The following is a 112,430-nucleotide window of genomic DNA, read 5'->3' on the forward strand; positions in this document are numbered from 1 at the left end:
GCGCAGCGCACGCAAGCTGGCGTAAAAAAAAGCCGACGGCGCCTCGATCGAGACTGAACCCGCCGGCCTGCTTGTCTTTGCTGATCAGGCGCGCAGCTTGTACCCGGTCCGGAATATCCAGGTAATGATGGCCAATGAGGCGGCCATGAAAACCAGCGTCATGCCCAGGCTGATCCCGACATCAACATCGGCCACCCCATAAAAGCTCCAGCGGAAACCGCTAACGAGATAGACCACGGGATTGAGCAGCGCGATATTCTGCCATGTCTCGGGCAGCATGGTGATCGAATAGAACGTGCCGCCCAGAAAAGCCAAAGGCGTGACGATGAGCAGCGGAATAAGCTGGAGCTTTTCGAACCCGTCCGCCCAGATACCGATGATAAAGCCGATCAGCGAGAAGGTGACAGCGGTCAAGACCATGAAGGTCACCATCCAGATCGGGTGCTGGATCTGAAGATCCACAAAGAAGCTGGCCGTCAAAAGAATGATGAGCGCCAAGATCACCGACTTCGTCGCCGCTGCCCCGACAAAGGCAATCACCGTTTCCACATGGGAGATCGGAGCAGTCAGGATTTCATAGACCGTGCCGGCAAATTTGGGAAAATAGATTCCAAAGGATGCGTTCGAGAGCGATTGCTGCAGCAGCGACAGCATGATCAGTCCCGGCACGATGAAGGCGGCGTAGCTGACACCTTCAACCGATTCGATGCGCGAGCCGATGGCTGCCCCAAACACGACGAAATAGAGCGATGTGGAAACGACGGGCGAAATGATCGATTGGGTGACTGTGCGCCACCAGCGCGCCATCTCGAAGATATAAATGGCCTTGATCGCGTAATAGTTCATGTCCGGTCCCTCAAAAGGCCAATGAAGATTTCCTCGAGCGACGACTGATGGGTCGACAGATCCTTGATACTGATGCCTTCTGCGTTAAGCGCACCGATCAGGGTTGCGATGCCGGTACGATCGGCCTGGCTGTCATAGCTGTAGCGCAACTCCTCGCCATCATCGGAAAGCTTGAGCCCGAGATCGGTTAGCGATTGCGGCAAGGCCTTAAGCGGCTCCTGCAACTGCACGGCAAGGTCTTTCTTGCCGAGCTGGCGCATGAGTTCGGTCTTTTCCTCGACCAGAATGATCTCGCCATTCGAGATGACCCCGATCCGGTCGGCCATTTCCTCGGCTTCTTCGATATAGTGGGTAGTAAGAATGATAGTGACGCCGTTTTCACGCAGTTCGCGCACAACGTTCCACATGTCGCGCCGGAGCTCGACGTCGACACCCGCCGTGGGCTCGTCGAGAAACAGGATTTTCGGTTCGTGGCTGAGGGCCTTGGCGATCAACACGCGCCGCTTCATGCCGCCCGAAAGCGTAATCAGCTTGTCGTTGCGTTTATCCCAGAGCGAAAGGTCACGCAGAATCTTTTCAATCACCTTATCGTTTCGCGGCTTTCCGAACAGGCCCCGGGTGAACGAGACGGTGGCCCATACGGTCTCGAAGCGATCCGCGCTCAACTCTTGGGGCACCATGCCAATCATGGCTCGTGTCTTGCGGAATTCAGTGACGACGTCATGTCCGCCGACCAGAATCTGCCCGTCGGTGGGCCGGACCATGCCGCATATCGTGCCGATCAGCGTGGTCTTTCCCGCACCATTGGGGCCGAGCAACGCGAAAATTTCGCCCACCCTGATGTCAAGATTGATGTCTTTGAGGGCTTGAAAGCCCGTATCATAGATCTTGTTAAGACCCATGACCGCAACCGCGGGTTCTGCGGTCGTTATTTGCATGTTCATGGAAATTCGCCCTCCGGCCAGAGGTGCCTATATAAGATGCAATCGGTCGATGACCAGCCCCGTAGCAACAAAAAAGGCCCGCCGGAAGCGGGCCTTTCCAAAAACCGGGAAGCGATGGATTAACGCTTGGAGAACTGGAAGGAGCGACGGGCCTTGGCCTTGCCGTACTTCTTGCGTTCAACCACGCGGCTGTCGCGGGTCAGGAAACCACCCTTCTTGAGGACCGGTCGAAGCTCGGGCTCGTAGTGGGTCAGCGCCTGGGACAGACCGTGACGGATGGCGCCGGCCTGGCCGGACAGACCACCACCAGCGACAGTGGCGATCACGTCATACTGGTCCACTCGCTCGGTCGCCACGATGGGCTGCTGCAGGATCATCTGCAGAACCGGACGGGCAAAATAGGCAGTGAATTCCTTGCCGTTGACGGTGATCTTGCCCGAACCGGGCTTGACCCACACGCGGGCAACGGCGTCCTTACGCTTGCCAGTGGCATAAGCGCGGCCATAGCTGTCGAGCTTCTGGGTATAAACCGGTGCCGCTTCGACATTGGAGTCGGTAGCCGTGCCGAGGTCTTCGAGGGAGTTGATGGTCTCGGACATATTACTTCACCCTCACATTCTTGGTGTTGAGCGCGGCAACATCGAGAGTTTCGGGCTGCTGGGCTTCATGGGGATGCTCGGCACCGGCGTAAACGCGCAGGTTCTTGAGCTGGGCACGGGTCAGCGGGCCGCCCGGCATCATACGGCGCACGGCGTTTTCAACGACGCGCTCAGGGAAACGGCCCTCAAGCAGTTCGCGCATGGTGCGATCCTTGATGCCGCCGGGATAGCCGGTGTGCCAGTAGAAGCGCTTGTCATCGAGCTTCTTGCCGGTGAACTTCACCTTGTCGGCATTGATGACAATAACATTGTCGCCCATGTCCTGATTGGGAGTGAAAGTCGGCAGGTGCTTGCCGCGCAGACGGGTGGCGATGACCGCAGCGAGACGGCCCACGACCAGGCCTTCCGCGTCGATCAAAACCCACTTCTTGTCGATCTCGCCAGCCTTGGCCGAGTAGGTTTTCATTGTTCTTGATCCTTTTGGATATCTCTTACGAGACAAGGCCGCCGAAGCCGACGGCCCTTCCCCGGCCAGACTTGCGAATGGCCATTTCGACGCGGGTGATACAGGCGGCCGCAAAGGTCGTCAAGTACAAAGTGATTTCTATTTTATAACAATGACTTACATTTGCGGTATAATTTTACCGCACAGAAATCCTATGCATATCAGAGAGATAGGCGATTACCATCGCGACCAGTGTGAAAGCCAGCGCCTGATGAACGAGCGCGATGGGAATATTGACCACCGACAACAGCGTCGTGATCCCCACTGCAACCTGCAACACGACAAGCATCGCAATGCGCGGCAACCAGGCGTGAACGCCTGCAAGGTCGGACCTTTTGCGGCCACGCCACCACAGGACAAGCGCGTAGACGGTGATGAGGTAAGCAAGGTTCCGGTGGTTGAACTGCACAGTGAGGATATTCTCGAAGATGTTGCGCCAGGCCGGGTCGAGGGTGAACAGCCCTTCAGGCACGATCACACCGTCGATCAGTGGCCAGGTGTTGTAGATAAATCCGGCATCGAGACCGGCAACGAGCGCCCCTGCCCCGATCTGGATAAACAGCAACGCAACCAATACCCAATTGGCAACAAGCCATCCGCGTGATGGCGCTGCGCCCCGTGCAGGAGGCTCGAGCGTTCTCGCCACCCAGACGAGCGCCATCATCAAAACGCTGGCCGCGCATAGATGAGCGGCGAGGCGGTATTGGGAAACCGAGGTCAGCTCTGAAAGACCCGAGGACACCATCCACCAGCCCAGAAACCCCTGGAAAGCGCCGGCAACAAACAGACCCGCCATCGGCCAGACGAGACTTTTGGGTATGCGGCGCTGGACAAGGAAGATCACAAAGGGAACGGCGAAAGCGAAACCGAGCATGCGCGCAAGGAAGCGATGCCCCCATTCCCACCAGAAGATCAACTTGAATTCATCGACGCCCATCCAACTTTCGACCAGACGGTACTGCGGAATCTGCTGATACGCCTCGAATTCGGCCTGCCAGTCAGCGGCGGAAAGCGGCGGGATGATACCGGAAATAGGCTTCCAGCTGGTGATCGACAAACCGGATTCGGTCAACCGCGTACCCCCGCCCACCACCACGATCAGCAAAACGAACGCCGCCAGGCAATAGAGCCAGATGCGGACGGGCCGAATGCGGTCGTAATCGAGCGATGCGGAACCAGCTGAAGCGATGGCAGACACAGTGAGCGTACCGGAGTTGTCAATCCTGCCCGAAGTGCTAATGGGATGTCCGGCGGATGGCAATGATAACAAACGCCGCAGTATGGAGACACCAATGACCCAGCGCCAGCGCAAAGCCATCGGCATAGGACTGACCCTTTTGACGCTTGTCGTGTGGACGGCGCTGGGCCTGTGGATTTACGAACTGTGGCTGGTGGGCGCACACAACCTCGTGCACCTTGGCTTTTTCGTTCTGTTCGGTCTCGCATGGGTGTTTCCTGCAATGGTCGTGATACGCTGGATGCAGCGTCCCGACACCTGACCTTATTCCACATCGAGCCGACGACCGCGCCGCATCAGGGTGAACACTTCGGCGGTCAGGAACACGTCAATGAATCGCTGTTTCTGAAACAATCCATTGAGCGACACGCGAGGCAGCGCGTTGAGGTGGGCGGCGTGTTCGGCGTAGAGGCCGCCCGGGCGCGTGGTCACGGCAGTGGCAAATCCAAGGTCGGTCGCGGCGGCAAACTCGCGCGGCCCGGCGGCGGCAACGCCGCCGATGGGATAGGACAGATGGCGAGGTCGCGTGCCGAACTGGGCTTCGAGCACATTGGCCGATTGCTCAATCTCGGCCCGCATCTGGTTCTCGTCAAGCTTTGAAAGCTCGTAATGATGGACTGTGTGCGCGCCGATAGTGCAGAGCGGCTCGTCGGTGAACGTCCTGAGCTCGGACCAATCCATAATGAGACCGCGGCAGTGCGCCCCCAGGTCGAGGCCATAGCGCTGCGCCAGCGTCCTGATCGACGCCTCGCGCTGAGGTTCGGGCATTTTGCGGTAGCGCTGGTAGATGTGAGCAAAAGTGGTATTCTTTTGCTCCAATGTTCCCGCATCGCCGTAGTGCGGTCCCTCGGGCATCTCAACGACAACGACGTCATTGGCGGCAATGATATCCTCAAGCGCCTGCCACCAGACCAGCCCCACCCCATCGATCAGACCGGTCGGGATATAGAGGGTGAAGGGAGCCGCATGCTTGCGCAGGATTGGCAAGGCGTGGACGAGATTGTCGCGATAGCCGTCGTCAAAAGTGAGAACGATGAAGGGTTTGGCATCCTCGCTCGCGATGCGCCTTGTAGCCTCGTCGAGATCGACGATATCGAAACCGGCCTCTCGCGCACGCACGATGACAGCTTCGAGAAAGTCGGGCCGGATCTGCAGGATGGAGTTGGGCGAAAATGCTGCCGGGGCATCGGGCAAAACCCTGTGCAGGGTAAAGATGAGCCCGCGCGCCGCCGAAAACCGCCGCAGTCCGGCCGCAATCCCCGGTAGTGCCAATGCCTCAAAGGCAGCCCTGTAAACTCCGTAACGGGGCACCTGGTTCGCTCAGGCGACTTCGGACTGCGCTTCGGCAGTCGCAATGATGCGGACATCGGAGAAGCCGAGCGCGCCGATTTCCCTGGCGGCAGCACTGTTGCTGGCCCCTATCGAGGAGAGCAGGACACATTTGCCCTCAACGCCGGCAAAGAGCGGCAGGCTCGAGGTCATGCCGACCCGGCCCGTCACAACAACGATAACCTCATAGATATCTGACAGTGCATCAACCAGGGTAGCAACGCGTTCGGTGTTGCGGTTGAGCCGGGTTCCTTGTCCCCAGGGCACGAAGGCAAATCGGTCGTCAGCACCCCGGTGCACGACATCTCCGAAGTCGGCGCCTTCCGCGCATAGATCGGTGAGCCCCATCTCTATGCCCTGCTGACCACTCGCCGCATCGATTTCCGCTACACTCTGGCCGTTTTCCACCACCGCGGCCGTGAGCCGCTCGGCAAAGGCAAGGCTTTCCTCGTCGTCGCGGTCGGACGCAACAATGACCAACCTGTCGAGCCGCGCCAGGACGCTGGCGGCGAGCGCTTCGATTTCGGTGTCGATAAGGTCCGCTGGAGGCCGATGACCGATTATCGCCAACGGAGGTGAAGATGCCGGCTTGGCCGCCTCGTCTGCCAAAGCCGGTGTGCCCGCGGCATTCTTTTCTTCGCTGATCTCGGAGCTGACTTTGCGCACCGTCCGTTCGACCAGCGCGCGGCCCGACAAGAGCTCAGAGAAAATAACAGCGCCAGTCTGCAGGAGAACCGAAGCAACGCCGACCGCAAGGAGCACCAGGCTTGACTTCGGCGATGCGGGCGAAGATGCCGGCACAGCTTCACTGACGATGCGCACGTCGGGCAGCGCCGAACTCATGTCAGACCGCGCCGACGCCTCGGTGAAGCGCAGCAGATAGGCGTTGAGCAGTTCGCGCTGCGCAGCTGCCTCGCGTTCGAGCTCGGCGAGGCCGACACCTTCGATGGTATCGGCACCAGCGGTCACTTTGACCCGATCGAGTTCAGCGCGGAGGGACTGCTCAAGATCGGCCTCGATTTGAGCCTGAGCTTCCAGGGCTTGGGCGACCCGGCGCCCTTCGCTGGCAATCTGGGAATTGATTTCGGCGATCTGGGCGTCGAGCGCGCGGATCGTGGGATGGCTGGGCAGGAATGTTGCCGCTTGCTGGGCGCGCTCTCCCTGCAGGCGCGCCAGTTCCTGGCTAAGCTGCTGCACGACAGAAGAAGCCTGCACATCAGAGACCCCGCCAACCGACTGCCCGGATTCAAGCAGGCTCCGGATCAGTTGAGCTCGTGACTGGGCTGCATTGCGCCGCTCGTTGGCTGCGGTGATCTGTGACGAAAAATTGGAGAGCTGCTGATTGGTCAGGCTCTCGTTGTTGGACCCCGTAAACAAATCATTCTGAACTCGGTAATCGGCGATGGCCCGCTCCGCAGCGACAACGCTTTGGCGCAACCGGTCGATTTCCTGTTGCAGCCACGCTGTCGCGTCGACCGTATCGGATATCTGCTGGCCAGCCCGCCTCTGGACGTGGGCCCGAACGATGGCATTGGCGACCCTGGCCGCCAATTCAGGATCGGTGTGGCGATAGGCCACCGAAATCAGCCGGGAGCTGCGTTCTTGCGTCACGACAAGGTTTTCAGCGATTTCGCCAATGATCCTGTTGTCGCTCCACCCCTCGAAGGCTGACTCGTCGCCGAGCGCCGCAGTCTCCACGGCAGCAAGGATCGTGTCCCGCGACTTGATCAATTCGATCTGGCTCGAAACGGTCGCGATGTCGATATAATAGGTTTCAGCACTCTGATTGCTCGCGGCGCTTGTATAGGCCGTACTGCGTGGCTCGACGAGAAGTTCGGCCCGGGATTCATAGAGCCTGGGCACAAACTGCAAAACCACATAAGCGGCCGCCAGCAGCAGCACGGTCACAAACCCGATGCGAAGCAGCTTTGAGAACACCGCTTTGAGAATGACGCCAGCGTCTATGCTTTCCTCGGACCTATCTGCCCCGGATGCGGAATCGCTCATTTGGTCGCCCTTCGTTCGTCACGCGCTTATCGCCCCGACATGGTAAGCATTCGGTTAAGCCCCCTTTTCGCCCGGCTCGCGCTAAGAGCTTTTTAACCATGACGTGGGAGACGTAAGCTCACTGCATGAAACGGGACGGATATGATGGGTCGGCTGCGCCTAGCCTTGCTTTTGTTGCCGCTTTTTTTGGGCGCGTGCGCACATAGCGGACGCCCGGCCACCTATCTGGTCGAACAGAGCGGGCCTTATTTGCTCGACAGCGGCGATGTACTGCGGGTCAGCGTTTACGGCGATGCCAACCTCACCAACACCTACCGGGTCGACGATTCCGGCGCCATCGCCATGCCGCTGGTGGGCGCGGTGCAGGCCCGCGGCGCAACCACCGAAGCGCTGTCGCGCAAGGTCGCATCGGCTCTGGCTGCCGGCTATATGCGAAACCCCAACGTTGCCGTGGAAGTTGCTGAATACAGGCCCTTTTTCATCCAGGGTGCAGTCGGTTCTTCCGGGCAATACTCCTATTCCTACGGCATGACGGTGCGGGCCGCGATCAGTGCTGCGGGCGGCTTTACCGATACGGCAAACCGCAACACCGCAACAATTTACCGCCGCCAGGGCAACGAGATGGTCAAAGGGAGCGTCGAACTCGACTTCCCGATCCTGCCGGGCGATACCATCGTTATCGCAGAACGCTGGATCTGAGCTGTGGCCAACAACAGCCTGCGCATTCTGCAGGTCATGCGCGCTCCGGTCGGCGGCCTCTTCCGCCATGTTGCCGATCTCACGCGCACCCTTGCAGAACGGGGACACGAGATCGGCATCGTGGTGGATGAAAGTGGCGATGCGCAATCCGACGCCAAGCTGGCGACCATCGCGCCGTTCGCCGCACTGGGCATCCATCGCTTCTCCATCCCGCGCCTGCTGGGGCCGCAGGACATCACGACCCCCTACAAGATTCGTGCACTGGCCAAGTCATTGCGGGCCGACATCCTGCACGGGCACGGCGCCAAGGGCGGCTTTGGCGCCAGGCTGGCGCGTATAGGTCGAAAGCAGGCCCGCGCGGTCTACACGCCGCATGGGGGTGCGCTGCATTTCGATCCGCGCTCGCTGTCGGGTGGCGCGTTCATGACTATCGAACGCACGCTCTTGCGGCTGACGGATGCGCTGATCTTTGAAAGCCGCTATGCGCAGACGACCTTTGCCTCCCATGTCAGTCCGCCACACGGGCGACAGGAGGTGATCCACAACGGATTAGCCGAGGCCGAGTTCATCCCCATAAATCCCAATCCCGATGCTGCAGATTTTGCCTTTGTCGGTGAATTGCGGACTCTCAAGGGCATCGATCTGATCGTTGAGGCCTTGGCACCGCTCAAGGCACCAGATGGTCGCCCCGCCAGTATCATCATGGCTGGCGACGGCCCTGACGCTGCAGCTTTGCGTGATCGCATCGGCCAAATGGGACTAACCGATCGCGTCAGGTTGGCCGGCATTCGTCCCGCGCGGGAGATTTTCGCAAGCGGACGGTGCGTTCTGGTCCCCTCTCGTGCCGAGTCGCTGCCCTACGTTGTGATGGAAGCGGCGGCGGCTGGCAGGCCGGTCATCGCCACCGATGTTGGGGGGATCGGAGAAATTTTCGGCCCGACGTCGCAAAGCCTGATTGCGCCCGAGGATTCCGCGCCCCTCAAAGATGCCATGGCGGCGTTTCTTGCCGACCCGGCCTCTTTTGAGTCCGAAGCAGAGGCGCGCCGTGAATTCGTCCATTCGCGCTTCTCGCTGACCCGCATGGTCGACGAGATCGAGGCTCTCTACCAGTCGCTAACCATTTGACCAATTGCCGAGGGCGGTTTTAACGCCTTTTCACCATCGGCACCTCATAGTCCCGCGCACGAATTCATGACAATCAGTGCGAGGCCAACCCGTGTTCAGGGTCGATCCCAAAGAAGCCGTACTCAGCCACATATCCGCGAGCACCGGAACCATGGGGACGCTTGGCGCGGATGCGGAGGCGGCCGTGCAGGCCCCCGTCTCGCCAACGCTTTCGCATAAACTGGTCTCCGGCTGTGCTCAGCTGATCGAAGCCGTGCTGCTTTTGACGCTCGGATTGGGTATTTATCTGTTTTATCTCGGCGGGATCGATCCGGTGCTTTATGTGCCGCTTTCGCTCGGCATCGTGGCAGCGGCAAACATCGCCTTCAACGTTGCCCGCACCCACCGCATTGCGGCCTACAGGACGCTTTTCAAGCAAATCCTGCGTGTTTTGGGGGGCTGGACTGGTGTCTTCCTGCTTGTCGTCGCCGGCCTTTTCGCCTTCAAGGCGGGCGATCTGGTTTCGCGAATCTGGCTTGGCAGTTGGGCATTATCGGGCGGGGTCGCGCTGGTCTTCTATCGCCTGACACTACGGGCGCTGGTCCTTGACTGGTCCACCAAGGGCCGCCTGCGGCGGCGCACTGTGATCGTCGGCGGAGGCCCCGCGGCCGAAGCTCTTATCGGGGCAATCGAAAAAAGCGCGACCAGCGATATCGACCTCATAGGTCTGTTCGACGACCGCTATGACGAACGCTCTCCCGAGGCGGTCGCCGGGGTAAAAAAGCTCGGCAAGGTTGCCGATCTTGTTGAGTTCGCGCGCCGCGCCCGCATCGATCTGGTCATCGTTTCGATGCCTCTGTCGGCCGAATCCCGCCTGCTCGAAATGCTGGGCCAACTGTGGGTGCTCCCGGTCGATATCCGGCTCAGCGCCCATATGAGCAAGCTGCGCTTTACCGACAAGACCTATTCCTATGTCGGCGATCTCCCGGTCTTCGAGATGGCCGACCGGCCGATTTCGGACTGGAATCTTGTTTTCAAATGGGTGTTTGACAAGCTCGTCGCGCTGTTCGCGCTCGTCGTGCTCTCGCCCGTGATGATCGGGACGGCCATCGCTGTCAAAGCGACGAGCAAGGGGCCGGTTCTTTTCAAACAGAACCGTCACGGCTTCAATAACGAGTTGATCGCAGTCTATAAATTCCGGTCAATGTACACCGACATGAGCGACGCCAAAGCGTCAACGCTCGTCACACGCAACGATCCGCGCGTTACCCCGGTCGGACGGATAATTCGCAAGACGTCCATCGACGAACTGCCGCAGCTCTTCAACGTCCTCAAGGGAGAGCTTTCCATCGTGGGCCCGCGCCCCCATGCGCTGGAGGCGAAAGCCGCCAACCGGCTTTATCACGATGCAGTCCATGGCTATTTTGCGCGACACAAGGTTAAGCCCGGCATCACCGGGTGGGCGCAAATCAACGGTTGGCGCGGCGAAACCGATACGGTCGACAAGCTGATGGCCCGCGTCGATCACGACCTTTATTACATCGAGAACTGGTCCATCCTGCTCGACCTCTACATCCTTGTGATGACACCAATTTCTCTGTTCACCAAGAACGAGAACGCGTTTTGACCCTCGCCCTGCCCGCTCCAACCGCGCTTGCGCAGTCCGAGCGTGGCCGGGCGTGGCTCGGCGCGAGCGCCAGAAAGGCGCTGGGGCTGATCGTCGGCATATGGATTTTTTCAGGAGGGTTCGTGATCGTCGAACCATCACCCTATGAGGTGATGTTTCTGCTTGCCTTTGCCGTAGCGCTGGCCGGCGGGCTGCAGCTACGGCGCCAGACATTGCCCCTGCTGTTCATAGTCGTTGCTTTTGCGCCGTTTGCTCTGATCTCGCCATTTTTCATGGTCTACCAGGGCGTGCTTGATGGATTGATCTTCAATCTCGTTACGATCTTTCTACTGATCACAAGCTATTTCGTCGCCAACTTTGTGGCTCAGGCGCCCCATACCAATATGCGACTGATCGCCAAGGCCTATGTTGCCATTGCGCTGATCGCGTCCGTTGTCGGAACTTTGGCCTATATGGGCTTTTTGCCGGGTGAGGATGTGTTCCTGCGGTTTGGTCGTGCCAAGGCGTTTTTTAACGACCCCAACGTTTATGGCCCCTTCCTCATTCTTCCAGCGATGTTTGTTTTGCAGCGAGTACTGCTAACAAGCGGGCGCTCCTCCCTTTGGAACGGCGCTGCTTATCTCGTCATCTTTGTGGGCGTTTTCGTGAGCTTTTCGCGCGGCGCATGGGGCCATCTGGCCGCTTCTTCCCTTCTGACCTTCGCCATGGTGTTTTTCCTTGAGGCGTCGGCGCGGGAAAAAGTGCGCCTGCTGTTGATCGCCATCGGCGGGCTGATGATGTTGGCCGCCGCCATGGCGGTGCTCCTGTCGATCCCGGTGGTCTCTGAGCTTTTCGCCCAGCGATTTTCCCTTACCCAGAGTTATGACACCGGCGAGTTGGGCCGTTTCGGGCGCATCTGGTACACGATCGATGTGGTCCTGACCCATCCCTGGGGTATAGGTCCGCTGGAATACGGATTTCTGCGCATCACCGAGCAGCCGCACAACACTTATCTCAATGTCGCTTTGACGTATGGCTGGGGCGGCGCAATCATCTATTACCTTCTTGTCGGATCGACCCTGGTGGCCGGCAGCAAGGCACTGGTCCATCGCGCCCACCGCCCACTCCTGATTCCGGTGTTTGCCACGTTTGTGCCGATGATCGCCCTATCGGGAATCATCGATACCGATCACTGGAGACACTGGTTCCTGGTAACAGGACTGGTGTGGGGTATTTGCGCTGCGGCGCCTCACACTGAACGGCGAGAGCGCCAACTGCCTTAAAATATCTTTCGGACCAGCCACAGCACGGCAAGAATTCCGGTTATGGCCACCAATAGCCAGAACAGGCCCAAAACGACGACTGCGCCGAGCAGCGCTCCCAGCGAATCCCAAAAGCCCACGGTGCCGATCAGAATGGCCACCAGCACGATCAAAAGTATCGGCATAAAAAATCCCCTGTTTGAATTGAGAAGAAACGGCGCAGGTGGAAACGCGTTCCACATAACCGTTTTTTGGCCATCGTACCCCTTGCGCTAAGGAGCGCTATTATATAGGTGAAAGGCCAATCGGGGCGTAGCGCAGCCTGGTAGCGCATTTGTCTGGGGGACAAAGGGTCGTCGGTTCAAATCCGGCCGCTCCGACCATTTTTTCAAAGGGCCTGCGCAGAGAATGCGCGGGCCCTTTTTTGCTGCGCGCTTGGCCATATATGTGGCAAACTTGGTATCCCGCCTGTACCATTTCAGTGTGCCTTGGCCCGGGGGGCCGAGGCCAACATTCCTGAAAGCCCTCTAACAAGGCGGTTCAGAAGGCGTTCAGCCGTCAAGCGATACCGATGTGGAATGTGGCGCCAACGTGGCGTTCACCACACTCAGGAGGCTACCGTGACGACTTTCAAGACGATTATCTCAGCGGCAATCGGACTGGCGGGTATTGTTTCGTCGGCGACTGCAGTATTGGCCGCGCCAGCGGCGTCCACTACCACACTCAATGTTCGCTCCGGCCCCGGCACCAGCTTTGGCGTCCTTGATACGCTCTCGCCCGGCGAGGTTGTGGACGTTACCGAATGTGTCCCCAGCGGCTGGTGCCATATTACCCACTCAGGACCCAATGGTTGGGTCAGCGGCAGCTATCTGGCACCCGTTTCCCCACCCCCGACACCACCAAGCCCCGATTGCAGCTTCGGAATTACTATCGGCCCCTCTGGCCCCGATTTTTCGATCAATTGCGGCGGCGCACCCGCTCCGACGCCCACACCGCCTGCCCCGACGCCACCGCCCCCGACTGGCGATGAAGCCTGCTTTTACACGGGCATCAATTATGGCGGCGACGAATTCTGCTATGGTGTTGGTACCCGCAATACGCTGAACGCGACCTTCAATGACGAAATATCATCGGTCCGGTTGTTCGGCGCAGCAAAAGCCCGGCTATGCACAAACGTCAATCTGACCGGTTCGTGCGTCAACGTGACGGTCGACTCGCCAATTCTCGAGCCAGCCATTGCCAATCAGGCCTCTTCGCTGCGGGTCTACACAGGGCTTCTACCCCTTCCGCTGCCGCTGCCGGTACCCCTGCCGACACCGATTCCATCGTTCTCTACCTATTCGACAGGACCGATCGATCTGCCGCAAACCTTCCGGGCAAACCTGGACAATGGCGCAGTCGGCGGATCGGGAACCGACATCTGGTTCCGGGCGGTCACGCCCTCGAGCCGGTTCATTACCCCGGTCAATGGCGCCAGCCTTGCTTTGGGCGATGGCAGCAATCGCGGCTTCGTCGGCTGCTTTACTGAAACCTTCAGCGCCGATCCCGTACCGCTCGAAGCCGTTTCGGTGGGAACCTACATATGCGCCAAGACCGGTGAAGGGCGTATCAGCCAGTTCCGCATCAATGGCATAGCGCCCTCCTCTTTGGCGATCGGCTATACCACCTGGTCGCACTGACCTGGAAAAAGGCCCGGCAGGCATCCGCCATGCCGGGCTTTTTCACATTCTTCCATGGACATACTCCCCGGCGTTGTTCGATAAGACGGCCTGCAAGGGGATAGAAATGACTGACAATTGGAAGGGGCTCTCCGAAGCCCTTTTGCTTTGGCCGGGTTTTGAACGGGGCGCTGCGACGCTTATCAATCTTTCGGAGAATCACACCTTCCGTATCGATAGCCCCGATGGCGGCAAGGCGATCCTTCGCGTTCATCGACCCGGCTATCATTCTCGTCTGGCCATCGAGAGTGAACTGGCCTGGATGCAGGCTTTGCGGCGTGACACCGGGCTTTTCACGCCGAGACCGCTGGCCGGTAAAGACGGCGTGCTGGTTCAGGAAGCGCTGTTCCTCAACGAAACACGGTATATGGTCGCCTTCGCTTTCGAAGAGGGGGTGGAACCCCAGGTGTTTGACGACCTTACACCGGTCTTTCGGCAACTCGGCGCGCTTGCGGCCCAATGTCATTCGCACGTCATCGACTGGAAACCGCCGCAGCCATTTGAGCGACAGGTCTGGACCGAGGGCGCGATCCTCGATCCAGACGCCATCTGGGGCGATTGGCGGGCAGCGCCTGGAGTCACCGGTCCTGTACGATCAACGCTGGATCGCCTCGACACACATCTGCGGGCCCAACTGGGCACCTATGGCATGGGCAAGGACCGGTTCGGGCTCATCCATGCCGATATGCGCCTCGCCAACCTGCTGGTGTCGGACGGCGTGACGCGGCTCATCGATTTCGACGACTGCGGCTTTTGCTGGTTCGGCTATGATTTCGGCGCGGCAGTCTCCTTTTTCGAGGACAGTGAAACCGTCCCTGACCTGCGTGCAGCGTGGCTCGAGGGGTACTGCGAATACCGTGCCTATGGGCCGGAGCACGAGGCCATGCTCGACGCCATGGTCATGCTGCGCCGCATGGCGCTGTTGGCGTGGACAGGATCACATGCGGAGACCGATCTGGCGCAGAGCCTGCATGCGACTTTCGCCGCCGGCACAGCGGAGATGGCCGAACGCTATCTCCTTACCGGCACTATCGACCGGTAAGGCTCAATCATAAAACAAGGACACCCGGTGTCCGCCGATCTGATGGACGTTGATATCCATGTCGTAGATGTCCTTGAGGGCCTCAGGCGTGATGATTTCGTCGCGCGAGCCGTGGCGGATCACCCGCCCATTTTTCATGGCGATGATATAGTCGGAATACCAAGACGCGAAATTGATGTCGTGCAGGACCAGAACGACCGTCTTGCCCAACTCTTGGCAGGCGCGCTGCATGAGCTTCATCATTCCCATAGCGTGCTTCATGTCGAGATTGTTGAGCGGCTCGTCGAGCAGGACGTAACCGGTATTCTGACACAGCACCATGGCAACGAATGCCCGCTGGCGCTGGCCGCCTGAAAGCTCGTCGAGAAACCGATCCCTGAGATCGTCGAGGTTAAGGTAAGCGATGGACTGATCGATATGGAACTTGTCCTCGATCGTCAGCCTTCCCTTGGAATAGGGATAGCGCCCGAAGGCCACTAGATCGGCAACCGTCAGGCGTGCCGTCATATGATTGTCCTGCCGCAGGATCGACAGTCGCCGGGCAAGAACGTCGCTAGGCGTTGTGGAGACGTCGAGTCCGTCGACTGTCACCGAGCCCGCATCCATGCCAAGCAGGCGGGAAACGATGGATAGCATCGTAGATTTCCCGGCCCCGTTGGGCCCGATAATCGAAGTGATGCCGCGCGACGGCAACTCGAGTGACACGTCGTCGACAACGGCGGTTTCACCATAATATTTCTTGATGCCGGATGCGATGATCATCGGGCCGCTCCACGCAGAATGAGGATAATGAAGACGATACCGCCCAGGAACTCGACGATGATCGAAAGCGCTGTGTTGAACGAGAAGAGGCGCTCGACAACCATCTGCCCGCCCACCAGGCAAATGACCGCCAGCAGAACCGCCGCCGGCAGCACATATCGATGTTTGGCGTTGCCGATCATGACATAGGCCAGATTGGCCACCAGCAGGCCAAAGAAGGTCACGGGCCCGACCAGCGCCGTAGATACAGAAACGAGCACTGCGACCAGCACCAGAATGATTGAAACCGTGCGTTTGTAGTCAACGCCAAGATTGATGGCGTTGTCGCGTCCGAGCGAGAGCACGTCGAATGTGTGATTGATGCGCCAGGCGATAACAGAAACAATGCCTATTATCACTGTTGAAATGAGCAGCAGATCGGAATTGACGGAATTAAAGCTGGCGAAGAACCGGTCCTGAAGTATGGCAAATTCGTTGGGATCGATGATGCGCTGCATGAAGTTGGAGAACGAGCGAAAGAACGTCCCGATAATGATCCCGACCAGCACCAGAAGGTGCAGACTGCGCTGGGCCCCGGTAAACAGCCAACGGAACAGAAGCAGCGCGAATGCGATCATCACCCCGGTTTCCATGAAGAACATGGTCATGGGATTGATCATCGCCGTTGCCAGCCCTCCCACCGAAAACACCAACGTTGTCTGGATCAGCACATACATCGCATCGAACCCCATGATCGAGGGGGTGAGGATGCGGTTGTGCGTCACAGTCTGAAAAAGCACCGTCGATACCGCTATGGCGTAGCCCACGAGGATCATCTGCAGCACCTTGGTGCCCCGGAACGGGATGATGAAACTCCAGCTTCCCCGAGCGCCAAGGGTCATGAAAAGGACAATGCAGATGAGAGCCAGCGCACCCAATCCGGCCAGCACCTGCCAGGGCCGAATGCGGCGGCGCGCCATCATGATGACATCAGCCATAACGGGCCTCGCGACGCAGCAGAATGTAGAGAAAGATGGCGCTGCCCACGATGCCCACGACCGTTCCAATCGGAATTTCGTATGGATAGCGGACGACGCGCCCCACGATGTCGCAGGCCAGAACGAAACCTGCGCCGAATACCGCAATCCAGGGAATTGATCGTCGCAGATTGTCTCCCATTAGCATTGAGACGACATTGGGTACGATCAGGCCAAGGAACGGAACAGCGCCGACGGTCACGACGACGGTCGCGCTGACCAATGAGACTATGATGAGCCCCAGTGTCATCACGCTGCGGTGGTTCAGGCCGAGATTTGTGGTGAACTCCTCTCCCATTCCCGCCACCGTAAACCGGTCCGCTGCCAGCCACGCGACCAGCGTTAGCGCCGCGGCAATCCAGAGCAGTTCATATCGTCCGCTCAGCACCGTCGAGAAATCTCCTGACTGCCAGTTGCCCAACGATTGCAGCAGCTCGAACCGGTAGGCGAAAAACGTGGTGATCGAGGAGATGATGCCCCCCAGCATGATGCCGACAAGCGGAACCAGCAGCACCGAGCGCAAGGGGATTTCACGCAGGATGCGCAGAAAAAGCGCCGTTCCGGCCAGTGCAAAGACTGCCGCCACAAGCATTTTGCCGATCAGGGGGATGTCAGGGAAGAACAGCAGTACGACCAGCATGCCCAACCCGGCGGATTCCGTCGTCCCGGCCGTGGAGGGTTCCACGAACCGGTTACGCGCCAGCATCTGCATGATCATGCCGGCGATGGCCAGCCCCATCCCGGAAAGGATGAGCGCCAGGGTACGTGGAATACGGCTCACAAGCAGGATCATCAGGTCGCGGCCATCCTCGCTTCCCGAGACCAGGGTCGCGAGCGAAACGTTGGAAACGCCGATGAACAGACTGACAACGGCAAGGGCCAGCACGAAAGCTGCAGCAATAAGAAGGCGGGTCACCGGGGTTGTCATCTCCGATATGATGCGGCGCACATCCCGAGAGATGGGGTGTGCGCCGATCGGTTCAGCGGATTATTGCTGTTATTGGACGTCGGCGCCGATGGCCGAGCCGACTTCGACGATCATCTCGTTGAGCGTAAAAAGCCCGCCATTGACGATGTAGAAGTTCACCGGATTGACATAGACCACCTGGTCATTCTGCCAGGCCTTCATCTGGTGCACGAGATCGTTATCGAGCACCTGCTGGGCCGGCTGGGCGCCCTCGGCAGTGCCGACGGCGGCATCGCGGTCGAGGACAAAGAGCCAGTCAGGATCGGTTTCGAGCAGGAACTCGAACGAAACCGCTTCGCCGTGGGTAGCCTCTTCAACATCCTCGATCACCGGCACAATGCCCAGATCATCGTGGACCCAACCAAAGCGCGAACCCGGCCCAAAGGCCGAAATCCGGCCACCGCTGATGCTGATGAACAGGGCGTTGCCTGCGGTGGGCGCGATTTCCTGCACGGCTGCAATGTTGGCGTCGATCCCGGCGATCAGTTCAGCCACTTCGGCCTGCTTGCCGAAGATTTCCCCGAGCGTTTCGGAGCGCTGTTTGATGGTGGCCGGGAAATCGGTCCAGTCGACCGACAGATCGAGCGTGGGCGCAATCTCGGAAAGCTGCGGATAGACCGATGAGGAGCGGCCGGCCACGAAAATCACATCGGGCTGCTCGGCATTGACCAGTTCATAATCGGGCTCAAAAAGCGAACCGATCTTGAGGGCGTCACGGTACTGGCTCAGATGCTCGGGGAAGCTGGCATCGGGCACACCGTCAACCTCAACACCGATGGCATTAAGTGTGTCGATGGTCCCGAGATCAAACGAGAAGATCTTTTCGGGTACGCTAGGCAGGACGGTTTCGCCCTGCGCGTGTTCGGCAGTGATTTCCTGCGCAGACGCTCCAGCGGTGAGGGCGAGCGAAGCTGCTAGGGCGAGTACCGCAGTCGCGGTCCGAAGATAGTTTGAAGAGTTCACGATCACAATCCAATCATTGGCTAAAGGTCGGATGCGCGGCCAAAAGATGACCATCAACATCAGGTTATTAGCCAGCACGATAGCTTGCGTCAATATAGTTGATCGTTACAATCAGGTTAAAACGCTGATGGCTAGGTGCGCGCCTTGTCCAGCAGGTCGCGGCATTGCTCGAGCGTCTCCAGGGCCGATGATAGTGTCTGGCGCTGCTCGGCGGAAAGTCCTGTTGATACGGGGGGATGCGACTCGCCATGTGTCTTGGGCGCCGCCAGCGTATGGTGCGCGCCGAGTTCGACAAACTCTACAGCGTCGACAGCTTCGGCTGCCTCGACATGCGGCTGGGGTGCTATTGGGCGGATGGATCCGGTTTCGCCAATGGCCACGACATGTTTGGCGCCCTGCTCCTTGAGGATGCGCTGCACGCCCTTGATAGTGAAACCCTGATCGTAGAGGAGGTGACGGATACCCTTGAGCAACTGAACGTCATCGGGGCGATAATATCGCCGCCCGCCGCCACGCTTGAGTGGCTTGATCTGCGTGAACCGCGTTTCCCAGAAACGCAGCACATGCTGTGGTAGATCGAGTTCGTCTGCCGCTTCGGATATCGTCCGGAAGGCGTCTGGCGATTTGTCCAACGCAAGTGCCCCGGTAAAAGTTGTTATTTTCCAGATCGAACCATAGATTTGTTGATCTTGGATTTCAATACGTTGGATGGTTTGAACACAAGAACCTGTCGCGGCAGGATAGGAACCTCCTCTCCAGTCTTGGGATTCCGGCCAATTCGCTCGTTTTTGGAGCGCACCTGAAACGAGCCGAAAGACGACAATTTCACGTTGTCGCCCGACGCCAGAGCGTCGCTGACGATCTGAAGAACGCGTTCAACGAGTTCCGCCGATTCGGTGCGCGACAAGCCGACGGACTGATAGACTGACTCGGCCAGATCGGCACGAGTCACGGTTTTTCCCGACATGGTGTTCCCCTCAATCTCATTGAGACCCGCAACAGCCCCCAAGATTTCAACCACTTAACGCCCAAAACAGTTCGGGGTCAACGCCTACCACACAATGAGCGCGGCCCCCCAGGTGAACCCACCACCCATCGCCTCGATCATCACGAGATCGTCCTTCTTGATTCGTCCGTCCTCGCTCGCCACCCAGAGCGCCAATGGAACCGACGCCGCCGAAGTATTGGCGTGCCGATCCACGGTAACGATGGTCTTGGCCTCGGGAATACCCAGCTTCCGGCCCGCACCGTCTATGATGCGCTTGTTGGCCTGATGGGGAACGAACCAGTCGAGTTCTTCGGTCGTCTTGCCGGTCTTGGCCAGCACCTCTTCGACAACATCGGAGATCATGCCAACGGCGTGCTTGAACACCTCGCGACCTTCCATGCGCAGATGACCGATCGATTGGGTGGTCGAGACGCCACCATCGACAAAGAGCTTGTCCCAATGGCTGCCATCGGTGCGCAGGCTCGAAACCAGCACGCCCTTCTCGGGCGCGTCGTCGGCGACCTCCTGGGCTTCCAGGATTATGGCCCCCGCCCCGTCACCAAACAGCACGCATGTGGTCCTGTCGTTCCAGTCGAGGATGCGCGAGGCGGTTTCGGCGCCGATGACCAGCGCCCGTTTGGCCATGCCGGTCTTGAGGTAGCTGTCAGCCGTTGCCACGCCGAACACGAAACCCGAGCACACAGCCTGCACGTCGAAGGCCGAACCTTTGGTGATGCCGAGTTTCTGCTGCAGGATGGCAGCCGTTGCCGGAAAGGTGCGGTCGGGGGTCGTGGTTCCCACGATGATGAGATCGATCTCGCTCGCATCCATCCCTGCACTTTCAAGCGCGCGTTGCGCAGCAACCAGCGCAAGATCAGAGGTGTACTCGCCTTCCGCGGCGATATGGCGCTGCCGGATACCGGTACGCTGAACGATCCACTCGTCCGAGGTATCGACGATCTTGGCCAGGTCGTCATTGGTCATAACGCGTTCGGGCAGATAGCCACCAACGCCACGCACAACAGATTGGATTTTGGTCACGCGGAAGGTGCCTCCAGATTGGACGGTTCCGCCGGCACAGCCAGCGCAGGGAAGCGTTTCATGCCTTCCCCGATCTTTGCGAGGAGATCATTGCGCGCCATTTCATAGGCGACACCGAGGGCGCTCTTGTAGCCGATCTCATCGGTGCCACCATGGCTCTTGATAACGACACCATTGAGGCCAAGAAAGACGCCACCGTTGACGGTGCGCGGATCGAGCTTGGAGCGGACGGCGTTCAAGGCCCCGCGAGCGAACACCGCTCCGATCTTGCTCATCAGCGAAGAGGTCATGGCGTTGCGCAGATAGGTTCCCACCTGCCGGGCCGTGCCCTCCGCCGTCTTGAGCGCTATGTTGCCGGTGAACCCCTCGGTGACCACGACATCGACGGTGCCCTTGCCCAGATCGTCCCCTTCGACAAACCCCTTGTAGGTGAACCCGGCGCCCGAGGTTTCAGCAAGGATCTTGCCGGCGTCCTTGACCCATTCATTACCCTTGGCTTCCTCGACCCCGACATTGAGCAATCCGATGGTCGGGCTTTCGATATCAAACAGCGCACGGGCCAGAGCGGCGCCAAGGATCGAAAAATCGACAAGCTGTTGGGCGTCCGCGCCAATGGTCGCTCCGACATCGAGCACAACGATATCGGACCGCAAGGTCGGCCAGATCGCCGAAATGGCAGGGCGGGAAATACCCTCCATGGTGCGCAGGCAAAAGGTCGCCATGGCCATCAGAGCGCCGGTGTTGCCGCCTGAGATCGCTACATCGGCCTCGCCGTCCTTAACCGACTGAATCGCCGCCCACATCGAGGAAGTGCCCCTGCCCTTGCGCAAGGCCTGGCTGGGCTTGTCATCCATGGTGATGACGTTTTCGCTGTGCCGGATCTGGGAGACGGATTTGAGTTCAGGAAATTCTTCGAGCAAGGGGGCCAGCACCTCCTGGCGCCCGTGAAAAATAAATCGCGCGTCCGGATGCTCGCGGAGCAGCAATTTCGCGCCGTGCATCGGGGCACGTGGCGCATTGTCTCCGCCCATTGCGTCGACGGAGATCGTTATGGTTTCAGTCATTGCCTGCCTTGAAACGTTCCCGAAAATCGGCGCTCACCATAGTCAATGGAGCCCGCCATGCAAGCCCGTCAATCCTTCTTGAGCGTCTTGAGCGCGGCGAAGGGCGAGAGTTCGGCCGGATCGTCGCCAATCTGATCCTCGGTCAGTTCCGCACCGGGTTTGCGCGGATAAAGATCTATGGCGAGGGCAAAGACCTCCAGCACCAGATCGGCCAGATCGATCTCGTCGCCCTCGAAATAGTCCGGCAGGTCATCGTCCTCGAGATTGACAAAGATTTCCGCTCCCGCAGTCGCTTCGCTCGCGGCATCATGACCGGGCAGAAAGACGCGATCGATCGGCTCATTGATCGTTTGAGACACGGGATCGCCGGACACCACGCAGGGTTGAACAACCGTTCCGCTGACAGTCCCTTTGGCCTGAATGCCGCCGCGAAATCTTGTTGCCGTGACCTCGGCCGAAAAATCGGTGAGTTCGCTCACCTTGAGCCGTTCGGCCAACACGGCTCGCTGGTCCGCATCAGGCTTTATGATGGTTACCCGGCCCGATGCCGGGATCTTGTCGACCCGAATCTTGGCGTCAAGGTCGAATTCGTCAGGTCTTTGCGTCATTTGGGATCTCCAAACGTCACTTTGCCGGCCATGATCTGCTCGACAGGTTGGGCCCCGAGTGTCTCGTCGCACTTCAGGATATAGTCGGCAAACCGTTCGGCCTGCGGATGGGTTGCACCGGCATGAAAGTTTCGGGAGACGAAATCGATAAGCCGCGCCCTGTCCCCTGCATCCAGAATCGAGGAGAGATTTGAGAGCATGCCGTAAAAAAGACTGCCCATTTTTTCAATGCGCTTGCCGACCGAGAGGTCCCCGACCCCCATTTCACGCAGCGAGCGGTCCATATCGTGAAAAAAACAATCGAATACGTTCTGGGAAAATTCCTTGCTCTGCTTTTCGCTCGACCGCAATCGCCGGAAAACAAGGGCCGCGTGGAGCGAAATCATGTCGAAACGCCCGGTCATCGTGTCTGCGACACCCCAATCGGCGTAGAAAATCTCGCGCCGGGATTGCGCCACAATGGCACTGTAGACGGCGTAAACGGGCTCGGAGAGCTTGGTCTTGCGGAACAAGGACAGGATCATTCTTGGGGTCTCACAGCGAGAAAGGCCGGCCGATCGCTACCGGAATTCGATTGGCCGCTTGCCAGAGTCGGGCCTGGACGGCTAAACAACACCAAAATCCCTGGCGCATTTGTCGCGAGGCTATAGTCGAGAGAGCTGAGGAAAGTCAATTCCATGACCCTGCGTCCCGCCCTTGTCCGCCTGTCCCCTATTGCCGCGGCAATCGCGCTTGGCCTGACCCTGTCGGCCTGCTCGGGAACGGGCCTGATTTCCCAACGCACCCAGGGCTACGTGCTGCCCGACGATGCCATAACCCAGGTTCGACCCGGCTCGAGTCAGGATTTCGTCCGCATCGTTCTGGGATCACCCCAGACCACGAGCACCTTCGGTGGCGAAACGGCTTGGTACTATGTCGAAACGAAAGTGACCCAGACCGCGTTCGGCCTGACCAGCATTCAGGAACGCACAGTGCTTGCCGTCTATTTCGGCGCCGACAAGCGCGTTACAGACCGCGCGCTCTATTCGCTCGAGGACGGTCGGGCCTTTGCCATCGAGCAGCGCCGCACCGGATCTTTCGGCGAAGACCGCAACTTCGTGGAATCGCTGCTCCAGTCCATCTAGCGTTTGATCCGTCCCGATCTCACGAGTATCGGGACGGAACCGCACCCGGCCCTATTCAACGATCACAGCCTGTTGCCTGCCGATGCGGCGTGTGCGCAGATCATCCCAGCCCAAAAGCAGGATGGTCGCCAAAGCGATCGGCAGCGCGATCAGATTGACCGCCTCCCAGCCGAAAAAGTTCAGAGCCAGCCCGGCGCCTATCGAGCCTATCGCGTTTGAGCCGAACACCAACTGCTCGTTGAGCGCTTGAACCTTTGCTCCTTCTTCGGGCCGGTAGCTCTTGGTCAGCATCACCGTTGAGCTTATAAAGCCGAAATTCCAGCCAACCCCAAGCAGCACCAGCCCAAGATCGAAATGGACCGTGGACATGCCCATCAGGGCGGTGCCGACACTGCCGATAATCAGCAGCATGCCGATCGCCGCAGTCAGATGCGTGCCGAGCCGCTTGACGATTTCGCCGGTGACAAAGCTCGGCGCGAACATGGCTACTATGTGCCACTGAATGGCGTTGGCCGCCTCGGCCGGCGCGTGTCCGCAGATATGGACCATGGCGAGCGGCGCCGCGACCATCACGAACGTCATGAGCGAAAAACTCGCCATGCCCGTCAACACCGGCACGAACACCGCCGGTGTGCGGATCATCGCCTTGAGTGGCCGCCCCTGCTCGGATACCGGGCGCTTCGGCTCGCCCTTGGGCAGGCGCGTGAAGCTGAGCAGCAGCATGGCCACCAGAGACAGACCTGCTAGCGCGATAAACGAGCCGGCATAGAGCGCGCCTGGTATGGCCTCGGAGGTCGTGGAAGCCAGCCGCGGGCCCAGAAAGCCCGCGAGCACGCCACCGAACAGCACCCATGACACTGCGCGCGCCTTGGCGCCTTCAGGCACGCTGTCGGCGGCGGCGAAGCGGTATTGCTGGCCGAAGGCTCCTGCCGCGCCGATCAGCATCATTGAGGCTGAAAAGACAAGGAAACTGTGGAGATAGATGCCCAGAGCGGCCAGGAGGCCACCACACCCGGCAATTCCCGCGCCCAGCAGGAAGCCGCGCGTGCGGCCCAGCCGGTGTAGCGCGATGGCCGCAGGGCCGGCCATCAGGGCCACGCCGACGATCATCGCCGTGGTCGGCAGCGTCGCAAAGGCGGGATCGAACGCGAGGTAAGCGCCGGCCAACGCGCCGACCGCCATCACCATGCCCTGCGAGGATCCCGCTATGGCCTGCGCACCGGAGAGAAGGAAGATATTGCGCATACTGGCCATGGGGATGCCCTTACGACTCAGGGATTGGATTGTTCTCCGCCAGCATAGCCTTCAGAATATTTTCGCGCCACGGCGTCGAGCACGCCGTTGACCATGCCGGGCACTTCGTCCTCATAGAATGCGTTGGCGACATCGACATATTCGCGGATCACCACCTTGAAGGGAATGTCCTTGCGCATGGTCAACTCGAACACGCCGGCCCGTAGCAGCGCCCGGAGGGTGGCATCGATACGGGTCATGGGCCAGCCGCCCTGCAAGGCGCTGTTGATGACCGGATCAAGCTTGATCTGGTTGGTCACCACGCCGCGCACAATGTGGCGGAAATAATCGGCGTCGGCGGGCAGATACTGTTCGCCCTCAACCTCCCGGCCGAGCCGGAAGCTCTCGAACTGGCTCAGGGTTTCCTCTAGCGTCTGTTCGCCCACATCCATTTGATAAAGCGCCTGAACGGCGGCAAGACGGGCCGAACCGCGCTGATTTGCGGGCTTTGGGTCATTGGTGGGATCGGCCATCGTTCAATCCTCCATCAGCAGCGCCTGCAGCGCCGCCATGGTCATGGCCGCGGCGGCCGCGCCGCCCCCCTTGTTCTGTTCGGACATTTTGGCGCGCGCCCAGGCCTGCGCCTCGTTTTCGACAGTCAGGATGCCATTGCCCAACGCCAGCCCGTCAGCGACGGCCAGATCCATCAAGGCGCGTGCGCTTTCACCCGAAACGATCTCGTAATGGGTGGTTTCTCCCCGAATGACGCAGCCGAGCGCGACATAGCCGTCATATTCGTCACCCTTGAGTTCGGACGCCATGGCAATTGCCGCGGGGATTTCCAGCGCGCCGGGAACGGTCAGCACCTCATAGGTGGCGCCGGCCTTGTCAAAGGCGGTCGTTGCGCCTTCGAGCAGTGCATCGGCGAGTTCGGTGTAAAAGCGGGCCTCGACGATGAGGTAATGCTGGCCTTCGGCCGAGCCGGGCGCAATCGCGAAAATGTCGCCAGAACTGGCCATTGTTTAATCCTGTCGGGTTCAAAATGCATCGCGCCATGCGTCAGCCGGCGCCACGCCAATCTAGTGAGATTTCTCCATGAGGCGCGCGGCATAGCGCGCCATCAGGTCAACTTCAAGATTTACCGCATCGCCCTCGGCATAATCAGGCCAGTTTGTTGCGGAAAGGGTGTGGGGGATCAGATGGACCGAAAAACGGTTCCCGTCCACCCAATTGACGGTCAGCGACGTGCCGTTGAGCGCCACTCCGCCCTTTTTTGCGATGAAAGGGGCCAGATCGGCCGGCGCTTCAAAGGTGAAGGTGATCTGGTCGCCGATGTCCTTGCGCTCCACAATTGTCGCCAGCCCATCGACATGACCGGAAACGATGTGTCCGCCAAGTTCGTCGCCGACTTTGAGTGAACGCTCGAGATTGATGCGACGTCCCTCGGACCAGTCCCCTACGCGCGTCACATCAAGCGTTTCTCGGGCCGCGAACACGTCAAACCAGTTCTGCCCGCCTTCGCTGCCCCTGTCGGTCACCGTCAGGCAGATGCCCTCGCACATGATCGAGGCGCCCAGATCGATGGTTTGGGGCTCATAGCGCGTGCCGATGCGGAGCTTGCGCCCGTCATTGCGGTCTTCGACCGATAACAGCGTGCCGATGTCGGTGATGATGCCGGTAAACATGGGGTTCAGACCTTCTCGAATGTGGTGAGCATATCGCACCCCAGCGCACGGCTTTCAACCGCGCTGAACCCCAACTGTGCCAAACGCTCCGGCAACGAGGTGTTAACAGTGGCGGCAATGCCCCCCTCGCCGACCTCCACATCGCCTTCTAGCAGATGAAACCGGTCGATCAGTCCCGCATCGAGCAGCGCATCGTTGAGCCCTGCCCCGCCCTCAACCAGGATCCTGCCGATGCCCCTTGCGGCCAAAGCCTCCAGCGTGGCCCCGAGGTCCGGTCGCCCGTCCCGCCCGGTAACACCAATGACATTGCCATGCTGAGAAAGTGATTCAAGTCGAGTGTTTTCTGTAATGATTACAGTTTGTTGACGCGCAGTGGTCGCAAACAGATTCAGGCTCCCCGCCAGGTCAGACCGCCCCGCGACGACCACCCGCAGCGGCACCCTGCTCTCCAAACCGGCCAGCCGCACATTGAGCCTTGGATCGTCCAGCCGGGCCGTGGTTGCGCCCACCATCACCGCGTCGGACAAAGCGCGTTGCATATGCGTCCAGCGCCGTGCGTCTTCCCCGGTGACCGCCACATTGCCGCGATCGGCGCGCCCGATCATGCCGTCGCGCGACACGGCCAGCTTGGCAGCAACGAATGGCCGTCCACGCCGAATTCGCGAGATGAAACCCTCATGCAGCCCTTCGATGCATCGCAAATTCTTCCCTACAACGACGTCAAGCCCGGCATCGCGCATTTTTGCGATGCTCTGCCCGGCAGTGCGCAGGTCGGGATCGGACGCGCCGCATACGATTCGGGCGACACCCGATGCCAGCACAGCATCAACGCAGGGCGGAGTTTTGCCCCAGTGATTGCAGGGTTCGAGCGTCACATAGAGCGTCGCCCCCCTCGCCTGCTGTCCGGCCATGGCCAGCGCCTGCGGTTCGGCGTGGGGACGACCGCTGATGGCGGTCACGCCACGACCCAACACCGTGCCATCGGGAGAAACGACGATGGCCCCAACCGTGGGGTTTTCCGCCGTTGTTCCACGATATGGCATGGCAATGCGGGCCGCAGCCTCGAGCCAGCGCAGATCGGCTGGCGAGAGTTCACTCACCCCCGGTCCTCGGGATCATCGGCGCCCATTTCGGTCAGGAACGACTGGAAATCGTCGGCGCTGGAGAAGTTCTTATAGACCGAGGCAAAGCGCACGAACGCCACGTCATCAAGGCCCTTGAGCCCTTCCATGACGTATTCGCCGATCTGGTCGGACGTCACTTCCACGTCGCCCACGCTTTCGAGCTGGCGGACCACCCCCGAAATCATCCGCTCAGCGGTCTCAGGGTCAACCTGACGTTTGCGCAAGGCGGTGTTGACCGAACGGGCCAGCTTTTCACGGTCGAAGGGGACCTTGCGGCCCGATTTCTTGACCACGATGAGATCGCGCAACTGCACGCGCTCGAACGTGGTGAACCGACCGCCGCAGCCGTTACAGACGCGGCGGCGGCGGATAGCGTTGGAATCCTCGGTGGGCCGGGAATCCTTGACTTGCGTATCGTCGTTCCCGCAATAGGGGCAGCGCATGGGCTTATCCGTAAATGGGAAATCTGGCAGTCAGCTCAAGGACCTTTTCCTTGACCTGGGCTTCGACGGCCCCGTTGTTTTCGTCGCCATTGGCGGCCAGTCCATCGACAACTTCAACCATGAACTCGCCGACCAGCCGGAATTCCTCGACGCCAAAACCGCGCGAGGTCGCAGCCGGGGTGCCGACGCGAATGCCCGAGGTAATCGCCGGCTTTTCGGGATCAAAGGGTACGGCGTTCTTGTTGCATGTGATGTTGGCGCGTTCCAGCGCGGCTTCGGTCGCCTTGCCGGTCACCGATTTGGGTCGCAGATCGACCAGCATCAGATGGTTGTCGGTGCCGCCCGTGGCGATCTCCAGCCCACCCTTGACCAGCGTTTCGGCCAGCACCTGCGCGTTGTCCACAACCTGGCGGGCGTAGGCCTTGAATTCGGGCGTCAGCGCCTCGCCGAATGCCACGGCCTTTCCGGCGATGACGTGCATCAGCGGACCGCCCTGGATACCTGGGAAAATGGCCGAGTTGACCTTCTTGGCAATTGCCTCGTCATTGGTGAGGATGAGCCCGCCGCGCGGCCCGCGCAGCGTCTTGTGGGTCGTTGTGGTCGCCACATGGGCGTGTGGGAACGGGTTGGGGTAGACGCCAGCGGCGACAAGCCCTGCCACATGCGCCATATCGACGAAGAGGTAAGCCCCCACCTCGTCGGCGATCTCGCGAAATGCCGCCCAGTCGAGAATGCGCGAATAGGCCGAAAAGCCCGCAACAATCATCTTGGGCCGATGTTCCTGGGCAAGCTGGCGCACCTGGTCCATATCCACGCGCCCGTCTTGCTGGCGCACACCGTACTGGATGGCATTGAACCATTTGCCTGACTGATTGGGCTTGGCGCCGTGGGTCAGATGCCCGCCGGCGTCGAGGCTCATGCCTAAAATGGTATCGCCGGGCTGCAGCAGCGCCTGATAGACTCCTTGGTTGGCTTGGGAGCCTGAATTGGGCTGAACGTTTGCGAATTCGCAGCCGAAAAGCTCCTTGGCGCGATCGATGGCGAGTTGCTCGACCACGTCGACAAACTGGCAGCCGCCATAATAGCGCCGGCCCGGATAACCTTCCGCATACTTGTTGGTCATCACCGAGCCCTGGGCCTCGAGGACAGCCCGGGAGACAATGTTCTCCGAAGCGATCAGTTCGATCTCGTGCTGCTGGCGGCCAAGTTCGTCGGCAATCGCCTTGGCAACCACCGGATCATGATCGGCAATCGTGCGGGTGAAGAAATCGGGAAAAAGCGGTGCTGTTGCGGTGGCGCTCATGGGCGGGCCCTCGACCTGTTGCGGAAAGATGCTGGTGGCAAGCAAGCGCGATCCGCATAGCACGGAGGCTCCTGCGATTCCAAGCGCAGATCGGCGCTAACGCCCCTCTAGCGCCTCTCTTTCGATCCGGCGGCGCAGCTTGGCCAGGGCGAGGTTCTTCATCTGCGCCTCGGTGGCCGTGATCGGCGCTATTGCGACGACCTCGATGCCGGTCTCGACATCTATGGCCGCAACACGAATTTGGGGGCCGGCCTGACGGAACTCGAAAAGAACCTCGCGGCCTGCCCCCATATCAAAAATCTCCGCTCGAGCCGTATCAGGCGCTGATTTCAGGGAAATCAACCTTGCCCTGGGCATCGTATTCGTAAACGTCGTCACGGAAGCTTACGACGCCGTTCCGGTTCGCCCAAGCGGTAAAGTAGGTCATGAAAATCGGTACGGGATTGGACACATCGGCGTCGATACGTTCGCCCGAGGCGAAGTTGGTATTGACGTCGATGATGTCATAGCCGGAATCGCGCAATATCCAGGCGACGAACTCGGCCACGTTAGCAACGCGGACACAACCGGACGAATGGAACCGGGCGTTTTCCGAGAACAGGTCCTGTTGCGGCGTGTCGTGCAGATAGACAGCGTGCGGGTTGTGGAAATTGATCTTTACGTGGCCCATAGAGTTCTGGACACCGGGATCCTGACGGAACGTGTAATTTACCGCCTCCTCGGTCGACCAGTCGATAGCGCTCTGGGGCACTTCGTTGCCGCTGCCGTCGAAGATGCGGATCGAATATTCGTTGAGGTAGTTGGGGTTGTCGTTGACCAGCCTGATGATATCGCGGCGAATGATCGAAACCGGAACCGTCCAGTAAGGGTTGAAATTGATCTGGTGGATGCGGCTGCGCAAGATCGGGGTCTGGCGATCGATCTTGCCCACAACGGCCGTGTGCCGGCGCGCCACCTGCCCGCCTTCTGTCGCTTCGATGGCGGCGGCGGGGATGTTGACGTTGACATACCGATCCTCGAGCTTGCCCTCCATGCGGCGAACGCGCTCGATGTTGAGCTTGATCTGGTTGAGGCGCGTGGAGGCCGGAACCTTCATTGCCCAATAGGTATATTCGTCGACCAAGCCGTTGATCTGCAGGCCGTGCCGTGCCTGAAAGCCGCGGACCGCGCCGTCAAGCTGCGCATCGAACTGGTCCGACAATGGCGTTTCGCGCGGCAAATCCCCCGTGTGGGCGAGATAGACGCGCAGATCGCGCACCGGAGCGCGGTCGGACCCAAGGCCAAGGCGGTAGATGGTTTCGGGCACGTCGGGCCAGCCACCGATGGCGTTGAGGCGTTCGTAATATTCGGCGACGCGCTGGAGATTGTATTCGGTATCGACCGAAACGATCGGGTCGGTGCCGCCGATGGCGTTCATGGCGGTGCTGGAATTGAGCTCAAGCTCTTCCTGGGTCACCACCTTGCGGCCACCGCCGAAAAGCGATTGAGACAGGGCGGGCATCGGGAAAGCCGCCGTCGCCGCAAGGGCGGACAGACCCGTCACGACCGAACGCCGATTGAGTTTTCCTTTAAAATCGCGCATCGCGTAAGTTCACCTATCGAGAGAGCCTGGGAGCCGAGCGGTCCTTTTGCACGAAGGCGCTCAGGACCACAACGCCGCTCACCGGACTTTGACCACCCTATCTGGCCAATGCATCCAATTAAAAATTCCGGGAGCGTCATATATCGACACCACGCCAGCTAGAAAGAGTTTGCGGCGCAAATGAGAAACGCCGGCCCTGGAGCCGGCGTTTGCGTTTCGAGTGTGGCGGCAATGCCACAAAAAGCGTTCTCTAGAGCTTGTAGAGGATCTGATCGACCCAGAAACGCTCGAGGCGCGAGAGGGCGGTGTTGAGGCCGGAAAAGTCCGATTCGCCCAGCCCACCGACCTTTTCGATCGAGTTGAGGTGGCGGTCGTAGAGCTCGTCGATCACCTCGGCGACCTCTTCGCCCTTGGGTGTGAGACGGATGCGCACCGAGCGGCGGTCGGTCTTTGAGCGCTCCTGGAAAATGTAGCCGGTATCGACCAATTTCTTGAGGTTATACGAGACGTTAGACCCCAGATAGTAGCCGCGGGTGCGAAGCTCGCCGGCTGTCAATTCGCTGTCGCCGATGTTGAACATCAAGAGAGCCTGGACCGGGTTGATGTCGTCCCATCCCATGCGGTCGAACTCGTCCTTGACCAGGTCCAAAAGCCGGCGGTGCAGGCGTTCGACGCGGGAGACGGCTTCGAGATAGAGCGGCTTCAGGCTCTTGGGTTCATCAGCCTTTGCAGCGGAAAGATTGTTAGCCATTGGTTCTGCCTCACTGTATTTTTTTAGCGCGATTTTTCGCGTCTGTGAGGGCAATCTAGCGAGCTGCCGATAAGATCGGTTTAAGAGACACGCTTAATGGTATCTTACGGGGAAACTTGATGTTTTTAGGTTTTCAGTTCCTTACACCCGTATCGAAAACTGTAACCTTTACGGCCCGTTACACCGCAAAGCCCCGGATGGCGTGACGCCCACTGGACCCCCGGTGGACTGTCCACCGGAAGACGGGGAACGCCCACTGTTAATCGGCCAGTTGTCTTTGCGCCGAAAGCTGGGCGATGGCCAAAAGTCCAAAAGTTGCCAGCATGACCCCAAGTTTGAAGATAAAACTCCACAAACCCAAACTAACCCAATTGGTGCCCACCAGATAAAGGCCGATCTCGATGACCAGGGAGGCGGCGAGCATGATGGCGCCCCATGACGATCGGATCCACAGGCCGACCGCCGCGAACAGGCGCATGAGGGCGAGGACTGAGAGCAGGACGAAGCCGGTTGTGCCGATGGCGGTGATGGGACTTGCCGAGCCGGCGCCCAGACCGAGCAGGCGCGCCGCGTCTCCGAGCCCGATGAACAGGCTGAGCAGACCAAGTATGCGGGCAACGAGCCCGAGCGGTTCGTTTCTGAAATCCATGGAACAATCCCCCGGTCGGCCAGAGCTAACGTGATTTGGGCGGATGGGACAAGGATTGATTGGCCGGCGCCTGCGTCGTCCGGCCCCTTTGCGTGGCGATTGCGGGCTGATATTGAGCGGATCGACATTGTTTTTGGCGTGGCCTCGTTGTCTTCATCTGATTTGACCCGTCAAGTCAGATGAAGCGAGACACTATGCGGAGAAACGGATCGATGAGTTTTGAAAAGCACGACATGGAGTTTCTCGGTGGCCGGCGGCTGCGCAGGCCGCGCATGGCGGACTGGAGCCGCAGGATGGTGGCCGAGACCGTGCTGACTCCTGCCGATCTGATCTGGCCGATCTTCGTGATCGAGGGCCACAATGAACGCCAGCCGATCAAGACCATGCCGGGCGTGGAGCGCCTGAGCATCAATTTGGCGGTAGAGGCGGCCAAGGCGGCGCGTGCGGCGGGCATTCCCGCGTTGGCGCTGTTTCCCAACACCGACCCCTCCAAACGCAGCGAGGACGGCATCGAGGCCACCAATCGCGACAATCTGGTGTGCCGCGCGCTCTCGGCCATCAAGGACGCGGTGCCCGATATCGGGCTGGTGGCCGATGTGGCGCTCGACCCCTATACCAGCCACGGTCATGACGGGGTGATGGCGGGCGAAGAAATCCTCAATGACGAAACGGTCTCGATCCTCGTCAAGCAAGCGCTGGTTCAGGCGCAATCGGGGGCCGACGTGATTGCGCCGTCCGACATGATGGACGGGCGCATCGGGGCGATCCGGGGGGCGCTGGACGATGCGGGGTTTGAAAAGACCATTCTTCTTTCCTACGCCGCCAAATATGCCTCGGCCTTTTACGGCCCGTTCCGGGACGCGGTGGGGTCGGGAGCGCGGCTCAAGGGCACCAAGCTCTCCTATCAGATGGACCCGGCCAATTCCGAAGACGCCATCCGCGAGGTGGAGCAGGATCTGGCCGAGGGCGCGGACTGGATCATGGTCAAGCCCGGCATGCCCTATCTCGACATCTGCCGCATGCTCAAAGACCGGTTCGACGTGCCGGTGTTTGCCTACCAGGTGTCGGGCGAATACGCGATGATCGCCCACGCGGCGCAAGCGGGCATTGTGGACCGCGAGGCGGCGATGGTTGAAAGCCTGATGGCTTTCAAGCGCGCGGGGTGCTCGGGCATCCTCACCTATTTCGCGTTGGATATGGCGCGGAAGATCAACGGCTAGACACCGGGTGGCGAAGGCCGTGGTTGTCCCCGGCCTATCGCCCCCGGATTATTGCCGAGGTCCATTGGGCAGTGAAAATGGAGCCGGTGTTACCCGACGCGCAGGGCCGCTATGGGGTGGTCAGCCGGTCGACCGCTTTCGTCCATTGTACTGCATAAGTGGACGTTTCGCGCGGCGGCAAGCTCCGGGGCTTTGCCCACTGGCCGTTTCCGGGCTCCAGGGCTCTTCAGCAAGCACCTTTCGCTTGTACGAGAGCTAAGGGGCGAGAGCAGGCTCAGGCCGCGTTCGAAGGACTTTGTTGTGCTGCGGTCGCACCGAGGCGCTTCGCCTGAGCGAGTCCTTCGCGGAGGTTCTCGGCCGCCAGTGGGCGCAGCGCCTCCATGGCAGGAGTCACGTCAGCCAAGGTGAGTTCGACCTCGACAGAAGTGAGGTCGAGTCCCCACTGGTCCTTCAGAATGCGCTGCAGGTAGGGTGTTGAGTGATCCCAACCATGCCTGGGCGTTCCCGGACCGTATCCGCCACCACGTGCGGTCATGAGGTAACCAGGACGTCCCTCAAGTGGCCGCTTTGGACCGGGTACGAAGCGTGGCTCGGAAAGAACGAGGTCGATCCATGCCTTTGCATGGTGCGCAACTCCAAAATTGTAGAGCGGAATGGCGAAAAGGAACACGTCCGCGGAGATCAGCTCATCGGCCAGTTCAGCGGCGAGCGCGCGCGCATTCTCCTGACCGGTTGTGAGTTGCTCGGGTGGTGTCCACATCGACGTTACGGCATCGCGCCACGCTGGCGCGGGCAGCGGGGTGGTACCCACCTCGCGATGGATTACGTCCGAGAAAGCGTCATCGGCGCCGGCAGCGAATGCGTCGGCTAGACTGCGGGTCACGGATTGGTCGGCGCGGATGGAGGCATCAAGACGGTAAAGTTTGGGCATGGGCTGGCTTCCGGTTTGAGGTCATGGCAGTTACAATCAGTAACTCACGAACCATATGTGCCTTGCTCAGAAGCTCTCAAGACGGCACTTTTTCGATACGGTGGTACCCAAAATGAAACCAGACTCAGACCATGGCGACGTCACCTGCAAGTCGGTCCGCGACATATTTCCTGCCATCTCGTCCAAATGGGCCATGTCGATTGTGGAGCTTCTCGTCGAGCATCCCCGGCGCTTCTCCGACTTGAAACGCGCCCTCGGCGCGGTCACGCAGAAATCGCTCACAGCCGCATTGAGGGACCTTGAGCGAGACGGGTTGATTACGCGAATCGTCACTCCAACGATCCCACCTCGCGTTGACTATGAGCTGACTGAGTTGGGGCGGTCTATGCTGAAGCCGGCCCTGGAAATGGCGCGTTGGGCGCTCGCGCACCGGCACGAAATCGGCCAGGCTCGCGAACGCTTCGCAACGAGGACCCAGCTCCTCTAGACAAGCGAGAGTGCCAGTTCGTCAGGGCGCTAGCAGGCGCAGACCAGGTGTGACCTGACATCGAATGATACTCGACGTGGCATCGATCAGGATCGCCTCCAAGCTGCAAGGTTGTTATCTACCTGATCGCTGCAACGTCCGCTTCAGGGGCGTGGCCGATCGCGTCCTGATGGCAAAGATTGTGTCGCTTCCAGTCCTTGCTCGCCGGCACCAAGCCGCAAATTTACATCACCCGGCCACTTCACCACCAACAGGCGCTTCCGCCTAGCCGGGCGGTGTCGAGAGGGTTTCGATGACGTGGCATTGGGCGATCCGGCCCTGGCGGCACTGGTCGAGCATGGTGGAGAGTTCGGCCTTTAGCGCGGTGAGGCGCGAAATGCGCAGTTCGATTTCGGCAAGGCGGCCCGAGGCGATGGCGTCGACCTGGGCGCAGGATTGGTCGGGGTTGTCCTGCAGGCCCAGCATGGCGCGGATGGATTCGATTTCGAAGCCGAGTTGGCGGGCGTGGAGGATGAAGAACAGGCGGCGCACGCTTTCCTCGTCGTAAAGGCGACGATTGCCCCTCGTGCGCACGGGCTGGGGCAACAGGCCGATCTGCTCGTAATAGCGGATGGTGGGAACCTTGACCCCGCTGCGCCGGGCCGCTTCGCCAATCGGAAAATTTTTCATTTGCCGCTTGCTCCTCTAGTCGCTGGAGATTCTAGCATCGGGGCGATTTGAATTGAAGGGTATGTGCAAATGAGCGGATCGTGCTGCAACCATAACGAGGCAGATCAGGCGGCCAGAGCCCAGGCCGACACAGTCTATCGCCGTGTCCTGTGGGCGGTTCTGGCGATCAATGCCGTCATGTTCGTTGTCGAAATCGGCGCCGGCATCGCCTCGCGCTCGGCATCGCTGCAGGCCGACGCCGTGGATTTTCTCGGCGATGCGGCCAATTACGGCATCAGCCTTTTCGTCGTGGGATACGCCGTGCATATCCGCGCGCGGGCATCGCTGGCCAAGGCACTGACCATGGGCGCGTTCGGGATTTGGGTGCTGGGGGTTGCCGGGTGGAACATGGTGACCGGGGCAACGCCCCATGCCTATACGATGGGCATTGTGGGGTTCAGCGCGCTTGTGGCCAATGCCGCGAGCTTTGGGCTGCTGTGGCGCTTTCGCGAGGGTGACAGCAATATGCGCTCGGCGTGGATCTGCACGCGCAATGACGTGGTGAGCAATATCGCCGTGCTGCTGGCCGCGCTGGGCGTGTTCGGTACCGGCACGGGCTGGCCGGACGTTCTGGTGGCATCGATCATGGGTGTTCTGGCACTTCAGGGGGCGGCGGTCGTGACCCGGCAGGCGCTGGCTGAACTGCGGCAGTACAGGGTGCGGCCCGCCGAGTAGCGAGCGCTGAAAGCGCGGACGGTGATCGGGCCGGCGTCCGGCTGCGTATAGAACGGCATGACCGAAGCCACGCAAGCCCTCATCATCGGTTCGACAGGCGGGATCGGGCGCGCACTGCTTGAACAGGTTCGCGCCTCGGGACGCTATGATCTGGTCACCGGTCTTTCGCGTTCGGGCAGCCCGGCAATCGAGATCACAAAGGAGGCCTCGATCGCATCGGCCATGGAGGTGGTGGCGGGCCAGGGCGCGCTGCGGCTGGTGGTCATTGCGACCGGCTTTCTGCATAGCAGCGGCATCGCGCCCGAAAAGGCGAACAGGCAAATGAGCGCGCAGGCGCTGGCGCAGGCGTTCGCCGTCAACACCATCGGCCCGGCGCTTGTGCTCAAGCATGTCCTGCCGCTCCTGCCCCGTTCGGGGCGATCGGTGGTCATGGCGCTTTCGGCCAAGGTGGGCAGCATTTCGGACAACAGGCTGGGGGCTGGCACAGCTATCGGGCGTCCAAGGCCGCGCTCAACCAGATCGTGCGCACCTGTGCCATCGAATTGGCGCGAACGCACAGGGAGGCCATTCTGGTCGGCATGCATCCGGGAACCGTCGATACGCAGCTTTCGCGGCCATTCGCCCGGTCGGGCCTCGATGTGCAACAGCCCGAAGGGGCCGCCGGCGCGATCCTTGCGGGCCTCGAGCGATTGACGCCATCAGATTCCGGCGGGTTTTTCGACCGAAGCGGGCACCGATTGCCCTATTGAGCGGGAAATCTCGGTTATGGTCTTGTCATTGACGCCCAGTGTTCCAACATAATCCTCAACCTGAGGAGCATTGACTTTGGCAACCGATTTTCTGGGGCGCATGCTGCGCGACGACCTTCCCAATCCCAACACTTCGCCCGAACTGTTCGACGGGATTCTGACGCGGCGCGCCGTGGCCTTCCTGATCGACTGTGTGATCATGGGCGCGGCGATCGTTCTGGTTACGCTGGTTGCCGGTATTCTGGGCATTTTCACGTTCGGGCTGACCTGGCTGTCGATCCCGCTGATCGTGCCGGTCACCTTCATTGCCTATTATGCGGTGACGCTGGGTTCGCCCGCGCGCGCCACGCTGGGCATGCGGGCCACCGACATCGTGCTGACCCCGACGCGGGAGACGACGCTGGACGGATGGATGGCGATGATCCATGTGGTCGTGTTCTGGATTTCGTGTTCGCTTCTGACCCCGTTCATCATCCTGATCGGGCTGTTCACGCCACGCCGCCAATTGCTGCACGACATGATCGTGGGCACGTTGATGGTTCGCCGCTCGCCGATGGTGCGGCACTGGCAGGCCTATGCACGATCGGGCGACGTTCCCGGCTAAGGTATGCGGCCATTCAGGCGATGACTGGCTGCAAACGGCGCTTTCCGTGCCCGCTTTTGAGATTTGTCGCGTTGCACACCGGGTTCCGTGCGATTACTATCCGGGCGTGAGCTGTCCGGGTTTCGACAAGCGGGCCGGACGGCTTGAAAGTTTTCGGTTTGCCGCGTCTGATTGAGGTGGCAGACACCCTGCGGGCCAAGCGAGTACCCACATGGACCATACGCCGGAAAGTGCGCAGTTCTTTCTGACAGCCCCATCGCCCTGCCCCTATCTCGAGGGCAGACAGGAACGCAAACTTTTCACTCACCTGTCGGGCCGGCGGGCGGCGGCGCTGCACCATCTGTTGTCCGACCACGGGTTCCGCCGTTCGCAGAACCTGATCTATCGTCCGGCGTGCCTCGATTGCGACGCCTGCCAATCGGTGCGCGTGCGGGCCATCGATTTTCTCCCCGCGACCCGGCACCGGCGCAACCTCAAGCAGAACTCCGATATCGTGGCCGAAGTGGTGGCGCCGATCGTTTCAGCCGAGCAATACGGGCTGTTCAAGCGCTATCTCGACTCGCGCCACGATGGCGGCGGGATGACGCAGATGAGCTATCTCGACTATGAGTTCATGGTCGAGGACACCCCGGTTCAATCGGTGCTGGTCGAATACCGGCTGGCGAAAGACGGGCCGGACGGGGTGGCGGGGCAACTCGTCGCCGCCGCGTTGACGGACCCCCTGCCCGACGGGCTGTCGATGGTTTACAGCTTTTTCGATCCCGCGCTGGCCCGGCGCGGGCTTGGCACCATGATGATCCTCGATCATATCGCGCGCGCCAAACTGGCGGGCGGCTATCTCTACCTGGGATATTGGGTCAAGGATTCCCCGAAGATGGCCTACAAGGCCGCCTTCCAGCCCCTCGAAGTGCAGCGCGGCTCGCGCGGCTGGGTGGACCTCGACCCCGAGACGGGCGCGGAAGCCGAATAGGTGCGCATCATAGGCAAGATACTGGCCGCACTGGTTGCCGCGGGCTATCTGTTTGCCTGCTGTCTTCTGGCCGGCATGGCGATCGTTGCGGTTCTTGGCTTCATCTACCCGGCCATGGACCTGTTCAACCACATCCAGCCAGTGCTGTTTTTCGGCCTTGGGGCGCTGGTGATCGCCAGCCCTATCTTCGTGCCGTTCCGTGCGCTGCGCGCGCTGGCGCTTTCTATTGCCGCGACGGGGTTTGTTGCCTCGAGCGTCATTTACGTTCCCGAACTGGTGGCGGGGCTTTTGCCGCGCGCCGCTGTTGCGCAGGCCGAGCAGACCTACAGGTTGATGACCTTCAATGTCTTCGGACGCAACGAGGAGCCGGAAGCGATCGTTGCCAACATCGATGCGGTCGATGCCGATATCGTGGCGCTGCAGGAATACAGCCCCGGACTGCGCAGCGTGGTTCACCCGCTTCTGGCAGAGCGCTATCCCCATTTCCAGTATTGCGCCGGGGGCGAGCGGGCCTTTGTGGGGCTTTATGCAAGGCTGCCCTTCGAGCCGCTCGATGCGGATGCATGCTCGGCATCGATCATGAGCACCGACCGGACGGCCCGGATCATCGTGCGCTTCCAGACCGAAACCGGGCCCGCGTTTTCGCTGGCCACGACCCATAATGACTGGCCGGCGCCGGTGACACGGCAGGCCGAGCAGTTCGCAAAGCTCAGCGAAGCGCTTTCGACGGTCGAGCCGCCGCTGGTTCTGGTTGGTGATTTCAACTCGACGCCGTGGTCCTATGCGCTGCGGGGCTTCGTGAGCACGGCCGAGCTGACGCGCCACACCTTCAACCTGCCGACCTTCCCAACGCTCTGGTACTACCTGCGCGACTGGCGGGGCATGCTGCCCTTCCTGCCGCTCGACCATGTGATGACGCGCGGGGCGATCGCCATTCACGATCTGCGCACCGGCGAGCCGAGCGGCAGCGACCATCTGCCGATCATCGTGGATTTTTCCGTGGGGGATGAGGGGGCCTTATAGAAGCAGTAAGGCCCCTTACCCGGCTGGCCGCGCTGCGTTCCCTTCTCCGGCTCCGACCCATTCACCACGGTCATCCCGGGCGAAGACCCGGGACCCAGTACGCTCAGAGCCCCGATGGCCACCGCCGAAGACAGAGCCGCACGTGCCGAGTGTACTGGATCCCGGCGCAAGGCCGGGATGACAGTGTTGATTTGGTTATGCAGCGCCTGGGCCCCGGCGTCGCCTACCCGATAAACCTGTTGTTGCGCGGGAAGCCGGTCGGGGGCTGGCGGCCGGCCTGGGCGCGGTCGCCGATCCAGTCGAGCAGCTCTTCCATGGATTTCGAATAGTTCCGGCCCGAAGAATCGGTCCAGGTCAGGCCCTCGGCGGAATTGAACAGCTTGGCGTCTGAAATGCCGCCATCCTTGTATTTTTGCAGCCGGACGCCCTTGCCGCGGCTCATTTCGGGGAGCTGGGCGGCGGGGAAGACCAACAGCTTGCGGTTCTGGCCGATGACGGCAACCGTATCACCCTCGGCGCGCACGCACAGCTTGGCTTCGCCCTTGCCGGAGACGTTGAGCACCTGCTTGCCCTTGCGGGTGTTGGCGATCAGATCGTCTTCGGCGACCACGAAACCATTGCCGATATCGGAGGCGATCAGGCGCTTGGCGCCGGGCTTATAGACAAAGAGATCGACGATATCCTGGCCTTCCTCGATATCGACCATGATGCGCACCGGCTCGCCATGGCCGCGCCCGCCGGGCAGCTTGTCGGCGCCCAGCGTATAGACCTTGCCGCCGGTGGTGAGCATCAAGAGCTTATCGGTGGTCTCGCAGGTGAGCGCGAGCTTGAGCCTGTCGTCGGTTTTGAAGGTCTGGGCCGAAACATCGTTGTTGTGGCCCTTGAGGGCCCGAATCCAGCCTTTTTGCGAGAGGATAACGGTGATCGGCTCGCGCTCGATCATCGCGGTTTCGATATCGGCCAGATCGGTCTGGGGAGCGGCGGCGAACTGGGTGCGGCGCCGGCCGAGGGGGGTATCGGGGCCATAGGCTTTCTTGAGCTCACCGATTTCAGTGGTGATGACGCCCCACTGCTTTTTCTCGGAAGCGAGAATGGTTTCGATGTGGGTCTTTTCCTCGCTGAGTTTGTCGAACTCGGAGCGGATTTCGATTTCCTCGAGCTTGTGCAAGCTGCGCAGGCGCATGTTGAGGATGGCATCGGCCTGAACGTCGGAGAGGTCCCATTTGGCCATCATTATGGCCTTGGGCTCGTCCTCCTCGCGGATGATGCGGATGACTTCATCGAGGTTGAGATAGGCGACGAGATAGCCGCCGAGCACTTCGAGCCGGTGTTCGATCTGGCCGAGCCGGTAGCGCGAGCGGCGGACCAGCACGTCCTTGCGGTGATTGAGCCAGGCCTTGAGCACCTGTGCCAGATCCATGACGCGAGGGATCTGGCCCTTGTCGAGCACGTTCATGTTCAGCGAGAACCGGCTTTCGAGCTCGGTGAGCTTGAACATGGATTCCATGAGCAGCACGGCATCGACTGTCCGGGCGCGCGGTTCTAGGACGAGGCGGATGTCCTCGGCGCTTTCATCGCGCACGTCCTTGAGCAGCGGCAGGCGGCGGGCGAGCAGCAGTTCGGCGATCTTTTCGACGAGCCGCGATTTCTGCACGCCATAGGGAATTTCGGTGATGACGATATTGTAGGTGCCGCGCCCGCTGTCTTCGATCTCCCACTTGGCGCGCACGCGGAAACCGCCGCGGCCGGTGGTGTAGGCGATCTCGGTGGCCGCCGGATCATCGACCAAAACACCACCGGTGGGGAAATCGGGGCCGGGAACGAAGCGGATCAGGTCTTTTGCCGTCGCATCCGGATTTGAGAGAATATGCAGGCAGGCGTCGCAGAGCTCGGAGACGTTGTGGGGCGGAATGTTGGTCGCCATGCCCACGGCGATGCCACTCGAGCCGTTGGCGAGAAGATTGGGGAAGTTGGACGGCAGGACGACGGGTTCCTCGTCCTCGCCATCGTAATTGGGCCGGAACTCGACGGCGTCCTCGGTGATCGCTTCGAGCAGGCGCTGCGCGACCTCGGTCATCCGGCTTTCGGTGTAGCGCATGGCCGCTGCACTATCGCCATCGATCGAGCCGAAATTGCCCTGCCCGTCGACCATCGGGTAGCGGACCGAAAAATCCTGCGCCATGCGCACCAGGGCGTCATAGACGGACTGGTCGCCATGGGGGTGGAACTTACCGATCACGTCACCGACGATACGCGCCGATTTCTTGTAGCCCTGCGCCGGATCGAGCTTGAGCAGGCGCATGGCGTGCAGGATGCGGCGATGGACGGGTTTGAGCCCGTCCCGCGCATCGGGCAGCGCGCGCTGGGTGATGGTGGAGATCGCATAGGAGAGGTAGCGCTCCTCAAGGGCGCTCCTGAGATCGACTATACGTTCCCCGTCCTTTCTGTCGTCCTTGGGCGGATCGATAGTATCGGCCATTGGCCATCCTTTTCAGGGCAAGCGAATCAGAGGGGCAGTATAGCCAAGCGCGCTTGAAATTGCCGGATTGCTTGGGGGTTTTGTGGAAAACCTGCGAGCACCGGACCGAAATCCGCGCCGGGGTGACCGGCGCGGGGGCAGTGGTCGATTACTGGGGGACCAGCGTGTAGCTGGCGAGTTCGCAGATATCGATTTCGAATTCTTCGAGTTCAGGACCTTCGGCGGTCTCGAAGCGGAAATCATAGAGGCACTGATCGGAACCGTCGCCAATGAACACTGTACCGTTGTAGCCGGATTCGAGAACACCGATCTCGGCAAGAAGGTCCTCTCCCCAGTTCTCGTCGTTGGAGGGCGAGGCGTAGAAATAGGTCAGCGTGTAGCCGGATTCGTTGATGAGCGTGAACTCAACGTTCTGGGCGAGCGCCGGGGTGGAAACAAGGGCCGTGGCGGCCAGCATTGAAAGGATAGTCTTTTTCATGTCGTCCTCAAAAGCTGCGTGTTGCAGCCAGGCTTGAGGTAGCCCGCCTTTTGAATCGACGCTAGTGGGCATTTCATGATCCGCTAGAAACCCCGGGGCTTTTTCATCCCGCCGTGAGGTTCCTGACCAGCCATTCACGCGTTTCCGGCTGCCGTATCTGGCGGGCCGCCCAGACGTGGCGGTCGAGAAAATACCCGGTCAGCGCAAAGGCGGCGGCGATGTCTTTCGGGGTGGGATCACCGGCGCCGGTGAGAAAGGCCGGGAGCACGAAAAGGCGGTCGACATAGGGAGCGGCGGCTTCGGCGCTGACCGCCCTGCCCGTTTTTGGCGAAACATGGGTGAGGTTTTCGTGCACGCCGGTCACGGCGCAGGTCTCGATATCCAGCCCGAAGCCAAGCTCCTCGAGCAAATACATCTCAAACCGCGCCAGCTCGGCGGCGAGATCGAGCGGGTGCCGATCCTCATCGATCAGGGAAATGACACCGCGCAGCAACTCGTCATGCGGATCGCGCTCGGGAAGAAGGCGAAGATGATCGGCGAGCAGCTGGAGAAGATAGAGCTTTTGCCGGTCGGAGAGGATTTCGGCGGCCCGAAGGCGGGTCGCTTCGGCGGTGAAGGTGCCCAGATGGTCTTCGAGGCGGGCTCGCCAGGTCAGTTGGGCCGAGTTGCCGGCCTGCAGAAAGGCGGCGTGTTTCGGTGACCGCCCGCCGCGCACCAGCCCCAGGCAGCGCCCATGGCCGGGCACCATGGCCTCGAGGATCAGCGCGGATTCCCCGTGCCGCCTGACGCCGATGATGAGACCTTCAGAGGACCATTCCATGCGCATTTTCCATAGCGAAATCGACCCCTTGGCGTCCCTCACCCTCTGTCACCCCGGCCACCGAGCCGGGGTTCGGTACATTCAGCGCCCAATGCAGAGCCGCGAGCGCTGCCGGTTACTGGGTCCCGGGTCAAGCCCGGGATGACAGCGGTTGGTTGCGCAGCCACACTGCATCTCCCTCTGTCACCCCGGCCACCGAGCCGGGTCCAGTACGCTCAGCGCCCAGCGTAAGCCACAAGCGCTGCCGATTACTGGGTCCCGGGTCAAGCCCGGGATGACAGCGGTTGGTTGGGCAGCCAAACTGCATCTCCCTCTGTCACCCCGGCCACCGAGCCGGGATTCGGTACATTCAGCGCCCAATGCAGAGCCGTGAGCGCTGCCGGTTACTGGATCCCGGGTCAAGCCCGGGATGACAGCGGTTGGCTTGGCGGGCCATTGCGTCAAACCAGTGTCTTTGTCTGGTCGCGCGTCCGAACCGATAAGTGGTGTCCGCCTTGTCGGGGCGCGCTCTACTTGGTCCAGTCGAGCCCCATTTCGCGGTAGCGTTCGGGGTCGTCGGCCCAGTTGGCGCGGACTTTTACGAACAGGAACAGATGAACGTCGGTTTCAAACATCTCGATCAGTTCCTTGCGCGCTTCGGCACCGATGGTCTTGATGGTCTGCCCCTTGGCGCCCAGCACGATCATCTTGTGGGTGTCGCGGGTGACATAAATCACCTGCTCGATGCGGTAGGACCCGTCCTTCTGGATCTTGAAGCTCTCGGTCTCGACGGTGGCCTGATAGGGGATTTCGTCGTGGATGCGCAGGAACAGCTTTTCGCGCGTCACTTCGGCAGCGGTCAGCGCCATTGTCAGATCGGTCAGATGCTCTTCGGGGAAGTGCCATTCTTCGAGCGGAGCCTTTTCCCGGCACCATTCAACGAAATCGGCGACGCCGTGCCCGCGCAGAGCGGAGATCATGAAGGTGGTCTCGAAATTGACCTTCTCGTTGATCTTTTTCGACAGACCCAGCAACTCCTCGTGCTTGACCTTGTCGATCTTGTTGAGAACCAGAACCTTGGGCTGGCGGATATTGTCGAGCCCGTCGAGCAGCGCTTCGATCTCGGCGTTGAGCCCCTTCTGGGCATCGACGATCAGTGCGACCATGTCGGCGTCCCCTGCCCCCGTCCAGGCCGATTGCACCATGGCGCGATCGAGCCGGCGCTTGGGCGCGAAAATGCCCGGTGTGTCGATAAAGACGAGCTGGGATTCCTCGATGGTCAGAACACCACGCACCTGAGCCCGCGTCGTCTGGGCCTTGTGGGTGACGATGGACACCTTGGTGCCCACAAGGGAATTGAGCAGCGTCGATTTGCCCGCATTGGGGGCGCCGACCAGGGCGACGAAGCCGCATTTGGTCGCCATATTGTTGGTTTCACTCATTGGTCGGCCTTCCACACGCCTTCACGCAGCAGGAATTTTTCAGCCGCCTGATGCTCGGCCAGTTTTTTCGAGGTTCCGGTCGCCGTAATCGCTTCAAAGCCGCGCACGGAAACCGAGATTGTAAAGACCGGCGCGTGATCGGGACCCGTGCGCGCCGTTTCGACATAGGCCGGAGGCTCCAGCCCTTTGGCCTGCGCCCATTCCTGCAGCGCGGTCTTGGAGTCGGCCCGCCGGGCCTGCGCCACGTCCAGATTATCACCGAACATGCGGGCCACGAAGGTATAGGCGGGATCGATGCCGCCATCGGCATAAATCGCGCCGATGACCGCTTCGCAGACATCGCCCAGAATGGCGTCCTTGTCCGCGCCGCCGGTACGCGCCTCGCTCTCGCCGAGCCGCACGAATGAGCCCATACCGAGTTTGCGGGCCACCCGCGCGCAGGTTTCCTTGCGCACAAGCGAATTCAGCGTACGCGAAAGTTCGCCCTCATTGGCCTTGGGCAGACGCTTGCACAGCATGTCGGCCACCACGAGCCCCAATACCCTGTCGCCAAGGAATTCAAAGCGCTGGTAGGACTCGGCGGTGCGTTTTGAAGGGGATACGGCGCTTGAATGGGTCAGGGCGCGCAACAGCAGGCCGGGGTCGTTGAAAACATAGCCCAGCCTTGTCTCAAGCGCTTCTCGGTCGCGCGCCCTCAAGCTCATTCGTAAACCGAAGTGAACATCCGGTCGAACCGGACATTGCCCGGCCAGCGCCAGATCTGCCAGGGCGGGATGTTATCGGTAATGGAAAAGAAGCGCCATTCGGCCTTGCCGACGAAATTTTCGAACGGCACATAGCCGACCGCCGAAAGCGAACGGGAATCGAGCGAGCGGTCGCGGTTGTCGCCCATCATGAAGTAATGGCCGGGAGGCACGGTATAAACGCCGGTGTTGTCGAACTGGGCGTTGTCGGAAATCTCCTGGGTGACATAGCTCACACCATTGGGCAGCGTTTCGCGGTATTCGGTAACCGGAATGTCGACGCCAGAACTGTCTCGGTCGACGGTGGTGCCCACCTGCTCGCGCTCCACGGTCTCGCCATTGATGGTCAAACGCCCGTCGATCATCTGAATCTGGTCGCCCGGCAGGCCGATGACGCGCTTGACGTAGTTTTCGCTCTGGGGCACGGGCCGGATCACGGCGATATCGCCCCGCTCGGGGGCGTTGCCCATGATGCGCCCGTTCCAGGGTACCTCGGAATAGGGCAGCGAATAGCGCGAATAGCCATAGCTGTATTTGGACGCCAGAATGTAATCGCCAATCATCAGATTGGACTGCATCGACGCAGTGGGGATGGAAAACGGCTCGAAGGCGAAGGTGCGGAACACCAGAGCAATCAGCAGCGCCTGAACGATGATGACGATGGTTTCGCGCAGTTCGCCCTTGCCGGTCTTCTTCTTGGCGGCGTCCGACATAGGGGTGCTCATGGGTTGGAAATCTCGCAGGTTTGTTACGGGAGCGGCCGGGCCGGGTCAACAGGCAGGGCCTCGATGATGACGAAGGCCTGCGCCATGCCATTGTCGTCGGTGATCGAGACGTGGATATGGGGCTGATGCCCCTCGGGAACAAGCCTTGCCAGCATCGCGGCGGCGCCGCCGGTCAGTTTCATCGTGGGTTTGCCGCTGGGCAGATTGACCACGCCCATGTCGCGCCAATAAACGCCGCGGGAAAGGCCGGTGCCCAAAGCCTTGGCGCAGGCCTCCTTGGCGGCGAAGCGCTTGGCGTAGGACGCAGCGCGCAAGCGCCGCCTGTCGGACTTGTTGCGCTCGATCTCGGTAAAGCAACGCTGCGTGAACCGCTCGCCGAAGCGTTCGAGCGTGCGCTCGAGGTGGGCGATTTCGCAGATGTCGTTGCCCAGGCCGATAATCATTGCAGCCCCCTGCTCCCCGGTTTTACAGCCGGCATAGCGGCCAATTCGGGCGGCAGGTTGTCGGGCGAATAGGCGGGAACCTTGTATTGGGTCAACGATACCAGCGGCACGCCCACATCGGCCTCGCCGGCCGAGCGGTCCACGATGCAGGCGGCGGCGATCACGTCGGCGCCCAGGGCCTTTATCGCATCGATGCATTCGCGGATCGAGAGGCCGGTCGAAACGATGTCCTCGACGATGATGATTTTTTCGCCCGGCTTGACCGAAAAGCTGCGGCGCAGTTCGAACACGCCATTGACGCGCTCGGTGAAGATGGCCGGCACGCCCAGATGGCGTGAGGTTTCATAGCCGGGAATGATGCCGCCGACGGCGGGGGAGACGATCTGGGAGACGTCGCCATAGCCTTCGGCCCTGATCTTTTCGGCCAGCGCCTTGCAGAGCTTTTCAGCCTTGTCGGCGAACATGAAAACGCGGTTTTTCTGCAGGAACACCGGCGAGCGCAGGCCCGAGGACAGGATGAAATGGCCTTCGAGCAGCGCATCGCAGGAGCGGAAAATATCGAGGACTTCTTCCTGGGTCATTTGGTTTGGCTCTCCGTTGTCTCTTGCGTTCCCGCTTCAAGCGCGCCTTCCATGCCCGAAATGGCGTTGGCCTGAACCATGCTGGCGCGCTGGACCCGCGAGAGGCCCGGTGTGCGTTTGAGCGTTGCCAGCACGTCTGTCAACTGCGTGAGGTCGTGAACCTCGAGCTCGAAGATAAGCTCATGGGAATCGGCGGCAAGAGCGCGCATGGCCAGATTGGAGATATTGGCATCGCAGGCGGCGATGGCCCCTGTAATCTGGGCCAGCGAGCCGGGCCGGTTCTGGGAATACATCGAAACCACGACCTTGAACCGCGTCTCGGGTTTCCCGGCCATGTCCCAGCGCACGTCGATCCAGCCCACATCCATATCGTGGAAGCCGGCCAGGGCCTCGGATTCCATGGGATAGACTTCCATGCGCCCCGACTGATGGAAGATGCCGATGATGCGGTCTCCGGGCACCACGCCTTCGCGCGAGATATCGACGGGCATGTTGAAATCGAACCCGACCATCGTGGCGAATTTCTTGATGGCGGTGTGCTGGCCGCCGGGCATGCGGAACTTGAAATATTGCGCATTGCGCAGCGCGAACCAGCCTTCGGCGTCGTTGGCGACGGGCAATACAAGTCGGCCCTTGCGCCGCCGCTTGCCCTTTAGGGCCGTGGTTTCGCGCGCCAGATCCTCGGCGGTGATGCGCCCCTCGCCGATGGCGGCCAGCATGGAATTGCGGTCGGTGATCGAGAAGCGGTTGGCGAGGGCTGCGATCTCGTCCTCGCTGAGTTGAAGCGACTCGCGCTCGATCACCGCCATGAGCACCTGCTCGCCCAGTGAGATGGCGCGGGCGAAGGCCCCCTGGCGCACGGCACGGCGGACCGCGGACCGGGCCTTGCCGGTCATGGCGATGTTTTCCCAATTGGGCGGTGGGGTGTGGTCGGCATCGCGCAGGATTTCCACTTCATCGCCCGAGTGAAGCTGGGTGATGAGCGGCATCACCGTGCCGTTGATCTTGCAGCCCACACAGGTATCGCCGACATCGGTGTGAACGGCATAGGCGAAATCGATGGGTGTGGCGCCGCGCGGCAGGGCAATCAGCCTCCCGCGCGGGGTAAAGCAGAACACCTGATCCTGGAACAGTTCGAGCTTTGTGTGCTCGACGAACTCTTCGGGGTTATCGCCTTCGGTCAGCCGGGCAATTGTCGAGCGCAGCCAGTTATATGCCTGACTCTCCTCTTCGAGCCTGTGCATGTCGCCGGAAATGGCTTCCTTGTAGAGCTGGTGCGCGGCGATGCCGAATTCGGCGATGGCATGCATTTCCTGGGTGCGAATCTGCAGCTCCACACGCTGGCGACCGGGGCCGACGATGGTGGTGTGGATCGAGCGGTAATCGTTGGCCTTGGGGACCGAGATATAGTCCTTGAACCGGCCTGGCACGACCTTCCAGCTGGTGTGGATGACGCCGAGGGTGCGGTAGCACTCATCGATGGTATCGACGATGACCCGGAAGCCGATCATGTCGGAAAGCTGCTCGAGCGCGATCGCCTTGCGTTCGATCTTGGAATAGATCGACCAGGCCGATTTGAGTCGCCAGGACACCTTTGCCTTGATCCCCTGCCCGGCCAGATGCTCTTCGAGTTCGCTGCGGATTTCCGCGACGATCTCGCGGCTGGAAATCTCCATCTGTGCCAGACGGGAGGCGATGGCGCTGTAGTGCTCGGGATAGAGCGATTTGAACGCGAGATCCTCGAGCTCGTTGCGCATGTCCTGCATACCCATGCGGCCGGCCAGCGGCGCATAGATGTCCATGGTTTCCTGCGCGATGCGGCCGCGCTTGTGGACGGGCATGAATTCGAGGGTGCGCATGTTGTGCAGGCGATCGGCCAGCTTGACCAGCAGAACGCGCACGTCCTGGGAAATGGCCAGCAGCAGCTTGCGCAGGTTTTCGGCCTGAGCCTCCTCGCGGGAAACGAGGTTGAGGCGGTCGATCTTGGTCAGCCCGTCAACGATCTGGCCGATCTCGGTGCCGAACATCTCGTCGATCTCGGCGCGGGTGGCGTCGGTGTCCTCGATAGTGTCGTGGAGCAGCGCCACGGCGATCGTGGCATCGTCGAGCTTGAGATCGGTCAAGATGGCGGCGACTTCGAGCGGATGGGCGAAATAGGGGTCGCCCGAGGCCCGCGTCTGGCTGCCATGCTTTTGCATGCCGTAAACGTAAGCCTTGTTGAGCAGGGCTTCGTCGGCATTGGGATTATAGGCGAGAACGCGTTCGACGAGTTCGTACTGACGCATCATGCGCCGGGGTACTCCAGGCAAATTCAAGTTCACAAACTGCAAAGGCGCCGGGCCGGAGCCTGACGCCTTTGCAAATACTATAGGGAAAGGCTTGCGCCGATCAATCGTCGCGACGCTCGGGAGGAGCCAGCGACTCGATGCCGCGGAGCAGCTCTTCCTCGGAAATGGTGTCGAACACCGGACCTTCTTCGTCCGAAGAAGTTTCGATGCGCGGCGCGATATCGGATTCGGGCTCGTCGACTTCCACGTACTTCTGGAGCGAGTGGATCAGATCTTCCTGCAGATCGTCAGGCGAAATGGTGCCATCGCCGATCTCACGCAGGGCGACGACGGGGTTCTTGTCGTTGTCGCGATCCACGGTGATCTGGCCGCCAGAGGAGATCATGCGGGCGCGATGGGCGGCCGCAAGAACCAGCTCGAAGCGGTTCGGAATCTTTTCAATGCAATCTTCTACGGTGACGCGTGCCACAGCCGGTCTCCATTGCTTTAGGGGAGTTGCCCGTTCTCTTACACGAGGGCTATGGCGATGACAAGCGGGCGTTTGCCCTGCCGGGCGATGTTAATTTGCGCCCCGGGTGAACTTCTTTCGCCCCTGCGGCGTTGAGCCAGATACGTGCTTGCAAATTTTTCCGCCGTTTTTTGTTTTGGAGCTTTTGTCCATATGTTCGATTCCAGGGAAAAGGTCGTGCTGTTCATAGACGGCGCCAACCTTTACGCCACGTCCCGAGCGCTTGGCGTTGATATCGACTACAAGCGATTGCTGAGCGAGTTTCAGGACACCGCCTATCTGTTGCGCGCCTATTATTACACCGCGCTTGTGGAGGATCAGGAGTACTCCTCGATCCGCCCGCTGATCGACTGGCTCGACTACAATGGCTACACGGTGGTGACCAAGCCCGCCAAGGAATTTATCGACGCGCAGGGGCGGCGCAAGATCAAGGGCAATATGGATATCGAACTGGCCATCGATGCGCTCGAGATGTCCACCCATTACGATCATCTGGTTCTGTTTTCGGGCGACGGCGATTTCACGGCCCTCGTCGCGGCCCTACAGCGGCGCGGCAAGAAAGTTACCGTCGCTTCGACGCTGACGACGCCAACCCCGATGATTTCGGACGACCTGCGGCGGCAGGCCGATTATTTCCTCGAGATCGCCACCCTGGCCAAGACCGTGGGACGCCCGCAGGTTGACCGCCAGCAGGCGGCCAGAGAGGATGTTTCGCCCTGATTCTTGAGCGAGACGACCTTGGCGCTTCAGACCAACCCACCATCCGATTGCCCGCTCTGTCCGCGGCTGGCCGAGTTCCGGCATATCAACCGGCAACAGTTTCCCGATTGGCACAATGCGCCGGTGGACAATTGGGGCGATGTTGCCCCGCGCCTGCTGATTGTGGGGCTGGCGCCGGGACTGCGCGGGGCGAACAGGACCGGGCGGCCGTTTACCGGCGATTACGCCGGGGACCTGCTTTATGCAACGCTCAAGAAATTCGGCCTGGCGACCGGAGAGTTCGAGGCCGATCCCAATGACAGTCTGCAGCTCGTCGACACGCTGATCGTCAATTCCGTGCGTTGCGTTCCGCCGCAGAACAAGCCAACGGGAGCGGAAATCGCCACCTGTCGCCAATTTCTTTCTGCGACAATCGCGGCCAACCCGCAGGCAAAAGCGTTCTTTGCGCTGGGCCGCATCGCCCATGAATCGCTGCTCAGTGCGTTGGGAGAACGCCGGGCCGCCTTCCCGTTCGGCCATGGACGCGAGCATCAGCTGAGCGACGGGCGGACGCTGATCGATAGCTTCCACTGCTCGCGCTACAACACCAATACGGGGAGGCTGACGACGGAAATGTTCGAGGACGCGATGGGCAAGGCGAAGGCGGCGATAACGGCAGAAGGCTGAGCGCCCACCTCCGGCGCCGGGGGGAACTGGATCCCGGCTCGAGGCCGGGATGACGGTGGTGGGGAGGTTGGGCTCGGGAAAAGCAAGACTGACCAATTGGCAGAAGTCGACGCCATTTTTCTATAGCTCGCCCCTTCTCCTCCGGTCATCCCGGACTTGATCCGGGATCCAGTACACTCAGCAATCGAGGAGGCCCGCCCCTCTCAAGCGGGATCAGCCCTGCTTTAGAATCCGCTGCTTGTCGCGGGCCCAGTCGCGATCTTTCTGGACGTCGCGCTTGTCGTGGGACTTGCGGCCCTTGGCGAGCCCGATCAGCAGTTTGGCCATGCCGCGCTCGTTGAAATAGAGCTTCAAGGGCACGATGGTGTTGCCCTGCCGCTCGACGCCCTTGGCGAGTTTTTCGAGTTCGCGATGCGAGACCAGCAGCTTGCGGCGGCGCTTTTCGTCGTGGTTGAAGCGGTTGGCCTGCACGTATTCGGGGATGTTGGCGTTGATGAGCCAAAGTTCCCCACCCTCGGGCGACACGTAGGATTCGGCGATCTGGGCCTTGCCGTTGCGCAGGGATTTCACTTCTGTCCCGCGCAGCACGATGCCGGCCTCGATGGTGTCGAGAACCTCATAGTCGAACCGGGCCCGGCGGTTTTCAGCCACCATGCCGGTTTCAAGCAGACCTTTTTCTTTCTTTGGTGCCATTCTCTATCGATCAGTTGATGAGCCCGGCGTGGACCAGAGCGGCGTCGATCGCGGCGCGCGTGGTCTCGGTCACCGGGACGAGGGGCAGCCGGATTTCGTCGCCGAACAGACCCAGCTTTGAGGCGGCGTATTTGACGCCCTGGGGGTTGGGCTCGATAAACAGTGCCTTATGGAGTGGCGCAAGCCGATCCTGAATGGTGAGTGCCGTGCCGAAATCGCCGGCCTGACAGGCGGCCTGAAACGCCGAGCAGAGCCGGGGCGCGACATTGGAGGTGACTGAAATGCACCCCCTGCCCCCATGGGCATTGAACCCGAGCGCGGTGATATCCTCGCCCGAGAGCATGATGAAGTCCGAGCCGAGCGCAACGCGCGTCATGGTCGCCTTGCTCATATCCGCGGTCGCGTCCTTGACCCCAACGATATTGGGGCAGGCATCGCGCAGACGCTTCATGGTCTCGACGTTGATATCGACAACGGTGCGGCCGGGCACCGAATAGAGAATGACCGGCAGGCTGGTTGCCTTGGCGATGGCCGAAAAATGCTGAAACAGGCCCTCCTGATTGGGCTTGTTGTAATAGGGCACGATGGTGAGGATGCCATCGGCCCCGGCCTGTTCGGCAAATTCGGCCAGATGAATGGCCTCGCGCGTGGAATTGGAACCCGCACCGGCAATGACGGGAACACGCTTGTCGGCCACTTCAATGGCAATCTCGATGACGCGGCGATGTTCCTCGTGGCTGACCGTCGGGCTCTCGCCCGTGGTACCCACCGGAACCAGACCGTTGGTGCCTTCCTCGATCTGCCATTTGACGAAGCGCGCCATGGCGTCTTCATCAACAGCACCCTTATGGAACGGCGTTACCAACGCCGTGATCGACCCGGAAAACATGTGAGACAGTCCTTGATTTTCGACAGATGGCGCGCCTGGCAGCCGCCCTTAACGAGATTATCGCGCTTGATCCCTAACGGGGTGTTTCTTGATGGCGCGGGATGACGGTTTTGTCACCCCCAAAACTGGCGCACCATAGTGGCACTTGCGTGGCGCGACAAGACGGGGCCAGGGCCTGATGTTACCGCGATTGTCTGCGCCGCCGGGCGTGGTATGAAGCATCATGTTCAAGCGCGCAACTCCCCTGCCTCAAACACCGCTTTTTTCCGATCTGCCGGTCCGGACGATCGTTTGCGGAGCGGCCCACACCAGGATCGCCGTTCACATTCACGGCGAGATCGCCGACGATGTGCCCCCGATCGTCTGCCTGCCGGGCTATGTGCGCAACATGTCCGATTTTGCCGCGCTGCCGCGCGCCATCAACCGCCTGCCCGATACCGGTTTCGCCTTTATCCTGATCGACCTGCCCGGCCGGGGGCGCTCGTCCTATCTGGGCAAGGGAGCCCGCTATTCCACGCTGGCCGATGCCGATTGCGTGCTCGATGTGATGGCGGCGCTCGATGTGCCGCGCGCCGTTGTGGCCGGCGAAGGCCATGGCGGTCAGGTGGCGATGGTCATGGCCGGCCGCCGGCCGCTCGCGGTTGCCGGGACGATCCTGATCGATTCTGGCCCGGTGACCGATCCGCGCGGCCTGGTACGCACGCGCAACAATTTTCGTCATCTGGCAGCGCTCAAATCGCCTGCGGCGGCCAGTGCCGCCCTGCGCAAGATCTTGAGCACCGACTATCCGGGCGAATCCGAAGTGCGGCTCGATGGGTTCGCGCAGCGCATTTATGCCCAGGATGAACGCGGGAAGCTGCGCGCGCTTTTCGACAGCCAATTGATCGAGCAGCTCGAACAGTTCGAGTTCGACGACGTTCTCGAACCGCAATGGCCATTGTTCGACACGCTCTCGCACGCGCCGCTGATGATCGTGCGCTCGCAACTGACCGATCAGGTGCGGCGGGCCACATACGATGAAATGACGCATCGTCGGCGCGATGCGGCCACTCTGGTCATCTCCGACCAGGGATCACCGGCGCTGCTCGACGATTCCGCGGAGCATGAGGCCATAGCGGCGTTCTTGCGCGATATCTGCCGGGCAGACGACGAGCAAAGCTGACGCGCAAGCCGCCTACGACTTATTGGCCCTGACCAGCGCCTTGGCCTGCGACACCCATTTTTCGCGTTCGATGCGTCCCCTGAAGGACAGGCGGGCGTTCATCATGGTGATGGATTTGGCGTTCCAGGCGGCAATCTGGCTGAAATGATAGACGCCGTTGTCGTGCAGAACCGATTCAAGTTTGGGGCCGATGCCCTTGATTTTCTTGAGATCATCGGCTTGCCCACCAATGGGACCGTCGAGCAGGCCCAGGGCTGGATCGCAGAGGTCGCGGGTGGCCGAGGGCCTGGCCGCTTGCTGTTGATCGGGCTGCGGGGCCGACGCTGTCTGCCGGCGCGGGCCGAGCATGCGTTTAAGCATGAAGCCTACAAGGCAGCCGATGAAAAAGGCGGCGAGCAGCAGCAGGGCGCTGGGAATGATGTGGGGCGTGGGATCCATGGGTGTTGCCTTCAGCCGCGATCTTCGGGTGCGCCATACCAGCCGGTCGCGATGCCGATCAGCACGGCCAGCATCAGAAACGGCCAGTTGATAGCAATCAGATACGCAATGTCACTCACTGCCAAGCCCCTCTTCCCCAATCGGTGCGCGTCGATAGCTGGTGCGCACAACCCATTATGCTATTGCGCAATATCCTCGAAGCTGAAGACGATGCGCCGGTTTTCCGCCTTGCCAGCCGCCGTATCGTTGGATGCGACGGGAAGGCTTGCCCCATAACCGACGGCGAAAAGGCGCTGCGGGTCGATCCCCTGCTCCACCAACCGATCAACCACGGCCTCGGCACGGCTGAGGGACAGGACGAGATTGGTTTCGGCGCGCCCATCGGCGTCGGTATGTCCTTCTACATAAACCGGAAGCGAAGGGCAAACGGCCAGTATGCCGGCGATTTCGGCGATCACGCCTTCCGAAGCCGCGGTCGGCGCCGTGCGGCCCGAAGCAAATGATATCGGGTTGTTCGCGGTGAGCGCTGTGACCTGCTCGCGGCACTGAGCTGCCTGGGCCGACAGGTCGGTGTTTGTGGTTGCGGTATCGGCCGGGGCGACAGGCTGTTCTGCCGACGCATCGTTCTGGACGATTGGATTGTCGGCGGGTGCGGGCTCAGGGTCTTGCTGGAGCTGTGCCGCATCGTCGGACGGCTCGCTGGCCTCCGCAGTCAATTGGGGAGCCGTGTCCGTCTCATTTTCGAGCGGTTCCGGCTCAGGCGCACCGGCGTCGGCGTTTTCTGTTGTATCTCCAGTCTCAGCGGTATGTTCCTCAAGCAGATCTTCAACCGACTCCACGATGTCCTGCGCAAGCGGATCGGCGGGTTGAGCGGCTTGCTCCTGGTTCGGGCCGGATGTTTCGACCGCGACGACCCATTCGGTTCCGGTGCCGACTGAAGAACCAAGCACGTCGGTCAGTGCCGCGATATCCTGATCGGGCGCCAGAGTACCCGAAACGCTCCATTCCCCTTCATCATAGGCGATCGAACCGTCAACCAGCATTTCGCTCGCTGCGATGGCCTTCATGGCGTCGCGCAAAAAGCCAAGGGGCGCGCCTTCGGCAATCGTCATGCCATCGTGGTCGCTCCCTGCCCGCTCGGCCAGGATGGTGGCGATCGAAGCGTAGGGCACGTTTCCGGTCAGCGTGGGCTGGCCGGCAGCGATCTGGATAGCCCAGGCGAAGGGTTCTCCGGATTCAGCGCCGTTCTCCACCGTCTGATCGAGTGACTGATACTGGGCGAGGGCCGCTTGGGTTGGGGTCAGCAAGACGAAAGCTGGTACGGCAAATGAGAGAAGGCGGGGAAAAATCATTCAAAGCCAATAAGTTTGCGCCGCGAGGCGGCAATGTCGGTCGACTCGGTAATCGGGCCATGAGTGTAAAGCATTTCGGGCTGTAGCGAAGCCATTACACGCCCTGATTTCCTGGGCAAATGGGCCGAACGCAAAAAGAAAGGCCCGGCAAGTGCCGGGCCTTTCCAAAAATCGCCTCGAGGCGAAGAGTTCTTAGAACTCTTTGGAAGCTTCGAAGGACAGACGGTAGTCGTCGACCGTATTGGCGTATGCGTTAATGCTGGTTTCGAAACCGCCGCCAGGAGCGTAGGTCAGGCCAGCAGCGCCGTAGATGTAGTCAGCGCCACCGTTGTCGGTGTAGCCGAGTTCAGCGTTGGCAGCGATGGTTTCGGTGACGTCAGCGTCAACACCAGCATAAACGGTGAAGATGTCAACAGCAGCGACTTCCTGGTAGCCGGCGCCGATGTAAACGGCAACGGTATCAGTGGCGTCGAACGAACCTTCACCAGCAACACCCCAATCGCCGTTGTCTTCAAAGAAGGCATCGGTGTCGAGCGAGAACATGTCGAGGGTAGCCGAAGCGCCCAGCGAAGCAATCCAGTAGCCGGTATCGTCGAAGATCACGCCGCCGCGGACTTCGAACGAGTCGAATTCAGCGGTAACAGCAGCGTAGAAGTTGACCGGATCAGTGGCGCCGTAAAGGTCGCCAAGGAGAACGGCAGCTTCAGCCGAGAACATGCCGCCGTCATATTCAACGCCGAGCAGTGCAGTGCCGTCGCCTTCGAGGTCTTCGAGACCGGCGATAACGGTGAAGCCATCAGCGACCAGCGATTCGATGGTGATGACGTGGCCGCCCTGAGTAACAGGGTTGACCAGATCGTTTTCGTCGAAATCCCAATCGAAGTCGCCGAGTTCGTCATTACCATAAGCATGGTCAAGAACTTCGGTGTCGAGGATCTTGTCCTTCTTACCAGCCGAAAGAACGGTGGTGTCACCGAACTGAACGTAGGCTTCGCTGAAACCGATAGAATCAGCACCGACCATCGGAAGGCCGGTGTAGGTGCTGTCACCTTCAAGCCCGATATAGGCCACGGCAGCACCGGCGTCGGTCTGCGTGGTGGCTTCGAAGATCAGCTCCCATTCGGTAACAGATCCGACTTCGTAAACGCCGCCGATTTCTTCGTGATAGTATTCGTAGGACACTTCACCCGAGATCGACAGGCAGGTGTCGTCGGATTCAATGGTCAGGCCCGAGATGCCGTAGGCATCGCAGACGCCGAGCGACACAAAAGTCGCCGGAATCGGATCAGCGGCCTGGGCACCCGTCGACAGGGCCAGAACAGCTGCAGAACCCAGAAGAAGGCTCTTAAGTTTCATAATTGACCTCCAAAGTCAGTCATTCAGTTTGGCCGGGCTATCCGGCAGTTTGTCGAAACGCGACCACATTATTGTTGGTGTCGTGTGTTGCCGTCGCGTTGCGACCGACAAACGATCCCATGCATGGATTCGCAAGACCCACTCTAGCGATGCCGGTTGAGCGCGCAACAGCCGTTAGCCCTGTTCAACAGCCGTTCGGGCGGGTTGCAAAGGCATTGTTGCAAAATGTCCACACATACGGAAACCACTCGTTAATATTTGAGGCAATTAGCCTTTACGACTCCTTTATGTATCGCCTGCGAAAGACTGTGACGCGCGCAGGTTTCGCAAAACAGCCACATTGGTGATGTGCTTGGGTTCGGACCGCCGCCTGGTCCTATAGAGGTTTTGTTATTGTCCCACTGGCCCCCGTTATCGTCACGCGCGTGCAGCGCGGCACTGGTTATCTCGATGCTGATGGCCGGCAGCCTGGTGGCCCAGGACGACGCCGCCGATGTCGAGCAGATGATGACCGATGCCGAAGCGCTGGCGGTGGGAATCGATGTGACCACCCGATGCGCGCTCTTTGACACCGCGATCGACTATCTTTCACCGCTCGAACAGGTTGCGGCCCAGATCCGGCTTCGCGAAATCGTCGCCGCGGCATCCGAGGAGATCGAGGACACACCCGATCGGGTTGCGCAGATGCGTGCCGGGGCGGCGGCGCGGGTCTGCGGCGATCCGGACCTGGCACCCTATATGAGTTTCAGCCGGCAGATCGCGCGCGACGTTATCGACATCGCCCTTGTCGCCTGGAAAACCATTGACGTGCCGGGCTGCAATTATTTCGCAGATGACGGTTTCATGCAGGCGGCCGAACGGGCCAGCGCCGCGGCGCAACAGGCGACTCTGGAGGGAGAGGCAAACCGCATCGCCTATATAGAGCAGCGCGGCGCGGCCTGGGCCGAGGTCTTTGCCGCCAATTGCACGAATCTTCGCTTTGAGCCGGTCGAGACATTGCCGGGACAGATCGCCCTGGCGCTGCCGACCGAATAGGTCCTGGAGCACTTCTGCCTTTCACTTGCTCGGCCCTGCGGGTCCGAGCCGGATAGGCAGCATCAACTTGTCCAGGAAATGCTCCAATTCCCCCCTTTCAGCCTGCGCGATATTGCGCTAAACCCCTCTTCGAATGGGGCTGTAGCTCAGTTGGGAGAGCGCGTCGTTCGCAATGACGAGGTCGTCGGTTCGATCCCGATCAGCTCCACCATTTCCTTCTCTCACGGCGCGTACCACTGCGGGCATGACGGCGCTAGAACCGCGCCTATGCGCTACGTTGCGCCTGCGACGGCGCGGCGAAAACGTTCGCCGGGGTCCTCGGCTGTGCCTCGTCCATTTCCTTCTCTCACGGGCCATACCGCTCACGGCATGACGCGCTAAGACCGTGCTATGCCGTTCACTGGCCCTCCGAGGGGCGCGCGAAACGTCGCGCGGGGTCCTCGGCTGCGCCTCGTCCGACTGTCTGTCCTTATGGCGGTCAGCCGGGAAGCTGGGCTAACAGACGCTTTGCTGCGAGGAGATGCGGGCGGTCGATCATGCGGCCCTCGAGCCTGAGGGTTCCGGCCCCCGGGTTATCGGCAAAGGCGGCGATGACGGCCCTTGCGTGGGCGATTTCGGCTTCGGTGGGGGAGAAGGCGGCGTTGATGACGGCGATCTGGGTGGGATGGATGGCCATCATGCCCGAAAAGCCGTCGCGGCGGGCGCGCGCCGCATATGCCCTGAGCCCTTCGGTATCGATGAAATCGGGATAGACCGTCTCGACGGCCGGGACGCCCGCCGCGTGGGCGCCGAACAAGGTGAGACTGCGCACCATTTCGTAGGGCGGCGTATAACTTCCACCGGGGCGGCGGGCCGTGGTGGCGCCGACGGCGGCGGGGAGGTCCTCGGCGCCCCAGGTCAACCCGCACAATCGGCTGGCGACGGCACCATAGGTGCCAAGCCCGAACACCGCCCTGGGGGTTTCGGTGGCGATGGGCAGGATCGGGATGTGCGACAGACCGAGCATGGCGGCCAGTTCGGCGACGGAGCTTCCCGATTCCGATTTGGGCAGCACCAGAGCGTCGGGCTTGGCAGAAAGGATCGACTCGAGATCGGCGGCGAGATCGGGGGAGCCGAGCGGATTGACGCGGACCATCAATGTCACCTCGCGGCTGGCGCTCGAAAGGAACTGCGCCACATCCTTGCGCGCCCAGGGTTTTCGCTCGGGCAGCACCGAATCCTCAAGATCGAGGATCACGGCATCGGCGTCGCTTTTCAGCGCCTTTTCCATGCGGTCCGGGCGATCTCCGGGGACAAAGAGCAGTGAGCGCAGCCTCATTTTGGCCTCCGCCGGATCAGTGCGGTGCGCGTGCAGGTGCAGACGATTTCGTCGTGCTGGTTGATGGCGCGATGGGCGAAGGTGACGATGCCCGCTTCGGGGCGGCTGCCGGAAGCGCGCAGGTCGATCACCTCGGATTCGATCCTCAGCGTGTCGCCAATGAATACGGGTTTGGGCATTCTGACCGCGTCATAGCCCAGATTGGCGATCAATGTTCCGAGGGTCGTTTCAGCGACCGATATGCCCACCATCAGCGAGAAGGTGAACGTGCCGTTGACGACGATCCGGCCGAACTCTGTGCCCTTTGCGTATTCGGCATCGAGGTGGAGCGGTTGGGGGTTGTGGGTCAATGTGGTGATGAGCAGATTGTCCGCCTCGCTCACCGTGCGGCGGATGGGATGGGCGATGGTATCGCCGATCGACCAATCGTCGAAATAGCGCCCGCTCATTGATTTTCCTCCGCAATTTCCACCAGAACCGTGCCTTCGGTGACTTGCTCGCCGCTCGATGCATTGATCGCGGCGACGGTGCCGTCAAAAGGTGCTGACAGAGTGTATTCCATTTTCATCGCTTCGAGGACGATGAGCGTTTCGCCCTTTGCGACCCGCTGGCCGACGGCAATGGGAATGGCGGTGACCTTGCCGGGGATGGGGGCGAGAGTTGCCCCATCGGCTGCCGCGCCGCCATGGGTGGCGTCGGTGCGGTCGGGGGAGAAGGCGAAGATTTCGCCTGCCTCGGCGATGAGGGTGCGGTGAGGCGATTTGTGGACGATGCGCGGTGCTTGTGTGCTGGGGTGGGGTCTGTTCGAGCGGAGCGAAACCGTGACCGGTTCTGACGCCAGGCGCATGCGGATTGTGCGGTTCGGTTCGGCATTCATGCGGAAGCCGACGAGATCGCTCCAAGCCCCCTGCCCTTGCGGCAGCATGGATTGCGCTGCAAGTTCAAGGGCTTGTGCGGATGGTTCGACAGGTTGATTCAGCGTATCGCCGTGGCGTTCGATGAAACCGGTGTCGATGTTTCCGGCGCTAAAATCGGGTTCGGACAGCGCGCGGGCGAGGAAGGCGGCGTTGGTTTTGACCGGGTGGATGGCGATGGACCGGCAGGCTGTTTCAAGCCGGTCGATGGCCTCCTGGCGCGTCTCGCCATGGGCGATGAGTTTGGCGATCATGGGATCGTAGAACGGGGTGATGGCATCGCCGGTTTGAACGCCGGTTTCGATGCGGACGTCCTCGGGCAGTTCGAAGATTTCGACCGTGCCGGTCGAGGGCATGAAGGCGTTGGCGGGGTCTTCGGCGTAGAGTCGGGCTTCGACGGACCAGCCGGAAAAGCCCAATTGATTCTGTGACTTGGGAAGGGTTTCTCCCGAAGCGATTCTGAGTTGCCATTCGACGAGGTCGACGCCGGTGATCGCTTCGGTGACCGGGTGTTCGACCTGCAAACGGGTGTTCATTTCCATGAACCAGATGCGGTCGGCGCGCAGGCCTTCCGAGGCGTCGGCGATGAATTCTATGGTGCCCGCCCCTACGTAATTGACCGCATGGGCGGCCTTTATGGCGGCAGCACAGATGGCGGCGCGGGTCGGCTCATCCATTCCGGGCGCCGGGGCTTCCTCGATCACCTTCTGGTGGCGGCGCTGCAGCGAGCAATCGCGCTCGAACAGGTGCACGACATTGCCGTGCCGGTCGCCGAACACCTGCACCTCGATATGGCGTGGGCGGGTGACGTATTTTTCGAGCAGCACGCGGTCGTCGCCAAAGGCACTTTTCGCCTCGCGCCGGCACGATTGCAGCGCGGCTGAAAAATCCTCGGGCCTTTCGACCTTGCGCATGCCCTTGCCACCGCCACCGGCAATGGCCTTGATCAAGAGAGGATAGCCTATCTCGTCGGCGGCGGGGATAAGTGTCTGGGGGGACTGGTCCGCGCCCATATAGCCGGGCGTTACGGGCACGCCCGCCTCTGCCATGAGTTTTTTGGCCGCGTCCTTTAAGCCCATCGCCTCGATGGAGGCCGGGTCGGGGCCGACCCAGATCAGGCCGGCATCGATAACACCTTGCGCGAACTGGGCATTTTCCGACAGGAAACCGAAACCGGGATGGATGGCATCGGCCCCGGATTCGAGGGCGGCGGCGATGATCGTGTCCCCGCGCAAATAGCTCTCGCTGACCGGCGACGGCCCGATATGGACGGCTGCGTCGGCCATGCGGACGTGGAGCGCGCCGGCATCGGCGTCCGAGAATACCGCAACAGTTTCAACGCCCAGGCGTCGTGCGGTGCGGATGATGCGGCAGGCGATTTCGCCGCGATTGGCGATGAGGAGACGCTTGATCATCATCTACATCCTGAACAGCCCGAATTGCGGGCGCTCGGGGATCGGGGCGTTCAGCGTGACGCGGAAGGCGAGGCCCAGAATTTCGCGGGTTTGGGCTGGATCGATGATGCCGTCATCCCAGAGCCGCGCCGTGGCGAAATAGGGATTGCCCTCGGCCTCGTAGCGGGCGCGAATGGGATTCTTGAAGGCTTCCTCGTCCTCTGCTCTCCAGTTTTCGCCTTTTGATTCAAACCCATCGCGCTTGACGGTGGCGAGGACCGATGCGGCCTGTTCGCCGCCCATCACCGAGATGCGGGCGTTGGGCCAGGTGAATAGGAACCGCGGGGAATAGGCGCGGCCCGCCATGCCGTAGTTTCCGGCGCCGAAACTGCCGCCGATGATGAGGGTGATTTTGGGCACCGTAGCCGTGGCGACGGCGGTGACGAGCTTGGCGCCGTCCTTGGCGATTCCGCCCGCCTCATATTTGCCGCCGACCATGAAGCCGGAGATATTTTGCAGGAAAAGCAGGGGGATACGGCGCTGGCAGCACAACTCGATAAAGTGGGCGCCCTTGAGCGCGCTTTCGGAAAACAACACGCCATTGTTGGCGATGATGCCGATTTTGGTGCCCCAGAGTTCGGCAAAGCCGGTGACCAGCGTCGTGCCGTAGTTCGCCTTGAACTCGTGAAAGCGCGATCCGTCCACGATGCGGGCGATGATTTCGCGCACATCGTAAGGGGCTCTGACATCCAAGGGAATTATGCCGTAAAGGTCTGAAATATCGTAATTATTTTTTTCTATGCCCAATGTATCCCCGGTGGACTCGCGCCCCACGCCCAGTGGACTGTCCGCAAGGGTGGAGACGATGTCGCGGATAATGGTCAGCGCGTGCTCGTCATTTTCGGCGATGTGATCGACGACGCCGGACTTCTTGCCGTGGGTTTCGGCGCCGCCCAGTTCCTCGGCCGAGATGATCTCGCCGGTGGCGGCTTTGACCAGCGGCGGGCCGGCGAGGAAGATCGTGCCCTGATTGCGCACGATGACCGTTTCGTCGCTCATGGCGGGAACGTATGCCCCGCCAGCCGTGCACGAGCCCATGACGCAGGCGATCTGGGGTATCGATTGGGCCGACATCTGTGCCTGATTGAAAAAGATGCGCCCGAAATGGTCGCGGTCGGGGAACACTTCGGCCTGAAAGGGCAGATTGGCACCGCCGGAATCGACCAGATAGATGCAGGGCAGACGGTTTTCGAGGGCGATTTCCTGGGCGCGGAGGTGCTTTTTGACTGTCAGGGGAAAGTATGCGCCGCCTTTGACGGTGGGATCGTTGCACACGATCATCACCAGACGGCCCGAGACCTGCCCGATGCCGCAGATGATGCCGGCGCCCGGTGCTTCGTCTCCATACATTCCGTTGGCGGCCAGTTGGCCGATTTCGAGAAAGGGGGAGCCGGGATCAAGGAGGCGCTCGACGCGGTCGCGGGGGAGAAGTTTGCCGCGCGCCACATGGCGCTGGCGGGAGGTTTCGGGGCCGCCGAGGGCGGTCCTGGCGACGGTATCGCGCAGCTCGGCGGCCAGCGCGCGATTGTGCGCGGCGTTGGTGCGAAAGGTCTCGGACGCCGGGTTGATGGCGGATTGGAGGGTGGGGGCGGTCATGCCATGCGCCTCGCTAGGGCGGCGGTGAATGCGGAGATGCTGCTGCTGGATCCCGGGAATAAATCCCGCGATGACAGGGTGGGACTTTGGGTGCGCTGGTGGCCCATCATATCCCGATCACCTCGCGCCCGATGAGGAAGCGGCGGATTTCGTTGGTACCGGCTCCGATATCGTAGAGTTTTGCATCGCGGACGAAGCGTTCGACCGGCCATTCCTTTGTATATCCGGCGCCGCCCAGCGCCTGGACGGCTTCGAGCGACACCTTTACAGCGTTTTCCGAGGCCAGGAGGATGGCGCCGGCGGCATCAAACCGCGTGGTCTGGCCCGCATCGCAGGCTTTGGCCACCGCATAGACATAGGCGCGGGACGAATTGAGCGCGACATACATATCGGCGATTTTTGCCTGCATGAGCTGGAATGAGCCGATGGGCGCGCCGAACTGCTTGCGATCGCGGATATAGGGCAGCACGGTATCGAGACACGCCTGCATGATGCCGAGCGGGCCGGCGGCGAGGACGACGCGTTCGTAGTCGAGGCCCGACATCAGGATTTTCACCCCCTGCCCTTCGGCGCCCAGGACATTTTCGGCCGGAACCTCGCAATCGGTGAAAACGAGTTCGGCGGTGTCCGAGCCACGCATGCCCATCTTGTCGAGTTTGGGGGAAACGGAAAAGCCTTTCATGGCTTTTTCGATGATGAAGGCGGTAATGCCCTTGGGACCGGCGGCGGGATCTGTCTTGGCGTAAACGATCAACACATCGGCTTTGGGCGCGTTGGTGATCCAGAATTTGGTGCCGTTGAGGACATAGCGATCCCCGCGCTTTTCGGCGCGCAGGGACATCGAGACGACATCGGACCCTGATCCGGCTTCGGACATGGCGAGGGCGCCCAGATGTTCGCCGGAGATCAGTTTGGGCAGGTATTTGCGCTTTTGGGCCTCGGTGCCCCAGCGGCGGGTCTGGTTGACCGCGAGGTTGGAGTGGGCGCCGTAGGACAGGCCCACCGAGGCCGAGGCGCGGGAGACTTCCTCGACGGCAACGCAGTGTTCGAGATAGCCAAGACCCAGGCCGCCAAATTCCTCTTCCACGGTGATGCCATGCAGTCCGAGTGCGCCCATCTCGGGCCAGAGGTCGATGGGAAACGTATTGGTTTGGTCGATCTCGGCGGCACGCGGCGCGATCTTGTCGCTGGCGAAACGGTGGGTGGTCTCGCGGATGGTATCGGCCATGTCGCCGAGGGCGAAATCGAGATGGGTCATTGTGGTCTCCTCAGCTCCATGAACGCTTCTCGATGAAGATCAGCGCCGGGTTTTCCAGCAGGCGCTTGAGGCGCTGGATGAATTTAGCGGCGTCGTAGCCATCGACGATGCGGTGATCGAAGCTGGACGAGAGGTTCATCATGGTGCGCACGGTCACCTGATTGTTGATGAACACGGGGCGGCCCATGAGCTTGTTGGGGCCGATGATCGCCACTTCGGGGTGGTTGATGATCGGGGTGGCGGCAACGCCACCCAGAGCGCCGAGGCTGGTCAGGGTGATGGTGGAGCCCGAAAGCTCGTCGCGGGACGCCCTGCCCTCGCGCGCCGCGTTGGTGACCCGGCTCATCTCGCGGGCGCAATCCCAGATGTCGAGCGCCTCGACGTGGCGGACGACAGGGACCATGAGGCCTTCGGCGGTTTGCGTGGCAATGCCGATATGGATGGGCTCGAACTGGCGCAAGACGCCCGCTTCGGCGTCGTAATGGGCGTTGACGTGCGGAAACTCGGGCAGCAATTGCGCAAGCGCCCGCATGAAGAAGGGCAAAAGCGTGAGCTTGGGCTGGGCGCCCTGGCGCGAGGCGTTGATCTCCCGGCGCAGCCCTTCGAGAGCGGTCATGTCGCAATCCTCCACATAGGAGAAATGCGGGATGGAGCGGGCGGAGAGTTCCATGCGCTCGGCGATCTTTCGACGCAGGCCGATGATCTTTTTCTCGTGGACGCCCTGGCGCTCGCGGGCGGCGGGCTCGGGCGCCCTGGACTTGAGATGGGCATCGAGGTCGGCATCGGTGATGCGGCCTTCGGGGCCTGTACCGATGACGTAGTTGAGGTCGATATCGAGATCCTCGGCGCGGCGGCGGGTGGCCGGGGCGATGAGGATTTGGTGGTGGGGAGTGGGTTTGGACTCTGCGCTTGTGGCCCGCTCTGCCTGGACTCCGGGAACAGGCCCCGGAGTGACAGGTTGGGGGTTGGGAGACGCTGAAGACTGGGCCGCGGGCGCTTCTCCATCCCCTGTCATCCCGGCCTTGAGCCGGGCTCCATCAGGCTCGGAGGATGGAGTTCTCTCACCGGCGCCGGGGGTACTGAGTCCCGGGTCTTCGCCCGGGATGACGGGGGTGGGTGGGACGGCGGAGGGGGATGGAGCCGCAGGCGCTTCTTCTTCCCCATCGCTTCCCCGGTCAAGGCCGGGGTCCATGGGTGCTTGCCGTTCGCTCGCCGGTTCGCTTCGGCTCGGGCGGGCACCGGCATTCGCCGGGGAAGCGGGGGGTGGGGCGGCCTCTGCCTCCGCCTCGCCTTCGATCTCAAGCTCGACCAGAACCGAGCCGACGGGCGCCTTGTCGCCTTCGGCGCCGAATAGTTTGAGCACCGTGCCGGCGACCGGCGAGGTCATGTCGATTGTCGCCTTGTCGGTCATCACGTCGACGAGCGTCTGGTCCTCCTCGACGTGGTCGCCGACCTTGACGTGCCAGGCGGTGATTTCGGCTTCGGCGACGCCTTCGCCGATATCGGGCAAGCGGAAGGAATAGGTCTTCATGCCACCGCCTCCACACAGCGCTTGAGCGCTTTGGCGACGCGCACCGGACCGGGGAAATAATCCCATTCGAAGGCGTGCGGGTATGGGGTGTCCCAGCCGGCGACGCGCTCGATCGGGGCGCGCAGGTGATAAAAACACCGCTCCTGTATGAGCGCGGAAAGTTCACCGCCGAAGCCGCCGAACCGCGAGGCTTCGTGCACGATGACGCAGCGGCCGGTCTTTTTGACCGATTTGACGATGGCGTCGATATCAAGCGGCACGATGGAGCGTAAATCGATCAGTTCGGCGTCGATGCCGGATTCGGCAATCGCCGCGTTGCAGACGTGAACCATGGTGCCATAGGCGAGCACCGTCGCCTCCCTGCCCTCGCGCATGACCGAAGCCGACCCGAGCGGCACGGTGTAGTGACCGGCGGGGACTTCGCCGAGCTTGTGTTCGGCCCAGGTGGTCAGCGGCTTGTCGTGGTGGCCGTCGAAGGGGCCGTTATAGAGCCGCTTGGGTTCGAGAAAGATCACCGGATCGTACTCCTCAATGGCGGCGAGCAGCAAGCCCTTGGCATCGTAGGGATTGGAGGGGATCACGGTTTTCAGCCCCGTCACATGCGCAAAGATCGCCTCGGGGCTTTGCGAATGGGTCTGGCCGCCGAAAATGCCGCCGCCATAGGGCGAGCGGACGGTGATGGGGCACCAGAATTCGCCATTGGAGCGATAGCGCAGGCGGGCCGCTTCGGACACGAGCTGGTCGTAGGCGGGCAGGATATAGTCGGCGAACTGGATCTCGACGATGGGCCGCAACCCGTAGGCGCCCATGCCGATGGCCGTGGCGACGATGCCGCCTTCGGAAATGGGGGAGTCGAAACAGCGGCTTAGCCCGTGTTTTTTCTGCAGTCCTTCAGTGACGCGGAACACGCCGCCGAAATAGCCCACGTCCTCGCCGAACACCAGGGTGTCGGGGTCGCTGCCGAGCTTGATGTCTAGGGCGGAATTGAGCGCCTGGATCATGTTCATGGCCGGCATGGGAGACCCCTCGTCGTTTGCGGCCGTCGCACGACGCCAGCTACACACACCGTCGTCATCCCGGCCTTGAGCCGGGAGCCAGTACGCTCAGAGGATGCGGAACGCGCCGCGGAGGACAGATTTCCGACGCCGAGGGTACTGGGTCCCGGGTCTTCGACCGGGATGACGCTGGTTCTCGGTGATGCGGCCGAAGACAGGATTATTATCATACCCCCGCCTCCCGGCGCTGTTCGCGGATGCGCCAGTCGGGGTGGGCGAAGACGTCCTCGAACATTTCGCGCGGATTGGGCTTGGACTGGCCCAGCGTACCGATGGCTTCGGCCTGCTTGACGGCGGATTTGATGTCGGCGGTCAGCTCGGCGATGAGCGCCTCGTGCTGTTCTTCGGACCATTCGCCGATGGCGATGAGGTGGGCTTTCAGCCGCTCCAGCGGGTCGCCCAAGGGCCATTTGGAGGCTTCGTCCTCGGGGCGGTAGCGGGTGGGATCGTCGGAGGTGGAGTGCCCGGCGGCGCGATAGGTGAAAAACTCGATCAGCGTGGGGCCATGATTGGTGCGGGCGCGGTCGGCGGCCCAAAGGGTCGCGGCATAGACGGCGAGGAAATCATTGCCGTCGACCCTAAGACCGGGAATGCCATAGGCGATGGCCTTGGCGGCAAAGGTGGTTTCCCCGGCTCCGGCAATGCCGGAGAACGAGGAAATGGCCCATTGGTTGTTCTCGACGCAGAGGATAACCGGAGCCTTATAGACGGCGGCGAAAGTCAGGGCTTCGTGGAAATCGCCCTCTGCCGTCGTGCCGTCGCCCACATGACCGATGGCGATCTTGTCGTCGGATTTGAAGGCCGAGGCCATGGCCCAGCCCACGGCATGGCCGAAGCGCGAGCCGACATTGCCCGAAAGGGAATAAAAGCCGTAGTCGCGGGCCGAATAGAGAATGGGAAGCTGGCGACCGCGTAAGGGATCGCGCTCGTTGGAATAGATCTGGTTGCACAGATCGATCAGCGGATAGTTCCGCGCCATCAGCCAGGAGAGCATGCGATAAGTGGGGAAATTCATATCCCCAAGGTCAAGCGCCAGCGCCTGGGCCGCGCCAATGGCCTCTTCGCCCAGCGATTTCATGTAAAAGCTGGTCTTGCCCTGCCGGTGGGCGCGGAACATCCGCTCATCGAACAGGCGCGTCTTGAGCATGGCGGTGAGCCCGGCGCGCAGCGTATCGGGGTCCAGGCGCGGGTCCCAGGGGCCGACCGCCCTGCCCTTTTCGTCGAGCACGCGGATCAGCCCATAGGGCAGATCGCGCATGTCGCGCTCGGGCTCGGAAATGTCCGGGCAGCGCACAGCGCCGGCCTCGGGCACCTCGATGTGAGAAAAATCGACGGGCTGGCCGGGCCGCGCCGGCGGCTCGGGTACGTAGAACGATAGTGCCGGGCGGTTGGATTTATCGCGTCGTGCGACTGTGTCCATGCTGCTCTCCTCCCCGATTGCAACATTGGGCTTTGATCAATATTACTACCAATCAAAGGGGAGAACTTGACTTCATTCTCCGACTATCCCGTAATGGTTGGATATTTCATCCTATCATTTCACGCATATTGAGGAGACGATCACATGGACGAGATGGATCGCAAGATTCTGGCAGTGGTCCAGAATGACTCGTCCCTGTCCGTCGCCGATATGGCGGAGAAAGTGGGCCTCTCGCACACACCCTTCTGGCGGCGTCTCAAGCGCCTAGAAAAGGACGGGGTCATCAAGGAGCGGGTTTCGATCCTCGACCAGCACAAGCTGGGGCTCGATATCACGGTCTTTGCCCATATTAGACTCAAGCAGCACGATGAGGAAACGCTTGAAGCGTTCGAGCGGGAGGTCGCCGACTATCCGGAGGTCGTGGAATGTTATTCCATGAGCGGGGAGACCGACTATGTGGTGCGTGCGCTGGTCGCCTCGATTGAGGAATATGAGCGGCTTTTGAAGCGCAAGCTGTTGCATTTGCCCGGCGTTGTGGCCATCAACTCCCATTTCGCGCTCAAATGCATCAAGCTCACGACCAAGCTGCCGATCGCTGCGGAAACAGCGCGCTAAACGGGAAACGGCCTCACGTCCCGGATGACTGAATAAGAGGAGACGGCTTTGAAAATTCTAGTCCCGGTCAAGCGGGTGCTCGACGCCAACATCACCGTGCGGGTGAAATCGGACGGCACGGGCGTCGATCTCGCCAACCAGAAGATGAGCATGAACCCGTTCGACGAAATCGCCGTCGAAGAGGCGGTCAAGCTCAGGGAAGCGAGCATCGCCACCGAGATCGTCGCGGTTTCCATCGGGCCGGCGCAGGCGCAGGATACGCTGCGCACCGCCCTGGCCATGGGCGCCGACAGCGCCATTCTGGTCAAGACCGATGAAACGATCGAGCCGCTGGCGGTTGCGAAAATCCTCAAGGTGATCGCCGAACAGCAAGGCCCCGATCTGGTCATCATGGGCAAGCAGGCCATCGACGACGATTCCAACCAGACCGCGCAGATGCTTTCGGCCCTGCTCGGCTGGCCGCAGGCGACGTTTGCCTCCAAGGTTGAAATTGCCGATGGCAAGGCGACCGTGACACGTGAGGTCGATGGGGGACTTGAAACGCTCGAGATGAGCCTGCCGGCGGTTGTTTCGACCGATCTGCGGCTCAACACGCCCCGTTATGCCTCGCTGCCCAATGTGATGAAGGCCAAGAAAAAGCCGCTCGAGGAAATCGATGCCGCCAGCCTTGGCGTGGCGCTTGCGCCGACGCTGAGCGTGGTATCGACCGCCAAGCCGGCCGAGCGCAAGCCCGGCTCGATGGTGAGCTCGGTGACCGAACTCGTTGAAAAGCTCAAGACGGAGGCTCGGGTGCTATGAGCATTCTCATCCTCGCTGAACACGATAATTCCACCCTTGCGGTTGCCACGGCCAAGGCCGTTGCCGCGGCGCAGAAGATCGGTGGCGATATCGATGTGCTGGTGGCCGGGTCCGGTTGCGGCCAGGTCGCCGAGGCTGCGGCAAAGCTCGACGGGGTCGCCAAGGTACTGGTGTCCGACGCTGACGCCTATGCGCACCAGCTTGCCGAACCGGTCTCGGAATTGCTGGTGCATCTGGCGGGCGGGTACAGCCATATCGTTGCCGCCGCGACCACTTCGGGCAAGAATGTGATGCCGCGTGTGGCGGCGTTGCTCGATGTGATGCAGGTTTCCGATATTACCGCCGTGCTGTCGGACAAGCGTTTCGAGCGGCCCGTTTATGCGGGTGCGGCGATCCAGACTGTTGAGGCCACGGCAGACAAGGTGGTTGTCACCGTGCGCGCATCGGCGTTCGACGCCGTGGGCGACGGCGGTTCGGCCCCGCTCGAAGCGGTCGATTTTGCGCCCTCGGCTCCTAAGGTGAAATTTGTCTCGCGCGACACCCCGGTCAGCGCCGGGCCGGAACTTGCCAATGCGCGGATCGTGGTTTCGGGCGGACGGGCGCTGGGCTCGGCGGAAAAGTTCAACGAGATCATCAAGCCGCTGGCCGACAAGCTGGGCGCCGCCATGGGCGCTTCGCGCGCAGCAGTGGACGCGGGCTATGCGCCCAATGACTGGCAGGTGGGCCAGACCGGCAAGGTCGTGGCGCCCGATCTCTATATCGCAGTGGGAATTTCCGGGGCGATCCAGCATCTGGCGGGAATGAAGAATTCCAAGGTCATCGTGGCCATCGACAAGGACCCCGAAGCCCCTATTTTCGGGGTGGCCGATTACGGGCTGGTGGGTGATCTGTTCGAATTGGTGCCCGAGTTGACCGACGCGCTGTAAGCGCAGTCACACGCATCAAAAAGGGCGGCGCAAAAGTGCCGCCTTTATTGTCAAGCCGTCCGGCCTGAACACAAACGCTAACCAATAGTTGACGAGGTTAACCATGCAGGCGTACCATTAAGCGGTACTGGCTAAGCTTTCTGAGCTGACGCTATTCGCCAGCCAAGTATTTCATGAAAGAGAGCCAGTACTCCAGGCTTTGGAGGAGGCCTCTCATGACCAAAACCAGACAATTACTCAGCTTATTGGCAGTCGCCGCATCGTCGGTTTCACTATTGGCCGTACAGGCCGGCGTTGCCCAGGACAGTCCGATCGACGATCTCACGCCGGTCACTGACGAAATGTTGAATAATCCGCCCGACGGCGACTGGCTGATGTGGCGGCGCACATATAACGGCTGGGGCTACAGCCCGCTCGATGAAATCAACAAGGACAATGTTGGCGATCTGGAACTGGCCTGGGCCTGGGGCATGTCTCCGGGCGGACGGTCGCAGGAAACGCCCCTCGTTCATGACGGAATTCTGTATCTCCAGAACTCGAGCCATCTCATCCAGGCCCTCGACGGGGCCACGGGCGAGTTGATCTGGGAGTATGAGTACGAACTCCCCGATGAGGTGAATCCCAACGGAGAGCGCAGCAAGGCGATTTACGATGACAAGCTGATCATCGCCACTCGCGATGCGCATCTGATTGCGCTGGATGCCAAGACCGGCCAGCTGATCTGGGACAAGACGGTTGCCAACTACGAGCACGGCTTTGCTTTCTCCAGCGGACCTATCGTTGCGAACGGCGTCGTTGTCCAAGGCATGACCGGGTGCAGCAACGCTCAACCCGGCGGCTGCTTCTTTACCGGGCACGACGTGGATACCGGTGAGGAATTGTGGCGTGTCCACACCATCGCCCGCGGCGATACGCCCGAGGGCAATAGCTGGAACGGTCTCCCCCTGGAAAGCCGCTATGGCGCATCGGCCTGGATCACCGGCTCTTACGACCCCGAGCAGAACCTGATCTTCGCCGGCGTCGGACAGCCCTATCCGTGGAACGTCGAGATCGCGGGGCTGACTCCCCCGAGTTCGGATCCCAACGTCACCAATGAGGCACTCTACACCAACTCCACACTTGCCATCGATGTGACCACGGGCGAGCTCGAATGGTACCACCAGTATCTGGAGACCGACTCTCTGGACCTCGACTATGCCTATGAGCGCATATTGGTGGACCTGCCGTTCAACGGCGAGATGCGGCAACAGGTGGTGACGACCGGAAAGATCGGCATTATCGAGTCGCTCGACCGGACGACGGGTGAATGGCTGTGGGCCCAGGAGACCGCACCGCAGAACGTGGTGCTTTCTATCGATCCGGACACCGGCGAAAAGGAGATCAACCCCGAGGTCATTCCGGTGATCGGTGAGACCACCTTCAACTGCCCGGCCGACCCGGGCAGCAAAGCCTGGCAGGCCACGGCATACAGCCCACGGACCGAGACCCTGTATCTGCCAACGGTTGAGTTCTGCTCCAACACCACGGTCAATCCGCTCGATCCGGGTGAGATTTACACCGGTGGCGGGCTGCAGACCTTTGCTCGCGTGCCGCATCCTGATGGCGATGGCAATATCGGGCAAGTCCGTGCCATCAACCTCGTGGACCAATCGGAGGTTTGGCAGTATCGGCAATATGCACCAGTCACCAGCGCAACCCTGCCGACTGGTGGCGGGCTGGTGTTCGTTGGCAGCCTTGATCGCAAGTTCATGGCCTTCGACGACGAAACTGGCGAAAAGCTCTGGGAAAGCGGGCCGTTGAGCAATTCGCTCGAATCCTTCCCGATTTCCTACGAGGCGGGCGGCAAGCAATATGTTGCCGTTGTCGCGAACTGGGCCTCGGGTCTGGGCCGCCTGGCATCGCTGACCCCGGACATCCGCCTGCCGTCGGACAATCCGGCAACACTGTATGTGTTTGCGCTTCCCGACTGATCGGAAGGCGCCATCCGAGAAGCGGGGCGGGCTCGGAATTTCCGGTCCGCCCCGCGTTTTTCGGGGAGGGTCGATTTTTCGAGACCGCCTTTCACCCACTGCCACCACGGCCAAGTGGCAACGCCCATGGACCCCGGCTCTTGCCGGGGAAGCGCTGCAAGATACGCCGGCACCAATAGAGGAGACACCAATTGTCCTTTGCCTTGCGCCCGGTCGTCACGCTTCTGGTTTCGGCGCTGGCCATTGCCATAACCGCACTGTCGCCGTGGCCCGCCTCGGCACAGGAGCCTGAATTCTACGACGTGCCCTTTGCTCCGGGGCAATGGAATATCGGCCGGCAGCTCAACGAGTCCCAATTTCGCTATTGCGTGGACGAGCGCGATCCCGACTGGGCGATTGGGGATGCCATCGCCGAGGCCATTGCCACGGGATTGCTGCTCGAACCACAACGATATGTGGTTCCCAGCGACATGGTGAGTGAGGACATCACGAAAATCTACCAGATCCTGCTCGAACATTGCGACGTGCAGATGGGCTTCAAGCTCATTCCCGAAGGGCTGCCCGAATGGGTGATCGCCACCCGCCCCTATTACGAAGCCGGGTATGTTTTCATTACCACCGATCCAGCCATTCAGACGCTGGGCGACCTGCCTCCCTCCAGCCCCATCGGAGCGACGCTGGGCACGTCGGCCCATTTTCAGCTCTTTACCTTTGTCTCAACGATGGCGCCGGAAGACCGCTGGCCGGTGTTTCCAATGGGCACCAACCAGCTTTCCATCGACTCGCTGCTCAACGGCACGGTGGATGTTGCGCTGGTCTGGGCGCCCAGCCTGTGGGCCGCGCAACGCGACAATCCCGACCTTGCGGACATCCACGTCGTGGACCCAAGTCCCTTGCAGCCGTCCAGCCTAGGGGTGGGCGGGCTGTTGCTCGCTGAAAATACCTTTTTGCGCACGGCCATCGACGAGGCGATTGAAGCGCTTACGGCGGATGGCACAATCGGCGCCATCCTCGAAGAGTACGATTTTGCGGCTACGCCTGCCCCGTGACCGCGTGGCCCTTTACTTCTGGACGATCAATTTGTTGAGCGATTCCATGTCGGAGGGCAGCGGATCGCCGGCCGGAAAGCCGTTTTCCTGCAGGATATAGGCCATCAGATCGGCATAGACCTCGGGCGAATAGCGGCCCGGCGCATTGGGCGGCATCAGCAAGCTCATGAACCCGAACATTGCCGAGGCCGGTGCCCCGTTGGCGAATTTCTGCTCGAACGCCAGCCCGCGCAATGGCGGCCCGCCGATCAACCCGCCGCGCAGATCGTCTCCGTGGCAGTCGACGCAGTCTCTTTCAAACCTGTCCTCACCGCGATCGGCCTGCTCGGATGAATAGTGCACCGGGCTCATGGTGCTGTCGTCCTGGGCGAAAACCGGTGCGGAAAGAGAAAAGGTGCCAGCGACCAACCCGGTGAGCATCACCAAGCGAGACGCGGGGCTACCAATGATGGGACCCATAATTTCCTCCCGTTGCGGACCAGCTCTCACAGAAGCCAATCAAGGGAAGGCATCTTGAGGTGAGGCGAGATGGTCCTTGAGCCAACAGCAAAGCCGACGCCAAAGGCAATTGCAAGCACAATATGGGTGGTCGGGGGGATCAGCCCGGCATTGCGGGCGGCGCCTTGGCACCGCCCGCAATGCTTCACTCGACGGTGATCGGGGAGCGGCCGAGCACCGATTGGTTGGCCACGTCGAGAAAGCGGATCTCGTATGTGCCGGGTTCGTCGGGCAGCTTGAACTTGGTGGCCTTTTCGGCACTGGCGGGCTGGGCTTCAAGCCATGCGAAATCGGCCTGATCGGTGCGCGCCAGCGACACCCGCGCGCCCTCGACATCCGCAGTCCAGGTCACAAGGATCGTCTCTCCCGGCGCTGCGGAAGCGGGCACATCGAGACCGGCGCCAAAATCGAGGGCGCTGCCCTCTTCAAGCACTTCAATCGGTGTTGAGGCCATGGTGATCCCGCCCTCATCGAGCACATAGCGAACCTCATAGAGCCCTGGATCGGCCGGTGCCGTGAGTTCCTGCTCGGTGTCGTCCCTGACGCGTTGATAATCGCCATAGCTGCCTTCCTCGGCTCCGGCGGGAACGATCGTCACATAGTCGTTGGAGTTGATGGTGCCGGTGTAGCTCACCGCAAAGCGCGCATTGGCAATCACGATTTCGGGCGCCGAAACGCTCACATCGCCATCCACCACCTCGACCGGGGTCGAGGCCATGGTGCGTGCCCCTTCATCGAGCACGTAACGGACTTCATAGAGTCCAGGCTCAGCGGGGGCCGTCAGCTCCTGTTCGGACGCATCGCGCACACGCTGGTAATCGAGATAGCTGCCCTCATCGGCTCCGGCGGGAACGATGGTGACATAGTCATTGCCATTGACGGCGCCTGTGTAGTTGACGGTAAACCGCGAACCGACGGTCACGGTTTCGGGCGCCGAAACCGTCGTCTCGCCTTCAACAACTTCTATGGGCGCCGACGCGAGGGTCCGCCCGCCTTCGTCAAGCACGTAGCGCACTTCGTAAAGGCCAGGTTCGGCGGGGGCCGTCAGTTCCTGCTCGGACGCATCGCGCACACGCTGGTAGTCGGTGTAACTGCCCTCCTCGGCACCGACCGGAACAATGGTGACATAGTCGTTGCCATTGACCGAACCGGTGTAGCCGACGGTGAAGCGAGCGCCCACTGTCACCGTCTTGGGCGCGGAAACCGTGGTTTGCGGTTCGACCACCTCAATGGGGGTCGATGCCATTGTCCGCCCGCCCTCATCGAGGACGTAACGCACTTCATAGAGCCCCGGATCGGCTGGGGCCGTCAGGTCCTGTTCGGACGCATCGCGCACACGCTGGTAATCGGTGTAACTGCCTTCATCGGCGCCGACCGGAACGATGGTGACATAATCGGTGCCATCGACGGCACCGGTATAGCTCACGGTGAACCGGGCACCGGTGGTGACGGACTCCGGGGCTGTGACGGTGACTTCGGCATCGACAACCTCAACCGGGGTCGAGCCGGCTGTTTCTCCAGTTTCCTCAAAGACGTAGCGGACTTCGTAAAGTCCGGTTTCGGCCGGGGCCCTCAATTCCTGCTCGGAATCGTCGCGTACGCGCTGATAGTCGCCAAAGCTGCCCTCATCGGCGCCGACCGGAACGATCGTCACATAATCGCTTGGCTCGAGCGTTGGCGCCCAGCTTACCGGGAAGCGCATGCCGACGGTTACGCTGGCCGGTGCCTTGATATCGACCTGGGAGACTTCGGGTTCAGGCTCGGGTTGGGGCTGGGGCTCGGGCTCGGGCGCCTCCTCGATCACCTGCTTGACCTCATCGAGCGCGTCGGCCAATTCGCTGGCGTTGGAGGCCGGCACGAAGACGCCGCCGGTGTTTTCGGCGATGCAGGAAAGCTGGGCATATTCCTCGGACGCCACGTCAAAGCCGATTACGTGGGTGGTGAACGCGATGCCGCGCTCTTCGAGATGGCTGGCCAGCGCGCACGGATCGGCCTCGCAGTTTTCGATGCCGTCCGAGATCAGGACCACGGTTGCGGGGTTTTCGAGATAGACCAGTTCTTCGGCGGCATGTTCGACTGCAGCCGACAGCGGTGTGCGGCCCAGCGGGTTGATGGCGTTGACCGCATCAATGAATGTGGCGGGCGAAATGGGCTGGGGCGCAATGACCGTTTCGATATCGCCGCAATCGCCCTCACGGCGATGGCCATAGGCCACAAGACCCAGATTGGTCTCGGCAGACCACTGGTTCACGAGGTCGCCCAGCACCTCGCGGGCAATCTCGATCTTGGTGACCCCGTCAATCTGGCCCCACATGGAGCCTGAAGCGTCATAGACCACCATCACGTCCTGTGCGGCTGCCTGAGTGGTGCCAAGGCCAGTGGCCAATATTGCCGCCATAGCCAATGTCTGGATGCGTTTCATCGTCGTCCCCTACCCGTTTTGCGGCGCAGCGCCAGGAGGATCCAAATACAAAGACACGCCAGGCCGCGGGCGCAGTAAACGCAATTTTAGAACGTCTGGCAATCACCCCCAGCGGTGCTGAAGTCCTTGCAAAACGTCACAAATAATTCATAGCGCCAGCGGCTGCGCTCCTAGCCTCGTCACGGCGCGCGCGCCGGCGGCGATGGCGGAAGCCAGGGCAGCTTCGGGGGTTTCTCCGCGCAGCTCGGCAGCCAGAAAGCCTGCCAGAAATGCGTCGCCGGCGCCGGTGGTATCGACCACTTCGACAGCTTCGGCGGGAACCGCGCGCGGCTCGGTGCCTCGCGCGGCGAAGATGGCGCCCTGATTGCCGCGTTTGAGGACCGCGCGGGGGAAAACCCCGAGCAGGGCCGCGATCTGGCGGTGGGGATCGGTCTGCCCAGTCAGAAGCTCGGCCTCGTCGGCGTTGGGGAAAATGATTTCGGCGTCCGCCGCCCAGCCGAGGAAATTGTCGTGGCCGACAGCGGCCAGAAAGCCCGTTGAAGCCGGATCGATGCTGACGGGGATGCTTCTTGCCTTGGCGCGGGCGGCCAGCGCCATGACTGCGGCGCGGGGCCTGGGCTCAAACAGGGCGTAGCCCGAGATGTGCAGCCGGTCCATGCCGTCGAGCAGCTCGAAAGGGAGATCGGTTTCACCCAGGTGGGCGTTGGCACCGCGATCGGTGAGAAAGCTGCGCTCTCCATCGGGATCGACAAGGCAGATCAGCGTGCCGGTGGGATTGGCCACATCGCCGCTCAGATGGGCGGTGACGCCCTGCCCTTCGAAATGGCGACGAAGGCGAACCACATCGGGGGCGCCCACGCGGGCGGCGAAATGGGCGTCGACGCCCATGGCCGCCAGCCACACGGCCTGATTGGCGCCCGAACCGCCGGGCATCTGGCGGATGGTGGCCGGTGTATCGGTGCCGCGCGCAACGGGCCCTTCGGGCACGACGAGAATATCGGTGATGACGTCGCCAACGACGAGGATGCGGCCAGTCACGGTCAGTGGTTCTTGACGAGGGCGGCCGCGATCCGGGCTGCCACGGCGGCGTTGTTCTTGACCAGTGCGATGTTTGCGACCAGCGACTTGCCGTCGGTCAGCTCAAAGATGCGGTTGAGCAGATAGGGGGTGAGATCCTTGCGGGTCACGCCTTGCCGCTCGGCATCGGCGATGGCGGCGGCGATGCGGCCGTTGATTTCGTCGGCGTCGAGGGCGTCGGCCTCGGGGATCGGGTTGGCGACCAGAACGCCGCCGGTCATGTTCAGCGCGGCCTGTGTGGCGATGAGGGCCGCGACCTCCTGGGGCGTGTCGAGGCGGTAATCGACCCCATATCCGCTTTCGCGCGCGAAGAAGGCCGGGAAGGCGTCGGTGCCATAACCGATGACGGGAACACCATTGGATTCAAGCACTTCGAGGGTTTTCGGAATGTCGAGAATCGACTTGGCGCCGGCGCAAACCACGGCGACAGGGGTTTGGGACAGCTCGGTGAGATCGGCGGAAATATCGAAGGTGGATTCGGCCCCGCGATGCACGCCGCCGATGCCGCCGGTGGCAAAGACCCTGATGCCGGCCATGGCAGCGATCTGCATGGTGGTGGCGACGGTGGTTCCGGCGGTGAGGCCCTTGACGAGGATGGCTGCGAGGTCGCGCCGGGAGGCCTTGGCGGCTTCAAGCCCGGTCCTGGCCAGGTCCTCGAGCGTTTCGCCGGCCACGCCCACATGGCATTTGCCGCCCATGACCGCGATGGTGGCGGGCACCGCGCCATTGTCGCGCACGACCTGCTCCACCGCCAGCGCGGTCTCGAGGTTCTGCGGATAGGGCATGCCGTGGGTGATGATCGTAGATTCGAGGGCCACGACTGGCTGGCCGTCAGCCAGGGCGTATTTGATCTCGGGGGAGATCTCGAGGTAATCAGACATGAAAGGACCTTGTGCGTTTGGGCGATGCAAACCACAGCCGGGGCGACAGCGCAAGCAGCGATCTTTAGCCTTTCCTGCCTCTTTCTTCCGGCGTCATACCGGGCCGGGGATCCGGAATCCGGTAACCGGCAGCGCTGGTGCCGGTATCGCTGGCACGGAGCGTACTGGACCCCGGCTCAAGGCCGGGGTGACAAGGGAATAGAGTCGCAAGAAAGCGGTAGCCGCTATGCCGTGATGGCGCCCTTGATCCGGATCACATCATCGGCCAGCTCGGCATCGATCCGGTACACTTGGGCCAGCCTTTGGGCCGTCAGGACCTCCGCCAGTGTCCCCGAGGCCGCCAGCCTGCCGTGGTCGAGCAAGAATGCCCGGTCGCAAAAGCGGGTGGCGAGGGTGAGATCGTGGAACGAGGCGAGAACCGTCCTGCCCCGGCGTTTGACCGCTTCGAGCAATACATATTGGTAGTGCAGGTCGAGATGGTTGTGGGGCTCGTCGAGAATGTAGATTTCCGGGTCGAGCGCCAGAATTTGCGCGAAAAACAGGCGCTGTTGTTCGCCGCCGGAGAGATGGGCGGCATCCTCTCCTGCCCGCCCGGCGAGACCGACGAGGGACAGGGCTTCGTTGCACCGGGCCGCAGCCTCCTGGCGGGGCAGCGCCAGCGGCAGCAGACCGAGCGCCACGACCTCGTAGAGCGTCAACCCGGCCAGCGACACGGACTCCTGGACCAGTGCCCCGACCCGCGCCGCATAGGCCTTGCGGGGCCAGTCCTTGAGGGGCTTTCCATCCAGAAGGACCGTTCCGGTATTGTCGGCCTCGGCGCGATAGAGGACGCGCATGAGGCTCGATTTTCCGGCGCCGTTGGGGCCCAGCAGCGCGTGGAATTTTCCGCGCTCGAGCGCAAACGAGACGCCGTCGAGCAATTGCGCCTCGCCCTTTTTGAGCGAGACCGCTTCAAGAGTGACAATCGGGTCAGAAGCCACGGCGCACCCTCCGCAGGATGAAGACAAAGGGGGGCGCCGCAAACAGCGCCAGCAGTACGCTGAGCGGCAGTTCTTCGGGGGCCAGCACGATGCGGCACAGCAGATCGACCACCACCAGCACGATCATGCCGAGCACCACGGCCAGCGGGATCAGCTTTTTGTGGGGCGCGCCGACCAGAAGCCGGGCCATGTGCGGCACGATGAGCCCGACAAAGCCCACGATCCCCGCTCCGGCCACCGACAGCCCGGTCAGAAGGGCGGCGAGACTGAGCAGAGCCAATCGCAGGACCGGCAGCGGCACGCCAAGGGCCACAGCCCGCTCGTCGCCGAGCAGCACGGCGTCGAGCATGGTGGCGCACAGCCATGTGGCAAGCAGGCCGAGCGGCAGGGCGATGGCCAGCGGCGGAAGGTCTGCCCAGCGCGCGCCGGCGGCGGAGCCCATCAGGAAGGACAATGCCTCGCGGGTGACCTGGGGATCGGCGAGATGGATGAAAAAGGCGGAAACCGAGGAAAAAAACAGCGATATGGCAACGCCAGCCAATATAAGAACCAGCTTATCCATGCCCCTGCCCGGCTGGAAGGCCAGCCCGAGGGTGAGAATAAAGGCAAGCATTGCGCCCAGAAAGGCCAGCAGGTCGAGCCCGAAACTGGCAACGAACGTGGCGGGCAGCCAGACGATGGCGGCGGTCGCCGCAGCGGACGCCCCGGAGGACAGGCCCAGAAGGTAGGGCTCGGCCAGCGGATTGCGCAGCAGGGCCTGCATGATGACGCCCGACAGCGCCAACCCGCCCCCGACCAGCGCCACCATGATGACACGCGGCAGGCGCCATTCCCAGATGATCAATTGCAGATTGGGCTGCGCGTCTGGCAGGCGCAGCAGCGCGCTGATACGCGCATCCCACGGCAGATCGGCGGTGCCCCAGAAGGCACCGGCCAGCATGGCGAGCACGAGAAAGCCTAGCGCCAGCCCGAGGGTGACGCCGTAGGGAGCGCGGTTCATGTTCTAGTTCAGGTCCAACTGTTGGAGGCCAGCTGCGAGGCGTTCGACCCCATCGACGAAGCGCAGCCCAAGTATGGTTTCGGAGAACGGGACGACGACATAGTTCCGTTGCCGGACCGCACGGAGCTGGGAGAGCACCGGGTCACTTTCGAGCTGTGCGCGCTTTTCCTCGGCGGTCGACCATTCGGCTTCGATCAGAATGATGACGTCGGGATCCGCCGTCGCCACCGTTTCCCAGGCCAGATCGGCCCAGCGGCCCTCGATGTCGCCCGCGATGTTTTCAAGACCGACCGACTCCATGAGCAGTCCCGGCGCGCCGCAGCAGGCCGCAGAAAAGGCGGTGTCGGTGCCCGAGTCAAAGAGAAAGGCCGTCAGCCCGGCGCCCGACGCGCCGGTTGCCGCGGCGTCGAGCCGCGTGCGGATATTGCCGGCAAGTGCGTCCGCCTTATCCTCGACGCCAAAGAGCGCGCCAATGCTTTCAAGGTCGATGAAGATGGGATCGGTGGTCATGCGTATATCGGCGGGGTGCTGATTGCGGCATTCGGCATTGACCACATAGGTCCCGATGCCGATGTCGTGCCATTCGGCTTCGGCGCCCAGGTTGGTGTCGTTGAAGGCCGAGGCAAAGCCGGCAAAAAGAAAGTCGGGGTTTTCGGCCAACACCACTTCCCTTGCCGGATAGCGGTCCGAGAGCACCGGGACGGAATTGTAGGCTTCGAGCCACTGGTCGGGGATCGTGTCGTCGAGATAGGCGGTGCCGATCATTCTGTCTTCGAGCCCCAGCGCCAGCATGACCTCTGTTGCCTGCTGGTTTAGCGTAATGGCGCGCGCAGGCGGGGAGTCATAGGCAAAGCTGGTGTCGCAGCTCTCAATTGTCTGGGCGAAGGCCGAGTTGGTCAACAGCGACAGGGCGACGGCGAGTGCCGGGCGCAGCAGGTTCATTGCGATACCTCATGGATCATCAATTGGGGGAGCGATTTTCCGTCTTTCAAAACGGTCGAAACGAAGCGGGCGACATCATCGGCGTTCGCCAGCCGGTACCAGTGTCCGGCCGGATAATGGGCTACGACAGGGCCGTTGTTGCAGGGGAACAGGCAGCCGGTGGTGGCCACCAGGCAATCGCGCGCCACACCCTGGCGCGTCAGTTCCTCGGCAAGAATGGCGCTGAGTGGGCCGGATTCGCGGAAATTGCAGCGCGGGCCGGTACAGACGAGAAGATGGTGCCGATGCGCCGGCACCTCGTCCCAGCCCGCGCCATCTATCGAACCGCGATCAGTCTCCACAGGCGTCGCTTCGGCGGCATTATCGAGGCTGGATCGGGCGATTGCCGCCAGTACGGCCTCATCGCCGATCTGATCGGACGCCAGGGCCAGTTCGCCATCAAACCCGCGCTCACGCTGCCAATGGGCGAGCGCACCGGGCAGCCAGGCGAAAAGACTGTCGGAAAACGGGATGCCGACCGGCTGAACGAGGATATTTTGTGCGCCCTCGCCCACCAGCGCGTCGAGCGCCGACATCGGCCCGGCCTCGCGGCCTTCCATGCGAACGATGGCGCACGGGATCGGGCACGCTCGGGTCAGCGATGCCTGAAGCGCCTTCAAACGCCTGCCCTTCAGATAGGGCTGAGAAATCAGAAAGAGAATTGCGTCAGGTGTCATGAGCCCACCTTCTCTTGCGAGAAGGCGGTGGGCTTTGTGTCAGCGGACGCGCTGCGTAAAAATCCATACCTGCCCCCTGCCGGCACACCTCGTCCGGCTTGTTGGTCTGTTGCAGGCGGCAGGTCTCCTGACTCGCGGCATAGTCTTCATCTCGAAGACAGTGCAACACCCCTTCCCGACTTTCGTCAGTGGTCTGGCGTTGCGATTCGCCGCTTACAGTTGCGAGGGCAGCTCCGGAATTGGCCCCTTATGGGTAATCCGCACCGGTATTCCCTTTTCATCCGCGCTCTACTTGGCGGAACCGTCAGCGGAGCAAGACATAGCCCTGTGCGAGGGTGGGAGCAAGGGGGTTCAGCGCCGAGGCAGCGTCGCGACGAAATCGGCATAGTCGCCGACGCGGATCTTTTCGAGCAGGGTGGAAAGGTCATCGAGGGGGGTCAGTGAATAGTCCACGCGCGCATCGATGGCCGGATAGGGCTGGTCAGAAAAGGTCTTTATCGCTGCAGACTGGATGCCGCGCGCATCGCCGCCCGCCACGTCGCCTGCCGTCAGGGCGGCCAGAAGGCGGAGTTCCAGCGGCCCGCCGGCGCGCAAAAAGCCTTCGGCCATGGCAGGGACAACATCGGCGTTGGCGAGAAGATTTCCGGCGATGGCGATATCGGTCTGCAACTGCATGCCCACACTCTCGGTGAGGTCCGAGCCGCTCCAGCCCGCCGTTGCGCCCGTGCGGTCCATGACGATCAATTGCCGCCGTTCGCGCTCGGGGTCGGCAATTGTCAGGGCATAGACGATTGCCTCGGCCCCCTGCCCGGCTTCGAGCGCCGCCAGCCCGTCAAAGGCATAGAGCGGATTGGTGTAGCCTTGGGTTGCCAGCGCCCCCACCCCTGCGCGCGCGTGGGGCACCAGCGAGCCGACGGCGGGTCCGCCCGTGGCTGTCGCGACGCCGAAAGCACCGGTTGCGCGGTCGTGGGCGAGGATCGAGAACGTCATGGGCAAAAATTCTCCCTGCCGCCTTTAAGGCGGATCTTCTTTTTCGCTCGGACTTTCGAGACGAGAAAGTGGGGACCACTTTTTCTGAAAGTCCTCGTGTAATTTATAGCGATAAATGTATTGCCATGTCCATTTATGCTGATAAATTTAATTTCAGACCAGCGCCTCCACGGCAAGCTCTGGGGGCCAAGTCAGAACCGCAAAGGTTCGTTCACTGGTTTACCGCGCACCCAATGCGCCAAAGGAGAGGTTGTCATGAAAAAGCTTTTAGCCGGGGCCGCCATAGCCGCGCTGATGGCCGCATCGCCGGTCGTCGCCCAGACCCCACCCAATGTCCTTATCGTCGGACAGATCGCCGAGCCGCAGTCGCTCGACCCGCAGGTTTCCACCGCGGTCAACGACTTTCGCATCCTGGTCAACATCTATGACGGGCTGGTCCGCTATGCCGATGGCACGCTGGAAGTCGAACCGGCTCTGGCCACGGACTGGACGATTTCCGACGATGGGCTGACCTATACCTTCAATCTGCGCGAAGGTGTCACGTTCCACGACGGCACGCCGTTCAACGCCGAGGCGGTGAAGTTCAATTTCGATCGCATGCTGGACGAGGACCATCCCTATTACGATACGGGGCCGTTCCCGCTGTCGTTCAACTTTTCGGCCGTCGACAGCGTCAACGTGATCGACGAGCACACCGTCGAGTTTGTTCTGACCGAACCGTTCGCGCCGTTTCTGTCCAACCTCGCCTATCCCACGGGGCTCATCGTGTCGCCACAGGGTGTGATGGACAATGTGGACGATTACGGGCGCAATCCGTCGGGGACCGGTCCGTACCGGTTTGTCGAATGGCAGTCGAACACCCGTGTCGTGGTCGAAGCCAATCGGGACTATTGGGACGGCGCGCCGGCGCTCGAGGCCGTGGTCTTCCGCCCGATCACCGATGCCAACACGCGGGTTGCCGAAATGCTTTCAGGCGGCATCGACGTCATGGTCGAAGTTCCGCCCGACAATGTCAGCCAGTTCGAGGAGGATTCCGCGTTCGAGGTCTATGAGCAGGCAGGGCCGCACGTCTGGTATGTGATGCTGAACGCCCAGTACGGTCCTTTCGCTGACAAGCTGGTTCGCCAGGCCGCGAACTACGCGGTCAACAAGGACGCTCTGGTCAACGATATCTTGCAGGGTACGGCCACGGTCTCGGACAGCCCGATCGCTCCGGCGTTCAACTGGGCCTATAACGAAGATCTCGAGCCCTATCCGTACGACCCTGACATGGCCGAGCAATTGCTGAGCGAAGCCGGAGTCGATAACCCCGAGGTCACCTTCTATGTCACCGAAGGTGGTTCGGGCATGCTCGATCCGATCACCATGGGCACGGCCATCCAGGCCGATCTCGAGGCCGTTGGGTTCGATGTGACGATCGAGACCTATGAATGGAACACGTTCCTGGGGATCGTGAATCCTGGTCTCGGCGAGGATGTCGACATGGCGGAAATGGCCTGGATGACCAACGATCCGGACGTTCTGCCCTTCCTGACGCTGCGCACCAATGCCTGGCCGGAGGCCGGGGGCTTCAATTCGTCGTACTATTCCAATGAAGAGGTCGATGAATTGCTCGAGGCGGCGCGGGTGGAAACCGACATCGAAGCGCGCGGCGATCTCTACAAGCAGATGCAGGAAATCGTCTATGAAGACGCGCCCTGGATCTTTGTCGCGAACTGGCAGCAGAATGCGGTGACGACCGAAGCGGTGGAGGGTTTCTCGTTGCAGCCGAGCTTCCTGCTGCAGCTGGGCGACGTCTCCAAGCAATAGGGCGCCTGACGGGTTACCAGCGACTATCGGGATCGGCGGGAGAACCGCCGGTCTCCACCGGAGGGACAGAGGAGGCCGCCCATGCTGGCCTATATCGCCAAGCGGCTCGTTGCCGCCATACCCGTATTGTTCGGGCTTTCGATCATTGTGTTCGGGATCATGGCCATGATCCCCGGCGATCCGGCCACGGCCATTCTGGGTGCCTACGCCACGCCGGAAAATGTCGAGCGCGTCAATCGCGATCTCGGGCTCGACCGCTCGCTGCCCGAGCAGTACATCGCCTGGATCACCAATGTCCTTCAGGGCGATTTCGGCCGGTCGTTCAGGCTCAACCGTCCGGTGCTCGATGAAATTCTCGAGCGTTTCAGCGCAACGCTGATCCTTGCCGGCGCCTCAATGATCCTGTGTTCGATCCTGGGCCTTTTGGCCGGGGTCGTTTCGGCGGTCCGCCAGTTCGGCTGGACCGACCGGATCGTCACGTTCTTTGTGCTGATCGGCATTTCCACGCCCGCTTTCTGGCTGGGGCTGATCTTCATCCTCCTGTTCGCCGTGCAATGGCGCGTGCTGCCCGCTTCGGGCATGTATGCCGTCTATGGCGGCGGCGATCTGCCAGACCTTCTGATCCATCTGATCCTGCCCGCCACCACGCTGGCCATTGTCGCGACCGGCGTTATCGCGCGGCTCACCCGCGCGGCCATGCTCGAAGTGCTGCGGCAGGATTTCGTGCGCACGGCGCGGGCCAAGGGGCTCAACGAAGGCGCGGTGATCTACCGGCACGCCTTCAAGGCGGCGCTGGTTTCGATCATTCCCGTGATCGGCATCCAGGCCGGGTTCGTGATGGGTGGTGCGGTCTATATCGAGACCGTGTTCCAGTGGCCGGGCATCGGGGCGATGCTGGTCAACGCGATTTCCACCCGTGACATTCTTCTGGTGCAGGGCGGCGTGCTGGTGGTTGCCGTCACTTACGTCCTCATCAACCTGCTCGCCGATGTGGCGCAGGCCATTCTCGACCCGAGGCTCAAGACATGACCCAGGCGATCGCGACCACCGCGCCTCAGGCGTCCTCGGCACGGCTTTCGAGCTGGAGCCTTTTGCTCAACAACCGGCTGGCGGCCGGGGGGCTTGTCATCCTTGTCCTGATCGGGGCGATGGCATTGCTCGCTCCGTTGCTGCCCATTCCCGACCCCGACATCACCCTGCCCGCCAACCGGCTGCAGCCGATCTTTTCGGACGGGCATCTGCTGGGCACCGACCATTTGGGCCGAGACATTCTGGCCCGGCTGATCTGGGGGTCGCGGGTGTCGATTGCCGTGGGGCTTTCGGCCACGCTGATCGCGGCGCTGATCGGCTCGCTGATCGGGCTGGTTTCGGGCTATGCGCGGGGCACCACCGATACCATATTGATGCGCGGCATCGATATGCTGATGGCGTTTCCCTATATCCTGCTCGCGCTGGCCATTGTCGCGGTGCTCGGGCCGGGGCTGCTCAACGCGCTTTACGCCATCGCGGTCGTCAATATCCCGTTCTTTGCCCGCAACGTGCGCGGCATCACGGTGGGGCTGGCCGGCCGGGAATTCGTTGACGCCGCCCGGCTTTCGGGCAAATCGCACACGGCGATCCTGTTTTCCGAAGTGCTGCCCAATGTGTTGCCGGTGATCGTGATCACCATGTCGACCACTGTGGGCTGGATGATCCTTGAAACCGCCGGGCTGTCGTTCCTGGGACTTGGCGCACAGCCGCCGCAATCGGACCTTGGCTCGATGCTGGGCGAAGGGCGCAGCCTTTTGTTCAATGCCCCGCACGTATCGGTCATTCCCGGACTGATGATCTTTGCCATCGTCATGAGCATCAACCTTTTGGGCGATGGCGTGCGCGACGTGCTCGATCCGCGCCTGCGGGCCGGGGATCTAACGCGCCCGCTTTCGGTGACGCGCATCGAGCGCAAGAAGGCCGCCGAGCCCCAGGACAAACCCACTGCCATACTCGACGTGCGCAATCTCGAAACCAGTTTCCAGCGCGGCCGGGCGACCATTCCAGCGGTCAAGGATATTTCCTTCACACTCAACAAGGGCGAGTGCATGGGGCTGATCGGGGAGTCCGGGTCGGGCAAATCGGTCACCGCCCTGTCGCTGCTCGGGCTTGTCGCCTCCCCGCCGGGCATCATCACCGGCGGGTCGGTGTCCATCGAGGGCGAGGACGTGTTCTCGCGCTCGGAAAGCGGCATCAGGGCGTTGCGCGGCTCGAAAGTCGCCTATGTGTTTCAGGACCCGCTGACGACGCTCCATCCCCTCTACAAGGTGGGCGAGCAGATCGCCGAAGCTATCACCACACATCAGCCGGTCGGCAAGGCGGAAGCGAGACAGCGGGCTATCGCGCTGATGGAACAGGTGGGCATTCGCGATGCCGCCGAGAGGGTCGACGCCTTCCCGCACCAATTGAGCGGCGGGCAGCGCCAGCGCATCGGCATTGCCATGGCGCTGGCCAACGATCCCGACATCATTATCGCCGACGAGCCGACAACGGCGCTGGACGTGACCGTGCAGGCGAAAATTCTCGACCTGCTGCAAGATCTGCGGCGCGAGCGCGGGTTGGCGCTGTTGCTCATTACCCACGATTTCGGGGTTGTCGCCCAGGTGTGCGACCGGGTTGCGGTGATGAAGGATGGCCTTATCGTCGAAAGCGGGAAGACGCCGGATGTGCTGCGCGATCCCCAGCACGATTACACCAAAAAACTGATCGCCTGCGTGCCGGAGCTGGGCAAGGGCAAGGATTTTCTTGCCACCGTCCGGCCCCTGTTTGCGGAGGGCCAGCCATGAGCAATGCCATCGTCGTAAAAGATCTGGTCAAGACCTTCGGGGGCAATCGGACGCTGTTTGGTGGCAAGAGCCACGAGGTTCAGGCCGTAAAGGGCGTGACGCTTGAACTCAGGCAAGGGGAAACGCTGGCCATTGTGGGCGAGAGCGGATCGGGGAAATCGACCATCGCGCGCATGCTGGTGGGCCTGGAAACGCCAACCTCGGGCTCCATCGAAATCGGGGGCAAGGGATATGACGCGCTGCAGTCGGAAGGGTCGCGGGCGTTCGGGCGGATGATCCAGTACGTGTTTCAGGACCCTGTTGCTTCTCTGAATCCACGCAAGACGATAGACAAGATTCTTGATGTGCCGCTCAACCTTCTGCGCGGCTATGATGCCGAAAAGCGCAAGGCGAGAAAGCGCGATCTGCTCGAAGCCGTGCAGATGCCCAGGGACACGCTGGAGCGCTATCCGCACGAATTTTCCGGTGGGCAAGCGCAGCGTATCGCCATCGCGCGGGCCCTGGCGGCGGAAGCGAAAATCATGGTCCTCGATGAGCCGGTCTCGGCGCTCGATGTCTCGGTACAGGCGCAGGTGCTGTTGCTGCTGGACGATCTCAAGCGCGAATTCGGGCTGTCCTATCTGTTCATCAGCCACGATCTGGCGGTCGTGGAATCGGTATCGGACCGGGTCGGGGTCATGTATCTGGGCGAGATGGTGGAACTGGACACTGCCGAGAAACTGTTTGCGGCGCCGGGCCACGACTATACAAGGGAGTTGATTGCCAGCGCGCCCAGGCTGGCCGCAGCGGCTCAGTAAGATGTTCCCTAAAAACCCCATACCCTCCATCATCCCGTCCGCCCCACAATCGTCATCCCGGGCGGAGACCCGGGAACCAGTAACCGTCAGCGTCGGCGTTTCAACCGCGAGACCTGCGTGTACTGGACCCCGGCTCAAGGCCGGGGTGACAGACTGGTGGGTGGAGCAAAAGATATGAACGCCCTCGACACCCCCGCCCCTCTTCGCCGCAAGCGTACCGACGAAATCGTCGATGCCATCAAGAAGACCATCATCGAGCACGGGTTGCAGCCGGGAGACCGGCTGCCGCAGGAGCGCGAGTTGATGGAGCAATACTCGGCCTCGAAAGGAACGATCCGTGAGGCGCTGAAATCGCTCGAAGTGCAGGGATTGATCCGCACCCGCACCGGGCCGGGCGGCGGGGCGTTCATCGACACCATGTCGGAAAGCCGGGCGATGAGCCTGCTGTCCAACTATCTGTTCGCCAAGACGGTGACGATTGGCGACATCTATGCGCTGCGCAAGGTGCTCGAGCCACTGGTCGCGGTCAGCGCTATGGCCAATATGGACGCCGCCGCCTATCAGCGGCTCGATGACATCATCGCAATTTACGATCACGAGCCGGCCGACGCGCAGGAGCGCTGGGACCAGCGCATGGCCGAACTCGATTTCCATGCGGTGGTGGCCGAATATGCCGACAATGCGCTGCTCGCCTTCACCTGCCGGTTCCTGCAGCGGCTTTTGAAAGACCTTGCCGTCTGTCACGATATCTATGTGCAGCCCAAGCCGGTGCTGCGCGCGCAGGGCATCGAATATCAGCGCCAGATGATCGCCGCCATGCAGGTTGGCGATGCGGACGCCGTCCACAGGATCATGGCCGATCACATGGCCTATGCCGAACGGTCCATGCTCGACCTGCAGGCGGAGCTGAACGGGGATTTCCTGCACGATCCCGTGGCCCGAGGGCGAACCGGGAAACGGCGGAAGAGCGCTAAAACAAGCGGCTAGAGCCTGTCATCGCCGAATGCGCGTTGGTTTGGCCGTCCACCTGACGGAACTCGCGGCGCCTGGGGCCCGTTATCGCCGTATCTGTCATAATGGATAGGCGACCCGTGGCCACGCGCGCGCAATCGAAACAACAGCAGGGCCTGTTTCCAATTGGCCTGCTGCGCGGCGCTGGTGGCGCCCTGATATTTGCGCTGCCCATGCTGATGACCATGGAGATGTGACAGTTGGGCATGACGCTGGACCGTTGGCGCCTGCTGGTTCTGCTGGTTGTCGGGTTTCCCTTCCTGATGCGGCTTTCGCGCGAGATCGGGTTCGAAAGCACACGTGACTGGCGGCAGGATTTGCGGGATGTAACCATCGCCTATGGCATCGGGATCGTCACAAGCTCGGCGATCATGGTGGTGCTGGCCATATTGGGCAGTCCAGGAAGCCTGAGCGAGACGATGGGGAAAATCGCGATCCAGACCTTTCCCGCCGCGCTCGGCGCCATGTTAGGGCGGGCCCAGTTCGGCGGCGATTCCGAGCCGGCCAAAAGGGAAGAAACATTCGGCGGCGAAATGCTGATCATGGCAGCAGGGGCGCTGTTTCTCTCGCTCAACGTGGCACCGACCGAAGAAATGCAGCTCATTTCCTTTCGCATGACAGCCTGGCACGCGCTGGCGCTGATTCCGCTCTCGCTGGCCCTCATGCATGCCTTCGTCTTTGCCGCCTCGTTTGCGGGCGGCAGCGAAATTTCGCCGGAAACACCTTGGTGGAGCGCGTTCCTGCGCTTCACCGTCTCGGGCTACATGGTGGCGCTGGTGATCAGCCTGGCAAGCCTGTGGGTGCTCGGCCAGATTGACGGCATGGCATTCGAGAGAGCGTTGCGGGTTACGGTCGTACTCGGTTTTCCAGCAGCCATTGGCGCCTCGGCGGCGCGGCTGATCCTTTAGGAGCGCGTGATGGCACCCGGTAAAGGTAAATCAGGTGAGCAGGTCGAATGGATCGTCGCCGCAGCGAGCGCGGTGCTTGTGCTGGCGCTGGCGGGCTTTATTGCCTTTGAAGCCCTGACCCGAACCGGAGGCGAGCCGCAGATCGGATTTGCCCTGGGCAAGACACTGGCCGTCGCGGACGGTTATGCGGTCGAGGTCACTATCAGCAATCAGGGTCACGTCACGATTTCGGACGTGGTGGTCGAGGGCGCCGTTGCGCTGGGCGGCGGCCAAAGCGAAACCGCCAGGGTCACGCTCGACTATCTTCCGGCGGAAAGTGATACCGCGGTTGGACTGGGGTTTTCACAAGAGATCGATCCGGAGCGACTGACGCTCCGGATCGTGGGTTATACTTACCCTTAGCGCGCTGCCCCAACAGGCCGGGCCAGCGCTCCAGGTTCATTGATGTCGCGCGGTCGAACCGAAAAAGTCTGCAACTTTTTCTGACCGCACTCTAAAGGTCTGCAGGCAGCAGAGCGTCCGGGATGTTCTGGTAGCTGACCGGACGCAGGAAGCGGCGGATGGAGAGGGTGCCCACCGAGGTGTGCCCGAAGTTCGTCGAGGCGGGGTATGGGCCGCCATGCACCATGGCATCGGCGACTTCCACGCCGGTGGGGAAGCCGTTGGCCAGCACGCGGCCCGCCTTGCGCTCGAGGATGGGCATGAGCGAACGGCCCAGATCGGTGTCGCCGGCATCCATGTGGATGGTGCAGGTCAACTGGCCCTGCAGCGACTTCGCGATCTGGCGCATCTGGTCTTCGTCCTTGACGGTGACGATCAGTCCGAGCGGGCCGAACACTTCTTCTCCAAGCGCGTGGTTGGCCAGCCAGGTGTCGCCATCGGTTTCGAACAGATACGGCGTGGCGTTGCGGAGATCGCAGGTGGACGTGAGAAGCTCCTGAACGCCCGATGATGCGGCAATCCTGTCGCGGCCATCGCGATAGGCCTTGGCGATGCCGTCGGTCAGCATGGTCTGGGGGCCGACTTCGGAAAGGGCGGCCTTGGCGGTATCGATAAAGGTCCGAGCTTCATCGCCCTCAATCACAACGGCAATTCCGGGATTGGTGCAGAACTGGCCGGCACCCATGGTCAGCGATCCGGCCCAGCCCTTGCCCATTTCCTCGGCCCGCGACTTGAGCGCGCCGGGGAGAACGAACATGGGATTGACCGAACCGAGTTCGCCAAAGAAGGGAATGGGCTCGGGGCGGGCGGCACACAGGTCGAACAGTGCCCTGCCCCCGCCGAGCGATCCGGTAAAGCCCACGGCCTTGATATCGGGGTGCTGGACCAGCGCCTGGCCAACCGAGCGGTCACCGCCCTGCACGAGCGAGAACACGCCGGGGTGCAGGTTCAGCTTTTTCCGCGCGGCATCGATGGCCTGGGCGACAATCTCGCCAGTACCGGGATGGGCGCCATGGCCCTTGACGACGACGGGGCAGCCAGCAGCAAGCGCCGCTGCGGTATCGCCACCGGCGGTGGAGAAGGCCAGCGGGAAGTTGGACGCGCCGAAGACGGCGACCGGGCCGATGGGGCGCTGGACCATCTTGAGGTCAGGGCGCGGGGCGGGCTTGCGGTCGGGCAGTGCCGCATCGTGACGGCGGTCGAGATAATCGCCCTTCAAAATGTGATCGGCGAAGAGGCGCAACTGGCCGGTGGTCCGGCCACGCTCGCCTTCGAGGCGCGCCGCGGGAAGCCCGGTTTCCTGTGAGCCGATTTCGGTGATGTCGGCGCCGCGTGCCTCGATTTCGTCGGCGATCAGGTTGAGGAACGCCGCACGGTCTTCGCGCGAGGAGTAGCCGTAGGACCAGAAGGCTTCCTCGGCGGCCCTGGCTGCGCGATCGACGAGTTCGGGCGTGCCGACGGCGAATTCGTGACTCGGGCCGGATGCCGGTTCGGAGGCGAAGGTTCCCGCGCCGGAAACCCACTCGCCCGCGATCAGATGCTTGCCGGAAGGGGTGAAACTCATGGGAAACTCTCCGAAATTGGGGGATGGGGTGGCGGTAAACCCGCCAGGAGGATTAAGTATGACTTATTGTCCGCAAGGTCTTTTTACAACCCCGCAAACTGCGCAACGACAAAAGTTTTCCGCTCAGATGCGGGTGGCGGTCCATTCGACGATCTGGCGCAGGATGGCATCGAGGGCGCTGTTGAGGGCCGCGACTACATTGGCCTGATCGAGGGATGACGAAGGAACATCGGCGCTGAAGGTCTGGCTGGCGATTACGGTGCGGCTGCGGTCGCTGACGAGTTGAATGGCCAGCGCGACCCGCGCCATGGCGCCGCCACCGGTGGTATCGAGCTCGAAAGCCCGAATGTCGGTGGACAGGATGACATCGAGCGCGATCGGGTCGGTCGGCTTGCCGATATTGGTGAGCCCCGCATCGCGGAACGATTGCAGCATGCGCGTCTGGACGAGCATGGGGAGTGTATCGGACCATTGAGAGTCGCTGAGGTAGCTCAGCACGCCACCGGGCTGGCGCACGACAATGCGCTGGGTGTCATAGGTCGAAATGGTCGCGGGTTCGCGCACCACGATGGTGCGGTTGGATCGGCGCGCGACGGGACCGGGTGTGCCCGGTGTCAGATCGTAGGTGACCGGCGCGATGGCGCCCAGGCTGAAGCAGCCGGCCAGCGTCGAGGTGAGACCGATGGCAGACATCGATAGAAAGGCGCGGCGGCCGATTTTGGCAGACATCTGGCTCGTCCTTGGTTCTTGTTCTGTCGGCGTTCCCGAACCGCAAAACCGGTGCCCACTTTTGCTGGGAACGCTTCGCTTTCCTTTGTCGCGTTCCCGAACCGCAAAACCGGTGCCCACTTTTGCTGGGAACGCTTTTGTTACGGCGTAAACTCTCGCACGGTTTCTCCGCCGAACACCAGCGACTGCGGATTGCGCTCGATTTGTTGCATAACGCGGTTGAACAGCTCAAGGCTCCGTACCGCCTCGTTGGCGAGGGTGGTGTAGGCGCCCAGACCGTTGTTGGTGAATGTGACAAGGCCGTTGGAAATGGCCAGCGTGCGCTCGTCGAGCGCATTGGCAAGGCTTTCGATGGAGTTGGCCGCCGAGGCGATGTCGGCGATGACCCGCTGCCCCTCGGGGGACGCGGCGACGGTGTTGAGCGTATCGGACAGTTCGCGGATCGAAGTGGCCGCAGCGCTGAAATCGGCAAAGAGCGACTGACCATCCTCGGATGCCACCATGCCGTCGACACGGTCGATGAGCTGGCGCAACGCGGTCGCGGTGGCGCCGAATTCCTCGAACAGCATGCGCCCGTCCTCGGTGGTGATCATACCGTCGATGCGGGCGATGATGGTATCGGCCCGTTCGGTGGCGTTGCCGAGGGTTTCGGTGAAGGTGCGCGTGTTGGTCAATATCTGATCGACATTGACGGCATTGTTGCCCAGCGCCGTCGAGAATGCGTCGATATTGTCCATGGCGCGGGCAATGACTTCGGGATCGACGGCGGAGGAAGCGCGATCGATCAGGTCGAGGGTGCCCTGCAGACCGTCCGAGACACCCGAAAGATTGGTAGCCAGGGAGCGCGCGTCGTCGAAAAAGCCCTGGATGTTCTCGGTATTGTTGGCCAGCGTCTGGGCGAAGGCGCCGATGTCGGAGACGGTGGAGCGCACGTCCTCAGGCGGGATCGCGGCCACGATCTCGCGGACCTGGACGGTCAAATCGCGCAATTCATCGGCCAGCGGGCCGATGCGTTCGCTGGTGGCGGTCATGGAGGACAGGAAGCCGTCGATGCCCTCGGAATTGGACGCAAGGGCGTTGGAAAAGGTCTCCGCGTTGGCGATGGTCGCGGTGAGGCTTTCGCGGTTGTCGGCAACCAGAAGTTCAAGCTCGGACAGCGTCGCCGTGGCGCTTTCAAGCGCCGTGCTGACATTGGAAACCACAGCGTCGAAATCGGACCCGTCGCCGGCGCCGGCCACCAGATTCGCAAGCCCGCTCGATAGCTCATCGATGCTGGTAAGGGTGGAGGTCAGGCGCTCTTCATTGGTGGCAAAGAACGCGTCGATGCGCTCGAAGGTGGTTTCAGCGCTGGCGATAATGTCGCGCGCGCCTTCCATGATCAGCTGGAAATCGGACGCCTCGCCGCGCATGACCGCTATCGTCTGACCCGGTTGCGGCTCAAGCCGGCCCGCTTCGAGCGTGCCGCCCAGAAGCTGGATGTTGGCAAAGCCGGTCAGCCCCTGCACCTCGAGTATGGCGCGGGTGTCGTTCATCACGGGTGCATCGGCTTCCACGCCGATACGGGCCAGCACCTGGCTGGGATCTTCGGGATTGATGGACACCGCCTCGACCGTTCCGACCGGCAGACCGTTGAACAGAACGGTGGTGCCGGGTGCCAGGCCGGTCACCGCTCCATCGAAAACGATGCGATAGACGGCGCGCTCGCTGACCTGATCGGCAACCGAGAACCAATAGACAAAGCCCATGAACCCGGCGATGACCAGGGACACAAAGGCGCCGACGATGGCGTAATTGGCCTTGTTTTCCATCGCTCAGTGATGCTCCAGATGGTGCTTGGCGCGCGGGCCGTGGAAATAATCGACGAGCCAGGGGTCATCGGAAGCCTGCAGCTCGGCCAGCGTGCCGACCTCCAGCAATTTGCCCTGCCCGATGGCAGCGATACGGTCGCAGACTGTTACAAGACTGTCGAGGTCATGAGTGACCATATAGACGGTAAGCCCCAGCGCCGTCTTGAGGCTCAACACAAGTTCATCGAACCGGGCGGCGCCGATCGGGTCGAGCCCGGCGGTGGGCTCGTCGAGGAAAATAATGTCGGGATCGAGCGCCAGAGCGCGGGCCAGAGCGGCGCGCTTTATCATGCCGCCCGACAATTCAGCGGGATAGAGGTTTTCCGATTCGGGGCTGAGACCGACGAGATCGATCTTGAAGCGGGCGATTTCGCGACGCAGCTTTCGGGGAATGTCGAAATGCTCGCGCATGGGAAATTCGACGTTTTCCAGGACCGTCAGCGAGGAAAACAGAGCCCCTTGCTGGAACAGCACGCCCCAGCGGCGCTCGACGGCCACGCGGTCCCGCACGGACATGCCGGCATAATCCTGGCCGAAGACCTCTATTGTGCCGGCGCGCTTGGGCAAAAGGCCGATCAGCGCGCGCAAGGTCACCGATTTTCCCGAGCCGGACGGGCCGATGATGCCGAGCACTTCGCCCTTGCGCACATCAAGCGAAAAGCCTTCGATGACATTGCGGTCGCCAAAGCCCACGACGAGGTCGCGGATCGAGATGATGGGATCGGGTGTGGTTGTATCGACCATGCGCTAAACTCCGATGGCCGCAAAGAACATGGCGAACAGACCATCGGCGACGATGACCAGGAAAATCGCGCGCACGACGGACGCCGTGGTGTGGCGGCCAAGAGATTCGGCGCTGCCCTTCACCTTGAACCCCTCGTTGGTGGCGACCAGGCCGATAATGACGGCCATGAAGGGCGCCTTGACCATGCCGACCATGAGCGTCTGCATGTTGAGCGCGTCCTGCAGCCGTTCAAGAAAGATATCGAACGGGATGCCGCCATAGACCAAGGCTACGACAGCCGCGCCCACGAGTCCGGACAGCGCCCCGATGAACGCCAGGAACGGCAGGCCGATCAACAGCGCGATCATGCGCGGCAGGATCAGCACCTGGTAGGGATCTACCCCCATGACCTTGAGCGCGTCGAGTTCCTCGCGCATGCGCATGGAACCCAGCTCGGCGGTAATGGCCGAACCCGACCGGCCGGCGATCATGATAGCAGCGAGCAGGAGCCCGACCTCGCGCAGCATCAGAATGGCGGCCAGATCGACCACATAGATCGCCACGCCGAAATTGTTGAGCTGGAGAATGGATTGCTGGGTGATGATGGCGCCGACCACCACCGAAATGAGCATGACAATGGGCACGGCGCGGAAGGCGATCAGATCGAGTTGGTTGACCAGCGCAGCAAGCCGGAACGGGGCGCGAAAGGTGAGCGTGGCCCCGGCCGCGGCCATCACCCGGCCAAGAACGGCGTGAATGGTGACCACATCGCCCAGCGCATTGGCGGTCATGCGGCCCAGTTCGTCGAATGGGCGCACAAGCCAGGGCAGCTTGTGCCTGGCGACAGGAGCGTGCGGCTCTATGGCATTGACGTGGCTTAAAAGCGCTTCCTGCGCCTGAGTTGTTCCGGTGATCGCGGTCTGAACGCCCTGCCCCATTTCTTCGCGGCGGCGGGCCAGAAGGAAGGCGCCGACCGTGTCGAGCGCAGTCACCCCGCTCAGATCGAACTCAAGGCGGGACGGCACGGTATGAGCGGAAAAGGCCGAATCGATCCGCGCCTGGATCTGCTGCGTCCATTGCGTAGTCCACGCGCCGGAAAGACGCGCAACGAGAACACCGTCTGCGCCGGACATCTCGATCCTGGGCTCATCGAGCTGGGTCATCAAGTCTGAGCTTATACTCCCGTGCGGGACGCCCACCGGAACGGGGCAGTCCTTGGCGATTCCTTAACATGCGGATTGGCGCTTGTCCCGACAGGGTGGCAAGCTTCACCAGGTTGTGGCCGCACTCGGCGCTGCGGGCGCCCGCCTGCCCCCTCAATCGATCCAGGCGTGGGCCGGATTGACCTTTGCACAGTAGTGTTCGGCGGTTGCGCGCGCTCTCCTGACGACCCGCCTGATGAAATCCTGCTGAGTGGATGCCTGATAGCTGGCAATGATCGGCATCGGCGGGAATCGCTTGGCGACCTTGATCGGATTGAGCAGACCTGAACTGAGCTCGCGGCTGATCGTGACGCTGGGGACGGCTCCGACGCCGAACCCGTCGATAAGAAGGTTGATGATCGCGTAGAGCGAATTGCAGCTGGTGAGCTTTGAGGCGAGAACCTGCTCGTCGTGAAAATACGGTGCCACCATCTGGTATGGCGGGGAATCCTTGGGAAAGGAGATGATCGGCATATCGGCCAGCGCCGCGACAGAATAGGTGCGATCGGGATCGATCAGTTTCGGCGAGCCGGCCCAGGTCATCTGAAAGACGCAGGCCGTGTAGTTGCGAAAGCCGTCGTCGAGAACGGGATGGAGGCAGAAGACCAGATCGAAATCGCCCTTGCGCATGCCGGTGAGCAAGGGCTTGGTCCCATCGACCGTCATTTCGATCTTGAGGTTGGGAAAGGTGTGGTGAAGCGAGTCGATCAGCAGCGGCATCCAGGTCGAGGACACGGAATCGATTGCCCCGATGCGGAGCGGACCGGGGGCATGGCCGGCGCCCTCGCCGATTTCACCACGCAGGGTTTCTATGTTTTCGAGAATGGTTTCGAAATGGCGCAGCACATGCTCGCCATCGAGCGTGAGCGCGAAGCGCCCTTCTCCGCGCTCGACCAGCCGGCAGGCAAATTCGCGCTCGATGGCCGCCAGCCGGCTGGAAATGGCCGGCTGGGTCGTGTTGAGCTCTTCCGCCGTCCGGCCGAAATGGCGGTTGCGGGCCAGAACCACGAAGGTCTTCATGTCGAGTATGCGCATGGCTATCTTCTAGAACGCCATCCACCCGAGGGAAAGGGCCCTGCTCAGGACGCGATCATGACGTGGCGAGCCTGGGTGTAGTCGAGCAGCGACTGCATGGACAAATCCGATCCATAGCCCGAATTCTTCATTCCGCCATGGGGCATCTCGGTGGCGAAAACGCCGTGAGTGTTGACCCATGTCACGCCATATTCGAGCGCGTTGGCGATCGACATGGCCGAGGATGCGTCGCGGGACCAGACCGAGGACGCCAGGCCGTATTCGGACGCGTTGGCCCATTCGAGCGCTTGGTCGGGCGTATCGAAGGGGGTTATGGTCACCACCGGACCGAACACTTCCTTTTGCACGATCTCGCTGGAAATGCCGGCCTGGACGAGGGTCGGCTCGTGGAAGAACCCTTCGCCGTCCGGCGTATTTCCGCCAGACAGGATTTCCGCGCCTTCCGATTTGGCACGAGAGACGAACCCGGCGACACGGTCCTGCTGTGCCCTCGAAATCAGCGGCCCGAATTCCACGTCATCGCGCTCGGGCGCGCCATAGACAAGGCTGCCGACCATTTGGCTCATGCGCGCGTTGAGATCGGGCAGGATGGCGCGGTCGACGAAAATCCGGCACGCCGCCGTGCAATCCTGGCCGGCATTATAAAAACTCGCTTCGCGCAGCGTTTCGACCAAGGCGTCGAGATCGGCATCCTTGAGGACGATCACCGGGGCCTTGCCGCCCAGTTCGAGATGGGTGCGCTTGATGGTCTCGCCGGCGGCGGCCTTGAGAACGGCTCGACCTGTCCTCACATCCCCCGTCAGCGAAATCATCCGCACCAAGGGGTGCGATATCAGCTTCTGGCCGACATCGAGCCCATTGCCGCAGATGATGTTGACGACCCCCCTGGGCAAGATGTCGTTGAGAAGACCACCGAGGGCCAGAAGGCTGAGGGGGGTATTTTCAGACGGCTTGATGACCACGGTGTTGCCGGCCGCGAGCGCGGGAGCGATTTTCCAGGCTGCCATGAGCAGCGGATAGTTCCAGGGGGCGATCGAGGCCACCACCCCGATCGGGTCGCGCCGGAGCATCGAGACCATATTGTCGGCGCGATAGCCATTGGCGGCAACGCCGGGGATGTTGCGGGCGGCTGTGGCGAAAAAACGGAACACGTCAGCCACATTGGCCAGTTCGGCGGCTTTGACGAAGCGCACGGGCTTTCCGGCATTGCGCGACTCCACATGGGCCAGCGCGTCGGCGTTGGCCTCCACGGCGTCGGCTATGGCCCACAACAGGCGCGAGCGCAGTTTGGGCGTGGTCTTGCGCCATTCGCCAAAGGCGCGGTGTGCGGCGGTTACAGCCTGTTCGACCTGACCGGCATCGGCGGATGCCACTTCGGCAAGCACTTTTCCAAGGGCCGGTTCGAACGCTGTTTCACTCGGTCCCTGCCCGGCGACATAGGCGCCATCGATCAAGAGGCGGGTTTCCATGATGCAATTCTCCATAATCGGTGCGCAGCCAGGGGCGACGGGTCAGGCGTTGGACGGGCTTTCGTCGAGCACCCTGATGCGCGCGGGGTCGATCTTGAGGCCGATCTTGTCGCCGCGCTCGTAGATGGTATCGGTGCCAGCCAGGACCCGCAGTTCGGTATCGGCGAGGCGCAGGACGTAGCGGTTCCGGGCGCCCAGAAAGATCCGGGTGCCGACCGTGGCGGTGATCTGGCCTTCATTGGCGGGGCAGATCACGAGGTCTTCCTGGCGCATGGCCAGAAGGCGTTCTCCTTGGGCTTCTGAACCGAGTTCCAGCGTCTGGCCATCGGCGAGCCTGGCGCTGCGGCCCGAAATGGTGGCGGGGAGAAGATTGGCCGCTCCAAGGAAGTTCGACGCATAGCCGGTGCGCGGCTGGGAGTAGATTTCGGCCGGCGCGCCTTCCTGCTCGATCTTGCCCTGATTGAGGAGCACGATCCTGTCGGAAAGGCTCAGCGCCTCTTCCTGATCGTGGGTCACAAAGATCGTGGTCAGCCCAAGGCGCTTGTGGATTTCGATCAGTTCGACCTGCATGTCTTCGCGCAGGCGGGCGTCGAGATTGGACAGCGGTTCGTCAAGCAACAGGACCAATGGCCGGGTCACGATGGCCCGAGCCAAGGCCACGCGCTGCTGCTGGCCGCCCGAAAGCTGGGTCGGCTTGCGGTCGGCCAGGTGCCCGAGCTGGACGGTATCGAGGGCGCCGCGAACCTTGTCCTGCTGTTCGTCCCGGTTGCCGATTCCACGCATCCTGAGGGGAAACCGCACATTTTCGAACACCGAGAGGTGCGGCAGCAGGGCGTAGGACTGGAACATCATGGCGATGTCGCGTTTTTCGGGCGGCAGCCGGGTTACATCTGTGCCGTCGATCTCGACGCTGCCGCTGGTGACGCCTTCGAGCCCGGCGACGATGCGCAGCAAGGTGGTCTTTCCGCACCCCGAAGCGCCGAGCAGACTGAGGAATTCCCCCGATGCGATATCGAGCGAAATGCCATGCAGCACCTGCACGGGACCGAAGGATTTCTTGATCGAAGTCAGACGAACATCAGCCATGGCAAATCAGGAACTCGCGAATTTCTGCACGCCGAGCATGCGGTCGATGATGAGGATCAGGGCAATGGTGATGCCGATCATGATGGTGGAGACGGCGGCCACCGAAGGGTCGGGGCTGAATTCAAGCTGGCCGTAAATCTGCACCGGCAGCGTGGTGAGCCCGGGCGTGCGCAGGAACAGTGCCAGCACCGCCTCGTCAAAGGAGATATTGAAGGCAAAGAACGCTCCGGCGATCAGGCCCGGCCGGCATTGCGGCACGACCACCAGCCAGAGCCGCTGGAGCCGGTTGGCGCCCATGGTCTGGGCGGCCTCTTCGAGGAAAGGATCGGATTCCGAGAGCACGGCCAGAGTGGTCCGCACGACATAGGGGATCGTGATGACGGTATGGCTGATCCAGAGCGTGACCAGCGATACCGGGCCGAACAGAGCACTCCAGAGCATGAGCATGCCAATGGCATAGATGATCGTGGGAAGGACGAGTGGCGAGAGGAAGAACGTCGCCAGACCGCCTGAAAAGGGTAATGCGCGCCGGTGAATGGCGATAGCCGCGGCTCCGCCGATGAGGGTCGCGCTGAGCGTTACTAGCAGCGCCACCTGCAGGCTGAGCCATGCAGCGCCGAGATAGGCATCCGAGGCGAGCACGTTTTCATACCAGCGCAGCGAGAACCCGGCGGGAGGAAAGGCGATGAACTGGCTTTCCGACACGGACACACCGACCACGACGACCAGCGGCGCGAGCAGGAACAGCGCGGTCAGAACCACAAAGATCGTCGTCGCAACGCGCAAGGGAGTGGAAATGGACTTAACCATTGGATCGCCCTCCTCCAAGTCGCGCATATGGCACGAGGATGATCAGGATGCCCACAAAGAGGATAACCGCCTGGGCAGCCGCGAAGGGCCAATCCAGCGTCTGGGTCACCGAACGGTAGATCGACGCTGCCAGAACCTGAATGCGCGAACCGCCGAGCAGATTGGGGGTAACAAAGGACGAGGCGGAAAGCGTGAAGACCAGCAGAGACCCGGCCACGATACCCGGCAGAGCCAGCGGCAGGACAACGGTTCTGAGCGATTGCAGGAACGTGCAGCCCATGGTGCGGGCGGCTTCTTCGAGGCGTGTATCGATGCGGGTTACGACACCGAGGATCGAAAGGGTCATGAACGGCAGGAGCACCTGGACCATGCCGATGACGATGGCGGTCTCGGTTTGCATGAGCGAAAAGTTGCGGCCCACCAGGCCAAGGCTCTGGAGCGTTTCGGAGACCAGGCCCGAGCGCCCCAGCAGCACCATCCAGCCGAAGGTGCGCACGACAACGCTGGTCATGAGCGGCAGGATGACCAGCACGATGAGCCAGAGCCGCAGGCGCGGGCCGACGCGGGCCATGATATAGGCCAGGGGAAAGCCGATGGCCGCGCAGATCACTGTGATCAGCAGCGAAAGCCGAACGGTGCGCCAGAGAACGCCGAGATAATAGCTGTCGGTCAGAAACCGGGTGAAATGATCAAGCGTCGGTCCCTGTTCGCCCGAAACCGACAAGATGAGCATCTGGGCGATGGGGACAAAGAAGGCCAGCGCCAGCAGCAGCGCGCCTGGCAGCAGCAACAGCGAATTCTCGGTACGGTCGCTCATTGATTGGCCTCGGAGAACGTGTGCGCCATGCGCGGATACTATCCGCGCATGGCAGGGTAAGGGTTATCCGCTTACTGCGCGATAGTGCGGTTCCAGGCGTCGACCCAGTCGGCGCGGTTGGCCTCGATCACTGTCGGGTCGAAACGCAGAAGACCTGCCACCGCGTCGGGACCGTAAACGACGTCCGCCGCCACTTCCTCGCTCAATTCCACCTTCGAATTGGTCGGGGTATAGCGCAGGGCATCGGCAAAGCAAGCCTGAGCTTCCGGCGATATCTCCATGTCGATGAACTTGAGAGCCAACTCGTCATTGTCGCGGCCGGCGACAAGGTTTGCCGTGATGAAGCTGGCCGGGGTGCCCTCTTCGCCCTGCACGAATGCCGTGGGCAGGCCCGCGTTGCGCAGGGTGAAGGCATAGTCGGAGGCGTAAGGGGCGACCCAGGCGTCGTTCTGAGCAAACTCCTGCTGGATTTCAGGCGACGTCGAAACGATGATCGCGCCGTTTTCCAGAAGCGAACTGACCGCGTCGAGACCGGGCTGGATATCGTCAAGGCTACCACCCTGAACCTGGTTGAGCATCAGAAAGCCCAGCATGCCATAGCCGTTGGAAATATCGGTCAGGACGATATGGTCGGCATAGGCCTCATCGAGAATATCGGTCCACGAAGACGGCGCTTCGGGAGCATTTTCGGTGTTGTAGATCATGCCGATCGCAGCGATCGAATAGGCAGGCCCCTCGCCGGCTTCAAGGTTGGATTTGGCGAAGTCGTAAAGGTCGGCCGCGTTGGAGAGGCTTGCCGGATCGATCGGATCGAGCAGACCTTCCTGGGCGCCGACGATTTCCTGACCGCCCGAGAAGTGAATGACGTCGAACTGGGGCGCCTGGGCCTGGGCCCGCAACTGGGCGAAAGCATCGGCCGAATAGGCCGTGACGATCTGCACGGTGGCGCCGGTCTCGGCTTCGAACGGATCGATGACGCATTGGCGGTGTGCTTCTTCATAGGCGCCACCGAAGGAATTGATGGTGATTGTTCCGCCCTGGGCGAAGGCCGTGGTGGCCATCAGGGCAGCGACGCCGGAAAGGGCGATTGAAGAGTAGATTTTCATGACTGGTATCCTCTCTTTGGTTCCAAGCTGGTGGTGCTGATGCGCGGCCATCCCCTCTGGCGGCCGCGCATGGTGAAGGCTCAAAGCCGGCCAAATTCGACGGTCTTGATGCCTTCCTTGCGGATAAGCCTGCATTGCTCGGCAATGGCGTCGAGACCTTCAGTCATCCGGGCGAAATATGTGCATGGTATCCAACCGGTGGGACCGAAGGTTCGTCCGCCTACTCCGTAGAACATCCCGACTTCCCAGAACTCGTCAGGGTCGATCTTGAAGAAATTCCTGGGCTGATAGAACCACAGCATATCACCGGGTTCGGGCAGGACTGTCTGGTTTTCAGGCGGCAGGCTGGTCGGATCGAAATTGCGGGCGCTTTCGGGCAGGCCCATCATGATTTCGGGGCCCGAGAAGATGGCATGGCTGGCCGGAACCTGGATGGGTTTTTCCAGGGCGCCCCAGATCGCCTTGCACGTTTCGGGTGCGTTGTCCCAATAAAGGGAAATGATCCCCTTAACGTCGGATTCGACAAATTTCAGATAGAGCTTGCGGTCTGTCATTCTGCCTCCAGCAATTCGATATGCCAGCATCACAGGGCATTGGCGCGCATGTGTCCAATCTTAATGCGCGATTGATCCGATAAATCTTTTTTATCGCTTCAGCGCATTGCGGCGCGTGCGGCCTGTCCCAGATAACGCCAGAAGGCCAGATCGTGCTCGCGCACGGCCGGACGCCATTCCGGATGCCACTGAACGGCGAGAACAGGCGCGTTCGTGTCCGAAGCCGAGAGCGCTTCGATAACGCCATCGGAAGCCTGCGCTTCGACCCGCAATCCTTCACCAAGGCGCGCGACCGTCTGGAAATGCACGCTGTTTATGGCCAACTCGCCCTCCCCCATTATCCTCGACAGAAGCCCGCCGGGGGCAATCGAAGCGCCATGAGAGTGTCCGAACATGGTTTCGAGATCGGCGCCGTCGGCAGCGTGATGGGAAAAGGCGGGCGTGGCCCCCGCGCGTTCGTCGGCCAAGGTTCCCCCAAAGGCAACGTTGATTTCCTGCAGGCCGCGACAAACACCGAAGACCGGTTTGCTCATGGCGATGGCCGCGTGGATCAGATGTTGGCTGAGGCCGTCGCGGGCCGTGTCGAAGGGCGGCGTTCCTTCACCCGAAGCCCCATAGCGGTGGGGCTCGATGTTGGAATTGGAACCTGTCAGCAAGATCGCATCGACCCGTTCGACGATAGCATGGGCGGCCAGCGCATCGCTCCAGGCGGGGACGATGATCGGGACGGCGTCGGCGTGTTTTGCAACGGCCTCGAGATAGCGCTTCTTGACGATGCTGGCCGGCTCGCCCTCCACCTCGCGAACGCAGGAAATGACGGCGACGAGGGGTTTTGATGTCAAACGTCGAGCCCTCCGATCAGGCCATATTTGAGTTCGGTGAATTCGGTGATCCCATGATGCGATCCTTCGCGGGCATTGCCGCTTTGCTTGACACCGCCGAACGGCGCCATTTCGGAAGACAATATGCCAGTGTTGATGCCAACCATACCGTATTCGAGATTTTCGAGCATGCGATAGGTGCGGGCCATGTCTGTTGTAAACACGTAAGCAGCAAGCCCGGTTTCGCTGGCATTGGCCGCGGCGAGCACTTCGGCCTCGTCGGCAAAGGAAAAGACCGGTGCGAGCGGCCCGAAGGTCTCTTCGCGTGCCACGCGCATCTTTGCGCTGGCGCCCTTGAGCACCGTTGGTTCGAAAAACGTGCCGCCCAGGGCGTGCCGGTGACCTCCGGTGACCAGTTCTGCACCATGGGCAAGCGCATCGGCAATGTGGGACTGGACTTTTTCAAGCGCGGCGGCGTTGATCAGTGGTCCTTGCGTGACCCCCTCATCGCCGCCATGGCCGATCTTTAGCGCTTCGACCGCCTTGGCAAGCCGGGCGGTAAAATCGTCGGCAACGCTCTGGTGCACATAGATGCGGTTGGCGCATACGCAGGTCTGGCCCATGTTGCGGAATTTGGACGCCATGGCACCCGCCACCGCCGCGTCGAGATCGGCATCTTCGAACACGATGAAGGGGGCGTTGCCGCCCAATTCGAGTGCCACGCGCTTCATCGATTCCGCGGCGCGGCCCATGAGATATTTGCCGACCGGTGTCGATCCCGTGAAGCCGATGAGCCGGACATCGGGATGGGTTACGAACGCCTCGCCGATGGCCCTGGCGTCGCCGGTTATGACGTTGAGCACCCCGTCAGGCACGCCGGCGCGCTGAGCCAATGCCGCCAGCGCCAGGGCCGTAAGGGGTGTTTCGGGCGCCGGCTTGAGCACAACCGTGCAGCCGCTGGCCAGGGCGGGGGCGACCTTGCGGGTGATCATCGCCGCCGGAAAGTTCCAGGGGGTGATCAGCGCAACCACCCCGATCGGCTGGCGCAGCACCATGGCGCGGGTTCCCTCGCGGGGCGGCGGCAGGATTTCACCCAGGATGCGCTTGGCCTCCTCGGCGTAGTATTCGATGTAGGAGGCCGCGTAATCGATCTCGCCGCGCGCCTCGGCGATCGGCTTGCCCTGTTCGGCGGTCAGCAGCGCCGCGAGTTCATCGCGGTGTTCGACGATGAAATCGAACCAGGCCCGGAGTACCCCCGACCGCAATTTGACCGGCTGACGCTTCCAATCGGCAAAGGCTTCCGCAGCGGCATCGAGCGCCCCTTTGGCTTCAGTTTCGCCAAGCAGGGGGACATTGGCGATGACCTCACCGGTGGCAGGGTTGGTGACCGGCGAGTGCGCCTCGCCGACCCATTTGCCATCAACCAGACATCTGGTTTCCATCCAGTCCGCGATGATCATTTCAGTTGTCCTTTCCGAGGGCCGTGCCGAGCCGGGAAAGCCCGTCTTCGAGCTGATCGTCCGGCACGGTCAGGGGCACGAGAATGCGGATGGTGTTGCCGAAAATACCGCAGGTGAGAATGACCAGACCCAGCTCAAGCGCTCGCAGGGCGACCGCCTTGGCCGCCGCCGCATCCGGGCGGCCTTCGGCATCGATGATGTCAAAGGCAATCATTGCGCCCGACCCGCGAAGGCCATCGATGCGAACTCCGGTTTCGCTTTTCGCGAAACCTTCAAGCCGCTCGCATATGCGGGCGCCGATCAGGCTGGCGCGCTCGAGGAGGCCTTCTTCTTCAATGACATCGAGCACGGCCAGCGCGGCGGCGCACGCTACGGGGTTGCCCGCGTAGGTTCCGCCCAGGCTCCCCGGCGCTGCCTGGTCCATCAGGTCGGCGCGGCCAATCACCCCCGAGAGAGGAAACCCGCCGGCAAGCGATTTCGCAACCGTGATCAGATCGGGCCTTATCGAACTGTGTTCGATGGCGAACATCTTGCCGGTGCGCCCGAACCCGGACTGGATTTCGTCGGCGATCAGGACAATGCCGTGCGTGTCGGCGAGCGCGCGCAATTGGGCCAGCAAGGCGTCCGGCGCTGAATGAAACCCGCCTTCCCCCTGTACCGGTTCGATGATGATTGCGGCAACGTCGGTGGGCGCAATATCGGCCCGGAACAACCTCTCGAGCGCTTTCAGGCTGTCTTCAACGCTCACGCCATCGGCCTGACAGGGGAACGGCACGTGGAAAATGCCGGCCGGTCCCAGCCCGAGCCGATCCCTGTAGGGGGATATTTTTCCGGTCAAACTCATCGCCAGATGGGTGCGGCCATGAAAGCCGCCGGTAAAGGCGATAACCCCTGCCCGGCCCGTGGCGGCCCGTGCGATCTTTATCGCGTTCTCCACCGCCTCGGCACCGGTGGAAAAGAACACCGACTTTGCCGGGCCGTCGATCGGCGCCAGAGCGTTCAGGCGCTCGGCCAGCGCGATATAGGGCTCGTAGGGCAGAATCTGAAAGGCGGTATGGGTGTAGGCCTCGATCTGAGCCGTGGCGGCAGCCAGAACCTTTGGATGCCGATGGCCGGTATTGAGAACCGCAATACCGCCGGCGAAGTCGATGAAGGATCTGCCCTCAACGTCCCAGATGCGCGCGTTCTCGGCGCGCTCGACGAAGATCGGATAGGCGCTGGCGAGGCCGCGCGCCACTGCTGCATCGCGGCGGGAAATGAGCTTACTGTTTGTCACGATGGTTCCTTGCACAAACGGGTTCAAGGCTCGTGCTAGCATGCGCCGGGCAGCGTGAGAGGCGACATTGCGTTTGCCCTCGTGGTGCTCTAGAGTTTCCACCAATCGCCTTTGGAGACCGAGCTTGACCGTCCCGACCCTGCCGCCACTGCACCTGCTGCGAGCCTTTCACGCGGTTGCGCAGACCGGGAGCATCCGCAGAGGTGCTGAAGCGCTGGGACTGACCCATACGGTGGTCAGCAGGCATGTGCGAAATCTCGAGGCCTATCTGGGATCGAAACTTTTCGACCGCCGCACGACCGGCGCTGTGCTGACCGGCGCGGGACGGGAGTTGTTTGCCGCGACCGATGCGGCGCTGGTTCAACTCGAGAGCGCCATCGAAAAACTCATGCCGCGAACGGCGCTGGGCCGCCTGCGGATATGGGCCATGCCGGGCCTTGCGGCGCGCTGGCTGAGCCCCAGGCTCACCGATCTCCAGGCCGTATTGCGCGAGGTGGAGATCGTGCTGCGGGCCTCGGAAACCGCTCCGGATTTTGATGCGAGTGAAGCCGATATCTTTATCGGATTTGCCGCCACAAACGAGATTCCGGCTGACGCGGAGTTGCTGGCAACGCCCAGGATGTTCCCGGTGGCCAGTCCGCAATGGCTCGCTCAGCATGGCGTGCCTGAGGATTTGCCGGCTGTATCACGCCAGCCGCTGATTCATGAGAATGATCACCGCCAATGGACGTCATGGCTGCGAACGGCCGGACTGGAGCCTGTGCCACCGCTCATGGGGCCGAGCCTGTGGAATGCCAGCCTGGGCCTTGACGCCGCGCTTGCTCATCAAGGCATCGCTCTGGCAACCCAACTGAGCGTGGCGGGGGACATCGCCGCCGGCCGGCTTACGGAAATCCTCGATACCAACGTAACAACCGGAAGCTATTATCTGCAGACGGCCGCGGACAAAAAGAACAAGGGGCATGTGACCCGGTTCCGCAAATGGCTGGAGAGCGAGATGGCCTCGGGCATCTCCAGGGGCGATTGATCGCCTAGGATCGTTTGTCCAACGCGGCCTGACGCAATTTGTCCAGTGTTGTCCGAGGCGTGATGGCCTGCGGATCGAGCTTGAGTTCGATCACCGCCGCCCGGCCTGATGCCAGCGCGCGCTCCATGGCCGGCGCAAATTCGGCGGTGGTGGCGACCGTCTCACCGTGCGCACCGAATGCCCTGGCGTAGGCGGCGAAATCGGGATTGACCAGATCGGTGGCAGAGATACGCCCCGGATAATGGTTCTCCTGATGCATGCGGATGGTGCCTAAAATGCCATTGTTGAAGACAATGGTGATCGGTTTGGCGCCTGCCGCCATGGCCGTTGCCAGGTCCTGCCCGCTCATGAGGAAATCGCCATCACCGGCGAAGCAGACAACCGGGCTGCCGGGTTTGACGATCGAAGCCGCTACGGCCGCAGGAAACCCGTATCCCATTGACCCCGACGTGGGCGCCAGTTCGGTGCCCAGGCGCCGGTAGCGATGGAAGCGGTGGAGCCAGACCGAGAAATTGCCCGCTCCGTTGGTGTATATGGTTTCAACCGGCATGTTGGCCTCGAGCCATGCCATGACCGTACCAAGCTGGATGTCGCCAGGGTTGGCCGGGCAGACCTGCCACTCGGTGTAATCGGCATGCGCGGCCTCGCCTGTGCCCTGCCAGACCGGGTTGGAAACCGGTTCGAGCGCGGAAAGCGACTTTGCAAATTCACGCGGGGTCGCATTGATCGCCAGGACCGGATGATAGACCCGGCCAAGCTCCTCGGGGTCCGGATGAACGTGGATCAGCGTCTGCCTGGGGACCGGTATGTCGAACAGGGTGTACCCTCCGGTCGTCATTTCGGTGAGCCGTGCGCCAATGACGAGCAGAAGATCTGCCGCCTCGATGGTCTTGAGCAGTTTGGGATTGGGGCCGATGCCAAGATCGCCCGCGTAGAGCGGATGGGCGTTGTCGAACCGGTCGGCGCGGCGGAAAGTGGTTATGACCGGCAAATGGTTGGCTTCGGCGAAAGTCTGTATGGCGGCGACCGATGCCTCATCCCAAGGCGCGCCGCCAAGCAAAAGCATGGGCCGCCGGGCTGCTGCGAGCATTTCGCGCAGTTGCACCAGTTGGGCGGGCCCCGGCCAGCTTTCGAGCGGCGCAAAGGGTAAGGCATCGTCCACCTCGGCCATCTCGGTCAGCATATCTTCCGGCAATGCAATGGCGACCGGTCCGGGGCGGCCGCTGGTCGCGACGCGGAAAGCGCGGGCGATCAATTCGGGCAGCCGGGCCGCATCGTCGATCTGGGCCGTCCACTTTGTGACTTGACCGAACATGCGGCGATAGTCGATTTCCTGAAACGCTTCGCGCTCGATCTGGTCGCGGGCAACCTGGCCGATAAACAGAATCATCGGAGTGGCGTCCTGCATGGCCACGTGCAGCCCCGCACTGGCGTTGGTCGCGCCCGGTCCGCGGGTCACCATGCAGATGCCAGGGCGATTGGTGAGCTTGCCATGGGCCTCGGCCATCATGGCCGCGTTGCCCTCCTGCCGGCAGGTGACGGTTTTGATTTCGGGCGCGTCATAGAGTGCATCGAGAACCGCCAGGTAGCTTTCACCGGGCACGCAGAACACGTGGTCGGCGCCGTGGATCTTGAGCTGATCGACGAGTATCTGTCCGCCGGTGCGGGTGGTCATCAAGAGGCTCCCGTGCTGTCTGCGGTCACACTGTTCCCGATCGGCGCGGGCCGTGTCGAGATCAATCACACGTTATCCCCTGCCCTCGAGCACCGGAATCGACGAGACAGATGCTACCGGACCCGCGCATGCAGGGGTTCGCTTCCGGCAACTTCAGGAATTTGGGGGAAATGGCGGAGAGAAAGTCCGCCATACCTTTATCCGTCGATGTTCGCAGCCATCCGAAATTCCTTCAAAATTTGAAGTATTTGGCTATGTAGTTGGTTTTTGCCATTCGCTCATGTACGCTGCAATCCGGTGATTTCTTTAGGGTTGGTTTTAGGGTGGAACGGCAAACATGGCCAAGCAGACACACAGGCTGAGCGCACGGTCGGTGACGACCATAACCAAGCCGGGCCTGCATGCCGATGGTGATGGCTTGTACCTTGTAGTAGACAAGACCGGCGCCAAGCGTTGGGCCTTCATTTTCCAGTGGGACGGCAAGCGCAAAGAGATGGGATTGGGCAACCTGGCGTCCATCGGCCTCGCTGATGCCCGAGGCATCGCCGCAGACGCTCGCAGACTGTTGGCAACGGGCAAGAATCCGATCGAAGAGCGAAGGCGCGCCAAAGCCGAGCGCGAAGTCGCTGCCATGACCTTTAGCAGATATGCGGAGGAATTTGTCGGCGACGTCACCAAGGGTTTTCACAACGACAAGCATCAGGCTCAGTGGCGCATGACTCTTTCCGTGGTCAGGGATATTGATCCCTTCCATCGCCTTTAAGAACTCCATGTCGTCCTTCTTCGGTAGTAAGCCGTTCAGATTGGTCCTGCCCGATCTGGGCCAGCTCTACCGTTACATCGAGGACTACATCGATCGGCACAGAGCACGCCTTCTGAATGGCGCCAGCGATCCCAGTACGTTCTTTGTGAAAACCGTCAAAGTCTCGTCCGCGAACGCGGCCTACAGCCAAACTACCTTTTATGAAGCCTGGCGCCTGATCATCCAGCGGTATGGCATCTATAACCCATGGACCAACCGGGGCGCGATCAAGGGTCTACTCCCTCACGGTTCCCACAATGTTCGGGACGTGTTGGCGACACATATTCTGAAACAAACAGGATCGTACGAGCAGGCGAGTTATGCGATCCAAGATACCCCTGAGATGGTAGCCCAACACTATGGACGCTTCCTGCCGCAGGACAAGGCTGCACTTGCGGCTCGCATTCTCAACAAGGTTTGGGAAGCTGCGTAGGCCTGAGACGACCACGCAACGTTGGCCTGCTGGACATATTCAATCGTCCAGCAGGTATTCGATTACTGCTACAGCCAGCTTAAGTAGAAATTTCCAATCTCGCGGATGCATGTTGGGCCTCCGATGTCTGCCTTTGGAGCATCATCATGTGGCCAGTCGAACGCATGGGGATAAGTTACTGGACCTACCAGAAGCCAAATAGCTGCCCGATGGCCGGCACGAAGCTCAAGGAGAGGCAGACGGCGCCAATTGCGGCCAGTGTGCGCGGCAACATCAGTTGATTTCTCCCTTGAGTTTGGCAACCAAGGTTTCGGCGCGGATTAGCCGTTACCACATCTGGCGCTCTCGCCTTTAACAACCATTCGACAAGCGGCGATATCGGTCAGCGGATAGGAAAGCTTGATGAGCTGATCGCCGACTTCAACGCCGTCGAAGT

The 112,430-nt window shown here is 61.5% G+C and carries 112 protein-coding genes, 2 tRNA genes, 2 pseudogenes and 1 riboswitch (1 of these 117 cut by a window edge); of the genes and pseudogenes, 37 read left to right on the top strand and 79 right to left on the bottom strand.

Annotated features, from left to right (window positions below):
- A protein-coding gene (locus OF122_RS11650) for a glycosyltransferase (protein WP_264224411.1) crosses the window boundary here: on the top strand, positions 1-25 show its 3' portion. It extends 1,262 nt beyond the left edge of the window; the window shows 25 of its 1,287 coding nt (coding positions 1,263-1,287); its start codon lies beyond the left edge, outside the window; it ends in the stop codon at positions 23-25.
- Between the two features lie 59 nt (positions 26-84).
- Here OF122_RS11650 and OF122_RS11655 read toward each other — a convergent pair whose 3' ends face one another.
- The 5 genes from OF122_RS11655 to OF122_RS11675 all read right to left on the bottom strand — a co-directional run bounded on the left by OF122_RS11655 (position 85) and on the right by OF122_RS11675 (position 4,092).
- Positions 85-846 carry an ABC transporter permease gene (locus tag OF122_RS11655; RefSeq protein WP_264224412.1) on the bottom strand — a complete coding sequence of 254 codons (762 nt, stop codon included), beginning with the start codon at positions 844-846 and terminating at the stop codon, positions 85-87.
- Positions 843-1,790 carry an ABC transporter ATP-binding protein gene (locus OF122_RS11660; protein ID WP_264224413.1) on the bottom strand — a complete coding sequence of 316 codons (948 nt, stop codon included), beginning with the start codon at positions 1,788-1,790 and terminating at the stop codon, positions 843-845. The genes OF122_RS11655 and OF122_RS11660 overlap by 4 nt, the downstream gene beginning before the upstream one ends.
- A gap of 119 nt (positions 1,791-1,909) precedes the next feature.
- Complete coding sequence (rpsI, locus tag OF122_RS11665; RefSeq protein ID WP_264224414.1) at positions 1,910-2,389, bottom strand: 30S ribosomal protein S9; 480 nt, start codon at positions 2,387-2,389, stop codon at positions 1,910-1,912.
- A 1-nt stretch (position 2,390) separates the two neighbouring features.
- Positions 2,391-2,855 carry a 50S ribosomal protein L13 gene (gene rplM, locus OF122_RS11670; RefSeq protein ID WP_014130335.1) on the bottom strand — a complete coding sequence of 155 codons (465 nt, stop codon included), beginning with the start codon at positions 2,853-2,855 and terminating at the stop codon, positions 2,391-2,393.
- 175 nt (positions 2,856-3,030) lie between these two features.
- On the bottom strand, positions 3,031-4,092 hold the full coding sequence (locus OF122_RS11675) for a COX15/CtaA family protein (protein ID WP_264224415.1): 1,062 nt from the start codon (positions 4,090-4,092) through the stop codon (positions 3,031-3,033).
- Between the two features lie 94 nt (positions 4,093-4,186).
- On the opposite strand from OF122_RS11675, the gene OF122_RS11680 reads away from it, so the two are divergent.
- Positions 4,187-4,393, top strand: a complete 207-nt coding sequence (locus OF122_RS11680; protein WP_264224416.1) for a DUF2842 domain-containing protein — start codon at positions 4,187-4,189, stop codon at positions 4,391-4,393.
- 2 nt (positions 4,394-4,395) lie between these two features.
- Here OF122_RS11680 and OF122_RS11685 read toward each other — a convergent pair whose 3' ends face one another.
- Both OF122_RS11685 and OF122_RS11690 read right to left on the bottom strand, forming a co-directional pair.
- A complete protein-coding gene (locus OF122_RS11685) occupies positions 4,396-5,442 on the bottom strand; it encodes a polysaccharide deacetylase family protein (RefSeq protein WP_264224417.1) in 1,047 nt (348 codons plus the stop codon).
- Between the two features lie 9 nt (positions 5,443-5,451).
- A complete protein-coding gene (locus OF122_RS11690; protein ID WP_264224418.1) occupies positions 5,452-7,467 on the bottom strand; it encodes a GumC family protein in 2,016 nt (671 codons plus the stop codon).
- A gap of 144 nt (positions 7,468-7,611) precedes the next feature.
- On the opposite strand from OF122_RS11690, the gene OF122_RS11695 reads away from it, so the two are divergent.
- The 4 genes from OF122_RS11695 (at position 7,612) to OF122_RS11710 (ending at position 12,159) form a co-directional block, all read left to right on the top strand.
- Positions 7,612-8,166: a polysaccharide biosynthesis/export family protein gene (locus tag OF122_RS11695; protein ID WP_264224419.1), complete on the top strand. Its 555-nt coding sequence runs from the start codon at positions 7,612-7,614 to the stop codon at positions 8,164-8,166.
- 3 nt (positions 8,167-8,169) lie between these two features.
- Complete coding sequence (locus OF122_RS11700; protein ID WP_264224420.1) at positions 8,170-9,291, top strand: glycosyltransferase; 1,122 nt, start codon at positions 8,170-8,172, stop codon at positions 9,289-9,291.
- A 91-nt stretch (positions 9,292-9,382) separates the two neighbouring features.
- A complete protein-coding gene (locus OF122_RS11705; protein WP_264224421.1) occupies positions 9,383-10,897 on the top strand; it encodes an undecaprenyl-phosphate glucose phosphotransferase in 1,515 nt (504 codons plus the stop codon).
- The gene (locus tag OF122_RS11710; RefSeq protein ID WP_264224422.1) at positions 10,894-12,159 is read left to right on the top strand and encodes an O-antigen ligase family protein; all 1,266 of its coding nucleotides are present in this window, start codon (positions 10,894-10,896) and stop codon (positions 12,157-12,159) included. Before OF122_RS11705 ends, OF122_RS11710 begins: the two co-directional genes overlap by 4 nt.
- Here the strand turns inward: OF122_RS11710 and OF122_RS11715 are convergent.
- Positions 12,156-12,323 (bottom strand): hypothetical protein, encoded by a 168-nt coding sequence (locus OF122_RS11715; RefSeq protein WP_264224423.1) that lies wholly within the window; start codon positions 12,321-12,323, stop codon positions 12,156-12,158. The genes OF122_RS11710 and OF122_RS11715 overlap by 4 nt on opposite strands.
- A 121-nt stretch (positions 12,324-12,444) precedes the next feature.
- Between OF122_RS11715 and OF122_RS11720 the strand changes: the two genes are divergently transcribed.
- The 3 genes from OF122_RS11720 to OF122_RS11730 all read left to right on the top strand — a co-directional run bounded on the left by OF122_RS11720 (position 12,445) and on the right by OF122_RS11730 (position 14,898).
- Positions 12,445-12,521 (top strand) — tRNA-Pro (locus tag OF122_RS11720).
- A gap of 237 nt (positions 12,522-12,758) precedes the next feature.
- Positions 12,759-13,817: an SH3 domain-containing protein gene (locus tag OF122_RS11725; protein WP_264224424.1), complete on the top strand. Its 1,059-nt coding sequence runs from the start codon at positions 12,759-12,761 to the stop codon at positions 13,815-13,817.
- Between the two features lie 106 nt (positions 13,818-13,923).
- Entirely contained in the window at positions 13,924-14,898 is a 975-nt protein-coding gene (locus OF122_RS11730; RefSeq protein ID WP_264224425.1) for a phosphotransferase enzyme family protein, read from the top strand.
- A gap of 3 nt (positions 14,899-14,901) precedes the next feature.
- Here OF122_RS11730 and OF122_RS11735 read toward each other — a convergent pair whose 3' ends face one another.
- From OF122_RS11735 to OF122_RS11780, 10 genes are all read right to left on the bottom strand, one after another.
- Positions 14,902-15,660, bottom strand: coding sequence for an iron ABC transporter ATP-binding protein (locus OF122_RS11735; protein ID WP_264224426.1), 759 nt, complete (start codon positions 15,658-15,660; stop codon positions 14,902-14,904).
- Positions 15,657-16,637 (bottom strand): iron chelate uptake ABC transporter family permease subunit, encoded by a 981-nt coding sequence (locus OF122_RS11740; protein WP_264224427.1) that lies wholly within the window; start codon positions 16,635-16,637, stop codon positions 15,657-15,659. The genes OF122_RS11735 and OF122_RS11740 overlap by 4 nt, the downstream gene beginning before the upstream one ends.
- Positions 16,630-17,604 carry an ABC transporter permease gene (locus OF122_RS11745; RefSeq protein WP_264224428.1) on the bottom strand — a complete coding sequence of 325 codons (975 nt, stop codon included), beginning with the start codon at positions 17,602-17,604 and terminating at the stop codon, positions 16,630-16,632. The genes OF122_RS11740 and OF122_RS11745 overlap by 8 nt, the downstream gene beginning before the upstream one ends.
- Before the next feature lie 69 nt (positions 17,605-17,673).
- A complete protein-coding gene (locus OF122_RS11750; protein WP_456299647.1) occupies positions 17,674-18,612 on the bottom strand; it encodes a siderophore ABC transporter substrate-binding protein in 939 nt (312 codons plus the stop codon).
- 125 nt (positions 18,613-18,737) lie between these two features.
- Complete coding sequence (locus OF122_RS11755) at positions 18,738-19,238, bottom strand: MerR family transcriptional regulator (protein ID WP_264224430.1); 501 nt, start codon at positions 19,236-19,238, stop codon at positions 18,738-18,740.
- 23 nt (positions 19,239-19,261) lie between these two features.
- Positions 19,262-19,573 carry an integration host factor subunit alpha gene (locus OF122_RS11760; protein WP_014130317.1) on the bottom strand — a complete coding sequence of 104 codons (312 nt, stop codon included), beginning with the start codon at positions 19,571-19,573 and terminating at the stop codon, positions 19,262-19,264.
- Between the two features lie 84 nt (positions 19,574-19,657).
- Positions 19,658-20,635 (bottom strand): beta-ketoacyl-ACP synthase III, encoded by a 978-nt coding sequence (locus OF122_RS11765; RefSeq protein WP_319019363.1) that lies wholly within the window; start codon positions 20,633-20,635, stop codon positions 19,658-19,660.
- Positions 20,632-21,699 (bottom strand): phosphate acyltransferase PlsX, encoded by a 1,068-nt coding sequence (plsX, locus tag OF122_RS11770; RefSeq protein WP_264224431.1) that lies wholly within the window; start codon positions 21,697-21,699, stop codon positions 20,632-20,634. The genes OF122_RS11765 and plsX overlap by 4 nt, the downstream gene beginning before the upstream one ends.
- A gap of 68 nt (positions 21,700-21,767) precedes the next feature.
- Positions 21,768-22,307, bottom strand: coding sequence for a YceD family protein (locus tag OF122_RS11775; protein WP_264224432.1), 540 nt, complete (start codon positions 22,305-22,307; stop codon positions 21,768-21,770).
- Entirely contained in the window at positions 22,304-22,831 is a 528-nt protein-coding gene (locus OF122_RS11780) for a ubiquinol-cytochrome C chaperone family protein (RefSeq protein WP_264224433.1), read from the bottom strand. Before OF122_RS11780 ends, OF122_RS11775 begins: the two co-directional genes overlap by 4 nt.
- A gap of 153 nt (positions 22,832-22,984) precedes the next feature.
- On the opposite strand from OF122_RS11780, the gene OF122_RS11785 reads away from it, so the two are divergent.
- Entirely contained in the window at positions 22,985-23,431 is a 447-nt protein-coding gene (locus tag OF122_RS11785; protein ID WP_264224434.1) for an outer membrane protein assembly factor BamE, read from the top strand.
- Positions 23,432-23,482: 51 nt separating this feature from the next.
- Here OF122_RS11785 and OF122_RS11790 read toward each other — a convergent pair whose 3' ends face one another.
- The 11 genes from OF122_RS11790 to OF122_RS11840 all read right to left on the bottom strand — a co-directional run bounded on the left by OF122_RS11790 (position 23,483) and on the right by OF122_RS11840 (position 32,201).
- On the bottom strand, positions 23,483-24,685 hold the full coding sequence (locus tag OF122_RS11790) for an MFS transporter (protein WP_264224435.1): 1,203 nt from the start codon (positions 24,683-24,685) through the stop codon (positions 23,483-23,485).
- A 17-nt stretch (positions 24,686-24,702) separates the two neighbouring features.
- A complete protein-coding gene (gene nusB, locus OF122_RS11795) occupies positions 24,703-25,197 on the bottom strand; it encodes a transcription antitermination factor NusB (protein ID WP_264224436.1) in 495 nt (164 codons plus the stop codon).
- A 3-nt stretch (positions 25,198-25,200) separates the two neighbouring features.
- Positions 25,201-25,683, bottom strand: a complete 483-nt coding sequence (locus OF122_RS11800) for a 6,7-dimethyl-8-ribityllumazine synthase (protein WP_264224437.1) — start codon at positions 25,681-25,683, stop codon at positions 25,201-25,203.
- Between the two features lie 60 nt (positions 25,684-25,743).
- The gene (locus OF122_RS11805; protein ID WP_264224438.1) at positions 25,744-26,349 is read right to left on the bottom strand and encodes a riboflavin synthase; all 606 of its coding nucleotides are present in this window, start codon (positions 26,347-26,349) and stop codon (positions 25,744-25,746) included.
- Positions 26,350-26,354: 5 nt separating this feature from the next.
- Positions 26,355-27,449: a bifunctional diaminohydroxyphosphoribosylaminopyrimidine deaminase/5-amino-6-(5-phosphoribosylamino)uracil reductase RibD gene (ribD, locus tag OF122_RS11810; protein WP_264224439.1), complete on the bottom strand. Its 1,095-nt coding sequence runs from the start codon at positions 27,447-27,449 to the stop codon at positions 26,355-26,357.
- On the bottom strand, positions 27,446-27,916 hold the full coding sequence (nrdR, locus tag OF122_RS11815; RefSeq protein WP_264224440.1) for a transcriptional regulator NrdR: 471 nt from the start codon (positions 27,914-27,916) through the stop codon (positions 27,446-27,448). The genes ribD and nrdR overlap by 4 nt, the downstream gene beginning before the upstream one ends.
- A 4-nt stretch (positions 27,917-27,920) precedes the next feature.
- A complete protein-coding gene (gene glyA, locus OF122_RS11820) occupies positions 27,921-29,219 on the bottom strand; it encodes a serine hydroxymethyltransferase (protein ID WP_264224441.1) in 1,299 nt (432 codons plus the stop codon).
- Positions 29,220-29,315: 96 nt separating this feature from the next.
- Entirely contained in the window at positions 29,316-29,510 is a 195-nt protein-coding gene (locus OF122_RS11825) for a DUF6898 family protein (protein WP_264224442.1), read from the bottom strand.
- Between the two features lie 25 nt (positions 29,511-29,535).
- Complete coding sequence (locus tag OF122_RS11830) at positions 29,536-30,801, bottom strand: L,D-transpeptidase family protein (RefSeq protein WP_264224443.1); 1,266 nt, start codon at positions 30,799-30,801, stop codon at positions 29,536-29,538.
- Positions 30,802-31,051: 250 nt separating this feature from the next.
- Complete coding sequence (gene ldtR, locus OF122_RS11835; protein ID WP_264224444.1) at positions 31,052-31,552, bottom strand: transcriptional regulator LdtR; 501 nt, start codon at positions 31,550-31,552, stop codon at positions 31,052-31,054.
- 259 nt (positions 31,553-31,811) lie between these two features.
- Positions 31,812-32,201 carry a hypothetical protein gene (locus OF122_RS11840; protein ID WP_264224445.1) on the bottom strand — a complete coding sequence of 130 codons (390 nt, stop codon included), beginning with the start codon at positions 32,199-32,201 and terminating at the stop codon, positions 31,812-31,814.
- 212 nt (positions 32,202-32,413) lie between these two features.
- On the opposite strand from OF122_RS11840, the gene hemB reads away from it, so the two are divergent.
- Complete coding sequence (gene hemB, locus OF122_RS11845; protein WP_264224446.1) at positions 32,414-33,421, top strand: porphobilinogen synthase; 1,008 nt, start codon at positions 32,414-32,416, stop codon at positions 33,419-33,421.
- Positions 33,422-33,695: 274 nt separating this feature from the next.
- Here the strand turns inward: hemB and OF122_RS11850 are convergent, their stop codons facing one another.
- A complete protein-coding gene (locus OF122_RS11850) occupies positions 33,696-34,352 on the bottom strand; it encodes an FMN-dependent NADH-azoreductase (RefSeq protein WP_264224447.1) in 657 nt (218 codons plus the stop codon).
- 112 nt (positions 34,353-34,464) lie between these two features.
- Between OF122_RS11850 and OF122_RS11855 the strand changes: the two genes are divergently transcribed.
- Complete coding sequence (locus OF122_RS11855; RefSeq protein ID WP_264224448.1) at positions 34,465-34,839, top strand: winged helix-turn-helix transcriptional regulator; 375 nt, start codon at positions 34,465-34,467, stop codon at positions 34,837-34,839.
- 264 nt (positions 34,840-35,103) lie between these two features.
- Here OF122_RS11855 and OF122_RS11860 read toward each other — a convergent pair whose 3' ends face one another.
- Positions 35,104-35,508: a MerR family transcriptional regulator gene (locus tag OF122_RS11860; protein WP_264224449.1), complete on the bottom strand. Its 405-nt coding sequence runs from the start codon at positions 35,506-35,508 to the stop codon at positions 35,104-35,106.
- A 69-nt stretch (positions 35,509-35,577) separates the two neighbouring features.
- On the opposite strand from OF122_RS11860, the gene OF122_RS11865 reads away from it, so the two are divergent.
- The 5 genes from OF122_RS11865 to OF122_RS11885 all read left to right on the top strand — a co-directional run bounded on the left by OF122_RS11865 (position 35,578) and on the right by OF122_RS11885 (position 39,568).
- Positions 35,578-36,222 carry a cation transporter gene (locus tag OF122_RS11865; protein WP_264224450.1) on the top strand — a complete coding sequence of 215 codons (645 nt, stop codon included), beginning with the start codon at positions 35,578-35,580 and terminating at the stop codon, positions 36,220-36,222.
- 57 nt (positions 36,223-36,279) lie between these two features.
- A complete protein-coding gene (locus tag OF122_RS11870) occupies positions 36,280-36,915 on the top strand; it encodes a Rossmann-fold NAD(P)-binding domain-containing protein (RefSeq protein WP_319019364.1) in 636 nt (211 codons plus the stop codon).
- 132 nt (positions 36,916-37,047) lie between these two features.
- Positions 37,048-37,575 carry an RDD family protein gene (locus OF122_RS11875; RefSeq protein WP_264224451.1) on the top strand — a complete coding sequence of 176 codons (528 nt, stop codon included), beginning with the start codon at positions 37,048-37,050 and terminating at the stop codon, positions 37,573-37,575.
- A 211-nt stretch (positions 37,576-37,786) separates the two neighbouring features.
- Positions 37,787-38,545 (top strand): arginyltransferase, encoded by a 759-nt coding sequence (locus OF122_RS11880; protein ID WP_264224452.1) that lies wholly within the window; start codon positions 37,787-37,789, stop codon positions 38,543-38,545.
- Positions 38,546-39,568, top strand: a complete 1,023-nt coding sequence (locus tag OF122_RS11885; RefSeq protein ID WP_264224453.1) for an endonuclease/exonuclease/phosphatase family protein — start codon at positions 38,546-38,548, stop codon at positions 39,566-39,568.
- A 223-nt stretch (positions 39,569-39,791) separates the two neighbouring features.
- Here the strand turns inward: OF122_RS11885 and parC are convergent, their stop codons facing one another.
- The 10 genes from parC to rpoZ form a co-directional block, all read right to left on the bottom strand.
- A complete protein-coding gene (parC, locus tag OF122_RS11890) occupies positions 39,792-42,047 on the bottom strand; it encodes a DNA topoisomerase IV subunit A (protein WP_264224454.1) in 2,256 nt (751 codons plus the stop codon).
- 148 nt (positions 42,048-42,195) lie between these two features.
- A complete protein-coding gene (locus OF122_RS11895; RefSeq protein ID WP_264224455.1) occupies positions 42,196-42,525 on the bottom strand; it encodes a hypothetical protein in 330 nt (109 codons plus the stop codon).
- A 103-nt stretch (positions 42,526-42,628) separates the two neighbouring features.
- Positions 42,629-43,345, bottom strand: coding sequence for a DNA repair protein RecO (gene recO, locus OF122_RS11900; protein ID WP_264224456.1), 717 nt, complete (start codon positions 43,343-43,345; stop codon positions 42,629-42,631).
- 509 nt (positions 43,346-43,854) lie between these two features.
- Positions 43,855-44,766: a GTPase Era gene (era, locus tag OF122_RS11905; RefSeq protein WP_264224457.1), complete on the bottom strand. Its 912-nt coding sequence runs from the start codon at positions 44,764-44,766 to the stop codon at positions 43,855-43,857.
- Entirely contained in the window at positions 44,763-45,470 is a 708-nt protein-coding gene (gene rnc / locus OF122_RS11910) for a ribonuclease III (protein WP_264224458.1), read from the bottom strand. The genes era and rnc overlap by 4 nt, the downstream gene beginning before the upstream one ends.
- Positions 45,467-46,222, bottom strand: coding sequence for a signal peptidase I (lepB, locus tag OF122_RS11915; protein ID WP_264227658.1), 756 nt, complete (start codon positions 46,220-46,222; stop codon positions 45,467-45,469). Before lepB ends, rnc begins: the two co-directional genes overlap by 4 nt.
- 35 nt (positions 46,223-46,257) lie before the next feature.
- Positions 46,258-46,677, bottom strand: coding sequence for a holo-ACP synthase (gene acpS, locus OF122_RS11920; protein WP_264224459.1), 420 nt, complete (start codon positions 46,675-46,677; stop codon positions 46,258-46,260).
- On the bottom strand, positions 46,674-47,258 hold the full coding sequence (pyrE, locus tag OF122_RS11925) for an orotate phosphoribosyltransferase (RefSeq protein WP_264224460.1): 585 nt from the start codon (positions 47,256-47,258) through the stop codon (positions 46,674-46,676). The genes acpS and pyrE overlap by 4 nt, the downstream gene beginning before the upstream one ends.
- Complete coding sequence (locus OF122_RS11930) at positions 47,255-49,546, bottom strand: RelA/SpoT family protein (RefSeq protein ID WP_264224461.1); 2,292 nt, start codon at positions 49,544-49,546, stop codon at positions 47,255-47,257. Before OF122_RS11930 ends, pyrE begins: the two co-directional genes overlap by 4 nt.
- A gap of 100 nt (positions 49,547-49,646) precedes the next feature.
- Positions 49,647-50,015: a DNA-directed RNA polymerase subunit omega gene (gene rpoZ / locus OF122_RS11935; RefSeq protein WP_264224462.1), complete on the bottom strand. Its 369-nt coding sequence runs from the start codon at positions 50,013-50,015 to the stop codon at positions 49,647-49,649.
- Positions 50,016-50,207: 192 nt separating this feature from the next.
- On the opposite strand from rpoZ, the gene OF122_RS11940 reads away from it, so the two are divergent.
- Positions 50,208-50,774 carry a LabA-like NYN domain-containing protein gene (locus OF122_RS11940; RefSeq protein ID WP_264224463.1) on the top strand — a complete coding sequence of 189 codons (567 nt, stop codon included), beginning with the start codon at positions 50,208-50,210 and terminating at the stop codon, positions 50,772-50,774.
- A 3-nt stretch (positions 50,775-50,777) separates the two neighbouring features.
- Positions 50,778-51,440 carry a uracil-DNA glycosylase gene (locus OF122_RS11945; RefSeq protein WP_264224464.1) on the top strand — a complete coding sequence of 221 codons (663 nt, stop codon included), beginning with the start codon at positions 50,778-50,780 and terminating at the stop codon, positions 51,438-51,440.
- Between the two features lie 213 nt (positions 51,441-51,653).
- Here the strand turns inward: OF122_RS11945 and smpB are convergent, their stop codons facing one another.
- Complete coding sequence (gene smpB / locus OF122_RS11950) at positions 51,654-52,133, bottom strand: SsrA-binding protein SmpB (protein ID WP_264224465.1); 480 nt, start codon at positions 52,131-52,133, stop codon at positions 51,654-51,656.
- A gap of 10 nt (positions 52,134-52,143) precedes the next feature.
- Positions 52,144-53,022, bottom strand: a complete 879-nt coding sequence (gene dapA, locus OF122_RS11955; protein WP_264224466.1) for a 4-hydroxy-tetrahydrodipicolinate synthase — start codon at positions 53,020-53,022, stop codon at positions 52,144-52,146.
- Between the two features lie 223 nt (positions 53,023-53,245).
- On the opposite strand from dapA, the gene OF122_RS11960 reads away from it, so the two are divergent.
- Positions 53,246-54,184: an alpha/beta fold hydrolase gene (locus OF122_RS11960; RefSeq protein WP_264224467.1), complete on the top strand. Its 939-nt coding sequence runs from the start codon at positions 53,246-53,248 to the stop codon at positions 54,182-54,184.
- 12 nt (positions 54,185-54,196) lie between these two features.
- On the opposite strand, the gene OF122_RS11965 is transcribed toward OF122_RS11960, so the two are convergent.
- From OF122_RS11965 to OF122_RS11975, 3 genes are all read right to left on the bottom strand, one after another.
- On the bottom strand, positions 54,197-54,622 hold the full coding sequence (locus OF122_RS11965) for a hypothetical protein (protein ID WP_264224468.1): 426 nt from the start codon (positions 54,620-54,622) through the stop codon (positions 54,197-54,199).
- Between the two features lie 179 nt (positions 54,623-54,801).
- Positions 54,802-55,974: an OmpA family protein gene (locus OF122_RS11970; RefSeq protein ID WP_264224469.1), complete on the bottom strand. Its 1,173-nt coding sequence runs from the start codon at positions 55,972-55,974 to the stop codon at positions 54,802-54,804.
- A 192-nt stretch (positions 55,975-56,166) separates the two neighbouring features.
- A complete protein-coding gene (locus OF122_RS11975; protein ID WP_264224470.1) occupies positions 56,167-57,330 on the bottom strand; it encodes a porin in 1,164 nt (387 codons plus the stop codon).
- 393 nt (positions 57,331-57,723) lie between these two features.
- Here OF122_RS11975 and OF122_RS11980 point away from each other — a divergent pair, with 393 nt between their 5' ends.
- Together OF122_RS11980 and OF122_RS11985 are read left to right on the top strand one after the other, a co-directional pair.
- A complete protein-coding gene (locus tag OF122_RS11980) occupies positions 57,724-58,365 on the top strand; it encodes a hypothetical protein (RefSeq protein ID WP_264224471.1) in 642 nt (213 codons plus the stop codon).
- Positions 58,366-58,500: 135 nt separating this feature from the next.
- Positions 58,501-58,576 (top strand) — tRNA-Ala (locus OF122_RS11985).
- Positions 58,577-58,843: 267 nt separating this feature from the next.
- Here the strand turns inward: OF122_RS11985 and OF122_RS11990 are convergent.
- From OF122_RS11990 to OF122_RS12025, 8 genes are all read right to left on the bottom strand, one after another.
- Positions 58,844-59,683: an HpcH/HpaI aldolase/citrate lyase family protein gene (locus OF122_RS11990; RefSeq protein ID WP_264224472.1), complete on the bottom strand. Its 840-nt coding sequence runs from the start codon at positions 59,681-59,683 to the stop codon at positions 58,844-58,846.
- On the bottom strand, positions 59,680-60,132 hold the full coding sequence (locus tag OF122_RS11995; protein ID WP_264224473.1) for a MaoC family dehydratase: 453 nt from the start codon (positions 60,130-60,132) through the stop codon (positions 59,680-59,682). Before OF122_RS11995 ends, OF122_RS11990 begins: the two co-directional genes overlap by 4 nt.
- Entirely contained in the window at positions 60,129-62,012 is a 1,884-nt protein-coding gene (locus tag OF122_RS12000) for an acetyl/propionyl/methylcrotonyl-CoA carboxylase subunit alpha (protein ID WP_264224474.1), read from the bottom strand. Before OF122_RS12000 ends, OF122_RS11995 begins: the two co-directional genes overlap by 4 nt.
- A gap of 3 nt (positions 62,013-62,015) precedes the next feature.
- The gene (locus OF122_RS12005) at positions 62,016-63,647 is read right to left on the bottom strand and encodes a carboxyl transferase domain-containing protein (RefSeq protein WP_264224475.1); all 1,632 of its coding nucleotides are present in this window, start codon (positions 63,645-63,647) and stop codon (positions 62,016-62,018) included.
- A gap of 106 nt (positions 63,648-63,753) precedes the next feature.
- Positions 63,754-64,905: an isovaleryl-CoA dehydrogenase gene (locus tag OF122_RS12010; protein WP_264224476.1), complete on the bottom strand. Its 1,152-nt coding sequence runs from the start codon at positions 64,903-64,905 to the stop codon at positions 63,754-63,756.
- A gap of 10 nt (positions 64,906-64,915) precedes the next feature.
- Positions 64,916-66,436, bottom strand: coding sequence for a 2-oxo acid dehydrogenase subunit E2 (locus OF122_RS12015; protein ID WP_264224477.1), 1,521 nt, complete (start codon positions 66,434-66,436; stop codon positions 64,916-64,918).
- Complete coding sequence (locus OF122_RS12020; protein ID WP_264224478.1) at positions 66,433-67,452, bottom strand: alpha-ketoacid dehydrogenase subunit beta; 1,020 nt, start codon at positions 67,450-67,452, stop codon at positions 66,433-66,435. The genes OF122_RS12015 and OF122_RS12020 overlap by 4 nt, the downstream gene beginning before the upstream one ends.
- Before the next feature lie 205 nt (positions 67,453-67,657).
- Complete coding sequence (locus tag OF122_RS12025) at positions 67,658-68,911, bottom strand: 3-methyl-2-oxobutanoate dehydrogenase (2-methylpropanoyl-transferring) subunit alpha (protein ID WP_264224479.1); 1,254 nt, start codon at positions 68,909-68,911, stop codon at positions 67,658-67,660.
- Positions 68,912-69,055: 144 nt separating this feature from the next.
- Here OF122_RS12025 and OF122_RS12030 point away from each other — a divergent pair, with 144 nt between their 5' ends.
- The 5 genes from OF122_RS12030 to OF122_RS12050 all read left to right on the top strand — a co-directional run bounded on the left by OF122_RS12030 (position 69,056) and on the right by OF122_RS12050 (position 74,269).
- Positions 69,056-69,526: an Lrp/AsnC family transcriptional regulator gene (locus OF122_RS12030; RefSeq protein ID WP_264224480.1), complete on the top strand. Its 471-nt coding sequence runs from the start codon at positions 69,056-69,058 to the stop codon at positions 69,524-69,526.
- A 48-nt stretch (positions 69,527-69,574) separates the two neighbouring features.
- Positions 69,575-70,324, top strand: a complete 750-nt coding sequence (locus OF122_RS12035; RefSeq protein WP_264224481.1) for an electron transfer flavoprotein subunit beta/FixA family protein — start codon at positions 69,575-69,577, stop codon at positions 70,322-70,324.
- The gene (locus OF122_RS12040; RefSeq protein ID WP_264224482.1) at positions 70,321-71,250 is read left to right on the top strand and encodes an electron transfer flavoprotein subunit alpha/FixB family protein; all 930 of its coding nucleotides are present in this window, start codon (positions 70,321-70,323) and stop codon (positions 71,248-71,250) included. The genes OF122_RS12035 and OF122_RS12040 overlap by 4 nt, the downstream gene beginning before the upstream one ends.
- 215 nt (positions 71,251-71,465) lie before the next feature.
- The gene (locus OF122_RS12045; RefSeq protein WP_264224483.1) at positions 71,466-73,220 is read left to right on the top strand and encodes a pyrroloquinoline quinone-dependent dehydrogenase; all 1,755 of its coding nucleotides are present in this window, start codon (positions 71,466-71,468) and stop codon (positions 73,218-73,220) included.
- Positions 73,221-73,411: 191 nt separating this feature from the next.
- Complete coding sequence (locus tag OF122_RS12050) at positions 73,412-74,269, top strand: substrate-binding periplasmic protein (protein ID WP_264224484.1); 858 nt, start codon at positions 73,412-73,414, stop codon at positions 74,267-74,269.
- Between the two features lie 12 nt (positions 74,270-74,281).
- Here OF122_RS12050 and OF122_RS12055 read toward each other — a convergent pair whose 3' ends face one another.
- From OF122_RS12055 to OF122_RS12095, 9 genes are all read right to left on the bottom strand, one after another.
- Positions 74,282-74,728 (bottom strand): c-type cytochrome, encoded by a 447-nt coding sequence (locus OF122_RS12055; protein WP_264224485.1) that lies wholly within the window; start codon positions 74,726-74,728, stop codon positions 74,282-74,284.
- 184 nt (positions 74,729-74,912) lie between these two features.
- On the bottom strand, positions 74,913-77,189 hold the full coding sequence (locus OF122_RS12060; RefSeq protein WP_264224486.1) for a VWA domain-containing protein: 2,277 nt from the start codon (positions 77,187-77,189) through the stop codon (positions 74,913-74,915).
- Positions 77,190-77,336: 147 nt separating this feature from the next.
- Positions 77,337-78,227: a carbohydrate kinase family protein gene (locus tag OF122_RS12065; protein ID WP_264224487.1), complete on the bottom strand. Its 891-nt coding sequence runs from the start codon at positions 78,225-78,227 to the stop codon at positions 77,337-77,339.
- A gap of 2 nt (positions 78,228-78,229) precedes the next feature.
- A complete protein-coding gene (locus OF122_RS12070) occupies positions 78,230-79,147 on the bottom strand; it encodes a pseudouridine-5'-phosphate glycosidase (protein ID WP_264224488.1) in 918 nt (305 codons plus the stop codon).
- Between the two features lie 224 nt (positions 79,148-79,371).
- A complete protein-coding gene (locus tag OF122_RS12075) occupies positions 79,372-80,127 on the bottom strand; it encodes an ABC transporter ATP-binding protein (protein WP_264224489.1) in 756 nt (251 codons plus the stop codon).
- On the bottom strand, positions 80,117-81,127 hold the full coding sequence (locus tag OF122_RS12080; protein ID WP_264224490.1) for a FecCD family ABC transporter permease: 1,011 nt from the start codon (positions 81,125-81,127) through the stop codon (positions 80,117-80,119). Before OF122_RS12080 ends, OF122_RS12075 begins: the two co-directional genes overlap by 11 nt.
- Before the next feature lie 3 nt (positions 81,128-81,130).
- On the bottom strand, positions 81,131-82,069 hold the full coding sequence (locus OF122_RS12085) for an ABC transporter substrate-binding protein (protein WP_264224491.1): 939 nt from the start codon (positions 82,067-82,069) through the stop codon (positions 81,131-81,133).
- Positions 82,066-82,785, bottom strand: a complete 720-nt coding sequence (locus tag OF122_RS12090; RefSeq protein WP_264224492.1) for a (2Fe-2S) ferredoxin domain-containing protein — start codon at positions 82,783-82,785, stop codon at positions 82,066-82,068. Before OF122_RS12090 ends, OF122_RS12085 begins: the two co-directional genes overlap by 4 nt.
- Before the next feature lie 100 nt (positions 82,786-82,885).
- A riboswitch (cobalamin riboswitch) is annotated at positions 82,886-83,106 on the bottom strand.
- Between the two features lie 30 nt (positions 83,107-83,136).
- Positions 83,137-83,775: a DUF1028 domain-containing protein gene (locus OF122_RS12095; RefSeq protein ID WP_264224493.1), complete on the bottom strand. Its 639-nt coding sequence runs from the start codon at positions 83,773-83,775 to the stop codon at positions 83,137-83,139.
- Positions 83,776-84,030: 255 nt separating this feature from the next.
- Between OF122_RS12095 and OF122_RS12100 the strand changes: the two genes are divergently transcribed.
- The 7 genes and pseudogenes from OF122_RS12100 (at position 84,031) to OF122_RS12130 (ending at position 91,518) form a co-directional block, all read left to right on the top strand.
- Positions 84,031-85,584: an ABC transporter substrate-binding protein gene (locus OF122_RS12100; protein WP_264224494.1), complete on the top strand. Its 1,554-nt coding sequence runs from the start codon at positions 84,031-84,033 to the stop codon at positions 85,582-85,584.
- Positions 85,585-85,665: 81 nt separating this feature from the next.
- Complete coding sequence (locus OF122_RS12105) at positions 85,666-86,613, top strand: ABC transporter permease (protein ID WP_264224495.1); 948 nt, start codon at positions 85,666-85,668, stop codon at positions 86,611-86,613.
- The gene (locus tag OF122_RS12110; protein WP_264224496.1) at positions 86,610-88,400 is read left to right on the top strand and encodes a dipeptide/oligopeptide/nickel ABC transporter permease/ATP-binding protein; all 1,791 of its coding nucleotides are present in this window, start codon (positions 86,610-86,612) and stop codon (positions 88,398-88,400) included. Before OF122_RS12105 ends, OF122_RS12110 begins: the two co-directional genes overlap by 4 nt.
- Complete coding sequence (locus OF122_RS12115) at positions 88,397-89,197, top strand: ATP-binding cassette domain-containing protein (protein ID WP_264224497.1); 801 nt, start codon at positions 88,397-88,399, stop codon at positions 89,195-89,197. The genes OF122_RS12110 and OF122_RS12115 overlap by 4 nt, the downstream gene beginning before the upstream one ends.
- Before the next feature lie 174 nt (positions 89,198-89,371).
- Positions 89,372-90,184 (top strand): FadR/GntR family transcriptional regulator, encoded by an 813-nt coding sequence (locus tag OF122_RS12120; RefSeq protein WP_264224498.1) that lies wholly within the window; start codon positions 89,372-89,374, stop codon positions 90,182-90,184.
- A gap of 104 nt (positions 90,185-90,288) precedes the next feature.
- Positions 90,289-91,116: pseudogene (locus OF122_RS12125) on the top strand (TIGR02587 family membrane protein).
- 9 nt (positions 91,117-91,125) lie between these two features.
- Positions 91,126-91,518, top strand: a complete 393-nt coding sequence (locus tag OF122_RS12130) for a hypothetical protein (RefSeq protein WP_264224499.1) — start codon at positions 91,126-91,128, stop codon at positions 91,516-91,518.
- Between the two features lie 91 nt (positions 91,519-91,609).
- Here OF122_RS12130 and OF122_RS12135 read toward each other — a convergent pair whose 3' ends face one another.
- The 15 genes from OF122_RS12135 to gabT all read right to left on the bottom strand — a co-directional run bounded on the left by OF122_RS12135 (position 91,610) and on the right by gabT (position 108,057).
- On the bottom strand, positions 91,610-93,121 hold the full coding sequence (locus OF122_RS12135) for an aldehyde dehydrogenase (NADP(+)) (protein WP_264224500.1): 1,512 nt from the start codon (positions 93,119-93,121) through the stop codon (positions 91,610-91,612).
- A 123-nt stretch (positions 93,122-93,244) separates the two neighbouring features.
- The gene (locus OF122_RS12140) at positions 93,245-93,850 is read right to left on the bottom strand and encodes an ABC-type transport auxiliary lipoprotein family protein (protein WP_264224501.1); all 606 of its coding nucleotides are present in this window, start codon (positions 93,848-93,850) and stop codon (positions 93,245-93,247) included.
- Between the two features lie 140 nt (positions 93,851-93,990).
- A complete protein-coding gene (locus tag OF122_RS12145) occupies positions 93,991-95,658 on the bottom strand; it encodes an MlaD family protein (protein WP_264224502.1) in 1,668 nt (555 codons plus the stop codon).
- Positions 95,659-95,661: 3 nt separating this feature from the next.
- On the bottom strand, positions 95,662-96,441 hold the full coding sequence (locus OF122_RS12150; RefSeq protein ID WP_264224503.1) for an ABC transporter ATP-binding protein: 780 nt from the start codon (positions 96,439-96,441) through the stop codon (positions 95,662-95,664).
- Positions 96,442-96,444: 3 nt separating this feature from the next.
- Positions 96,445-97,584, bottom strand: coding sequence for an ABC transporter permease (locus tag OF122_RS12155; RefSeq protein WP_264224504.1), 1,140 nt, complete (start codon positions 97,582-97,584; stop codon positions 96,445-96,447).
- A gap of 153 nt (positions 97,585-97,737) precedes the next feature.
- Positions 97,738-98,658, bottom strand: coding sequence for a LysR family transcriptional regulator (locus OF122_RS12160; RefSeq protein WP_264224505.1), 921 nt, complete (start codon positions 98,656-98,658; stop codon positions 97,738-97,740).
- Between the two features lie 44 nt (positions 98,659-98,702).
- Entirely contained in the window at positions 98,703-100,127 is a 1,425-nt protein-coding gene (locus OF122_RS12165; RefSeq protein WP_264224506.1) for an aminobutyraldehyde dehydrogenase, read from the bottom strand.
- Positions 100,128-100,169: 42 nt separating this feature from the next.
- A complete protein-coding gene (locus OF122_RS12170) occupies positions 100,170-101,213 on the bottom strand; it encodes an ABC transporter ATP-binding protein (RefSeq protein ID WP_264224507.1) in 1,044 nt (347 codons plus the stop codon).
- 6 nt (positions 101,214-101,219) lie between these two features.
- Positions 101,220-102,023 (bottom strand): ABC transporter permease, encoded by an 804-nt coding sequence (locus tag OF122_RS12175; protein WP_264224508.1) that lies wholly within the window; start codon positions 102,021-102,023, stop codon positions 101,220-101,222.
- Entirely contained in the window at positions 102,016-102,840 is an 825-nt protein-coding gene (locus tag OF122_RS12180) for an ABC transporter permease (RefSeq protein ID WP_264224509.1), read from the bottom strand. Before OF122_RS12180 ends, OF122_RS12175 begins: the two co-directional genes overlap by 8 nt.
- A gap of 71 nt (positions 102,841-102,911) precedes the next feature.
- Positions 102,912-103,946 carry an ABC transporter substrate-binding protein gene (locus OF122_RS12185; protein WP_264224510.1) on the bottom strand — a complete coding sequence of 345 codons (1,035 nt, stop codon included), beginning with the start codon at positions 103,944-103,946 and terminating at the stop codon, positions 102,912-102,914.
- An 80-nt stretch (positions 103,947-104,026) separates the two neighbouring features.
- Positions 104,027-104,500: a DUF3830 family protein gene (locus OF122_RS12190; protein WP_264224511.1), complete on the bottom strand. Its 474-nt coding sequence runs from the start codon at positions 104,498-104,500 to the stop codon at positions 104,027-104,029.
- Positions 104,501-104,598: 98 nt separating this feature from the next.
- Positions 104,599-105,342, bottom strand: coding sequence for a gamma-glutamyl-gamma-aminobutyrate hydrolase family protein (locus tag OF122_RS12195; protein WP_264224512.1), 744 nt, complete (start codon positions 105,340-105,342; stop codon positions 104,599-104,601).
- Positions 105,339-106,781, bottom strand: coding sequence for an NAD-dependent succinate-semialdehyde dehydrogenase (locus OF122_RS12200; protein WP_319019365.1), 1,443 nt, complete (start codon positions 106,779-106,781; stop codon positions 105,339-105,341). The genes OF122_RS12195 and OF122_RS12200 overlap by 4 nt, the downstream gene beginning before the upstream one ends.
- A gap of 1 nt (position 106,782) precedes the next feature.
- Positions 106,783-108,057 (bottom strand): 4-aminobutyrate--2-oxoglutarate transaminase, encoded by a 1,275-nt coding sequence (gene gabT, locus OF122_RS12205; RefSeq protein WP_264224513.1) that lies wholly within the window; start codon positions 108,055-108,057, stop codon positions 106,783-106,785.
- Positions 108,058-108,181: 124 nt separating this feature from the next.
- Between gabT and OF122_RS12210 the strand changes: the two genes are divergently transcribed.
- Complete coding sequence (locus tag OF122_RS12210) at positions 108,182-109,084, top strand: LysR substrate-binding domain-containing protein (protein ID WP_264224514.1); 903 nt, start codon at positions 108,182-108,184, stop codon at positions 109,082-109,084.
- A gap of 4 nt (positions 109,085-109,088) precedes the next feature.
- Here the strand turns inward: OF122_RS12210 and OF122_RS12215 are convergent, their stop codons facing one another.
- On the bottom strand, positions 109,089-110,759 hold the full coding sequence (locus OF122_RS12215) for a thiamine pyrophosphate-binding protein (protein ID WP_264224515.1): 1,671 nt from the start codon (positions 110,757-110,759) through the stop codon (positions 109,089-109,091).
- Between the two features lie 337 nt (positions 110,760-111,096).
- On the opposite strand from OF122_RS12215, the gene OF122_RS12220 reads away from it, so the two are divergent.
- Both OF122_RS12220 and OF122_RS12225 read left to right on the top strand, forming a co-directional pair.
- Entirely contained in the window at positions 111,097-111,522 is a 426-nt protein-coding gene (locus tag OF122_RS12220; RefSeq protein WP_264224516.1) for an Arm DNA-binding domain-containing protein, read from the top strand.
- Positions 111,497-111,994, top strand: a pseudogene (locus OF122_RS12225) (hypothetical protein); the annotation flags it as partial. The gene OF122_RS12220 and the pseudogene OF122_RS12225, both read left to right, overlap by 26 nt.
- Positions 111,995-112,430 lie beyond the last annotated feature (436 nt).

It is taken from the genome of Pelagibacterium flavum, assembly GCF_025854335.1.
GTDB lineage: Bacteria > Pseudomonadota > Alphaproteobacteria > Rhizobiales > Devosiaceae > Pelagibacterium > Pelagibacterium flavum.

Excerpts from the sequence above, each read along its gene's own strand:
- OF122_RS11655 (WP_264224412.1), bottom strand. The coding sequence starts at position 846 with ATGAACTATTACGCGATCAAGGCCATTTATATCTTCGAGATGGCGCGC.
- OF122_RS11660 (WP_264224413.1), bottom strand. The coding sequence starts at position 1,790 with ATGAACATGCAAATAACGACCGCAGAACCCGCGGTTGCGGTCATGGGT.
- rpsI (WP_264224414.1), bottom strand. The coding sequence starts at position 2,389 with ATGTCCGAGACCATCAACTCCCTCGAAGACCTCGGCACGGCTACCGAC.
- rplM (WP_014130335.1), bottom strand. The coding sequence starts at position 2,855 with ATGAAAACCTACTCGGCCAAGGCTGGCGAGATCGACAAGAAGTGGGTT.
- OF122_RS11680 (WP_264224416.1), top strand. The coding sequence starts at position 4,187 with ATGACCCAGCGCCAGCGCAAAGCCATCGGCATAGGACTGACCCTTTTG.
- OF122_RS11690 (WP_264224418.1), bottom strand. The coding sequence starts at position 7,467 with ATGAGCGATTCCGCATCCGGGGCAGATAGGTCCGAGGAAAGCATAGAC.
- OF122_RS11695 (WP_264224419.1), top strand. The coding sequence starts at position 7,612 with ATGGGTCGGCTGCGCCTAGCCTTGCTTTTGTTGCCGCTTTTTTTGGGC.
- OF122_RS11715 (WP_264224423.1), bottom strand. The coding sequence starts at position 12,323 with ATGCCGATACTTTTGATCGTGCTGGTGGCCATTCTGATCGGCACCGTG.
- OF122_RS11730 (WP_264224425.1), top strand. The coding sequence starts at position 13,924 with ATGACTGACAATTGGAAGGGGCTCTCCGAAGCCCTTTTGCTTTGGCCG.
- OF122_RS11735 (WP_264224426.1), bottom strand. The coding sequence starts at position 15,660 with ATGATCATCGCATCCGGCATCAAGAAATATTATGGTGAAACCGCCGTT.
- OF122_RS11740 (WP_264224427.1), bottom strand. The coding sequence starts at position 16,637 with ATGGCTGATGTCATCATGATGGCGCGCCGCCGCATTCGGCCCTGGCAG.
- OF122_RS11745 (WP_264224428.1), bottom strand. The coding sequence starts at position 17,604 with ATGACAACCCCGGTGACCCGCCTTCTTATTGCTGCAGCTTTCGTGCTG.
- OF122_RS11760 (WP_014130317.1), bottom strand. The coding sequence starts at position 19,573 with ATGTCGGGAAAAACCGTGACTCGTGCCGATCTGGCCGAGTCAGTCTAT.
- plsX (WP_264224431.1), bottom strand. The coding sequence starts at position 21,699 with ATGACTGAAACCATAACGATCTCCGTCGACGCAATGGGCGGAGACAAT.
- OF122_RS11775 (WP_264224432.1), bottom strand. The coding sequence starts at position 22,307 with ATGACGCAAAGACCTGACGAATTCGACCTTGACGCCAAGATTCGGGTC.
- OF122_RS11780 (WP_264224433.1), bottom strand. The coding sequence starts at position 22,831 with ATGATCCTGTCCTTGTTCCGCAAGACCAAGCTCTCCGAGCCCGTTTAC.
- OF122_RS11785 (WP_264224434.1), top strand. The coding sequence starts at position 22,985 with ATGACCCTGCGTCCCGCCCTTGTCCGCCTGTCCCCTATTGCCGCGGCA.
- OF122_RS11790 (WP_264224435.1), bottom strand. The coding sequence starts at position 24,685 with ATGGCCAGTATGCGCAATATCTTCCTTCTCTCCGGTGCGCAGGCCATA.
- nusB (WP_264224436.1), bottom strand. The coding sequence starts at position 25,197 with ATGGCCGATCCCACCAATGACCCAAAGCCCGCAAATCAGCGCGGTTCG.
- OF122_RS11800 (WP_264224437.1), bottom strand. The coding sequence starts at position 25,683 with ATGGCCAGTTCTGGCGACATTTTCGCGATTGCGCCCGGCTCGGCCGAA.
- OF122_RS11805 (WP_264224438.1), bottom strand. The coding sequence starts at position 26,349 with ATGTTTACCGGCATCATCACCGACATCGGCACGCTGTTATCGGTCGAA.
- nrdR (WP_264224440.1), bottom strand. The coding sequence starts at position 27,916 with ATGCGCTGCCCCTATTGCGGGAACGACGATACGCAAGTCAAGGATTCC.
- glyA (WP_264224441.1), bottom strand. The coding sequence starts at position 29,219 with ATGAGCGCCACCGCAACAGCACCGCTTTTTCCCGATTTCTTCACCCGC.
- OF122_RS11825 (WP_264224442.1), bottom strand. The coding sequence starts at position 29,510 with ATGGGGGCAGGCCGCGAGGTTCTTTTCGAGTTCCGTCAGGCCGGCCCC.
- OF122_RS11830 (WP_264224443.1), bottom strand. The coding sequence starts at position 30,801 with ATGCGCGATTTTAAAGGAAAACTCAATCGGCGTTCGGTCGTGACGGGT.
- ldtR (WP_264224444.1), bottom strand. The coding sequence starts at position 31,552 with ATGGCTAACAATCTTTCCGCTGCAAAGGCTGATGAACCCAAGAGCCTG.
- OF122_RS11840 (WP_264224445.1), bottom strand. The coding sequence starts at position 32,201 with ATGGATTTCAGAAACGAACCGCTCGGGCTCGTTGCCCGCATACTTGGT.
- hemB (WP_264224446.1), top strand. The coding sequence starts at position 32,414 with ATGAGTTTTGAAAAGCACGACATGGAGTTTCTCGGTGGCCGGCGGCTG.
- OF122_RS11850 (WP_264224447.1), bottom strand. The coding sequence starts at position 34,352 with ATGCCCAAACTTTACCGTCTTGATGCCTCCATCCGCGCCGACCAATCC.
- OF122_RS11855 (WP_264224448.1), top strand. The coding sequence starts at position 34,465 with ATGAAACCAGACTCAGACCATGGCGACGTCACCTGCAAGTCGGTCCGC.
- OF122_RS11860 (WP_264224449.1), bottom strand. The coding sequence starts at position 35,508 with ATGAAAAATTTTCCGATTGGCGAAGCGGCCCGGCGCAGCGGGGTCAAG.
- OF122_RS11865 (WP_264224450.1), top strand. The coding sequence starts at position 35,578 with ATGAGCGGATCGTGCTGCAACCATAACGAGGCAGATCAGGCGGCCAGA.
- OF122_RS11870 (WP_319019364.1), top strand. The coding sequence starts at position 36,280 with ATGACCGAAGCCACGCAAGCCCTCATCATCGGTTCGACAGGCGGGATC.
- OF122_RS11880 (WP_264224452.1), top strand. The coding sequence starts at position 37,787 with ATGGACCATACGCCGGAAAGTGCGCAGTTCTTTCTGACAGCCCCATCG.
- parC (WP_264224454.1), bottom strand. The coding sequence starts at position 42,047 with ATGGCCGATACTATCGATCCGCCCAAGGACGACAGAAAGGACGGGGAA.
- OF122_RS11895 (WP_264224455.1), bottom strand. The coding sequence starts at position 42,525 with ATGAAAAAGACTATCCTTTCAATGCTGGCCGCCACGGCCCTTGTTTCC.
- recO (WP_264224456.1), bottom strand. The coding sequence starts at position 43,345 with ATGGAATGGTCCTCTGAAGGTCTCATCATCGGCGTCAGGCGGCACGGG.
- era (WP_264224457.1), bottom strand. The coding sequence starts at position 44,766 with ATGAGTGAAACCAACAATATGGCGACCAAATGCGGCTTCGTCGCCCTG.
- rnc (WP_264224458.1), bottom strand. The coding sequence starts at position 45,470 with ATGAGCTTGAGGGCGCGCGACCGAGAAGCGCTTGAGACAAGGCTGGGC.
- lepB (WP_264227658.1), bottom strand. The coding sequence starts at position 46,222 with ATGTCGGACGCCGCCAAGAAGAAGACCGGCAAGGGCGAACTGCGCGAA.
- acpS (WP_264224459.1), bottom strand. The coding sequence starts at position 46,677 with ATGATTATCGGCCTGGGCAACGACATCTGCGAAATCGCCCACCTCGAG.
- pyrE (WP_264224460.1), bottom strand. The coding sequence starts at position 47,258 with ATGACCCAGGAAGAAGTCCTCGATATTTTCCGCTCCTGCGATGCGCTG.
- OF122_RS11930 (WP_264224461.1), bottom strand. The coding sequence starts at position 49,546 with ATGATGCGTCAGTACGAACTCGTCGAACGCGTTCTCGCCTATAATCCC.
- OF122_RS11940 (WP_264224463.1), top strand. The coding sequence starts at position 50,208 with ATGTTCGATTCCAGGGAAAAGGTCGTGCTGTTCATAGACGGCGCCAAC.
- smpB (WP_264224465.1), bottom strand. The coding sequence starts at position 52,133 with ATGGCACCAAAGAAAGAAAAAGGTCTGCTTGAAACCGGCATGGTGGCT.
- dapA (WP_264224466.1), bottom strand. The coding sequence starts at position 53,022 with ATGTTTTCCGGGTCGATCACGGCGTTGGTAACGCCGTTCCATAAGGGT.
- OF122_RS11960 (WP_264224467.1), top strand. The coding sequence starts at position 53,246 with ATGTTCAAGCGCGCAACTCCCCTGCCTCAAACACCGCTTTTTTCCGAT.
- OF122_RS11965 (WP_264224468.1), bottom strand. The coding sequence starts at position 54,622 with ATGGATCCCACGCCCCACATCATTCCCAGCGCCCTGCTGCTGCTCGCC.
- OF122_RS11970 (WP_264224469.1), bottom strand. The coding sequence starts at position 55,974 with ATGATTTTTCCCCGCCTTCTCTCATTTGCCGTACCAGCTTTCGTCTTG.
- OF122_RS11975 (WP_264224470.1), bottom strand. The coding sequence starts at position 57,330 with ATGAAACTTAAGAGCCTTCTTCTGGGTTCTGCAGCTGTTCTGGCCCTG.
- OF122_RS11990 (WP_264224472.1), bottom strand. The coding sequence starts at position 59,683 with ATGAGGCTGCGCTCACTGCTCTTTGTCCCCGGAGATCGCCCGGACCGC.
- OF122_RS11995 (WP_264224473.1), bottom strand. The coding sequence starts at position 60,132 with ATGAGCGGGCGCTATTTCGACGATTGGTCGATCGGCGATACCATCGCC.
- OF122_RS12000 (WP_264224474.1), bottom strand. The coding sequence starts at position 62,012 with ATGATCAAGCGTCTCCTCATCGCCAATCGCGGCGAAATCGCCTGCCGC.
- OF122_RS12005 (WP_264224475.1), bottom strand. The coding sequence starts at position 63,647 with ATGACCGCCCCCACCCTCCAATCCGCCATCAACCCGGCGTCCGAGACC.
- OF122_RS12010 (WP_264224476.1), bottom strand. The coding sequence starts at position 64,905 with ATGACCCATCTCGATTTCGCCCTCGGCGACATGGCCGATACCATCCGC.
- OF122_RS12015 (WP_264224477.1), bottom strand. The coding sequence starts at position 66,436 with ATGAAGACCTATTCCTTCCGCTTGCCCGATATCGGCGAAGGCGTCGCC.
- OF122_RS12020 (WP_264224478.1), bottom strand. The coding sequence starts at position 67,452 with ATGCCGGCCATGAACATGATCCAGGCGCTCAATTCCGCCCTAGACATC.
- OF122_RS12025 (WP_264224479.1), bottom strand. The coding sequence starts at position 68,911 with ATGGACACAGTCGCACGACGCGATAAATCCAACCGCCCGGCACTATCG.
- OF122_RS12030 (WP_264224480.1), top strand. The coding sequence starts at position 69,056 with ATGGACGAGATGGATCGCAAGATTCTGGCAGTGGTCCAGAATGACTCG.
- OF122_RS12040 (WP_264224482.1), top strand. The coding sequence starts at position 70,321 with ATGAGCATTCTCATCCTCGCTGAACACGATAATTCCACCCTTGCGGTT.
- OF122_RS12045 (WP_264224483.1), top strand. The coding sequence starts at position 71,466 with ATGACCAAAACCAGACAATTACTCAGCTTATTGGCAGTCGCCGCATCG.
- OF122_RS12055 (WP_264224485.1), bottom strand. The coding sequence starts at position 74,728 with ATGGGTCCCATCATTGGTAGCCCCGCGTCTCGCTTGGTGATGCTCACC.
- OF122_RS12060 (WP_264224486.1), bottom strand. The coding sequence starts at position 77,189 with ATGAAACGCATCCAGACATTGGCTATGGCGGCAATATTGGCCACTGGC.
- OF122_RS12070 (WP_264224488.1), bottom strand. The coding sequence starts at position 79,147 with ATGTCTGATTACCTCGAGATCTCCCCCGAGATCAAATACGCCCTGGCT.
- OF122_RS12080 (WP_264224490.1), bottom strand. The coding sequence starts at position 81,127 with ATGAACCGCGCTCCCTACGGCGTCACCCTCGGGCTGGCGCTAGGCTTT.
- OF122_RS12085 (WP_264224491.1), bottom strand. The coding sequence starts at position 82,069 with ATGAACCTGCTGCGCCCGGCACTCGCCGTCGCCCTGTCGCTGTTGACC.
- OF122_RS12090 (WP_264224492.1), bottom strand. The coding sequence starts at position 82,785 with ATGACACCTGACGCAATTCTCTTTCTGATTTCTCAGCCCTATCTGAAG.
- OF122_RS12095 (WP_264224493.1), bottom strand. The coding sequence starts at position 83,775 with ATGACGTTCTCGATCCTCGCCCACGACCGCGCAACCGGTGCTTTCGGC.
- OF122_RS12100 (WP_264224494.1), top strand. The coding sequence starts at position 84,031 with ATGAAAAAGCTTTTAGCCGGGGCCGCCATAGCCGCGCTGATGGCCGCA.
- OF122_RS12105 (WP_264224495.1), top strand. The coding sequence starts at position 85,666 with ATGCTGGCCTATATCGCCAAGCGGCTCGTTGCCGCCATACCCGTATTG.
- OF122_RS12110 (WP_264224496.1), top strand. The coding sequence starts at position 86,610 with ATGACCCAGGCGATCGCGACCACCGCGCCTCAGGCGTCCTCGGCACGG.
- OF122_RS12115 (WP_264224497.1), top strand. The coding sequence starts at position 88,397 with ATGAGCAATGCCATCGTCGTAAAAGATCTGGTCAAGACCTTCGGGGGC.
- OF122_RS12120 (WP_264224498.1), top strand. The coding sequence starts at position 89,372 with ATGAACGCCCTCGACACCCCCGCCCCTCTTCGCCGCAAGCGTACCGAC.
- OF122_RS12130 (WP_264224499.1), top strand. The coding sequence starts at position 91,126 with ATGGCACCCGGTAAAGGTAAATCAGGTGAGCAGGTCGAATGGATCGTC.
- OF122_RS12135 (WP_264224500.1), bottom strand. The coding sequence starts at position 93,121 with ATGAGTTTCACCCCTTCCGGCAAGCATCTGATCGCGGGCGAGTGGGTT.
- OF122_RS12140 (WP_264224501.1), bottom strand. The coding sequence starts at position 93,850 with ATGTCTGCCAAAATCGGCCGCCGCGCCTTTCTATCGATGTCTGCCATC.
- OF122_RS12145 (WP_264224502.1), bottom strand. The coding sequence starts at position 95,658 with ATGGAAAACAAGGCCAATTACGCCATCGTCGGCGCCTTTGTGTCCCTG.
- OF122_RS12150 (WP_264224503.1), bottom strand. The coding sequence starts at position 96,441 with ATGGTCGATACAACCACACCCGATCCCATCATCTCGATCCGCGACCTC.
- OF122_RS12155 (WP_264224504.1), bottom strand. The coding sequence starts at position 97,584 with ATGACCCAGCTCGATGAGCCCAGGATCGAGATGTCCGGCGCAGACGGT.
- OF122_RS12160 (WP_264224505.1), bottom strand. The coding sequence starts at position 98,658 with ATGCGCATACTCGACATGAAGACCTTCGTGGTTCTGGCCCGCAACCGC.
- OF122_RS12165 (WP_264224506.1), bottom strand. The coding sequence starts at position 100,127 with ATGGAAACCCGCCTCTTGATCGATGGCGCCTATGTCGCCGGGCAGGGA.
- OF122_RS12170 (WP_264224507.1), bottom strand. The coding sequence starts at position 101,213 with ATGGCTGATGTTCGTCTGACTTCGATCAAGAAATCCTTCGGTCCCGTG.
- OF122_RS12175 (WP_264224508.1), bottom strand. The coding sequence starts at position 102,023 with ATGGTTAAGTCCATTTCCACTCCCTTGCGCGTTGCGACGACGATCTTT.
- OF122_RS12180 (WP_264224509.1), bottom strand. The coding sequence starts at position 102,840 with ATGAGCGACCGTACCGAGAATTCGCTGTTGCTGCTGCCAGGCGCGCTG.
- OF122_RS12185 (WP_264224510.1), bottom strand. The coding sequence starts at position 103,946 with ATGAAAATCTACTCTTCAATCGCCCTTTCCGGCGTCGCTGCCCTGATG.
- OF122_RS12190 (WP_264224511.1), bottom strand. The coding sequence starts at position 104,500 with ATGACAGACCGCAAGCTCTATCTGAAATTTGTCGAATCCGACGTTAAG.
- OF122_RS12200 (WP_319019365.1), bottom strand. The coding sequence starts at position 106,781 with ATGATCATCGCGGACTGGATGGAAACCAGATGTCTGGTTGATGGCAAA.
- OF122_RS12215 (WP_264224515.1), bottom strand. The coding sequence starts at position 110,759 with ATGACCACCCGCACCGGCGGACAGATACTCGTCGATCAGCTCAAGATC.
- OF122_RS12220 (WP_264224516.1), top strand. The coding sequence starts at position 111,097 with ATGGCCAAGCAGACACACAGGCTGAGCGCACGGTCGGTGACGACCATA.